The organism is Amycolatopsis oliviviridis (genome assembly GCF_014654365.1).
GTDB lineage: Bacteria > Actinomycetota > Actinomycetes > Mycobacteriales > Pseudonocardiaceae > Amycolatopsis > Amycolatopsis oliviviridis.
The window spans coordinates 171,568-283,427 of sequence record NZ_BNAY01000002.1 but is presented as its reverse complement, the minus strand read 5'-3'; the positions used below and the strand labels follow the sequence as shown (position 1 = coordinate 283,427).

The following is a 111,860-nucleotide window of genomic DNA, read 5'->3' as shown; positions in this document are numbered from 1 at the left end:
GAACAGCCGTCGAAATTCGTGCCCGGCCGGGCGACGCGGGCCTGTTGTGCCAGGTCAGGTGACCAGTGGCTGGAGTAGGGTGCGGAGTATGGGGAGCATTCGCTCGCGCGTGCTGGCGTGGATCGGCCGCCGCTACCTCGCGCGTCAGCAGAAAAACGGCTTCGACCTGGCCAAGATGTCGATCATCCCGGACAACGCGCTGAAGCCGCTCAAGCGTGACGGGCTCGATCCGGTGGCCGAGCTGGGCCGGATCCGCGCGGAGGAGCCGATCAGCAAGCTGGACCTGCCGTTCGGGATGAACGCCTGGCTGGTCACCGGCTACGACGAGGCCAAGGCCGTACTCGGCAAGGTGACCGAGTTCAGCAGCGATTTCACGAACCTGGTCGGGAACGCGGGCGTGACCGAGGACCAGAACCCCGGCGGGCTCGGATTCGCCGATCCGCCGGTGCACACCAGGCTGCGGCGCCTGCTGACGCCGGAATTCACCATGCGGCGGCTGTCCCGGCTGGCGCCGCGGATCGACGAGATCGTCGCCGACCAGCTCGACGCGATGGCGAAGGCGGACGGGCCTGTCGACCTGTGGGAGGCCTTCGCCCTGCCGATCCCGTCGCTGACCATCTGCGAGCTCCTGGGCGTCCCGTACGAGGACCGCGACGACTTCCAGCGGCTGAGCACCGCGCGGTTCGACCTCTTCGGCGGCGCGGGAGCGTCACTCGGCGCGATGACGGAGTCACTGTCCTATCTGGACGACATCGTCAAGAAGCAGCGGGAGAACCCGGGCGACGGTCTCCTCGGCATGCTCATCAAGGAGCACGGCGACGAGATCGACGACCGTGAACTGGCGGGCCTCGCCGACGGTGTGCTCACCGGCGGACTGGAGACCACGGCGAGCATGCTCGCCCTCGGCGCGCTCGTCCTGCTGAAGGACCGTTCGCTGTTCGACACCGTCCGCGGCGACGACGACGCCGTCCACAAGTTCGTCGAGGAACTGCTGCGGTACCTGACCGTCGTGCAGATGGCCTTCCCTCGCTTCGCCAAGGAAGACATGGAAATCGCCGGCGTCCAGATCTCGAAGGGCGACATCGTCCTGTGCTCGCTCAGCGTCGCGAACCGCGACGGCGTCCTGGGCGAGGACATGGAGAAGTTCGACGCGACCCGCGAGCCGACGTCGCACCTCGCCTTCGGCTGGGGCATCCACCGGTGCATCGGTGCAGAACTGGCCAGGATGGAGCTGCGCACCGCGTATCCCGCGCTGGTGCGCCGGTTCCCGGACATGCGGCTGGCGATCGAACCGGAAGCGGTGGGCTTCCGGAAGGTCTCGATCGTCTACGGCGTCGACGCGCTGCCCGTGCTGCTGGACTGAGTCCAGGTGTAGGGCCTAAGCGACTCCTCTCGGCCGGAACTGGATGCTGATCCTCGGCCCGACGGGTTTGGCGGTTTTGGGGATGGCGTGCTCCCAGGTCCGCTGGCAGCTGCCGCCCATGACGATGAGGTCGCCGTGGCCGAGAGCGTGCCGGACCGTCTCGCCGCCACCACGCGGGCGCAGCGCCAGTTGCCGGGCGGCGCCGACCGAGACGATCGCGACCATGGTGTCCTCGGTACGCGAGCGGCCGGTGTCGTCGCCGTGCCAGGCGACGCTGTCGCGCCCGTCCCGGTAGAAGCACAGACCCGAGGTCACGAACGGCTCGCCGAGCTCGTCCGCGTAATGCGCCGAGAGCGTTTCCCGCGCCTCGGTGAGGATCGGGTGGGGGAGCGGCATGCCCTCGCGGTAGTAGCTCAGCAGCCGGGGGACGGCGACGACACGGTCGTACATCTGCCGTCGTTCGGCGTGCCAGGGCACGTCTTCGGCGAGCCGGGTGAACAGTTCGTCGGCGCCGGCGAGCCAGCCCGGCAGCACGTCGATCCAGGCACCCCGGGTCAGCTCGGTGCGCCGCATCCCGTCGAGCGAGCCGAGCCCGAGGGCGGCGCACTCGTCGAAGAGCGAGGCTTGAAGCGCGGGTGTCATGGCAACCGAACCTACCCCGTTCTCGATCATTTGTCGAACGCGTGTTCGAGTGGGATAAATGACCTGCGCCGGGCGGCGACGCCGGGCACGATGGTCCGCATGATCGACACAGTCAGGTCCGCGGACGGGACGCCGATCGCGTTCGAACGACGCGGCACGGGGCCGGTGGTGGTGATCGTCGCGGGTGCCGCCAACGATCGGCACGGCGACGAACCACTGGTCGCGGAGCTGGCGGCCGAGTTCTCCGCGGTGACCTACGACCGCCGGGGCCGGGGCGACAGCGGGGACGTCGCGCCGTACGCGGTCGAGCGCGAGATCGAAGACCTCGCGGCCGTCGTCGCCGCGTTCGACGAGCCGGTGATCGTGCACGGTATCTCCTCCGGCGGCGCGCTGGCCCTGCTCGCCGCCGCGGCGGGAGTTCCGATGGCGCGGCTTTCGGTGTTCGAGGCGCCGTATCGCGGCGAGACGGAAGAGGTCGCCGAAGGCTACGCCGACGAGATGCGCGATCTGGTCGCGGCGGATCGCTGGGACGACGCCGTCGCCCTCTTCATGATGTCCGCCGTCGGTTCTCCGGCGGAAGCGGTGGCCGAGGCCAAGGCGACGCCGATGTGGGCCGAGCTCCGGTCGTTCGCGCCTACACTCGTCTACGACGCTTACGTGATGGGTGACTCGAAGGTGCCGAACGAGCTGGCCTCGATCGCGACGCCCGTCCTCGTGGTGAACAGCAACGGCAGCACGGACTGGCTGAAGGCCGCCGCTCTCGCCGCCGCGAAAGCGATCCCGGGAGCGAGGCAGGTCGAACTGGACGGCGAGTTCCACAGTGTCCCGCCGGAACGGCTCGTGCCGGAACTCAGCGCTTTCTACCGGGACCCTCGATGAGCCGGAGATAGGCCGCGCCGCGCGGGGAGATCCGGTAGCCGACTTCGAGGCTGAGCGTCAAGCCAAGGCCCTTGAGTTTGCGGATGCCGACCTTCAGCGGTTCCTTCTCGCGGCCGAGGAGGTCGGCGAGTTCCTGTGCCCGCCGGCCGGGGTTGTCCGCGATGATCCGCAAGGTCTCTTGCGACCACGAGCGGTGTCTGTCCATCTTGGACAACCGTCGTTACCCGATCAGCGGGACGCCGGTGCGTCAACATCTTGTCCGATGACGGTTCGCGCTCGTACAGTCGCAGCCTGGTCCTGGTCTGGACCATCACCGCCGCCCTGAGTGCGCAGGAGGCAGGATGCGGAGACGACTTCGGACCGCCGGGGTGGTCGCGGCGGCCGTTCTCGGCCTGGTGGCGTCGGCGATGCCGGCGAACGCCCAGGTCGGAACCGGGCCGTGGACGGCGGAGAACCCCTCGTTCAACGTCCAGGAACGAGGGTGCGGCACCGTCGACGGGCTGAACTTCGAGCTGACCTGTTCCACCGGGAGCGGGGATCAGCGGGCGGAACGGCGCTACGTGACCTACACCGGCGGGACCCGGCAGTTCGAGGGCTCGTTCCGGATCACCAGCATGGCGGGTACCCGGATCAGCCTGAAACAGACCTTCCGCGACGCGCCGACCGCCGGACCGTACTTCATGCTCGCGGTCGAACGAGGCGGGCGGCTCTACGCCGTCCACGGCGGGGAGACCCTGGGGAGCGGGGCGACCGTCGGGACGTCGGTGCGGGTCAACACCGTGCACCAGGTCGGGAGCACGCACAAGGTGTACATCAACGGTTCGCTGAAGCAGACGGTGAGCAGCAGCGGCGGCAGCTACTACGACAAGTTCGGCGCGTACCGGACGTCCAGCGGCGCCGGGCCGGTCAAGGTGACGTGGAGCGGGATCAAGTTCTGGCGTAAGTGAGCCGGTGTCACGGACCTCGGCGCCACGCGTCGAGGTCCGTCCACGCTTCGAGGGTCTGCCCGCTCTCGAACCGGCGGCGTTCCCCGGTCACCGGATCGGTGAACTCGAGGACCTTCGCCAGCAGCTGCAAGGGTTCGGTGAAATCGTCGAGCGGGGTCTCGGTCAGTTCCGGGTAGAAGTCGTCGCCGAGAATCGGCAACCCGAGGCCGCTCATGTGCAACCTGAGCTGGTGAGTGCGGCCGGTCGCGGGGACGAGACGGTAGCGGCCGAGGCCGTCGCGGTGCTCGATCAATTCGACGCGGGTTTCGGCGTTGGGCGGCCCGTCGACCTCCTGCGCGGCGATGACCCCGCGTTCCTTGACGATGCGGCTGCTGATCTCACGTGGCATCGCGACGTCCGGATCGTACCGCGCGATCGCCTCGTATTCCTTGTGTACCAAGCGATCCCGGAACATCGTCTGGTACTTGCCCCGGACTTCGGGGGTGATCACGAACAGAATGAGGCCCGCGGTGACCCGGTCGAGCCGGTGCGCGGGAGTGAGATGAGGGAGATCGAGTTCGCGACGGAGACGGACCAGCGCGGTCTGCAGAATGTGCCGCCCGCGCGGGATCGTCGCGAGGAAATGCGGTTTGTCGGCGATCAGGAAATGCTCGTCGCGATGCACGACGGACACCTCGAACGGCACGTCGACCTCGTCCGGCAGATCGCGATGGAACCAGATGAACGAGTCCGGCACGAACGGCGAATCGACGCCCAGTGGCCCGTCCAGTCCGACGATGCGCTCCTCGCGGAGCATCTCTTCGATCCGCTCGGGCGCGACGCGGGGGAGCCGCTCGACGAGGTGCTCCTGCAACGTCGTCCACGGCCCCTCGGCGGGCATCTTGAGCCTCGCGGGGTCGAGCCCGTGACGGGGCGGGAGCGGCGGGCGGAGCTTGCGTCTCATCACCTCGCACTTTAGCCGTGACGCCTTGTCCGGCCTGGTCGCGGGCGGCTGTCAGGCGAGGCCCGTGATGTTGTGAAGGCCACCTTCGTAACGTTGAAGGTTGTGAACGTGGCCTTCACAACACCCGAGGTCGGTCAGGCGGCCCCACCGCGGGCCGCAGCGGCTCGATGGGCCGCGACAAGTTCGGCGGCGACCTGTTTCGGCTCGGTTCGCAGCCGGCTGGGCAAGGTCTGGAGGACCGCGATGCCGGCTGCCGCGTATCTGCCGTTTCTCGCCACAGTCGAGGCGTACTGCTTTCTCTCGAAGTGGAAGTCGTACGAATCGATCTCCCAGGCCAGCTGGACCGCCACGAAGTAGCCGTCCGGCTTCGCGATGTACTCGCCGCTTTCGTCCCGCAGTTCGTGGTTCCACCGGGGTTCGGGCAGACCGCTCATCCGCCACACCCTCATCGCGTCGACCTCGGCGGCTGATCGGGCTCCCTCAGCGATCCGATGCAACGCTTCGCGTGGGATCGCGGTGCCTCGCTTGCTTCCGGCATCGAGTTCGGCGAACAACTCCGAGAGGCTCACGCCGCGCTGCACCGCTTCGGAAAGCAGAGCCGAAACTTCCGGTCGGGAGCCGAGTCGACGGCATTCGTCGAGAACCGATCGGGCCAAGGGAGCCAGCGGTACGCCTGCCTCGACGATCGGCCGCGGCATCCTGATCGTCCGTTCGACGATCACGTGACCGGAACCGCTGATCTTGTGTTCGTGCGGGACGAGCAAGTGGACGCGGAATGGATGGTCCGGCAACGCCCGCAGACCCTGCCGCCGACAGGAAGCAGCTCCGGTCACGACCGCGTCGGGCCCCGCGTACAGGAGCGCGGCATCGACCAGCTGCCGCCGCGTCGGCGTCCCGGAGTGCAGCAGTACGACACCCGGCAACAAACGTTGCCACGGTTTTCCCGGGCGGCACCGGCGATAGCAGGTCATTGACGGGACGCCGAGTTCCCCAAGGCGCGCGACAGTGATCACGCCGCCTCGGCTGTACTGTTGGAGCCCTTCGGGATCACGGGCCCAGTCTCCGGACTTCACGCCATGATCGTCAGCGTTCCGAACAGTCGCGCGACAGCGCTTTCCGCCGCTCTGTGGACAACTCGCCACACCAGCCCCACTGTGGATAACCGTCCGGCGCCGCGCAGCGTGAGCAGCGGCGTCAGGAGTTCGGCTCGCGATACCGCGCCAGATATCGCTCGGTCACCTCGGCCTCCGCGACAGCCGTGGCTTCGGCGCGCGTCCGTCGCCCGATGCCCGGCGGGAAGCCGTTCTTGGCGAGCCGGTGTTCGATGCTCTCCTCCATGTAGGCCATCGAATAGAAGTACGCCACGAGCGCGGCCATCAGCACGATCGCCAGCCGCAGGGGGAGCGGGCCGGGCAGGAGCAGCCACACCGCGCAGAGCGGGGCGATCATCACCGTGCTGCGGGCGACGTGCCGCCAGCGCCAGCTTCCGGTGGTCGCGTCGTGGAGGATCCAGTCGTGGTAGCGCTCGGGCAGCCTGCCGCCGAGTGAGTACCACAGCCAGCGGAACACATCCGGGCGCTTGCGGGGCGGGGGCATCAGGCGACTCCTTCCTTCGATACCGAGCACAGTACACTAATGATTAGCACGCTAATCTTTAGTGTCGCGCACGCCACGGCTAGGATTCGCGGCATGGACACGGAAGGGCCGGAGATGAAGTCGATCGATCTGGGCGAGGACCCGCTCGCGCTGGAGCGTCAGGTGTGTTTCGCGCTGTCGGTCGCTTCGCGCAGCGTCATCGCCATCTACCGCCCGCTGCTGGAACCCCACGGGCTCACCCATCCGCAGTATCTGGTCATGCTGGCGCTGTGGGAGCGGGGCCCGCAGGCGGTGAAGGACCTGAGCACCGCGCTGCGCGCCGAACCCGCGACGTTGTCACCGCTGCTCAAGCGGCTGGAGACGATCGGGTACGTCACCCGCAGGCGCAGTGCGGAGGACGAGCGGCTGCTGACGGTCGAGCTGACGGAATCGGGCCGCGCGTTGCGCGCGGAGGCCGAGAAGATCCCGTACCGCGTCGTGGAAAAGCTCGGAATGGAGGTCTCCGAGCTGGAGGCGCTGCACAAGGCGCTGACGCGGGTCATCGAAGCCACGGCTTGAGCGAACCGAAACCGGGGTGTGACGAAATGGGGGTGTGAAGCCGCGCCGGGGTGGGTAATTCCCGTCACGCCAACTCAAAATGACAGGAAGCTGAGGGACCGTGACCACCTCGACCCCCGTGCCCACGGAAGCAGGTCTGGATCTCATGACCAGGCTGAACGCCTATCTGGAGGACGTGGCAGCGGCACTGGGTATAGGGATGGACGCTTGTACGGCCGACCTCACCGGCCCGGTCACCGCCCGGTTGAGGCTGAACTGGCGCCTCCCCGGCTTCCCCGAACGCGACGTCGACCTGATGTGGCACGAAGAGCACGGCTGGTCCGCCGCCGTCGCGACGCACGCGGACGACGATCACCACGTCGTCGTCGCCTACCTCGGCGGACGGACGGTGGCCTCGCAGCCCCGCCTGGTGGCCCGGTTCGCCGAAACCCTGCGCACCGGGGACCACCAGGATTGCTGGCCCGGCGCGCCCACGTTGCGCACCGCCGGCGGACCGTCCGCGCTGGCCAAGGAACTTTCCGCCTGGGCCTGACGCTCAGGGACCGAGAGTCAGCTTGCCGAGGATGCGCGCGGCGACGGCGTCCATGTTGTCGTCGACGAAGAAGTGCCCGCCCTTGAACACGTTCAGCTCGAAAGTGCCGGTGGTGTGCTCGCGCCAGTTTTCGACGTCCGGCAGTTCCAGGACCGGGTCCGTGTCCCCGGCGAGCGCCACGACCGGGCAGGTCACGCCGGGACCGGGCCGGTAGCGGTAGGTCTCGACGGCCTTGTAGTCGCCCCGCAGCGCGGGCAGCGCCAGGGCGCGGATGTCCGGGTCGTCGAAGATCGACGCGTCCGTGCCGCCGAGCCTGCTGACTTCGGCGAGGAAGGTGTCGTCGTCGGCGAGGTGGTGCGCTTTCTCCTTGAACACGCCCGGACCGCGGCGGGCCGAGACGAACAACGCCGCCGGGACCAGCCCGCGTGCTTCGAGCCGCCGGGCGACCTCGAACGCGACGATGGCGCCCATGCTGTGGCCGAAGAGGGCGAAGGGTTTCGGGAGCGCGGCGACGACGTCCACCAGCTGCTCGGAAAGGGCGTGCAGGTCGTCGATGACCGGCTCGCCCATCCGGTCCTGTCGTCCCGGGTACTGGGCGGTGTGCACCTCGACGGTCGGTGAGAGGGCCGCCGAAAGCGACCGGTACGCGCTCGCCGAACCACCGGCGTGCGGGAAGGCGATGAGCCGCGTCTCGGCCGCCGGTGCCGGATGGAAGCACCGTGTCCAACTGCGGAGAGCCTGCCCTGTCATCGAAAAATCCCCCAATCCGTGCGGGAATGCCCCGCACGAAACTCGAATGTACGGGGAATCCGCAGGAAGAGTCCATGCGTGTGCGGGGTTGTTCACGTCGTGGCCTGGTGTGAATCTGGGACGCAGGCCCATATCCAGGGCCTCGTGGAAGGGAGCGGGTGTGGCGGAAGACCTGAAGATCAGGGTCGGCGCGGGGCTGGGGACCGGGACGGCGCCCGAGGAATTCGGTGCCGCGGTCGACCTGCTGGAGCAGGCGGGCGTCGATTCGCTCTGGCTGCCCGAGGCGGTGTACTCGCCCAGGATCGACCCGGTCGTCGGGCTGACGCACGCTCTCGCCCGCGCCTCGAAACTGAAGGTCGGCACCGGTGTGATGGTGCTGCCCGGCCGTGATCCGGTGCTCGTCGCCAAGCAACTCGCCTCACTCGCCGCGCTGGCGCCGAAGAGGGTCCTCCCGGTCTTCGGCCTGAAGCCCGCCCGCGACGCGGAACTACCGCTTTTCCCGGTGCCGCAAGGCCGCCGCGCCGCCGTGTTCGACGAGTCGTTGCTGCTGATCAAGGCGTTGCTGGAACAGGAGGAGGTGACCTTCGAAGGTGAGTTCTTCCGCGTCGAGGGCGCCGGACTGGGCCTGCGCCCGGTCAAACGGCTCGACCTCTGGCTCGGCGGGAAGGCACCCGGCGCGTTGCGGCGGGTCGGCAGGCTCGCGGACGGCTGGCTGGCGAGTTTCCTCACCCCGGAGGAGGCGCGGGCCGGCCGCGAGGCGATCCAGAAGGCCGCCGCCGAGGCGGATCGGGAGGTCGAGGCCGACCATTTCGGGATCAGTCTGATCGTCGCGGAGGACGGGATCCCGGACGAGCTCGCGGCTTCGGTCGCGGCACGGTCCGACGCGGATCCGTCCCGGCTGATCGCGGGCAGCTGGCGGGCCGCCCGCGATCTGGTCGCCGAGTACATCGACGCCGGGCTGAGCAAGTTCGTGCTGTACCCGGCCGGACCGGAGCCGATCGAGCGGTTCGTCGAGAACTTCGCCGAGCACGCCGTTCCGCTGCAGAACTAGTCGAACTTCAGCTCTTCGGTCCGCCGCGGCATCAGCAGCAGCGCGCCGACGCTGAGCACGGCGACCACCAGCATCGCCAGGAAGACGTGGTGCGTGGCGCCCGCGAGGGCGTCACGCACGAACGACGTCGTCGGGGTGTCCGGGCCGTGGCCCTCCAGGACGACGCTGGTCGCGTCGACGCCGGACGGCAGACCGGTGACCCCGGCGGGCGGGTTGGCGAAGCGGCTCGCCAGGGTCGCGTTCGCGATCGCGCCGAACATCGCGACGCCGACCGCGCTGCCCAGCGAACGGCTGAACATGTTGGTCGCGGTGACGACGCCGCGGCGTTCCCAGCCGATGGTGGACTGCACGGCGATCAGCGTCGGGCTCGACGTCAGGCCCAGCCCCAGCCCGAGGACGAACGCCGCCGCGGCCGCCAGCCAGATCGACGACCCCGCCGCCAGGAACACGGTCAGCCCCGCGCCCGCGATGACGGCCCCGCTGCCGATCAGCGCGGTGTCCCGGAACCCGATCCGCATGTAGATCCGGCCCGCCAGCGACGCCGAGATCGGCCAGCCGACGGTCAGCGCCGCCAGCGCGAACCCGGCGACGAGCGCGCCGGTGCCGAGCACGCCCTGGGAGAAGGTCGGCAGGTACGAGGTGAGCCCCATCAGCAGCATGCCGACGACGACGGCGACCAGATTCCCGCCGATCAGCGTCCGTTTGGTGAAGATCCACAGCGGCAGCACCGGTTCCTCGGCCCGGCGTTCCACGAACACGAACGCCGTCAGCAGGACCACCGCGCCGACGAAGATCGCCAGGCTCGGGGCGGACGCCCAGCCCCAGGCGACCCCGCCTTCCAGCAGGCCGAGGATCAGCAGCGAGCAGCCGAGGGTGAGCAGCGTGGCGCCGAGGTAGTCGATGCGGTGCGAGCGGCGTTCGACGCGCTCGCGGAAGTTCCGGAACAGCATCCACGCCGCCAGCGCGCCGAGCGGCAGGTTGATGAAGAAGATCCAGCGCCAGTCGAGGTACTCGGCGAACACGCCGCCCAGCGTCGGCCCGACCACCGACGAAATGGCCCAGACGCTGGCGAGATAGCCCTGCACCCTGGCGCGTTCCTCGACGGTGTACATGTCGCCGACCATGGTCAGCGCGATCGGCTGGATGGCGCCCGCGCCGATGCCCTGCACCGCGCGGGCGGCGATCAGCACCGGCATGCTCCAGGCCGCGCCGCACAGCACCGAGCCCAGCAGGAACGCCGCGATCCCGAAGAACATCACCGGCCGCCTGCCGAGTACGTCGGCGAACTTGCCGTACAGCGGGACGGTGACCGCCTGGGTCAGCAGATAGATCGAGAACAGCCAGGGGAACTGCGAGAAGCCGCCCAGATCGGCGACCACCGAGGGCACCGCCGTCGCGATGATGGTCGAGTCGAGGGCGATCAGGCCGGAACACAGCATCACGGCGATCAGGACGGGGCCGCGCTCGGAACGGAAACCGACCCCTTCCTTCGCGGTGACCGGGGCCGGGGTGGTCATCTGCGGGGCTCTCCTCGGGCTCATGAAGGGCGTCAACTACTTCGCATGGGTAAGCATTCCATGGAGACACCCGGTCATGGGACCGATTTTTTCCGTGAGGAATCCCGCAAAATAGATCAGATGAGCACCTGGATCCGTCCGATCGACCGGGGCTGGGTCGTCCGCGACACCGTCCCGGGTCCCGACGTCGACGAATTCGCCGACCCGGATCGCGTCGCCGCCGCCCTCGCCGGAGCGCACGGGGACAGCCTGCTGGCCGTCCAGCATCCGGCCAGGACCCCGGCCGCGCTGGCGGGCGGCCTCTCGATCGAGGCGGCGCTTCCGCAGGCCAGGGCGGCTTTCGAGCGTATCCGGGAGCGGCACTATCGCCCGGTCGCCTCCGTCGTCGCGCCGTATCGCATCGACGGGCCGGACGGTGTCGCGCTGGGCGTGCTGTGCCTGGTCGACCCCGCGGCGGTCCGGGCCGACGGCGCGACCCGGGTCCGGCACACCGAGGACGTCTATCCGGACGTCGTCGCGGAGCGCGCCGCGATGCTCGCCGGACTCGGCGTCGCCACGAGCGCCGCCATGCTGGTCCCCGCGACCGGCGGCCGCGCGCTGACCGCGCTGATCGAACGGATGTGCCGGGGGCAGGTGCCCACTTTGTCCACAGTGGACGGAGCGGGTCGCAAACACGAGCTGTGGCTCGCCGGTCCCGGAGACGATCAGGACGAACTGCTGACGACCCTGGACGAGCTGGATCTCCTGGTCGCGGACGGGAATCACCGCGTCGCGGCCGCCGCCGCGTCGGGGCGGGGAGCGTTGCTGGCACTGGTCACCGGGGGACCGGGACTGCGGATCGGGCCCATCCACCGGGTGCTCGCCGGCACCGGGCTCGACGCGGCCACGCTGGTCCGGCGCTGGACGGAGGCGGGATTCGAGGTCCACCCCGGCCCGCCGACGCCGCCGGTCGAAGCGGGCGAGGTGACCGTGCTGGCGGGGGCGTCGGCCTTCCGGGTCGTGCTCGGCAAGGCGGGCGGCGATCACGCGATGGTCGAACAGGAGCTCCTGCGCGGGGCGCTCGGCGTCGATCCGGAAGGGCCGGGCGTGCGTCCCCTGCTCCCGGGCGGCCCGGTGCCCGAAGACGCGGACGCGGTGTTGTTGCTGGCCCCGGTCCCGTACGCGGAAGTTCTCGCCGTGCACGCGGCCGGTCTGCGGATGCCCAGGAAGGCCACCTATTTCACGCCGAAACCCCGCAGCGGGCTTCTCTTGGCCGAGCTCTAGCACCGCGCTTTTGTCGGGGGTCCGGCTTAGGATCACCTCGTGGAACTGCCCGTGATGCCGCCCGTGAAGCCGATGCTGGCCAAGGCCGTGCACGAACTGCCGCGCACGCCGGGGCTGCTGTACGAGCCGAAGTGGGACGGCTTCCGCTGCGTGGTCTTCCGCGACGGTGACGAGGTCGTCCTGGGCTCGCGTAACGACAGGCCACTGACGAGGTACTTCCCCGAACTGGTCGAGCTGCTCAAGGAAGCGCTGCCCGAGCGTTGCGTCATCGACGGCGAGATCGTGCTGGTCACCGAGGGTGGGCTCGATTTCGAGGCGCTTCAGCTGCGCCTGCATCCGGCGGCTTCCCGGGTGAACAAACTGGCCGCCGAGACGCCGACCAGTTTCGTGGTGTTCGACCTGCTGGCCCTCGACGACCGGGATCTGACGCCGGAACCGTTCGGGGAGCGGCGGAAGCTGCTCGAAAGCATCGTCGACACGAAGTTCGCCCGGGTGCACCTCACCCCGCTGTCCGAGGATCCCGACGTCGCCCAGGACTGGTTCACCCGGTTCGAGGGCGCGGGCTTCGACGGCGTGATGGCCAAACCCGCCGACGCGCCGTACGAGCAGGACAAGCGGGTGATGTGGAAGGTCAAGCACCAGCGGACCGCGGACTGCGTCGTCGCCGGGTTCCGGTGGCACAAGGACGGCGTGGGCGTCGGTTCGCTGCTACTCGGGCTCTACAACGACGAAGGCGTCCTGCACCATGTGGGCGTGGCCAGCAGTTTCACCGCCGCGAGGCGGCGTGAGCTGGTGGACGAACTCGCGCCGCTGCGGGAGAACGCGCTGGAGAACCATCCCTGGCGCGAGTGGGTCGAGGCTCATGAAGAGGCGGGCGGCCGGATGCCCGGAGCGGGTAGCCGCTGGGCGCCGCAGAAGGACCTGAGCTGGGAGCCGGTCCGCATCGAATGGGTCGCCGAGGTCCGCTACGAGCACGTCGAAGGCACGCGATTCCGCCACGGCGGGAGGCTCGTGCGCTTCCGTCCCGACCGCGAACCGGCCTCGTGCACCTACGCGCAACTCGAAGAGGTCCCGCCCGCCGAACTGGCCACGCTGTTCACCGAGCTGGGGGAAGCATGAAGTCGGAACCGGTCACGCTGGACCTCGACGGCGTCGAGTTCACGGTGTCCAATCCGGGCAAGGTCTACTTCCCGGAGAACGGTGAGACCAAACTGGACCTGGTCGAGTACTACCGGGCGGTCGCGAAGCCGCTGCTGGCGCAACTCGGCGGCAGGCCACTGCTGCTGGAACGCTATCCCGACGGCGCGGGCGGGAAGTCGTGGTTCCAGAAACGGGTCCCGAAGAACGCGCCCGACTGGCTGACCACGACGGTGGTGTCCACTCCGAACGGGACCACTTCGGACGCGCTCGTGGCGAAAGACCTCGCGCACGTCGTCTGGGCGGTGAACCAGGGCTGCCTCGGGTTCCACGTCTGGCCGAACCGGGCCGACGCGCCGGACATCAGCGACCAGTTGCGCGTCGATCTCGACCCGTCGCCGGGGATCGGGTTCCCCGAATTGCGGCGCGGTGCCGTCCTGACGAAGGCGCTGCTGGAAGAACTGGGCATCACCGCGCAGATCAAGACTTCGGGTTCGCGCGGCCTGCATCTCTATGTGCCGCTGGAACCGAAATGGGACGCCTACGAGGTCCGCGCGGCCGCCGTCGCGCTCGCCCGCGAACTCGAGCGGCGTCACCCGGAGGAGATGACGGCGCAGTGGTGGAAGGAAGAACGCGGATCCCGGGTGTTCGTCGACTTCAACCAGAACGCGCCGCACAAGACGGTGTTCGGCGCGTGGTGCGTGCGGCCGCGCGTCGGCGGGCAGGTGTCGACGCCGATCGGCTGGGACGAACTGGAGACCGTCGAGCCGGACAAGCTGACGCTGTCCACTGTGCCCGCTCGCTTCGCCGAACGCGGTGACCCTTGGGAGGGAACGAAACCGCAGTCGATCGAGCCGCTGCTGGAAATGTCCCGGAAGGACATGGAGAACGGGCTCATGGACGCCCCTTGGCCACCCGTCTACCCGAAGATGCCGAACGAGCCGCCCCGGGTGGCGCCGAGTAGAGCCAAGAAAGAGTAAGGCGCACGCCCTCCGCGAGGCCGCAATTACCGCATTCAGAGGACGAAACGCGGTCAGAGCGGCAGGTCGAAGGCGAGTTGAGTGTTCACGGCGGGCTCGGCCTTGCGCGTGGAGCGGTGGCCCGGCAGGGTCGCGGCGCAGCGCGGGCACGGGGCGACGTCGCTGGTCGTGAGATCCACCGGCGTCCACATCCGCGATTCCTTGTCCCCGCAGGCCGAACGCCGATAGCGGAGATCTTCGGAGCGGGTCATCAGGTGCGCGGCGGGGGAGTCCTCGGGCAGCGCGCCGACCAGATACCAGCGTCCGGCGGTGTTCGTCATGGAACTGTCCTCCCGATACAGGTGGTCCAGCTCGAGATTCCTTCCGCGAAACAGTGTCAAGCAGACACACCGCGATATCCGGTATTTCGCCGCCGTTCGGCGTGTCAGTCCTGATTCAGTCTTGATTCAATCCTGAATGAAGCGCAGGACGCGCAGCATTCCCCGCTCGTCGACGACCTCGGGATCGTCCGCGACGCACTCTTCGAGGCGGGCGGTGACGGCCTCGGTGTCGATCCCCGAGCCGATGAGCACCAGTTCGCTCCGGCGCTCCTGTCCGGACGGCCACGCCGAGCGCTCCAGCTGGATGAACGAGCCCACCGTGTGCAGGCCGAACCGGGATCGCGGGCCGTTCGGGCCGAAGTCGAGGAAGCCCTTGATCCGGTAGAGCCCGCCGGGGCGCTGTTCCAGGAAGTCCATCAGCCGTCGCGGGTCCAGCGGGCGCTCGGCGGTGAAGGCGACGCTGTCGTACGCGGTGTGGAAGTGGTGCTCGTGGTCGTGTTCCTCCTCTCGGAGGTCGTCGAACGACATCTGCCCGGCCCGTTCGCGCGGCCGGGCGTCGAAGAACAGGGTGGGGTCGATCCGGCCGTGGGAGGTCGCGATCACCGGCGTGCCGGGCGCGATCTCGTCGATCGTGCCGCGCAGCTTGGCCAGGGCGTCGTCGTCGGCCCGGTCGGTCTTGTTCAGCACGACCAGGTCGGCGAACCCGAGGTGCTCGTCGAGTTCCGGATGCCGCTTCCTGGTCGTCTCGAACTCGGCAGCGTCGACGAGTTCGACGAGGCCGCCGTAGGCGATGGCGGGGTTCTCGCTGGCGATCATCAGGCGGATGAGGTCACGTGGTTCGGCGAGCCCGCTGGCTTCGATCACGATGACGTCGATGCCGGCCTCGGCCTCGGAAAGCTTGGCGAGCATGGCGTCGAGGCCGCTCGCGTCGACGGCGCAGCACAGGCAGCCGTTACCGAACGACATCATGGTGTCGACCTGGCCCGAGACGGCCATCGCGTCGACCGCGATGCTCCCGAAGTCGTTGACCACGACACCGATCCGCGCACCCTGGCGGTTGGCCAGCAGGTGGTTGAGCAGGGTGGTCTTGCCGGAACCGAGGAAGCCCGCGACCAGGATGACCGGAATCCGCCTGTCGACCACGATTTTCCTTTCCGTCGGGATGCTCGCACTCTAGCGATGGCGCCCGCGGGCTAATACACCGGTATGGGTAAAGAGGAGAAGGGGAGTCGGGTGAATGCGCTCGAAAGAGTGATGAATGACGATCATAGAAGTGATCTTGGTTAAGCGTGATCATTTTGCCGGGGTGGTCACGTGAATATCCCGCGAAGTGGCACGCAATTCCAAATATTGTCGTCGGCAAGCGTTCTGCCTGCGAAAATGTCAGCATCGAGGCTGCTTCTGCCGTTTGGTGGATAGTGCTCGTCTTTCTGTGGGGTATCCTCTTTCGTCTGGTCCGGACCCGGCTGTCTCGCCGATCAGGCATGATCCTCCGGGCATTTCCGAGTGCAGGAGGAATGGTGGTCGTTCCCGCCGCTGGTGCCGGCGTCGAATTCGGAGAGTGGGAGGCAGAGGTATCGAGCGCCTCCATGAGAGTGACGGATATCCCTCGCTTGCCTCCGGAGGTGAGTCCGCGGGGACTGAGCGTGGACGTGGCCGAGGCGGAGGATTTCCTTCGCCTCTTCCATGCCGAAGCGGACGGCGGGGCCGCGCGGCTGCGCGAGCGGCTCGACCGGGTTCGTGCCGAGATCCACGAGACCGGCACCTACCGGCACACCGCGGACGAGGTCGAGTTCGGCGCGCGGGTGGCCTGGCGGAACTCCGCGCGGTGCATAGGCAGACTGTATTGGCAGGGGTTGAAGGTGCGGGATCGCCGTGACGTCGAAGGCGCGGACGCCATCGCCGACGAGTGCGTCACCCATCTGCGCGAGGCGACCCGGGGCGGCCGGATCCGGTCGACCATCACCGTGTTCGCGCCCGACGGCCCGGCGGGGCCCGGCCCGAAGATCCACAACGACCAGCTCATCCGGTACGCCGGCTACCGGCTCAGCGACGGTTCGGTACTGGGCGATCCGCGCCACGCGGACTTCACCGAGACCGTCCAGGAGCACGGCTGGCGCCCGCCAGAACGCAAAGGCTCCTTCGACGTCCTCCCGCTGCTCATCGAGTCCGAACCGGGGGACCGGCAGCTGTTCCGGCTGCCGTCGGACGCCGTGCTGGAGGTCCCGCTGTCGCATCCCGACCACCGCTGGTTCGCCGGGCTCGGGCTGCGCTGGCACGCCGTGCCCGCGATCAGCAACATGCGGCTGGTCATCGGCGGGATCACCTATCCCGCGGCGCCGTTCAACGGGTGGTACCTCGCCACCGAGGTCGGCGCGCGCAACCTGGCCGACACCGACCGGTACGACCTGCTGCCGGTGATCGCGGACCTGATGGGGCTCTCGACGAAGTCCGAGCGCACCCTGTGGCGCGACCGCACGCTGGTCGAACTGACCCTCGCCGTCCAGCACTCCTTCGACGCGGCGGGCGTGACCGTCGCCGATCACCACACCGAATCGCGGCGATTCCTCACGCACATCGCCAAGGAAGAGCGGGCGGGCCGCCGTTGCCAGGCGGAGTGGAGCTGGATCGTCCCGCCGTTGTCCGGTGGGCAGACCGCGGTGTTCCACCGTTACTACGACGAGCCCGATCCGGCCGCGAGACCGGCTTTCCTGCCTCCTGGGTAGGGCACTGACGGATGAAGAGGTGAGCCGAATGCGGCGTGTCGGTAGGCCGGACGGCGGCGTGGGTTGCGGCCGCGCGGACAATGGAGGCATGACCGCAGTGCTCGTCGCCCACGCCGGCCGGTCCGGCGGGACCAGGGAGATCGCCGAGGTGATCGCCGCCGAACTGCGCGACGGCGGGCTGACGGCCGATCTGCTGGACGCGGCCGAGGTCGAGGACGTCGAATCCTACGGCGCGGTGATCATCGGGAGCGCGTTGCACCACCGGCGATGGCGTCCGGAGGCGGTGCGCCTGCTCACCGAGCACGAAGAGGCGCTGCGGAGCCGCCCGGTCTGGTTGTTCCACAGCGGGCCATGCGGGCCGTTCGCCGCGGGCAAACGCGTCAGCCTGCCTGCTGGAGTCGCTTTGCTGGCCGCGAGGATCGACGCCGAACGCACGGCCACCTTCGGCGGCAGGCTCACCCCGGCCACCGCGCGCGGCCTGCTCTGGAAGATCATGGCCATGGGCCCCTGGGCGGGCGACTTCCGCGACTGGCCGTCGATCCGGGCCTGGGCGCGTGACGTCGGCCGCCGCGTCCGCATCCGCGTCGCACTTTGACGTATCGGTTTCGTCGGTGCCCTGTCGTAGGGTGCTGTCATGGACAAGAAGTTCACCTCGACGCTACTCAAGAGTCCGGAGAAGGGCGGCTGGACGTACGTGGTCATGCCCGGCTCCGCCGAGTTCTTCGGTACCAAAGGGCTGGTGAAGGTGCGCGGGACCATCGACGGACATCCGTTCCGGAGTTCGTTCATGGCGCTGGGCGACGGAACCCACAAGCTTCCGGTGAAGGCCGACGTGCGCAAGGCGATCGGCAAGGAAGAGGGTGACACCGTGGACGTCGTCCTCCTCGAAAGGCTGGAGGGCTGAGTGGCCGCGGAATGGAAGCCGTCGCCGGTCATCAAGATCTACGAGGCGCTCGGCGCGGTGGCCGACGGGCGGGTCGAGATCGACGGTGACACGGGGCGTGTCGCGTCGTCGGACAGGGTCAAGACCTACGACGTCCGCCACGATCCGGCCGCGGGGTCGATCACGGCCAACGACAACGGGTCCTACTGGCAGGGATATCTCGGCTACCCCGGCATCGCGTACCTGATGGAATGCGGCTTGATCGCCTACGACAGCGGTCTCGCCGGGGAACTCGCGGGCGTGCCGTGGAAAGAGCTCGCGACCCAGTACCGCAACGACTGGGCGAAGGTCGAGAAGCACGTCCGAGACGACCTGTCCGGCCGGGGCGTGGACCTGGACCGGTTCGACGCCGGGCTCGCGGAGATCGCGGGACAGCTGGAGAAGCTGGGGCTGACGAAGCTTTCCCCGCGGCTGCGCCCGCCGAAGTGACCGATCGCGCCTGAGTCTTCTCTCACCGGCTGCTATGAACGGTCCGTTCCTTGCAAATTTCGCAAGGAACGGACCGTTCATAGCACGCGCCTGGGTACTCAGCCGCAGTGTTCGGACGGGCTGTCGTACTTGACGCCGCCCGCGGAACCGCCCCACTTCACGCATTTGTCCGCCGCGGCTGCCTTCACCGGCCCGGCGAACCACGAGAACGACCCGGAGTCGGTGATCCGGGAAGACCCCGCGACTTCGAGGTAGGCCGACGTCGCGGTCGCGGTGCCCGCCGACGTGCTCTTCATCGTGCTGACACAGTTCTGTCCGTTGGAAGCGTTGTAGGACAGGTAAACCGTGCCCGCGGTCCCGAGCGGAGCCGAGTCGATCACGCCGTAACCGCCGCCGCACACCGGGGCGCCGAGGGTCGTCTCGGTGACGGTCGAGAAGCGGATGGTCTCGTTGGCGTTCCCCGCCGGGCCCGCTTCGTACAGCACGCCGACCGAGCCCGAGGACAGCTGGACCATGTCGGAGTACGCGGCGTCACCGCTCCACACCAGCGTTCCGGCGGAGTTTCCCTGCCAGTTCGCGCCTTCGTCGAACGAAGACCGCACGACGAGTTCCTTGCGACGGTCGCAGACCGACGGCGCGGCGAACAGGATCCGGTTGTACTTGCCCGCCTTGTCGGTCGCGGTCATCCGCGCGGTCGAGGCCTGCACGACCGGGGTGATCAGATCCTCCTCGAAGGTGAACTTGGTGGAGAAGCTCGCCCCGCCGTCGGAACTGATGGCGAAGGCGCGGTTCTTCGCGCCGCCGCTGAGGCATTTGTTGCCGTTGTTGGCCTGGTTGCGCGCCGCCACGTAAACCCGGCCGTCGAGCAGTTCGGTGACGCTGATCTCCTGCGGGTTCAGCGTGGCCGACGTCGCCCTGCTGTCGGTGGCGCCGCGCTTCCACGTGACGCCCTGGTCGTCGCTGTAGATGAGCGCACCGCTGTTTTCGCCGTCGTCGGTGTAGCTCATCCCGGCGACGATGCGGCCGGCGTGCGCGCCGCGTGTCAGCACGATGCCGTGCGACGGGCCGGTCGCGAGCCAGCCCGGTGCGGCGTCGAAGCCGAGCTGCGTGGTGAGTACCTTGGGCGCGGTCCAGGTCTTGCCATGGTCGTCGCTGATCGAAACGCGCGGAATCCGGTTGCAGTCAGGGTTCTTGACGCATTCCATCACCGAGAGCAGCACGATCCGCCCGGTCGGCGGGACCACGATCGGGGTCGGGTTTCCTTTGGTGTCCCCGAAACCTTCGATGACGATCTTCGGGGCGCTCCAGGTCTTGCCGTTGTCCGCCGAGCGTTTCACGACGAGATCGATGTCGCCGCGGTCGTTGCAGAAGCTGGCGCCGCCTCGGCGGCCTTCGGCGAACGCGAGCAGTTCGCCGTTGTTCGCCTTGACGATGGCGGGGATTCTGAAGCAGTCGTAACCTTCTGTTTTCTCTTTGTACACCACCGTGTTCCCGACGGCGGCGGTCGCGGCAGGCGCGGCGAGTGAGGTGACCGGGGAGGCGCCGACCGCCGCGATGGCGACGAGGGCCGCGAACAGGCCCTTCGCGACGCGAGAGATCTTCAAGGGAATGCTCCGTCCTGGATGGGTTTCCGGGTGACGGGACATCAGAGTCCATTCAGGTCGTACAAGGCGCGTACAACCCGGTTTCGCGTTCTGTGTCAGGTGACGCAGAACGCGAGGCCGTTCCCTGACAAAGTTTCTTCAGCCGGCCACGGCGCGAAGGGGAGAGGGGGAGGGCCCGATGAAGGTGATCGATCCCGAGGGGCGTAAGTGGGAGATCATTCGCCGGTTCGCGCCGTGGCGCCGGTGGGTCCAGCCGTTCGCGCTGCTCAGAGGCGGCTATCGGCACTACAAGATCACCGCGGACTGGACGCTGTATCTCAAGGACCTGCCCAACGACCCTGTGGACCGCCCTTCGGGTGGCCCCGCGGAGAAGGTGGCTGTCGGGATTCTCGGTGTGGTGTTCGCCCTGCAATCGCTCGTCGAGTTCCCGATCTATCTGCTCCTCGGGCTGGTGCTGGTGCCGTTTCGGCTGCTGGAGCTGCTGTGCCAGGGCATCGCGGGGTCCGTCGCGCGGGCCGTCCGGTGGTTCCGGAACGCCCCGGAGCGGGTCGACGTCGCCGGCTGGAACAAGGACGGGACCGGCCTTGTCTCGCTGGCGATCCTCAAGGTCCACCGGGAACTCGCCGACCCGCTGGCCGTCGAATTGCGCGGCCTCTTCCGCGACCGCGTGATGTTCGACCCGGGCGACCCGGACGTGCGCGAGGTGCTCACCCGGTTCGGCGCGCGGGTGGAACGGCACCGGACCCTGCTTCGTCGGAGGTCTGTGTCAAGATCCGCTCACCGATGACGGGGGAACGCGATGCGGGTGACCGATGCAGACGGCGGCGAGTGGCTGGTCGTGCGCCGGTTCGCGCCGTGGCTGCGCCGGATCCGCCCGCTCGCCATCGCCACCGAAAGCGACCGCTACCGGGAAGTGGCGTTCACCCGGCACCGCGGCCGTCCCGCGGAGAAGGAACGACTGGGCTTCGAAGATCTGCTGGTGCTGGCGTTCGTGCTCGCGTACGCGGCCTGGTTGACGCTGATCCTGTCACCGGTCCTCCTGGCGGAACTGGTCGCCTGGTCGGTGACGGGCGCCGTCCTCTCGCTGGCGAGGCTGACCGGACTGGTCCGCGCCCGGATCGACCTCGTCGCGCCACCGCCCGCCGTGCGCAGCCTCGCGCCGGTGCGGGTCCTGCTGGTGCCGAGGGCGGCCGCGGCCACGCTCACCCGCGAACTCGCGGCGCTGATCGAGACCACACCCGGCTTCGACCCGGAGAACGAGCCGCGCGTGCGGAAACTGTTCTCCGCCACCGGAGCGCGCGTGGAGCGGCACTTCGGCCTGCCGTGGCGGCTCAGTACTCGTCGGGCGCGAGCTGTTTGAGATCGTGCAGGCTGCGGACGACCAGCCGCTGGCGCCCGGTGCTGAGCAGCCCGTCGGAGCGCAGGGTCCGCAGGGTCCGCGCGACGGCCTCCCGTGACGCGGACGCGAGTCCCGCCAGGTCGCGCTGGCTGATCCGCAGGGCGATGAGGGTGCCGTCGGGGACGGGCACGCCGTACCGCTCGGCGAGGTCGACGAGGATCGCGGCGATGCGTTCGGCGGCCGTGCTGTCACCGAATTCGGTGCGGCGCGAGTTCGCGTAGCGCAGCCGCGAGGTGATGATCCGGAGCAGCACCACGGAGATGCCGGGCTGCTCGCGGAGCACGGAGTTGAACGCCCGCGCGGACAGCCACAACCCGCTGACCGGTTCGACGGCGATCGCCGTGGCCGAGCGCAGGCTGCCGTCCATCGACGCCATCTCGCCGATGATGTCGCCCGGATCGCGGACGGCCAGCACGGCGTCGTAGCCGCCGGTGGACACCGATGTGATCTTGACCCGCCCGGTCATCAGGATCAGTACCCAGTCCGATCGGTCACCCTCGCGGATGATCACCGTGCCTGCCGGGTACCGGCGCAGTTCGGCCTCGGCGCGCAGCGCCTTGCGCTGACCGTCGTCGAGCAGCTCCCAGAGCCTGCCGGGTGAATCCTGCGGCTCCGCCGCCGGTCGTGTCATTCCTTTTCGTCGCCTCCGTGCGCGATGGTACGAGCATCGCGCGCCGGGCGTTAACCGGGGATCTCTTGATATGCCTGGGAAAGGCGTCGGACACCGTCCCGGAGCTGCGCGCCCGTCGCGGCGCTGACGTAGCTCAGCCGCAGATACGGTCCCGGCGCCTCGGCCGCGAAGTACAGCCTGCCCGGCGTGACCGCTACTCCCGCGCGGAAAGCGGCACTGGTCAGCGCCATCTCGTCGGCGAAGCCGGGGAGCGGCTGCCACAGGTGATAGCCACCGGTCGGGACCGGGACGGCGCTCCACGAGGGCAGGAACTCCCGCAGTGCGGAGACCGCGACGTCGCGGCGCTCCCGCAACGAAGCGGCGAGAGTCCGCAGGTGACGGGTCCAAGCCGGGGAACTCACCAGCTCGAGCGCGGTTTCCTGCATGGGCCGCGGGACGAAGAAGCTCTCGACGGCGTGGAGGCCGCGCAGCCGCTCCAGTGCCGGGCCGCGGGCGGCCAGCGCGCTGATCCGCAGGCTCGGCGACGCCGGTTTCGTGAGCGACCGGATGTGCACCACGACGCCGTCGGGGTCGTCGGCCACGAGCGGTGGCGGGGGAGCAGGGTTGCCGGGATGCGCCATCAGCCGCGCGAAATCGTCCTCGATGACGAAAGCGCCCGCGTCCCGCGCGATCCGCAGGACCTCCGCCCGGCGTTCGGCGCACAGGACCGCGCCGGTCGGGTTCTGGAACGCGGGCTGGCAGACGAACAGCCGGGAGCCGGTGTCGCGGAAGGCGTCCGCGAGCAGTTCGGGCCGGACGCCGTCGCGGTCGATCGGCACCGGTATCGGCCGCAGCCCCGAGGCCCTCGCGATGGCCAGCAGCCCCGGATACGTCGGGGATTCCACCAGCACCGGCGCGCCGGGGGCGCCGAGCGCGCGCAAGGCCGTGGTCAGCGCGCTCTGCCCACCCGCGGTGACCAGCACGTTCTCGACGTTCACCGGGCTGCCGATGTCACGGGCGAACCAGGCCCGCAGTTCGGGCAGGCCGCAGATCGGCGGCCGCGTCCACGCACCGGGACGGCGTCCGGCGCGAGCCGAGGCCGCCGCGAGTTCGCGTTCCGGCTGGAGACTCGGATGCGTGTAGCCGCCGTTGAGATCGATGACCCCCGACGGCGGGTCACTCAACGCGGTCTGCACGCCGGTCGCGTCGATCACGCGAGTGCCGGACTGCGAGCTCAGCGCCACCTCCTGCCAGGACACGTCGCCGGTCACCGCCACCTCGCGGGGCGGCGGGGCACGGAAGACGCCGGCACCGGGGCGGGTGATCACCAGGCCTTCGGCGGCGAGCGCGGAGATGGCGCGCGACACCGTCACCGGGCTCACCTTCAGCTGCCGGACGAGTTCCCGGCTCGACGGGAGCTTTCCTTCGATCGGATAGCGCTCAAGCTCGGAACGCAGCTGTTTGACCAGGCTGGCGACGCTGCTACCATCGGACATGAGACTGGATGATAGCGCTATCGCGGATCGAGCAGTAGCGGTCCGCTCCGGGACCTTGCTGGCCGCGCTGGGTGTCCTAGCCTTCTCGTTCACGTTTCCCGCCACCGCGTGGGCGCTAAAGGGCTTCGACCCGTGGACGGCCACCGGCCTGCGAAGCGTGCTGGCCGCCCTGGTCGCCGGCGCCTGCCTGCGCGCTTTCCGGGTCCCGCTGCCGAGGCGCGATCAGTGGCGTGGCCTCGCGGTGGTCTCCCTCGGCTGTGTCCTCGCGTTCCCGATCCTGACCACGCTCGCGCTGAAGACGTCGTCGACCGCGCATTCCGCGGTGGTGATCGGACTGCTGCCGATGGCCACCGCCGTCATCTCGTCGAGGCTCACCGGGCACCGGCCGTCCCGCCGGTTCTGGCTCGCCGCCGCGGTCGGCGCGAGCGCGGTGGTCGTGTTCACCGTCGGCCAGAGCGGCGGCGGACTGTCCACAGCGGATCTGTTCCTGTTCGGCGCGCTCGTGCTGTGCGCGTTCGGGTACGCCGAGGGCGGCAGGCTGGCCAGGGAGATGGCGGGCTGGCACGTGATCGCCTGGGCGCTGGTCATCGGCCTGCCGGTCACCGCCGGGTTCGCCGTCTTCGGGCTGGTGACCGAGCCGCTGCACGTCACCGGCGAGGGGATCGCCGGCCTGCTCTACGTCGCGCTCATCTCGCAGTTCGGCGGATTCTTCGCCTGGTACCGGGGAATGGCCGAGATCGGTGTCGCGCGGGCGAGCCAGTTGCAGCTCGCGCAGCCGCTGCTGACCCTGGTCTGGGCGGTCCTGCTGCTCGGCGAGCACCTCCCGGCGGCGGCGCCCGTGACGGCGCTGATCGTCGTCGCCTGCATCGTCGTGACCCAAAGATCGCGAACGTAGATCAACGTCGCGAATCCGCCAGACCGCGGTGTCCGCGCGGTGATGGGCTGAAGCACATGACCGCTTCGACCCTCGACACCTCCGCCCGGACCCCGCTGAAGGGATGGCTCGCCGTCCTCGCGGTGACGCTGGGGATCTTCTCCCTCGTCACCACGGAGATCCTGCCGATCGGCCTCCTGACCCCGATCGGCGAGGACTTCCGGATCACGCCGGGGACGGCGGGCCTGACCATGACCCTGCCCGGTTTCCTCGCCGCGCTCGCCGCCCCGGCCGTCACCGTCGCCGCCGGGCGGCTCGACCGCCGGATCCTGCTGTGCGCGCTGATGGTGGTGCTGGCACTGGCCGACGTCCTCGCGGCGACCGCGCAGGCCTACTGGGCGGTGCTGGTGTCGCGGGTCCTGGTCGGGCTGGTGATCGGCGCGTTCTGGGCGATCGGTTCCGGGCTCGCCGCGCGGCTCGTCGGACCCGGGCACGCGGGCCGCGCGACCGCCGTGATCTTCTCCGCCGTGCCGCTCGGTTCCGTACTGGGCGTGCCCGCCGGGACGTTCGTCGGTGAGCTGTTCGGCTGGCGGGCCGCCTTCGCCGCGCTGGCGCTCTTCACGATCGGCGTTATCGCGGCGCTGGCGTGGGCGTTGCCACCGCTGGCTCCGTCGGCATCGGCGGGCGCGACCCGGCTCGGTGTCCTGCGCGCGATGACCCGCGGGCGGGCGACCCGGCTCGGCCTGCTCGTCACGGTGCTGGTGGTGCTCGCCCACTTCGGAACCTACACCTACGTCACGCCGCTCTTGCGCCAGGTGACGCAGGTGAGCCCGGAGCTGATCACCGTCTTCCTGCTGGTCTACGGCACCGCCGGGATCGTGGGCAACTTCGCCGCCGGTGCGGCGATCGCCCGCGATCTCCGGCTGACCTTCCTCACCGCCGCCGGGCTGATCGGCGTCGCGACATGCGCGCTGCCGCTCCTCGGCGACTCGAAAGCGGTCACGCTCGCGCTGCTGGTGATCTGGGGTTTCGCCTACGGGGCCGTCCCGGTCTGTTCGGGGACGTGGTTCGCGCGGGCGGCGCCGCAGGCACCGGAAGCGGCGTCGGTGCTGTTCACCTCGTCGTTCCAGGCGACCCTTTCGGCGGGCGCGCTGCTCGGCGGGTTCGTCGTCGACGCGGTCTCCGTCCCCGCCGTGATGGTCACCGGCGGGGTGCTCGCGCTGCTCGCGGTCGGCGTGCTCAGCCGAGCACGGTCAGCGTGACCAGCGCGGTGGTGCCGACCAGCAGGGTGGAGAGCAGGCCGAGCAGCAGGGCGCGGCCGCCGGTGCGGACGAGGGTGCCGATCCGGACCGCGCAGCCCAGCCCGAACAGCGCCCCGGCGAGCAGCAGCGTGCACGTGACCTTGGCGACGTCCAGCGCGAGCCCCGGCACGATCCCGGTGCTGCGCACGGCGGCCATCGCCAGGAAACCGAGGACGAACAGTGGGACCAGCGGCGGCCGCTTGCCGTCGACGGGACGGTGGCGTTCGGCCACACCGACCGCGGCGACCATCGGGGCCAGCAGGACCACCCGGCTGAGCTTGATCACGATGGCGACCGCGATGGCGGCACTACCCGCGGGCGTGGCCGCGGCGACGACCTGCGCGACCTCATGCACGGAGAGCCCGGCCCATTCGCCGATCCGGGCCGCGTCCAGGTGTAGCCAGCCGCCGATCAGCGGGACGGCCGCGATGGCGAGCCCGCCGTAGAAGGTGACCAGCGCGACCGCGGTCGCGACGTCGGAGTCCTCGCGTTCGACGACGCCTTCCATGGCGGCGATGGCGGACGCCCCGCAGATCGAGAACCCGGTCGCGACCAGCATCGCCAGGCCACGCGGCACACCGAGGAGCCTGCCGATCCCGATCGTGCCGAGGAACGTGACCCCGACCGTGAGCACGACGGCGAGCAGGGTCCCGGGTCCCAGCGCCAGGACGGACGGGAGCGAGAGCTGCAGGCCCAGCAGCACGACGCCGGCACGCAGCAGCTTCTTGGTGACCCCGGAGATCGCTTTCCGGGTCTCGTCCGACAACACGGGCAGCGAGCCGGTGAGGATGCCGAGCACGACGGCGATGGTGAGCGCGCTGACGACCGGGAAAGCGGTGCCGACCAGGTACGCGGCGGCCACGCCGACGCCGGTGACGGCCAGGGCGGTCAGGTACGGCTTCGTCGGTCTCGCGTGCGTGGTGCTCATGGTTCGAGCCTCGCCCGGACGGAGGTGCCTCGGTAGCCGGGAATACCGGGGGTAGGTCATACACTTGGGCTATGACCGCACCCGACCTGGACTCCCTGCGCCTGCTGGTGCTCGTGGACGAGCTCGGCAGCATCGGGCAGGCCGCGGCCAGTCTCGGGATCGCGCAGCCGTCGGCGAGCAAACGACTGTCCACAGTCGAGCGACGGCTCGGGCTCGTGCTGGTCGACCGCACGCGGCGGGGGTCCGCGCTCACCCCCGACGGGCGGGTCATCGCGGGCTGGGCGAATCGCGTGCTGTCCGAACTCGACGGTCTGCTCGACGGCGCCGAGGCGCTGCGCACGCAGCACGAGGCGCAGCTGCGGGTCGCCGCGAGCATGACGCTGGCCGAGTATCTGGTGCCCGGCTGGATCGGCGAGCTCAAACGCGGCGACCCCGGGCTGTACCTCGGCCTGGAGGTCACCAATTCCGATCAGGCGGCCGAACTGGCCCGAGAGGGCAAGGTCGATCTCGGGTTCGTCGAGTCGCCCGGCTCGCTGCCCGGCCTTTCGACGCGGCGGGTGGCCACCGACCGGCTGGTCCTCGTCGTGCCCGGAAGCCATCCGTGGGCGCGCAAGCGCCGGCCCGTGTCCGCGGCCGAGCTGGCGATCACGCCGCTCGTGGTCCGCGAACCGGGTTCCGGGACGAGGGAGACCGTGGACGCCGCGTTGCGCAAGGCCGGGGTCGGACCGGCGAAACCGTTGCTGGAACTGGGTTCCGCCTCCGCGGTCTGCAACGCCGTGATCGCGGGCGCCGGCCCGGCGGTGATCAGTGAACTCGCCATCGTCCGGGACGTCGCCGAGAGCAGGCTCATCCCGGTCGCGGTCGAGGGTGTCGACTTAGGCCGGGAACTGCGGGCGGTATGGCCCGCCGGGCGGCGGCTCGCCGGGCCGGCCGCGGCGCTGCTGGCGATCGCGGTCCGGAATGCGAAATCCCGGTGATTCCGTTCATGTTTCTCTGTGAACGGTCCGTTAATCGCGCGTGATACCGAAAGTCCCGGCGGTGTGGATACCGACGATAGGGCGAATCGGTGGCCATTCCCCGGAATAGGGGCGGACCACCATTTCCGGTGGTACTGGTGAAAGCCGATCGGCGAACTCCGGGTAACAGGCCGGATGGCGTATCGGCTGTTGGGACACCTGGTCGTTGACGACACTTCCCTGGTACTGCGGGAAAATTCGGGGCCTCCGGTGTCACTCGTGTATCCGGAACGCTAATTCTTCGCGACGATCCTCGCGTTTCGCAGGTCGGCGTACCGCCATCCGGTTCCCGTGACCGGAAACCCTACTGTCGAGTATTGACGTGAAGCCCCGCCTGCGTTTAAGTACGCCCGGTAACCAAATCACTCTTCCGTGTGCTCGGAGGCTTCCCGTGGGTAAGTCGCTTCGTGGCGCCGATGCCTCATTGCTGACCGGTACGGCGGATCTGCTCATCGCGGTGCATCCTTTCGGTGTGCCTTCCGCGCGGTTCGCCGCGACGGCGACGCGAGCCGGCGCGCTCGGCGTCCTGGACCTGACCAGCGGAAACCGGTCCGCTCGCGAGGAACTCGACCTGGCGAGGGAGTGGCTGGGCACCGGTTTCGCCGTCCGCGTCGCGGGTCCGGCCGAGCTTCCCCCGGCGGTGCACACGGTTCTGCTCGCCGCCGGGACTCCGGTGTCCACTGTGGACTTCGACGGGCGGAGAGTTCTCGCGGAGGTCACCAGCCGGGACGAGGCGGCCGAAGCCGTCGCCGCCGGTGCGGACGGCTTGATCGCGCGCGGCCACGAATCGGGCGGCAGGGCAGGCGAACTCGGCACGTTCGTCTTCCTGCAACAGCTGCTGGCCGATCCCGCGATCGATATCCCGGTCTGGGCGTACGGCGGGATCGGCGCGCGCACGGCGGCGGCCGCCGTGGCCGGAGGCGCCGCCGGTGTCGTGCTCGACACGGCGTTCGCGCTGCTCCCCGAGGCGGAACTCGCCTCGGACGTCACGATGGCCCTGGAAGGACTCGACGGGTCCGAGACCATTGTGGACGGCGGCGTACGGGCACTCCGGCGTCATCGAGCGGTCGAAGTCGGGCAGGACGCGTTCCTGCCCGAACGTTTCCGCGAAACCTGGGACACGCTCCCCGCCGCGATCCAGGGCGTCCGCGCGTCGATCGCCGAAGGTCTCGCCGCCTCCGGTGCACCGCTGCGGCTCGCGCAGGGGCCGATGACCAGGGTCAGCGATCAGCCCGAGTTCGCCGAGGCGGTCGCCGCCGGGGGAGCGCTGCCGTTCCTGGCACTGGCGTTGTCCGGGCCCGAACAGACCCGCGAGATGCTCGAAAAGACCAAGGCGGCGTTGGGGGACACGCCGTGGGGCGTCGGGGTGCTCGGGTTCGCGGCCGAGGGCGTCCGTGCCGCGCAACTCGACGTGATCCGCGAGATCCGGCCGAGTCACGCGATCATCGCCGGTGGCCGTCCGGCGCAGGCGAAGGCGCTCGAAGACGTCGGTATCTCGACGTTCCTGCATGTCCCGTCGCCGGGATTGCTGCGCCAGTTCCTCGAAGCGGGCGCGCGCAAGTTCGTCTTCGAGGGCTCCGAATGCGGTGGTCACGTCGGCCCGAGGGCGAGCTTTCCGTTGTGGGAAGCCCAGATCGACGTCCTCCGGGACTACGCGGCCGAAGTCGAGGTGTTCTTCGCCGGGGGAGTGCACGACGAGCGGTCGGCCGCGATGGTCACCGCCGCCGCGGCGCCGCTGACCCGGCTCGGCGCGACCGTCGGCCTGCTGATGGGCACGGCGTACCTGTTCACCGAGGAGGCGGTCCGCGCGCGCGCCGTCCTGCCGTCGTTCCAGCGCCAGGTCGTCGAAGCCACGCGTACCGACCTGCTGGAGACCGCGCCCGGACACGCGACGAGGTGCGTGCGGTCGCCCTTCACGACCGAGTACGCGGAGCTCAAACGCGCGCTGCAGGACCAGGACGTACCGGACCGCGAGGCCTGGGAACGGCTGGAGAAGCTCAATGTCGGGCGGCTCCGGCTGGCCAGCAAGGGAATCGAGCGGCTCGGGGACACGCTGAGCGCGGTCCCGGAAGACCGTCAGCTCACCGAAGGCATGTTCATGGCGGGCGACGTCGCTGTGCTCCGGTCCGAGGTCACCACGATCGAGCGGCTGCACGAGGCCGTGGGACCGGGAGCGCGGGCGTTCCTCGAAGCGCGTGCGGCCGAGCTTCTGGAGCCACGACGAGAGGAGCCCGCGCCCGAGCCGCTCGACGTCGCGATCGTGGGGATGGCCTGCGTCTTCCCGCAGGCCGGGGATCTCCCGTCGTTCTGGTCGAACATCCTGTCCGGAGCGGATTCGGTCACCGAGGTCCCGGCACACCGCTGGGACCCGGCGCTCTACTACGCGCCCGACGGCGACGGCGAGAAGACACCGTCGCGTTGGGGCGGTTTTCTGCCGGAGATCCCGTTCGACCCGCTCGACCACGGCATCCCGCCCGCGTCGCTCGCCAGCATCGAACCCGTCCAGTTGCTGGCACTGGAGGTGTCGCGGCGGGCGCTCGCCGACGCCGGATACGCGGAACGCGCGTTCGACCGATCCCGGACGTCGGTGGTCTTCGGCGCGGAAGCCGGGAGCGACCTGTCCAACGCGATGACCCTGCGGACCGTGCTCCCGTCCTACCTCGGCGAGCTCCCGGCCGACCTCGACCGCCAGCTGCCGCGCCTGACCGAGGATTCGTTCCCCGGCGTGCTCGCCAACGTCATCGCCGGCCGGATCGCGAACCGGCTCGACCTCGGCGGTGCGAACTACACGGTCGACGCGGCGTGCGCGTCTTCGCTGACCGCCGTCGACGCCGCCTGCAAGGAACTCGTCACCGGCACCAGCGACCTCGTCCTGTGCGGCGGCGCCGATCTGCACAACGGCATCAACGACTACCTGCTGTTCTCCTCGGTGCACGCGCTCTCACCGTCCGGCCGCTCGGCCACCTTCGACAGCGACGCCGACGGGATCGCGCTGGGCGAGGGTGTCGCGTGCGTCGTCCTGAAGCGGCTGGCGGACGCCGAACGCGACGGCGACCGGGTCTACGCCGTCATCAAGGGCGTCGGCAGCGCCAGCGACGGCCGGGCGCTCGGGCTCACCGCGCCGCGGCCGGAGGGCCAGCACACCGCGCTGACCAGGGCGTACCGCAACGCCGGGATCTCGCCGTCCCGCGTCGGGCTCGTCGAGGCGCACGGCACCGGCACGGTCGTCGGCGACCGCACCGAACTCGGCACCCTCACCCAGGTGTTCACCGAGGCGGGCGCCGAACCCGGCCGGTGCGTGCTCGGTTCGGTGAAATCCCAGATCGGGCACACGAAATGCGCCGCCGGACTGGCCGGGCTGATCAAGGCGAGCCTCGCGCTGCACACGGCCGTCAAACCGCCGACGCTGCACCTGGCGAAGCCGAATCCCGCGTGGGACCCGGCGACCAGCCCGTTCGCGTTCCACATCGAGGCCAGGCCGTGGGCCGAGGACGACCGTGTCGCCGGGGTGAGCGCGTTCGGCTTCGGCGGCACCAACTTCCACGTCGTCCTCACTTCCCACGGCGGCGCCGTCCCGCCCGCGAAGACCCTCGACGCATGGCCCGCCGAGCTCTTCCTGTTCGCGGGCAAGGACGACGAGGCGGCGATCAAGGCCGCACACGATCTCCTGGCCGCCACCGGTGAGGGGTGGCGGCTGCGTGACCTGGCGCTGGCCGCGTCCCGCCGGGCGGAGACGCGGGGTGGCCGAGCCCGGTTCGCCGTCGTCGCGTCCACTGTGGACGAACTGGCCACCTTGCTTCGCCGGGCCATCGCGGGTGAACGCGACGAGAACGCGGGCATCTTCGCCCCCGACGGCGAACCGGTCGGCGAGATCGCGTTCCTCTTCCCCGGCCAGGGCAGCCAGCGGCCGGGGATGTTCGCGGACCTGTTCGTCGCGTTCCCCGAACTCCGGCGCTACCTCTCGCGCGCCGGGAGCACCGTCGACGTCCTGTTCCCGCCCGCCGCGTTCGACGAGTCCGGTCGTGAGGACCGGCTCGCCCGGCTGACCGACACCCGCGCCGCGCAACCCGCGCTGGGGATCGTGGGCCTCGCCGCGCACCAGCTGCTGGAGAAAGCCGGGGTTCGGCCTTCGATGGTGGCGGGCCACAGCTACGGCGAGCTCGTCGCGCTGACCGCCGCCGGTGCGCTGAGCTCGGCGTCGCTGCTCGAATGCAGCCGGGCGCGGGCGGAAGCGATCCTCGGCGCGACCGGCACCGGCGACCCGGGAACGATGGCGGCCGTCGCCGCGAACGCCGCGGACGTCACCGACGCGCTCGTCGCGGAGGGCTTGGCCGACACCGTCGTCACCGCAAACCGGAATTCGCCGAAGCAGACGGTGATCTCGGGGCCGACCGGCGCCGTCGCCACGGCGGTGGACCGGTTGCGGAGCCGCGGGCTCGGCGTGAAGACCATCCAGGTCGCTTGCGCGTTCCACAGCCCGCTGGTCGCCCCGGCGGAGGCGGACTTCGCGCGCGTCCTCGACGCCGTCCCGGTGAGTGAACCGGAGATCCCGGTGTGGGCCAACCGGACCGCCGCGCCCTATCCGGCGGACCCGGACGCGATCCGCGCCGGGCTGGCCGCGCAGATCGGCGCGCCGGTGCGGTTCGCGGAGCAGATCGAAGCCATGTACGAGGCCGGTGCCCGGACGTTCGTCGAAGCGGGCCCGGGATCCGTCCTCGCCCGGCTCGTCGGTTCCGTGCTCGACGGCCGTCCACATCGGACGGTCACGTTCGAGAGCGGCCGCCGCACCGGGATCCCCGGTTTCCTCGCCGCACTGGCCAGGCTGGCGGTCGCGGGCGCGGACGTCCGTACCGGCAGGCTGTTCACCGGCCGCGCTTGCGTGGACGCGCTGTCCGCGCGTCCGCCGAAGAAGGCGGGCTGGATCGTCGACGGCCAGCTCGTCCGCACCGCCGGCGGCGAGATCCCCGCCGCCGCCCTGCATCCCGCCCAGCGAATCCCCACGGAGGCGATCGTGACATCCCGGCCCGGCACCGACGGCGGTGAGGCGCTCATCTCCGAGTTCCTCCGCACCAGCCGCGAGATGATCGCCGCGCAACGGGACGTCCTGCTCGGCTACTTCGGCACGGACCCCGGCGCCCGCCCGCCCGCGCCCGTCGTCCTCCCCGCGGCGCCCGAGCCGGTACTCGAACGGGAGCCCGAGCCGGTGCGCGCCGAGGTCGCTCCCGAACGGTCCGTGTTCGACGTCGTCGTCGAGGTGATCGGGGAGCGGACCGGCTACCCGGCCGACATGATCGAGCCCGATCTGGACCTGGAGGCGGATCTCAGCGTCGATTCGATCAAACGCGCCGAGATCGCCGGCGAGCTGGCGAACCGGCTGGGCATCATCGGTGGCGATCCCGAGGTGCTGGCCAAGGCCAGGACCGCGGCCGCGCTGGCGGAGCTGATCACCGGCAGCGGAACCGAAGACGCGCCCGCCGCCGAGGAGGCCGAGGCCGTCGTGGTGGCGCCGAAGCGTTTCCTGATGCGGGAGTTCGACCTCGCCGGCGCCGTGCCCGCCGACGAGGAGCTCGCCGGGCTTCGCTTCGCCGTCGTCGGTGAGGGGCAGGTCGCCGAGATGCTCACCGCCCGGCTCGCCGGATACGGCGCCGAAACCGAACTGATCCAAGGCGTGCCGGGGCGCGGTGCGGACGGCGTGTTCCACCTTTCGCCGACGTTTCCCGACGATTTCCCGCTGTACCAGGCAGTCCTGGCGGGCGGGCCACGCTGGCTCATCGCGAACGGCCCCGCCGACGGTGCCCGCGGCTTCTTCCGGACGGTGGCCAAGGAGTACCCCGACACGGTCGCCCGCGTCGTCGAGCAGCATCCGGAATCCACTGTGGACGAACAGGTGGAGAACCTGCTCGCGGAGCTGTCCGCCGGGGACTGGGAACCGGTCGTCGTCCGCCGCGACGGCGCGCGGCGCGGCCTGCGGATGACCGAGGAAGGTCTCGGGGTGCTCGGCAGCACGGGTGCCGGTCCGGCGGGGAACGGGACCGCCGAAGCCGAAGCGCTCGGCCTGGATCGGGATTCGGTCGTCCTCCTCGTCGGCGGGGCCAAGGGCATCACCGCCCGGCTGGCCACCACGCTGGCCGCCGCGTCGCGCTGCCGCATCGAACTGTTCGGCCGCACCGCCGTGCCCATCGACGGCGAGGAACCGGAGATCTTCACCGCGAAGACGACGGCCGAGTTGCGCGCGGCCCTCATCGAGAGCGGGCTGACCAAACCGGCCGAGATCGAGCGGACCATCCGGCTCATCGAGGCCGAACGCGAGGTCCGCGGGACGCTGCGGCGGATCAGCGGTCTCGGCAGCCCGGTGCGCTATCACTCCGTGGACATGCTCGACGCCGAGGCGGTGCACCGCGCGGTCAAGGAGATCCACGCCGAACACGGCCGGATCGACGGCATCGTCTACGCGGCGGGCGTCATCGAGGACAAGCTGATCGCGGAGAAGGACCCGGCGTCGTTCGACCGTGTCTTCGCCACCAAGGTCGAAGGGGCGAGCACCCTGCTCGCGGCGGCGGGCGAACTGCCGGAGGCCCCGAAGTTCGCCGTCCTGTTCGGCAGTGTCGCGGCCACACTGGGCAATCGCGGGCAGTCCGACTACGCGGCCGCGAACGACGCGCTGGAGGCGCTCGGCCATCGTTGGTCCACTGTGTACGGACGGCGCGGGCTCACCGTCCACTGGGGACCGTGGGCGCCCACCGGCGTCAACAACGGGATGGTCACCCCGGAACTGATGCGGGACTACGCCCGGCGCGGGATCGAACTGATCGATCCCGAAGAGGGCACGTTGAGCCTGCTGCGTGAACTGGCGTGGGGCGACGAGGGTCTCACGGCCGTCACCTACACCGCTTCGGGGTGGTGACCGGTGGCCGAAACGCCCCCGATCGCGATCGTCGGGATGTCAGTGCTGTTCCCTGGCGCCCCCGATCTCGAAACCTACTGGCGCAACATCGTCGACGGCGTCGACGCGATCACCGAGGTCCCGGCGGATCGCTGGGATCCGGGCTTCTACCAGCCCGACGCGGAACCGCGGGCGGACCGGATCTACTGCCGTCGCGGTGGTTTCGTCGGTGAACTGGCGGAAGTGGACGTCACCGGTTTCGGCGTGATGCCGTCGTCGATCCCGGGCACCGAACCCGATCAGCTGATCGCGCTGCGGGTGGCCGCGCAGGCCATCGCCGACGCCGGCGGCGAGCACCGGCTGCCCGCCGACCGGCAGCGGACCGGCGTCATCCTCGGCCGCGGCGGGTACCTCACGCCCGGTCTGGTGCGGCTCGACCAGCGGGTCCGCACGGCCGCGCAGGTCGTCCGCACCCTCGGCGAACTGATGCCCGAGCTCGGGGGCGAGCGGCTGGAGGAGCTCCGCCAGGCCTTCACCGACCGGCTCGGACCCGAAGCCCCCGACGCCGCGATCGGGCTCGTGCCCAACCTCGCGGCGTCCCGGCTCGCGAACCGGCTCGACCTGCGCGGCCCCGCGTACACGGTGGACGCCGCGTGCGCCTCCTCGCTCGTCGCCGTCGACCACGCCGTACGCGAACTGGCGACCGGGCGGTGCGACGTGGTGCTGGCCGGTGGCGTGCACCATTGCCACGACGTCACCTTCTGGAGCGTGTTCTCCCAGCTCGGCGCGTTGTCGCGGAGTCAGCGGATCCGGCCGTTCCATCAGGACGCGGACGGGGTGCTGATCGGCGAGGGCACCGGCGTCGTCGTGCTGAAGCGGCTGGCGGACGCCGAACGCGACGGCGACCGGGTCTACGCCGTCGTCACCGGGACCGGCGTGGCCAGCGACGGCCGGACCGCCGGACTGTCCAATCCGGACACCGCCGGGCAGGTCCGCGCGGTACGGCAGGCCTGGACCGCCGCGGGGGTCGACCCCGCCACGATCGGGCTGCTCGAAGCGCACGGGACCGCGACCCCGGCGGGCGACGCCGCCGAACTGGCGACGATCGCGGAGGTGTTCGGACGGGCGGACGGGCCGACGGCGGTGCTGGGTTCGGTCAAGTCGATGATCGGGCACACCATGCCCGCCGCGGGCGTCGCCGGGCTGGTCAAGGCCGCTTTGGCGGTGTACCAAGGGGTTCTCCCGCCGACCCTGCACTGCGACGAACCGCATCCGGCGCTGGCGGAAACCCGGTTCGAGACGCTCGGCACCGCGAAGGTCTGGGAGACCGACGACCGGCGGCCGGTGCGCCGCGCCGGGATCAACGCCTTCGGATTCGGCGGGATCAACGCCCACGTCGTGCTGGAACAGGCCGCGACGCGGGTGAGCGTCACGGTCTCCGAACCCGAACGTGTCCTGCGGCTGTCCGCGCCGACCGTCGCCGAGATGGGCTGCCTGCTCGACCGGGACGACCTCCTGGGCACCGGGGACACCGGACGCGGCCGGATCCGCCTCGGCCTCGTCGACCCGACGCCCAAACGGCTCAACCTGGCCAGGAAAGTTGTCGCGAAGGGCAGATCCTGGCGCGGCCGCAACGACCTCTGGTTCGTTCCGGAACCACTGCTCGGCGCGGGCGGCGGCAAACTCGCGTTCGTCTTCCCGGGGCTGGAGAACGAATTCGAGGCCCATGCCGACGACATCGCCCGGCACTTCGGGCTGCCCTGGGATTCGCCGGACGTCACCGTCGGCGACGTCGGCAGGCACGGCAAGGGCGTGTTCCAGCTGGGCAGGCTTCTCGACACGGCGTTACGCGGCCTGCGCGTGACGCCGGACGCGCTCGCCGGGCACAGCCTGGGGGAGTGGACCGCCATGGCGGTCGCCGGGATCCACTCCGGCGCCGAGGTCGACGCGTTCCTGGCAGGCTTCGATCCCGACGCGCTCAAGGTGCCGGGACTGGCTTTCGCGGTCGTCGGCGAGGACGCCTGCGTCGTCACGAAAGTCCTCAAAGGACAGTCCGAAGTGGTCCTTTCTCACGACAACGCGCCCAACCAGTCGATGATCTGCGGCCCCGCGGAAGCTGTCGACGACTTCGTGCTCGCGTTCCGCGGTGACGGCGTGATCTCCCAGGTGCTGCCGTTCCGATCCGGCTTCCACACCCCGATGCTCGCGCCGTACCTCGGCCCGATCCGTGAGGCGGCCGAGCGCTACACCCTGCATCCGGCGGAACTCCCGGTCTGGTCGGCCACGACGGGGAAGCACTACCCATCGTTGGCCGAGGAAGTCCGGGCACTGTTCGTCCGGCACCTGCTGGAGCCGGTGCGGTTCCGCGGACTCGTCGAGAACATGTACACGGCAGGGTTCCGCGCGTTCGTGCAGACGGGCGCCGGTCAGCTCGGCTCGCTGATCGGGAACACCCTGCACGACCGCGAGCATCTCGTCGTCGCCGCGCATTCCGCGCACCGGCCGGGACTCCCGCAGCTGCTGCGGGTCGCCACGGCCCTGTGGGCGGACGGCGCCGATCCGGCGTTCGAACTCCTGCCGGGTCAGAGCGGCGGCAGGCGCGGCCGGACGATCCGTCTCGATCTCGGCGGCCCGCTGGTCTCGCTCGACGAGAGTGTCTGGCGCGGCTTCCGTCCCCGCGCGGCCCGGACGTCTACTTTGGACCGGATCGGGGAGCGGAACCCGCTGGCGGCCGAGTTGTCCGGGCTGCTGGCCGACACCGCCGGCCTGGCGGCCGAACTGTTCGCCGCCAGGCCGGCGCCCCGCCTCCGGTCGCTGCGCACCGAACTCCGGGTCTCCGTCGAGACGATGCCGTACCTGCTCGACCATTGCTTCTTCAAACAGCCGCCCGGCGCGGATCCCGCCGACGCGTGGCCGGTCGTGCCCGCCACGACGGTGATCGGGCACCTGATGGACTTCGCCGAACAGGCGGCGCCGGGCAGCCGCGCGGTCGCGCTGGAGGACGTCCGGCTGAACCAATGGATCGCCGCGACCCCCGCGCTGGACGTACCGGTGCACGTGGAACCCCAAGGCACTTCCCGGGTCGATGTTTCGCTGGGCGAGTATTCCCAGGCCGTCGTCGAACTGGACACCGCGTTCCCCGCCGACCGGCCTCGGGCGTGGACGTTTCCCGCCGGGAGCGAGCGGAAGCCGGACCTGCTCGCCGAGCAGCTCTACACCGAACGCTGGATGTTCCACGGGCCGAGGTTCCAGGGTGTCGAGGAACTCGTCGCGGTGGGCGAGCGGCACGTGCGCGGGATCCTGCGGACGCCGGAGGCGCCGGGGGCGCTGCTGGACAACGCCGGTCAGCTGCTCGGGTACTGGATCATGTCGCGGCTGACCGGCCGCACCACGGTGTTCCCGGTGGGGATGCGGCGGATCCGGTTCTACGGCGAGCATCCGTTGCCGGGAGAGCGGCTCGACTGCGCCGTCCGCGTCGTCTCGGTTACCGACGACGAACTCGAAGCGGACGTCCAGCTGACTCGCCTCGGCCGAGTCTGGGCCGAGGTCGAGGGCTGGCGCGATCGCCGGTTCGACAGCAACCCGGTGATCCGCGCGGTGGACCGGCGGCCCGAGCGCGCCACGCTGTCGGAAGAGCGGCCGGGTCGCTGGGCGCTGGTCCGTGAGCAATGGCCTGATCTGGCGACCCGCGACCTGATCATGCGGAACCTGCTGGCGGGTATGGAAAGACAGGCGTACGCCGACCAGCCGCCGCGCCGGAGACGGACCTGGCTGCTCGGGCGGATCGCGGCGAAGGACGCCCTTCGGCGTCTACTGTGGACGGACGGCGAAGGTGACATCTTCCCCGCCGAAATCCGGATCGGGAACGAGGCGTCGGGCGCGCCGACCGTCTCGGGCGCCTACGGGCGGGAGCTGCCCCGGCTCACCGTCTCGATCGCCCACCGGGACGCGCTCGGTGTCGCCATCGCCCGCCGAGGGCCCTGCGGGATCGACGTCGAGGCCGTCGAAGACCGTCCGGAGAGCACGGTCGCCGCCGCACTGGGCGAAACCGAACGGGCGCTGCTCGGTGAACCGGAAGCCTTGTGGTTCACCAGATTCTGGGCCGCGAAGGAAGCCGTCGCGAAACGGCTCCGCACCGGCCTGCGCGGTGACCCGCGCGCTTTCACCGTCGTCGGCGCGGACGACTCGCGGCTCACCGTCGAGGTGGGCGGTGCCCGGTATCCGGTGTGGCACACCACGATCGCCACCCCGGCGAAGAACTACGTCGTGGCTTGGACGGAGAACGAAGATGACCACTGAAACCGTGCCCGCCGAGACCGTCTTGGCCGACATCGCCGTGATGCTGCGTGAACTGCTCGAGGAATACGGGCTGGACGACGCCGAGATCGGCCGGGACACGAAGTTCCACGACGACCTCGAACTGGAGAGCGTCGATCTCGTGACGCTGTCCGGCCGGTTGCGTGAGCACTACGGCGACAAGGTCAACTTCGCCGAGTTCATCGCGGAACGCGAACTGGACGAGATCATCGCGCTGACCGTCGGCGAGCTGGTCGACCACGTCGTCACGTCACTGCGCGCGGCGGAGGAGGGCTGAGAGGTGGCGAAGGTCAAGGTCGGCGACCTCGACGTCCATGTCCAGCGCCTCGGACCCTCGGACGGCGACGCGCCGGTCGTGGTGTTCGTGCACGGTCTCCTCACCGACAGCCTGGCGAGCTACTACTTCACCCTCGGGCACGCCTTCGCCGAGCAGGGGATCGACGTCGTCATGTACGACCTTCGCGGTCACGGGCGCACCACCCGGCCCGCCAGCGGGTACCGGCTGGAGGAGTTCGTCGCCGACCTCGACGGCCTGCTCACCGCGCTCGGGATCGACCGGCCGGTGCACGTGGCCGGGAACTCGTTCGGCGGCTCGGTCGCCTTCGGGCTCGCGGCCTCGCGCCCCGAACGGGTCGCCAGCGTGATCGCCATCGAGGCGGAACCGCCGGTGCGGGCCTGGGCCGGGCATATGGCCGAAGGGCTGGCCGACGCGAAGAACCGGCTCGCGCACGACGAGGTGATCGGGTGGATCGCCGAGAACCACGGCGCGCACACCGCCCGGCTGTCGAAGGCGGCGTACCGGATCCTGGCGGCCACCACGCTCGCCGAGGACATCCCGCTCAGCCGGACCATCGACGACGACCTCGCGGCGGTGCGCTGCCCGGTGTTCGCGCTGTTCGGCGACCGGTCCGGGCTCGCGGCACAGGTCCCGGACCTGGAGGCGAACCTCGCTCGCTGCCGCACGGTCGTCCTGCCCGACCAGGGGCATTCGGTGCTCGTCGAGCGCACCGAGGAGACGTCGGAGCTCCTTCTGGGCTGGGTTCGTGAGCACTCGTGCGAGACGGCGGCCTAGGTGGGCAGATTCCTCTTCGTCACGCCGCCGCTCACCGGGCACGTGAACCCGGCGGTGGGGGTCGCCGCCGCCTTGACCGCGCGCGGGCATCAGGTCGCCTGGGCGGGGCAGCCGCAGGTCATCCTGCGGCTCGCCGGCGACGGCGCCGACGTGTTCCCGTGTGCCGTCCCGCGAGGACTGCCCGAACGCGACGCGAGCCTCAAGGGACCGGCGGCGTTCCGGTTCCTGTGGGAGGAGTTCCTGATCCCGCTGGCCGAGGCGATGGCGCCCGGGATCCGCGCGGCGATCGCCCGGTTCCGGCCGCAGGTGGTGGTCGCCGACCAGCAGGCCATCGCGGGCGGACTCGTCGCCGACGGGCTCGGCCTGCCCTGGGTCACCTCCGCGACGACGTCCGCGGAGCTCGTCGACCCCCTGGCCGGGATGCCCAAGGTGGCGGCCTGGCTCGACGACCTCCTCGAAGGCCTGCGTACGCGGATCGACGGCGGCCCCGCCGACCCCAGGATGTCCCCGCACGGCGTGCTCGCGTTCACCACCCGGGAACTGCTCGGCCCGGCCACGCTGCCGAAGCGGGTCCGGCTGGTCGGGCCGTCGATCGGCGGGCGCGCGCCCACCGGCGACTTCCCGTGGGACCGGCTCGACCCGAAGATGCCGACCGTATTCGTCACCCTCGGGACGGCCAACGCCGACGCCGCCGGGGACTTCCTCGACGCGGCCGCCCGGGGACTGTCCCGGGTCGCCGGGATCCGGACGGTCATCGCCGATCCCAGCGGAGCGGTGGGACAGGTGGGGGACACGGTGCTCGTGGTGCCGCGGGTGCCCCAGATGGCGTTGCTGGCGCGGGTGGACGCCGTCGTCTGCCACGGCGGGCACAACACGGTGTGCGAAAGCCTGTGGCACGGGGTGCCGCTCGTGGTCGCGCCGATCCGGGACGACCAGCCGATCGTCGCCGGGCAGGTCGTCGACGCGGGCGCCGGGGTCCGGCTGCGGTTCGGCCGCGCGAAACCCGACCGGATCGCGACCGCGGTGACCAACGTGCTGGACGATCCGGCGTATCGCTCGGCCGCCGAAAAGGTGGGCGCCTCGTTCCGGGAGGCGGGTGGCGCCGCGACGGCGGCCGATCACCTGGAGGCTCTACTCGGCTAGACCTTGAAAAGCCCACGTGTAGGGACTCTCCTGGAGGGGTACCAGCTTTCCGAAGGTGTGTCCTCGTGCTGGGAGTCGCCGTGACCACAGTGAAGACATCGCCCCGACCGGAGGCCATCCGCTTCGGCGGGCGGCCTCGCGCCCCCAAAGGCTCCGCGTTCCTCAGTGTCGTCCGCACCACCGACCACAAGACCATCGGCCTGCTCTACCTCGGCACCTCGTTCGCGTTCTTCCTCGCCGGCGGGTTCATGGCGCTGCTGATGCGCGGCGAACTCGGCAGGCCGGGGTTGCAGTTCCTTTCGCAGGAGCAGTACAACCAGCTGTTCACCATGCACGGCACGATCATGCTGCTGCTGTACGCGACCCCGAATCTGTTCGCCTTCGCCAACTACATCCTCCCGCTGCAGATCGGGTCACCCGACGTCGCGTTCCCCCGGCTGAACGCGTTTTCCTACTGGCTCTACCTTTTCGGCGGCACCATGACGCTGACGTCGTTCGTCACGCCGGGCGGCGCACCCGACTTCGGCTGGACGGCCTACACGCCGCTCTCGGCCGCCGCGCACGCGCCCGGCGTCGGCGCGGATCTGTGGATCATGGGCCTGATCGTGTCCGGGCTGGGCACGATCCTCGGCGCGGTCAACATGATCACGACGATCCTCTGCCTGCGCGGGCCGGGAATGACCATGTTCCGGCTGCCGCTGTTCACCTGGAACATCCTCTTCACCACGATCCTCATCCTGATCGCGTTCCCCATTCTCACCGCCGCGCTGTTCGCGCTGGAAGCCGACAGACGGCTGGGCGCCCACGTCTTCGATCCGGCGAACGGCGGGGTGATCCTGTGGCAGCACCTGTTCTGGTTCTTCGGCCATCCCGAGGTCTACATCGTCGCGTTGCCGTATTTCGGCATCGTGACCGAGATCGTCCCGGTGTTCAGCCGGAAACCGTTGTTCGGCTACAAGACCATGGTGTTCGCGACGATCTCGATCACCGCGCTGTCGATCGCGGTGTGGGCGCACCACATGTTCGCCACCGGCGCCGTGCTGCTGCCGTTCTTCTCGATCATGACGTTCCTCATCGCGGTGCCGACCGGGATCAAGTTCTTCAACTGGATCGGCACGATGTGGAAGGGACAGCTGACGTTCGAATCGCCGATGCTGTGGTCGGTCGGATTCATGGTGACGTTCCTGCTCGGCGGGCTGACCGGGATCATCCTCGCCTCACCACCGCTGGACTTCCATGTGCACGACAGCTATTTCGTGGTCGCGCACTTCCACTACGTGCTGTTCGGCACCATCGTGTTCGCCACTTTCGCCGGGATCTACTTCTGGTTCCCCAAGATGACCGGCCGGATGCTCGACGAACGGCTCGCGAAATGGCATTTCTGGACCACGTTCATCGGCTTCCACACGACGTTCCTCGTCCAGCACTGGCTCGGCAACGAAGGCATGCCGCGCCGCTACGCCGACTACCTCACGTCGGACGGATTCACCACGCTCAACACGATTTCCACGATCGGCGCGTTCCTGTTGGGCGCGTCGGTGCTGCCGTTCCTCTGGAACGTCGTCCGCAGCCACCGGTTCGGGGAGGTCGTCGAAGTCGACGACCCGTGGGGACACGGGAACTCCCTGGAATGGGCGACGACCTGTCCGCCTCCCCGGCACAACTTCTTCGACCTGCCGAGGATCCGGTCCGAACGGCCGGCGTTCGAACTCCACCATCCGCACATGGTTCCCCGGCTGCGCGCCGAGGGCCACTCCGGCCGACCGACGGAATGAGGTACCGCGCATGATCCCGATGGACGTCGAAGGGATGGCCGTCCTGGCGCCGGAAGCCGCACCGGTGATGCTGCTGCGGGAGCGCGAGGGCGAACGCCGCTGGCTGGCGATCACGATCGGCGGCCCCGAGGCGAGCGCGGTGGCGCTCGCGCAGGAGAAGATCCGCCTGCCCCGGCCCGGCACGATCGAACTGATCGGGAAGGTGGTCGAGTCGTTCGGGCACCGGGTCACCGGGGTCGAGGTCACCGCGCTGCGGGACGGCATCTTCTTCGCCGACCTCGTGCTCGATTCCGGGATCCGCGTCTCGGCCCGGCCGAGCGACGCGGTCGCGATCGGACTGCGCGCCGGGGTCGCGATCGAGGTGGCGGACTCGGTACTGGAGGTCGCTTCGGTCCGGGTCGAGATCGTGGGCGCCGGGCCCGACGCGGAACTGCCGTCGGTGCCGCCGGATCCGGCCGCTCAGGAACGGGAGGTCGAGGCGTTCCGGGCGGCGCTGGACAAGATCGTGCCGGAGGACTTCGGTGACCTGCCGCCCGACCCCGGCCACTGACCCGTGCAATGAAGGGGCCTTTCATAGCAAATTTTGCTATGAAAGGCCCCTTCATTGCGGTTAAGTACTACTGCTTCGCCAGGCCCCGTTCGATCGCCTCGATGATGCGCGGCCGCATCTCGGCCGCGCTGATGATCGCGTCCACCGAACCGACCTTCACCGCACGCTCGATGCTGTGCACGCCGTCGAATTCCGAAGCGACCGCGCCCAGCTTCTCGGCTCGCACCGAAGACTGGACCTCGGCCAGTTCCGCGGCCAGCGCGGCGCGTTCGGCGCCGGTCGCCCCGCTGAGCTTCTCCGACAGCGACCGCACCCGCTGATCCGCCGCGGTCCGCGCGTTGACCTCACCGGAGAACACGACCGCCGCGGCGGGCGCCCCACCGAGCACGGAGGCGAACGAGCCTTCCAGTGCCAGCACGGTCATGTTCGGGTTCAGCGCCTTCGAGAAGACCACGAACGCACCGCCGTGGTACCGCGAGATCACGGTGAACACGATCGGGCCTTCGAAGTTGACGATCGCCCGGCCGATCTCCGCGCCGTACTCCAGCTGGAGTTTCCGCATCGACTCCGGCGAACCGTCGAAGCCGGACAGGTTCGCCAGCACCACCAGCGGCCGGTTGCCGCTGGCCGCGTTGATCGCCCGCGCCGCCTTCTTCGACGACCGCGGGAACAGCGTGCCCGCGGTGTAGGTGTCCGGGCCGTCGGTGGGCGGGAAGCCGCGGCGCGGCACCGAACGCGATTCGATGCCGAGCAGGCAGACCGGCCGCCCGCCGAGGTGCACGTCCTGCACGGCCGCGGTCTCCGCGTCGGCCATGCCCGGCCAGCGCTCCAGCACCGGGTGGTCCTGGTCGGACAGCGCGCGCATCACGGTGCGGATGTCGAACGGCTTCTTGCGGTCCGGGTTGGCCTCCCGCGAGAAGATCTGGCCGACCGTGGTGAAGTCGCTGTCGACGGCCGCGTGCGGGAACGACGAGATGTCCCGCTCGATCGGGTCGTTCGTGACCGCCTTGCGCGGGCCGGTCTCCTCCGGAGCCACGTAGGTGTGGTCGTAGTGCGACATCAGCACGTCGCGGGCCGCGGCGAGGTTCGGCGCCCAGTACTGCGCCTGGCCGTTCGGGCCCATGACGCGGTCGTAGCCGCCGATGCCGAAGTTGTCCTCGGCCGAGACGCCACCGGAGAAGTCGAGCGACTGCTTGCCGGTCAGCACCATCGCGGAATCCGGCGTCATCACCAGGATTCCCTTGGTGTGCATGAGCATCGTCGCTTCGGCGTTCCAGTACGGCTGAGCGCCGACGTTGATCCCGGCGACGACGATGTTGATCTCGCCACCGTCCTGGGTGAAGTGCACGATCCGCTTGAGCGCGGCCGCGACCCAGTCCATGTTCTCGGTGCCGGACTCCATCGAGATCCGGGCGCCCGCCGAGAGCGCGTACCACTCCAGCGGGACCCGCAGCCGCTCGGCGAGGTCCAGCGCCGCGATCACCCGGGAGCACTCCGGCTCAGACAGCGCGCCGAGCGCCTTCGTCGGGTCGCCCAGCAGCACCACGCGCTTGACGCCCTCCGGGTGCCGCTCGGTCGGCGTGGTGACCACACCGGCGACGATCGCCGCCTTGTTGCGCCCCTTCTTGCGGTCGACCGGGACGAGCGTGTTGGTGTCGTCCATGTCGTACTCGCTGAACGAGCCGAGCATCTCGGTCAGCTCGTACGGGTACACCGTGTCGCGGCGGCGGGCGCGCAGCACGTTCTGGCGGTAGTCGTCGAGCGGGAGGATCGGCTCGGTGGTCGGCTCGGACAGCGACATCTGCACGCCGCCGCTGACGTCGTAGCCGATGCGGACGGCGACCTCGGTGACGTCACCGGTCACCCGGTCGCGTTGCCTGCCGAGGAACTGGACCTCTTCGAGACCGGCGCCCGCGGTCGACGGCTGGACGCGCTGCGCGACCGTGTCCAGTTCTTCGCCGGTGAGCTCACTGGTCGGCCACACGTACAGCATGATCCTGTTGGTGTCGAAGCGCTTCTTCGGCGGAAGCTTCGCCTGCACCTCGCGGATCGCGTCGAGGCAGCCCGCCAGCGTGCCTTCGACCGCGGGCAGGGCCAGCAGCTTGCCGTCGTTGTCCCGCAACGGGGTCAGGTCACGGACCTGCGCGAGCGCGACCAGCCGCTGATCCGCCGGGTTCATCGGCGAGACGCACTTGAACAGGTAGACGTCCTCGTCCCCGGACGGCAGCCGCGTGAGGTCGAAGTTCGCCAGCCGCTGCAACTGCATCCGCTGGGCGATCAGCGGGTGCAGACCGCGGATCAGCCGCTCCTCGCTGAAACCGGTCGAGGACGGGCGGAAGGTGAAGTGGTGGTGCGTCACCGCGCCGCCGTGCCCGGCGACCGTGGTGGTGACGCGCCGGATCCGGCTCGGCAGCGACTCGGCGGTGAGGATCTCCCGCAGGCCCGCCGCCATCGCGTCGTCGTCGGCCGACTCGTCGTCCCAGGTCAGGTAGAGGTCCGCCTCGACGTCGGTGTCGGCGGGCAGCTGGGCGGCGAGATCGGCGACCGCCTTGATCGCGCCGGGCAGCCCGGCGCGGTCGACGGCGGTGGTGGCCATGTGGAATCGCTCGTTCTCGTCGGCGTAGTCACCGGTGACGAAGGTGCAGCCGCCGACGGTGACCTGCTGGACGCCGGTGAGCGCGCGGTTGCCGTAGTAGCGGCGGCTCAGCACTTCGAGCAGCGGGGTGTGATCGGTGCCGGGGCGCCCGATCCGCTGTCCGAGCAGGCGCACCAGCGGTTGCGCGCTGGCCTGCATGCTCGCGATCCGCTCGGCGCGGTCCGGCGAGTCGGGGTTCAGGTCGAGGTGACGCAGGTGCTTGCGGACCTCGCTGTACACCTCGGCGCGGGTGCGGCGGAGCAGCGGCTGGGCGAACCAGCGGAACACCACGCTGCGCGCGAGGTCGCCGACCACCGGGAAGCGGAGCTGGGTGGCGGCGATGAGCGCTTCCAGCGCCTTGCCCGCCGGCTCGCGCATCGACTCGAACGGCTGCGCCTCGGTGAGCCACTGCCGCAGCAGCGCGGTGACGACCGCGACGTCGGACGAGGTCCGCTGCTGGGCGAGGAAGATGCGGAAGACCGCTTCCTCCAGCTCCGGCGTCCGCTCCAGGTCCGTGATGCCGTAATGCGACAGGACCTTCTTGAGCTTGTTCTGGAACGACTCCGACAGCCCGGCGCGTTCGACGTCGAGGCTCTGCAGGTAGGTGTGGAAGAACTCGCGGGAGCTGTGCACCCGGTTGTCCGTCTTCGCCTCTTCGCGCGCCGGCTTGTTGCGCATCAGCTCGGACAGGTCGGCGAACACGGTCAGCAGTTCGACCTCGCCCTCCAGCGGGCGGTCGCCGTTGTCCTCCAGCTCGGCGCGGGCGGCCAGATACGCGCTGAGCGTGCGGCGCTCGTCGTGCGGGTCAACGTCGAAGCCGAGCAGGAGGCTGCGCAGGTCCTGCTGCCCCCGCGTGATCCGCTGCGCCGCCGACGTGCCGTTCGGCTCCGACGGGAGCTCGATCTCGACGCTGCCGGTGTCCTCGGCGACCTCTTCGCCTTCCTCCGCCACCGGTTCGAGCCGCAGCAGGGGAGCGCCGGTCTCGACCTGGCTGCCGACCGAGACGACGCACTCGCGCAGCTTCGCGCGGAACGGCGCGCGAAGCACCGTCTCCATCTTCATGCTTTCCAGCACCAGCACGGGTGCGCCTGCCTCGACCTCCGCTCCGACCTCGAGCGGCGTCGCGACGACGAGCGCGGGCGCGGGGGAGCGGACGACGCCGCCCTCGTCGCGGCTGATGCGGTGGGTGACGCCGTCGACCTCGACCAGGTGGATCGGCCCGTGCGTGCCGGTGACCAGGCGGAACCGGCTGCCGTTGACGGTGATCTGGCCGGTGTGCTCGTCGAACCGGTCGACCTCGACGTCGGCGGGGTGGATGTCGCCGCCGCCCGCGGAGACACCGACGCGGAACCGGCGGTGGCCGATCCTGGCCACGCTCACCCGGTACGCGGCGCCCCGCAGTTTGAGGTCGAGCGGACGGCCGCTCTCGTGCTGAACCTGCGGACGGCCACCGTGCGCGGTGGACAGAAGCCGCTGGCGCTCAACGGCTTCCTCGTCCTCGTAGGCCTCGATCGCGGCGGCCGCGAGCGCGATCGCCGAGTGGCGGTGGGTGACCAGCTTGCCTTCGCCACGGACGCGGTCGATCCAGCCGGTGTCGGCGCTGCCGTCGATCACCTCGGGCTGGTCGAGCAGGTCGAGGACGAAGCTCTTGTTGGTCGCGCCGCCCTCGATGATGACGGTGGTCTGCGCCATCGCGCGGCGCAGACGGCCGAGCGCCTCGTCACGGTCGCGGCCGTAGGCGATGATCTTCGCGATCATCGAGTCGAAGTCGGCGGGGATCGTGTCGCCTTCGCTGACCCCGGTGTCGACCCGGATGCCGGGTCCGGCGGGCAGGTCCAGGCGGGCGATGCGGCCGGGCGACGGGGCGAAGTCGCGGTCCGGGTCCTCGGCGTTGAGCCGCGCTTCGACGGCGTGCCCGAACTCGGCGGGCTGGACGCCTTCGAGCTTGCCGCCGGAAGCGACGTGCAGCTGGGCCTTGACCAGGTCCATGCCGGTGGTCAGCTCGGTGATCGGGTGCTCGACCTGCAGGCGGGTGTTGACCTCGAGGAAGGCGAACAGCTTGTCACCGGGGTGGTAGAGGAACTCCACGGTGCCGGCGCCGCGATAGTCCACGGCGAGCGCGAGCCGCTCGGCGGACCGCTTGAGCTCGTCGGCCTGCTCGGGGCTCAGGACCGGGGAGGAGGACTCCTCGATGATCTTCTGGTTGCGGCGCTGCACGGAACAGTCGCGGACGCCCAGTGCCCACGCGGTGCCCTGACCGTCGGCGATGACCTGGACCTCGACGTGCCGGGCGCCGGTGACCAGGCGCTCCAGGAACACGACGCCGCTGCCGAAGGCCCGCTCGGCCTCCAGGCTGGTGCGCTCGTAAGCGTCCTTGAGCTCGTCGGCGGAGGTGATGACGCGGATGCCGCGGCCACCACCACCGGCGGTGGCCTTGAGCATCAGCGGGTAGCCGATCTCACCGGCCGCGCGGATGGCTTCGTCCAGGTCCGCGACGGCGCCGCGGCTCCAGGGCGCCACGGGCACGCCGACCTCTTCGGCGATCAGCTTCGCGCCGATCTTGTCGCCGAGCTTGCGCATCGCGTCGGCGCTCGGCCCGATGAAGGTGACGCCCAGCCGCTCACACAGCTCGGCGAAGGCAGGGTCCTCGGCCACGAAGCCCCAACCGACCCAGGCCGCGTCGGCCCCGGTCTCGGTCAGCGCCCGTTCCAGCACGGCGAAGTCCAGATACGGACGCGCCGACGCCGGCCCCAGGTTGTGGCTGATGTCGGCTTCCCGCACGAACGTCGCCGACCGGTCCGCGTCCGTGTAGAGAGCGACGGTCTCGATCCGCTGTCCGGTCTCCGCCGACAGCTCGCGGACGGCATGGATGAGCCGCATCGCGGCTTCTCCGCGGTTGACGATGGCGACACGACTGAACACCGACTGAGCCTCCCAAGTACGCAGCACAACAGGGTGACGTCCCGCCGGATCCCGCGCGGGACAGTCTCCTGTACCTGTCTAACAGCCTGCCTCTTACCGGCCGGTACGAGAATGTCGTCGGTGGCGCATGCCGAGGGCCGGTGCTTGTAGGAACCCACCAAAAAGTGTCCTGGAACACCTAGTAGGGGCCCTGATGACGTGATGAAGTGGACAATCGGGGGCCGGACTTGCTAGCTGGGTTCGTGAGCTGTCATCAGGTGTTCACGCCCGGTTTCATCGGGATTGCCGGGACGGCTGGTCCGGCGCGGGCGCTCGTCGAGGCGCTGGGCGTCGAGGGTTGGTGCCGGGGGTGCTCACTTGAGGTTCGTGGCCGTTTTTCGGCGACGGTGCTCGGTGGCGGCGCTCGGCTGGGGCGCTCGGTTGGGGGACGAGGCTACGGGTCTCGTGTCGAGGGGTGATGCTCGGGCAGGGCGGCGTGGTCGTTTTTCGGCGACGGGTCAGAACGGTGGCGGTTCGTTCTCCGGGGACACTGTCGGGTGGGGTTCGTGCAGGGGTGGTGGTTCGCTGGTGTGGCGCTGTCCGGTCGGGGTGGTGACGGTCAACGTGCCGTCGGGCGCGAGGTGATAGATCCAGCCGGGTTCGTCCTTCAATCGATGATCACGACGGCACAACGCGGCGAGATCGGCGGCGCTGGTGTGACCACCGAACTGCCACGGCACCGAATGATCGAGATCGCAGGCCTGCGCGACACGGTGACAACCGGGTCTTCGGCATTCCCGATCCCGCACCCGCACGAACTCGCCGAGACCGGCGGTGGGCCGGTACCGCTCCCGGCCCAGATCCAGCACCTGCCCGGACAACGGATCAGTGATGATCCGCCGCAACACCGTATCCGCACCGGTAGCGATCTCCCGCGCCAGCGACGTCGGAATATCACCATGCCCCGCCAACTCCGCCGGATCCTCATTCAGGCCGAGATACGTGGCCAAATCCATATAGAGAAACACCTCCGCCCGCTCACCCCGACCGCCCTGCCCACCCAGCAACAGATCCAACGCCACATCGGCACGCAACTGATCCAAAGTGCGCGTCTCACCACCGGCCCGTAACGCCCGGGCCTCCCGATCGATCCGCGTATACGCGGCAGCCACCTTCTCGACGGGGCCGTCTTCGACCTCGATCGACGCCACCCCGCTCTCGCCCTGCCGCACCATCAGACGACGCCCGGCACGACTGTGCTCGGTACGCCGCGCGGCCCCTTCCTTGTCCACCACCCCCGCCGCGTGACTCGCCGCTTTCCGGATCTGCTCGGTATTCCGGCCCTCCAGCCGATCCTCCAGCATCGCATCCGCGGCGCGCGCGTCGTCGTCGGACAGCCACGCGGTCGCCGCGGCGACCTTCGCCGCTCCCGCGCCACTCACCAACCCCTGATCCATCAACCCCAACGTGCACGGCAGACGAGTCGTCAACGCCTCCGCCGTCGACACCAGCACCGCGGCATGACCGTCCACAACAGACAGAGCGAACGCCACCTCCTGCACCACGCTCGAAGCACCGCCGCGATGGCGGGACAACCGCGCGATCGCGCGGAACCGGATTGCCTCCAGTCGCGCGATGTCCGCCGACGCCTCCTGCGTGAGCAACACGCATTCCTCGTCGGTCAAAGTAGAAGAATCCTTGTATGAAGCCAAAAAGGCTCTAGAAGTGTCCACGTGGAAAACCGTACAACCACCCACCGACACTTTCGGCCGCGAAGAACTTCGCCGATTTCCGGCGACGGCCGTTTCGGTGGTGGAGCCGCAATTCGCTCCACAATGAAGAACGCTGAGCTAGTCCGACGAGCAGAGAAGCCGCACGCGCAACACGGAGAGGCCAGTGCGGGCGAGCGAGTCAAGCGCAGGACGAAGCCTACTGCGTCGGAGGGGCCAGTTCGACGCGGTTGCGGCCACCTTGCTTCGCCCGGTACAGCGCGGTGTCGGTGGCGACGAGGAGGTCGTCGACGCTGGTGATGTTGGCCGCCGGGTACAACGCCCCGCCGATCGACACCGTCAGGTCGGTCAGCACGGTGTCGCGATCGGGCAGGGCGACGGAGACCACCGCCACCTGGTGCCGGATCCGCTCGGCCACCTGGCGCAGGGTCTCTTCGCCGTGGATGTCCGGGATGACGATCGCGAATTCCTCGCCGCCCCACCGTCCGCACACGTCCTGCTCGCGGATCTCGGCGCGCAGCGCGTCACCGACCGCGCGCAGGACCAGATCGCCGTTGGGGTGGCCGTAGGTGTCGTTGATCGTCTTGAAGTTGTCGAGGTCGAGGAACAGCACGCCGAGTTTCCGCCCGGCGCGGGTCCGGCCCAGGAGCTCTTCGGCCAGCTGACGCCAGCGGCGCTTCGTGACGAGCCCGGTGGTGGCGTCGGTGTGCGCGTCGCGCCGGTACTGCGTCAGCAGCAGCCCGCGGTGCAGCGCGACCAGTGCGATGACGACCCCGACCAGGACCAGCGGGTTGGCCTGGACGAGGACGACGGCCGTCACGAGACCCAGGCCGAGCGCGCCCGCTTCGAGGATCTGGTCGCCGAACCCGGAGAACAGTTCGCCGATCGACTTCGGGGGCGACGAGAGCGCGATCGCGATCATCACCAGCACGGTGTTGATCGCCCAGCGCAGAGCCGCGGCCACGACGATGACGGCGAGATCGCCCAGCCCGGTGAGCAGGCCGGACTCGGGCGGACCGGGGTAGTGGTGCATGCCGAGGCTGAGGACGACGACGGCGGCCTGCGTGCCACAGAGCACCGTCGCGGCGGAAAAGATCCACCGATGGGGGAGCACCGGCCGCTGATGTGGCCAGATCCGCAGCCATGCGATGGTGTAGGTCACGACCACCATCGCGGCGGCCAGCACCGGCGGCAGCGCGATGACGGCGGCGACGCTCCAGACCGCCTTGGTGTCCACGTAGGCGACCGACGGGGCCCTGTCGTATTCCCGTTGGCGTTCGATCTGCCGGGTGCCCTCGATCGCGATGGCCGCGCACAGCGTCAAGACGCCGAAGCGGACCAGGTCGGTACCGGTCACCGGGACCAGCCAGGCCGTGGCGGCGGTCGAGAGGACCGCGATGAGATTCACGACCAGGACGTAGGAACGCACAGGTCGCGGCAGGCTCCACAGGTGCCAGGCCCTGAGCCGCCGCGCGCCGCCTAGTCGTCCGTTCACGCACCCTCTTCCGTCGGTGATCTACACCGTAATCGAACCGGGACTGCGACGACCGTCGTTGTCCGGACGATAAGAGGCGCGGCCGCGAATTCCCCCGGACAGCCCAACCGGAACGAGGGAGGTGCACCGATGCAGGACAACAACTGGTGAATGTTTTGCCTGATCCATCGCTATTTCGAAGGAGGTGAACGACATGCGGGACAACAACTGGACCACTCGGCGTGACAACAACTGGACGTGAGTGATCGCCCCCACGAGCGCGCGGCTTCGCGAAGGGAGGTGACCGCAGTGCGTGACAACAACTGGACGACCCGTCGTGACAACAACTGGACGTGATGAACCGATCGGCTCAGGAATCATGCTCGCCAGCGGGTGTCGTCCCGCCGACCGGCCCCACGGGATCTCCGTGATCACCGGGGCCGCGGCGGGACGACACCGCCCGTGACCAGCCCATTCCGGCGACGCAGGCGACCAGTACCCCCGCGGCGGCCGCGACGGTGACCACCGTGGTCGGCGCGAAGATCTGGGCCAGCAGCCCGGCGGCCGCGATCCCCGCCGCCTGGGCCGCCCGCAACGCCGCGATCGCGACCCCGATCACCTGACCGCGATGGGCCGACGGCGCGGCGAGGCTGTACTGCGTCTGGGTGATCATGTCGTGCGCGGAGAACACGCCCGAGAGCGTCCACAGCACGACGATCGTGACCAGGCCGGATGCCCAGCCGGTCGGGATCAGCACCAGGCTGCTCGCCACCGTCAGCGCGCCCAGCACCTTGACCTGCCGTTCGCGCGGGATCCGGCTCAGCAGGATGCCGCCGAGCACCGACCCGACCGGGTTCGCGGCGAGCAGCCATGGCAGCGCGCCCGTGCCGCCCAGTTCGGCGGCGACCGGGACGGCGAGGCCTTCGGGCACGACGTAGAACCCGCAGCAGCAGGCGATGAGCAGCAGCCAGCGCAGTTTGCGGTCGCGGGCGACCAGGCGGCAGCCGGCGATCAGGGAAGGGTGCTTGTGGTGGCTCGGCGCCGAGGGTGGGTAGCGATCGAGTCCGAAGCGGAGCATGAGCGCCGAAAGCGCGAACGTCCCCGCGTCGATCAGCAGCGCTCCGGGGACACCGAGGCCGGCGACGACGGCAGCGCCCGCGCCGAAGCCCACCACGAGCCCGGCCTGATAGGTGGACGAGATGATCGCCTGGCCGACGACCAGGCGATCCGGGTCGAGCAGATCCGGCAGCATCGCCTGGCGGGCCGCCTGGAACGGCCCGGCCAGCAGCTGCACCAGGAACAACAGCCCGACCGCGACGGGCAGGGGCAGGCCGGGCACCGCCATCAGCGCGATCAGGACCGCGCGGCCGACGTCGGTCACCACCATCACGGTGCGCCGCGAGAACCGGTCCGCGACGCCGCCGAGCGCGCCGCCGACGAGATCGGGGACGAAAGTCAGCGCGTACGCCGCCGAAGCCCAGCCCGCCGACGACGTCCGGTCGAACACCAGCACCGTGAGCGCGACCCTGGCCAGCTGATCACCGGCGATCGACAGCAGATGCGCGAGCCAGATCCGGCGGAATTCGGCGACCGCGAAGACGCTGCGGAACGACGCCGCCCGGGCTGGCATGCGCTTCAGGCTGTCGTGAAGCGACCACTTCACGCAACCCCGAAGATCTTCGAAAAATATCCGCCGCCGTGTCGAACCGCGGGGTACTCGTTCGACGTGTGAGTAAGAGAAGGAACGGAGAATCCGATGTCGCATTCCTTGGGCCCGCTGGCGAACAACCTCGCCGCCTACGCCATCTACTCGACCGCGCAGACCGAGATGCGCCACGCCTACAAGCTGATCGAGGCGGGCGACTACCTCGGCGCCGCCGCGGAGATCGACTCCGCCGCGCACGCCGCCGAGGTCCTCGCCCGCGCCACCTCCGAACTGGACGCCGAACGTGCGCAACGATGGCTCAGAGTCGTCGCCGCACGGAGACGGTTCGCCGAACAGGCGCGGGTGCGGGCCTCGGACACCGTCCTGACGCTCGCCGCGTGAGTCAGCCCGCCGTCATGACTTCGTGCGAACGGAAAGCGCGCCGGTAAATGACCGGGCTGACGCCGGTCGTACGTTTGAACCGGTCGCGGAACGAGGTGGGCGAACCGAAACCGACCTCGGCGCCGATCCGTTCGACGGCGTACTGGGTGGTCTCCAGAAGATGCTGCGCCTGCCGGATCCGCGTCCGGTGCAGCCATTGCAACGGGGTCGTCCCGGTCTGTTCGCGGAAATGCCGGATGAGCGTGCGGGTGCTCATCCCGGCGCGGGCGGCGATGTCGGCCAGGCTGAGGTCGCGAGCGAGGTTCTCCTGCATCCAGAGCAAAGTGGGTTCCAGCGCCGCGCCGCGGGGAGCCGGGGGATGTCGCAACGCGATGAACTGCGCCTGTCCGCCCTCGCGTTCCAGCGCCATCACCGAAAGGCGGGCTGCGTCGGCGGCGATCGCGGCGCCGTGGTCGCGGCGGATCAAGTGCAGGCACAGGTCCATGCCCGCGGCGGCGCCCGCCGACGTGAGGATCTGCCCGTTGTCGACGTAGAGCACGTCCGGGTCGACGTCGATCTCCGGATAGGCGGCGGCCAGCGCCTCGGCGGCGATCCAGTGCGTGGTGGCGCGGAGGCCGTCGAGCAGGCCCGCGGCGGCGAGGATGAAGGTGCCGGAACAGATCGAGGCGATCCGCTTGCCCTTCGCGGCGGCCGAGGTGAGCGCGTCGCGGACGGCGTCCGGCACCGGCCCGGCCGGGTCGGCGGTACCCGGGACGATGATCGTGTCCGCCTCGCGCAGCGCCTCCAGTCCCCACGGGGCACGCAGGGTGAAGTGCCCGGCGTCGACCTCCGGACGCTCGGCGCAGACGATCACCCGATAGCCCGCGTTCCCGTCGGCGAGCCGAGTCCTGGCGAAGACCTCGATCGGCGTCGAGAGGTCGAACGGGATCACCTTGTCCAGCGCGAGGACCGCGACGGTGTGCATGCCCGCAACCTACCCGCCCGATGGCGAGATCTCGTTGGAAGACGTCATTCACGCCACTGGGAGCGGGCTCCGTCCGGTTCTAGCGTCGAGCCATGATGATCATCGCGCCGATCCTCGTCGGCCTCGTCTACGTCGTGCTGATGTCGCTGATCCACGAGCCGCACCGTCGCCGCTTCAACGCCGTCATGGTGGCGGGTGCCGGCGCCGCGTACTTGAGCGGCGGCGGCCTCGGGATCTGGGAGTTCGCGTTCACCGCCGTCGTGACCTATGTGGCATACCGGGGCCTGGAGTCCTGGACGTTCATCGGCATCGCGTGGCTGTTGCACACCGGCTGGGACGTCGTGCACCACCTCAAGGGAGCTCCGATCATCCCGTTCGCGGAGCATTCCTCGTTCGGCTGCGCGATCTGCGACCCGGTGATCGCGATCTGGTGCTTCACGGGCGGGCGATCGGTGACCGATTTCCTCCGCGCGCGTGTCGTTTTCCGCCGCGCCCGTTCGACGTTTCAGTAAGACGACCGAACGAAGGGAGAACGGGATGACCGTGATCGTCGCGGGGAAGGTATACGTCGACCCCGAGGAACGGGACAAGTACGTGGCGGGCCATCAGGTGATCGTCGAGAAGGCGCGGGCTCACGCCGGGTGTCTCGACCTGGTGATCTCGGCCGACACGCTCGAGGCGGGCAGGGTGAACATCTTCGAATACTGGGAGTCGGAGGAAGTGCTGAACGCGTGGCGCGCGATCTCGCCGAGGCCGACGTACTCCGCCGAGATCCTGACCGGGGAGGTCTTCAAGCACCAGGTTTCCCACTCGGGGCCGCCGTTCGACTGACGGTCCCCGCCGGGTCGGGACCGAGGATCGGACTCCATCGCCGCAGAGCGTTGACCGTCACCCCGGGCGTCGAATAGTAGGGGTCGGCCCCCAGGATCGCGTCCATATCGGCATCGGCGCCGAACACCAGCAGCGCCCCGGAGTCGTCCTGCCAAGGCCCGGCCATGACCAGGTGTCCCGCGGCGTGCAGTTCCGTCAGCCGTTCCCGGTGGGCGGGGCGGGCGGCCAGCCGCCGGGGATCGTCGTCGAAGGTCAGGTGTAGTACGAACATGTCGCGACGGTAGGACCTGGTTCACCGTCGGCGCTGTATCACGCGATACTGCCGTTCGTGGACGATTTGGGCGCGTTGGCGGCGGTCCCGCTGTTCGCCGGCCTCGACCGGGAGCGCCTGCAGCGGGTCGCGGCCCGGTCGAGCGTCCGGGTGTTCGAAGCCGGCCACGTCGTGGCCGTGCGGGGCGATCCCGCGACCCGGCTCATCGTGGTCGAGAGCGGCACGCTGACCGCCGTCCACGACACCGTCGACGGACGGCGGCTGCGACTGGGCCAGTTTGCGGCGCCGTGCGCGGTGGACAAGGTCGCGGTGCTGGATACCGGCGACCACACCGCGACGTGGTCGGCGGCGACCAGGGCCCGGCTGCGCTTCGTTCCCGCTCGCGAGCTTTCGGCGCTCATCGACGACCTGCCGGGCGTGCGCCGCCATGTCCTGGCCTATCTCGTCCGTGACCTGCGGGATCTGCGGGACGAGCTGGTGCGTGCCAATTTCGCCGACGTCACCACCCGGGTCGCGGCGTGGCTGGCGCGAGCGGCCGGGCGATCCGGGACCACGGTCCTGCCGCCCGGTGCGCAGCAGGGGCTGGCCGAGGCGATCGGCGCCACCCGCGTCTCGGTCAACCGGGCGCTCCGCGCACTGGCCGCCGAGGGCCTGATCAGCGTCGGACCAGGCTCTGTGGAAGTCCTCGCCCCGGAACTCCTCGCCCGCCGGGCCGGCGTCTGACCCGGTCCGGAGCTTGGTCGTTCGGCCGTTTGATGCGAACATATGTTCTATGACGACCGAGGGGCCCATCCTGCACGCCGACCTGGACTCGTTCTACGCGTCGGTCGAGCAGCGGGACGACCCGAGCCTGCGCGGGCGCCCGGTCATCGTCGGCGGGGGCGTCGTCCTGGCGGCCAGTTACGAGGCCAAGGCGTACGGCGTCCGGACGGCGATGGGCGGCGGGCAGGCGCGGCGGCTGTGCCCGGACGCGATCGTCGTCCCGCCTCGGATGCACGCGTACTCGGAGGCGAGCAAGGCGGTCTTCGAGGTCTTCGGCAACACGACGCCGCTGGTGGAGGGCATCTCGATCGACGAGGCCTTCCTCGACGTCGGCGGCCTGCTGAAGATCGCGGGCACGCCGAGCCGGATCGCCGCGCAACTGCGGAAGGACGTCCTGGAGCAGGTCGGCCTGCCGATCACCGTCGGCGTCGCCAGGACGAAGTTCCTCGCGAAGGTGGCCAGCGGGGTCGCGAAACCCGACGGCCTGCTCGTCGTGCCGCACGACAAGGAGATGGAGTTCCTGCACCCGCTTCCGGTCGAGCGGCTGTGGGGCGTGGGCAAGGTGACCGCGCAGAAGCTGCGCGAACGCGGCGTGACGACGGTCGGGCAGATGGAGGGGTTCGGGGAGAAGGAACTCGTCCGGATGCTCGGCCGCGGCGTCGGCACCCACCTGCACGCCCTGGCCCACAACGACGATCCGAGGCGGGTGCGGACCGGTCACCGTCGCCGGTCGATCGGGGCGCAGCGCGCGCTCGGCAGCAGACCGCGTTCACCCGCCGAACTCGACACGATGCTGCTGACCCTGGCCGATCGCCTGGCCCGCCGGTTGCGCGCGGCGCACCGGGTGTGTCGCACGGTGGTGCTGCGCATGCGGTTCGCCGACTTCACCAAGGCGACGCGTTCGCACACCCTGCTGGAGGCGACTGAGCAGACCGGCGCGATCGTCGCGGCGGCCCGTGACCTGCTCGCCGCGGCGAGACCGTTGATCGACGAACGCGGGCTCACCCTGATCGGCCTCGCGCTCACGAACCTGACGAAAGACGACTCGATCCAGCTGGCTCTGCCGTTCGAGGCCAAGCCGAGGGACGCGCTCGACGCGACGCTCGACACCGTCCGGGACCGCTTCGGTTCGAAGTCCATCACACGGGCGGTGCACCTCGGGCAGGCCGAGGAGCCGTGGGTGCCACTGCTGCCGGACTGACCCCGTCCGGTCGTTAGGGTGTCCCGGTGGCGGAAGTCGAGATCTACACCGATGGTGCGTGCAGCGGCAATCCCGGTCCCGGCGGCTGGGGCGCGGTGCTGCGGTACGGCACGGTCGAGAAGGAGATCTACGGCGGGGATCCCGGGCCGACCACGAACAACCGGATGGAGCTGACCGCGCCCATCGAGGCGCTGGAAAGCCTCAAGCGCCGGGTCACGGTGGACATCTACACCGACAGCACCTACGTCCGGAACGGCATCACCAGCTGGGTGCGGAACTGGAAGAACAACGGCTGGATGACCTCGGCCAAGACGCCGGTCAAGAACGCCGACCTGTGGCGCCGCCTCGACGAAGCCGCTTCACAGCACGAGGTCGAATGGCATTGGGTCAAGGGGCACGCCGGGCATCCGGAGAACGAGCGAGCGGACCGGCTCGCCGTCAAAGGCGTGGAAGAGGTCGTGGGACGACCTGTGGTCCAGCCCGGCGAACGGTCCGCTCGGCGTCGTTAGAACGGCACTTACCGCTCACGAGGCTGTTCGCGGTACATGAAGGCCCCCTTGCTTGCGCCTGGCTCCGTGAAGGACCCCTTCATGTACTTGGGTCGGCGTGAAGGGCGAGTTTCCTCGGCTGAGCTGCGTGAAGGGGGCCTTCACGCGCATCCGCTGTGGTACTTGGGGCTTCTGTGGCGGCTGGGGTTCCCGGGGGCGTTGCGGCTGTCCGTGAAGGCCTCCTTCACTACCTTCAGGGTAGGCAAGGAGGCCTTCACGAGCACCTCGGCCCAGCGCACTCCGGGAAGGTGGTGTTGTGAAAGCCACTTTCGCAACCTTCAACGTTGTGAAAGTGGCTTTCACAACGTCCGCCCCGCGGGACGTACTTGAACTGCGGCAGCGGAGCGTTCGTGACATCGGCTCCCACCTGACCACGCTGGGTACAGGTGGTCGTGAGTGGTAAGTCGCGTTCCAGTGGACTCGTATTTGCTTACCCGCTGGTGCGGCTGGCGGTTGAGTGTGAAGGTGACGGGGGAAGATTCTGGCCGTTGAACGTCCGGAATCTTCCCCCGTCACCTCGCCTGCCACGAGACGTGACCGGCACTACCCGCGTGACCTGAAGCGCCACATTTGCCCTACGGCTCAATGGAACTCAAGGGACGTCGTCAGCAGCTGACGCTGACCTTCGCGCTCTTGGCGAAGGAGACGTGGACGTGGTCCATGTGGTTGGCGGTCGCGCCGCCGCGGTCCTCCATGGTGTCCCAGCCGCTGCCGTCGTTGTAGCGCTGGCGCCAGATGACGTAGGTGACGCCGAAGTCCTTCTGATTGGCGAGGATGTAGTCGGCGATGGCGTTGCCGGTGGCGGTGTCCACCATGAAGTCCAGCGCGAGGCCGGACGGGTGGTCGCTGGCGTTCGCGCGGCCGGCGACGCCGCCGACGGTCTTGACGCCGAACTTCGCCTTGACGTGGTTGCCGACCTGGGCGACGTGCGGCTTGGTGCCGGCGAGACTGGTCGAACACGCCGTCGTGGCGGGCACGGTCTTCTTCACCGGGGCGGGGGCCTTGGTCGACGTCGTCGGCTTCGGGGGAGCCGAGGAGGTCGACGGGGGCGGGGTAGTCGTCGAGCTGGAGGGCGGGGTGCTGCTGGTCGACGGCGGGGGAGTCACGCTGGAGACCGGGGGAGCCTGCAGCGCGAGCGCGGCACTGGCCGCTTCGACGTCAGGGGAACCTGCGGTGGTCAGCCACATCGACGCCGGGAGCGCCGTGGCGACCGCTGCCGCGATACCCGCGGGGAGCTTCCACTGCGGAGCCTTGTTCTTGCGATGTCTGCCGGCCATTTCTCTGATCACTCACCACTTCGGGGACGGGAACTCGCGTCGGGGGCCGCGAGCTCCGGGCAACATTACGAAAAGGACACGGCAATGTCACGCCCGAGTGCGTTCGCCCACAGTTACCTTGATCCGTGAACCAAAAGGAGCTCACGTCCGTACAGGTACAAGAAGTGCTTTTGTGTGAGCACTGTGAGTGACGAAATCAGTCCGCTTTGCAGGACTGGAAGTACACGTCTTCGTAGGGCGAGATCACGTTCACCCCGGGGGGCTGCGCAGCCTGGCCGGTGTTCGTCGAGGCCGCGATCACGGTGCAGACCAGCTGATTGATGGCCTGGTCGGACAGTTTGCGCACCGAGAACGGCAGCGAGAGGCTCGACGGGTCGCCAGGATAGACCCGGACCTGGTCCACCCCCAGCGGGACGAACGTGGTGAGTCCCTGCGCGGCTTCCCGTTCCGTCGGCCCCTTCAGCAACATCGTGATCGCGCCTTCGGGAGAGATGAAGCCTTCGCTGGGCCGCGTCACCGGGATGACCCGGCCGTCGGAGACGAAGTACAGCGTCACACCGCCCAGGCCCCTCGCCCCCGACGTGGCGCGGATCGAGGGACCGGGCCCGGCCGGGACGACGCCGGTCGGCTGCACGCCGCAGGCCGCCACCAGTGCAGCGGCTGCGAGGGCGGGCAGGATCCGGGTCCTCCTCATCGCGTCCCTCCTTCGGTGCGGTGCGGCAGGCGCAGCACGAACCGGGCGCCGTGTCCGGTATTGGCGGCCGTGATGTCGCCACCGTGCAGACGGGCGTTCTCCAGCGCGATCGCCAGGCCCAGCCCGCTGCCCTCGGACCGGGCACGGGCGGTGTCGGCCTTGGTGAACCGGTCGAAGACATGCGGCAGGACCTCGGGGTCGATCCCGGGCCCGTGGTCGTCGACCTCCAGTGTGACGCCGTCGCCGTCGGCGCGTAGCCGGACTTCGACCGGCGCCTCACCGTGCCGGAACGCGTTGCCGACGAGGTTGGCCACGATCAGGTCGAGCCGACGCCGGTCGACGCGGGCGAGTACCCCCTCCGGCAGGTCGACGACCAGCTCTTCGCCGTCACGCCAGCCGCGGGCGTCGAGACTGTCCCGGATCGCCGTCGCGAGATCCCATTCGTCGAGCACGAGTTCGGCGCGGCCCGCGTCGAACCGGGAGATCTCGACCAGGTCCTGCACGAGCCGGGTCAACCTGCGGGTCTCGCCCGAGACCAGCCGCGCCGCGACGGCGGTGTCCGGCGGCAACGCCTCCGCGTCCTCGTCCAGGACGTCGGTGACCGCGTTCATCGCCGCGAGCGGCGTGCGGAGTTCGTGCGAGACGTCGGCCACGAACCGGCGGGCGTCGGCCTCCATCGCTCTCAGCTCACCGACCGTGCGCTCCAGTTCGGCGGCGGTGTTGTTGAACGTGGTGACCAGTTCGGCCAGCTCGTCGGATCCCTTGGCGGGCAGCCGGACGTCGAGCCTGCCTTCGCCGAGCTGGGCGGCCGCGGTGTTGAGCGCGCGGACGGGCCGCAGCACCTGTCTCGCCGCGAGCAGGGCGAGCGCGGCGGCCAGCGGCAGGGCGAGGGCCGCCATCTGCCAGGCGGACTTCGCCAGTTCGTCGATGGCCTGTTGCTGCTGGACGAGGGAGGTGAGCGAGTACACCTCGACGCCGCTGGCCCCCATCGCCCCGTCCAGCCGCCGCGACAGCACCGGCAGGCCGACCAAGAGCTCGGGGCTGGTTTCCCGGTCCACCCGCTGGAACTGGATCCGGGTGTCGCTCGCGACGGTCTGCCGCAATTCGGGCGAGAAGACGGTCAAGTCCGGACCGTTGACCGAGCGCAGCTTCCCGTAGACCGCGACGGCGTTCAACCGCAGGCTGCCCGCGAAGTCGTTGAGCTGCTCCTGGGTCGGCGGCGTGGACAGCGGGCGGCCGTAGGCGCTGACCCGGTCCTTCAGCTGATTCATCGCGGCGTTCTGGACCGCTTCGAGGATCGCGTTGCGGGCCGAGACGTAACTGGCCCCCGCCGCGGCCGCCGCCCCGATGATCGTCATCGCCGCGAAGGCCAGGATGAGCCGGGGCCGCAGCCCGGAGAGCAGCCTCATGAACGGCCGAACCGGTACCCGAAGCCCCGGACGGTCTGGACGTGTTCGGGTTTCGCGGGCACGTCCTCGATCTTCGCGCGCAGCCGCTGGACACAGGCGTCGACCAGCCGGGAGTCGCCGAGATAGTCGTGATCCCAGACGGCGGAGAGGATCTGCTGGCGGCTGTAGACCTGGCCGGGCGTGCGCGAAAGCTCCAGCAGCAGTTTCAGCTCGGTCGGCGTGAGCGAGACCGGCTCGCCGTTCTTCGTGACCACCAGCCCGGCCCGGTCGATGACCAGGCGGCCGTGCCGTTCCCCGGCCGGGTCGCCCTCGCTCGCGGGCTTCTCGCTCACCGCGCGCCGCAGCACCGCCCGGATCCGGGCGTCGAGCACGCGGGGTTCGATCGGCTTGGTCACGTAGTCGTCGGCGCCCGCCTCCAGCCCGGCCACGATGTCGAAGTCGTCGCTGCGGGCGGTGAGCATGATGATCGGCACCTCGCCCGCCGAGCGGATGCGGCGGCAGGTCTCGAAGCCGTCGATGCCCGGCAGCATCAGGTCCAGCACGACGATGTCGGGCTGGAACACCCGGAGTTTCTCAAGCCCGAGCTCACCGCTCTCGGCGGTGTGGACGGTGTGCGCCTGCCGGCGCAGCGCGAGCTCCAGTCCCTCCCGGACGGACGCGTCGTCTTCGATCAAAAGGACACTTGCCACGCCGCCATTATTCGGATATCGCGGCGCGTGTGCGACTCGGCCCGATCTTGTAGCAGAACCATGACATTGTCCGGACCTCACGGCTAAACGGCGTGGGGACAGTGAGACCCATGGCCGTTCTCACCCCCGAAGCGAAACCGACCCCCGCCCACCGTCCGCTGCCCGGACGGCACGCCGAGACCAGGCGCACCCTGTCGAGGGCCGTGTTCCAGCTCGCCACCGGACTGGGCCTGGCCGCCGCGTTCATCGTGACGTTCGTGCTCTTCGTGCACACGTCGGCCGGTCAGCTCGCGGAGAACGGCGTCGTCCGCAGCGCGCAGTCCGGCCAATGGTCCACAATGGACTGGGCGGGGCCGCTGCGAGACCAGGACATGGTGCTCGTGATCGGCGCCGCCGGCATCGTGCTGGTGGTCCTGGCGCTCGTTCGCCGCAAGCCCGGCCTCATCGTCCCCGCGCTGTTCGTCCTCGTGCTCCCGCTCGTCGCCGCGCAGTTGCTCAAGCTGTACGTCCTCGAACGGCCCGACCTGCCCGACAGCGGTCGCGGACCGGGACACAACAGCTTCCCGAGCGGACACGTCAGTGCCGCCATGGCGATCCTGATGGCGCTCGCTTTCGTTCTGCCCCAGCGGTTCCGTACGGTGATCGGCGGGCTGGGCGGCGTCGCCGTCGCCTGGGTCGCGTCGTCCACCATCGCGCTGGGCTGGCACCGGCTGAGCGACACGGCGGGCGCCTGCCTGCTGGGGGCGTCGATCGCCTGCCTGCTCGCCGCCTGGCTGACCTCCCGGCGCCGGGACCTGCGCCGCACGTCCGCCGCGCTGGTGGTGCTGGCCGCGGTGCTGCCCACCGCGATCGTGCTGATCGGGTTCGCGGTGCTGAGCACGGCGACCGACGGCGCCGCCCAGTTCGTCGCCGCGCTGGTGCTGGCCGGGCTGTCCGCCGTGGGGATCGTGCTGGTCGCGCTGTGGCCCTTGCACGGTTCGGCGTTCGAGCGGCGGACCGGCGTCCAGACCCGGGTGGTCGACGACCTGCTCGAGACCCGCCTCGTGACCCGCCGCTGAGGCGGGCCTTCGGAGGTGCTCCGGAATGTCACGTATGGGACCGGTCGGGTCCCATACGTGACATCGGTACCCGCGGCGAGGGCGGAACCGCGGAGGGCGCCACGACGACCCGGTTCCGGCCGCTCCGTTTCGCCTGGTACATGGCCGTGTCCGCCGCGCGGAAGAGCTCGCCGTAGTCCGTCGAGTGCTCGGGCGAGAGCCCGACGCCGATCGACACGGTGCAGCCGTGGATCGGGCCCACCGCGCGGGGTTCGTTGGTGGCGTGGCCGCTGGCGAGTTCCGTCAGCCCGGTGATCGCGGTCTTCGCGACGGCTTCCCGGATCCGCTCGGCGATCCGCATCGCCTCTTCGCGGGTGGTGTCCGGCAGCAGGACCGAGAACTCCTCGCCGCCCCACCGCCCGACGACGTCGGTGGCGCGGGTGTTCTGCCGGAGCACGGCGCTGACGCAGCCGAGCACGATGTCGCCGCCGGAATGCCCGTACTTGTCGTTCCACTGCTTGAAGTGGTCGAGATCCAGCATCAGGAACGCGGTCGGCCGCCGGTCGGTCTGGTCTTCGAGCAGCCGCAAGGCGGCCGGGGCGTGGAACGAGTCCTCGGTCAGCAGCCCGGTCTTCCGGTCGCGCTGGCTGCGCGCGATCGTGTCCGCCAGCGTCTGCGAGAGCCGGGTCGAGCGCAGCGCGACCCCGATCATCACCAGCGGCACCAGCGCGATGTTGACCGCGCCGAGGATCGTGGTGCACGCCGCGAGCTGCAGCGCGTAGACGAAGTCGGCGTTGTCGGCCCAGCTGCCGATCAGCTTCTGCCGCCGCCAGCCGCCCCACGCCAGGCCACGCGCGATGCTGATCAAGAGCGTTTGCGACGCGAAGTACCAGAGCGCGGCGCCCACCAGCGCGACGGCGGCGACCACGATGTCGCCCGCTCGCTGGGGGAGCGTCCCGGATTCGAGCCAGGTGTGCAGCGACGTCAGTTCGGTGATCGCGTGCACGCCGAGGATGGAGGCGGCGTGCGCGGCGGTCGTGAACAGGAACGTCGTCATCGCCTTGTGCGCGATGGAGTAGCGCTGCACGCGCACCATCAGCAGCAGCGCCAGTGACAGGGTGGGCGGCAGGAGGACGGCCGCGCCGCCCAGCCAGACGGCGGTCTGGTCGATGTGCTCGCCCCGCCGGTCGTCGGCGCGGCGCTGCTCCTCGGGATGCTGGGTCTGGACGAGGTACCAGATCGCACAGCCCGCGATCACACCGAAGCGGACGAGGTCCGTGGTCGTGACAGTGGCCTTGAAACCGCTGTACAGGGCCCAGACCGCGACCGCGATCTCGGTGCCGAGCATCCAGAAGACCGCCGCGGGCGGCAGTCGCCACAGTTCCCAGCCCGCCGGATGCCGCAGGGTGTTCCAGGCACGGCCACGCAGCCGCCAGACGCGGGCGGCGGCGAGGCCGACGGTGTCGGCGAAACCCCGGAGCGAACCGGGCGGCCGCTCCGGGACCGCGTCACGGTCGTGCTTGCCGAACTCGCTGACGGGGTCCACCTCCTTCGTCACGCACCGCACCCGCTTCGATCTTGCTGGGTCACCGCAAGGGGGTGACAGGGGGACCGCGTTGACGATCGCGTGAGACAGGCCGATACCTGCGTTCGCCGGATCCGGAGCCGCCACCAGCTGGCAGGGTGGCCCGTATGCCTGATGCCGCATACGACGATGCCGCGGTCCCTGTGATGTTCGGTCCGGAATTCGACCGGGATCCTTCGCCTGCCTACGAATGGCTTCGTGTGAACGCCCCGGCGTTCCGGCTTCCGCTACCCGGCGACACCTGGACCTGGCTGCTGACCCGGCACGCGGACGTCGTGTCCGCGATGGCCGACCCGCGGTTGTCCAAATGCCCGTCCGTCGCCGCGGACCACTGGCGCAAGGCGAACCTCGGCCTGCCCGCCGACCATCGGCCGACGCTCATCGGGCATATGAACAACTTCGAGGGCGAGGAGCACGCGCGGCTGCGCAAGGCCTGCGCCGGCGCCTTCGGCCCGCGCCGGCTGCAGCACCTGCGTGACCGCACGCATCAGCTCGCGAACGAACTGCTGGACCCGATCCTGGACCGGGGCGAGGGCGACCTCGTCGAGGATTTCGCGTACCCGCTGGGAATCCGGTCGATCTGTGAGCTGATCGGCATCCCCGACAGCCTGCTGGACGAGGTCCGCCCGCCCGCGCTGGTGGTCGCCGCCGGCGACGTCACCGACATGGCGTCGATGCTCAAGGCGACCGACGACCTGGACGCGTTGCTCGCCGACGTCGTCGCCCGCAAACGCGCCGAACCCGGCGCGGACCTGATCAGCGACCTGCTCACCCAGGAAGCCGGCGGAAAACTGACCGACGCCGAGGTCGCCGCGACCGCGTTCCTCTCCCTGATCGCCGGGCACGAGACGACGATCAGCCTCATCGCGTCCACCGCGCTGACCCTCATCACGCATCCGGAGGAGGCGGCCCGCGCCCGCGCCGACGGCTCGTACCTGACGCTCGTCGTCGAAGAGGTCCTGCGCCGCGACACCCCGCTGCAGAACACCAGCTGGCGGTTCGTCACCGAGCCGATGGAACTCGCCGGGCAGCGGATGGAGGCGGGCGACCCGATCCTGTTGTCGTTGCTGGCGGCCAATCGCGATCCGGAGGTCCACCCGGAGCCGCTCGCTTTCCGGCCGGGCGAACGGCCGGTGCGGCACGTGGCCTTCGGGGTCGGGCCGCATATCTGCATCGGGGCCGCGCTCGCCCGGATGCAGGCGTCCGCGGCTCTGGAGACGTTGTTCGACCGCGCGCCGTCGATGACGCTGACCGTCCCCGAGGACCGGCTCGTGTGGTGGCCGAGCGCGATCACCCGCGGTCTGCACAACCTGCCGGTAAAGCTCTAGACGGCGCCTTCGAGGCGGCCGCGCAGCACGTTCGCCTTGCGGTCGTCGAGATCCATGACGAGCTGGAGCGCGTCGCGCCAGACCGTCATCGCCTCTTCGGTGTGCCCTTGCGCGGCCAGCGCGCAGCCGCGTTCGTCGAGCGCGTCGGCCTGCCCCCAGACGTCACCGCAGTTCCGGTAGGCGGTCAGCGCCTGCTCGCAGTACCCGAGCGCCTGCTCCAGATCGCCGAACCGGCGGCAGGTCCGGGCGAGCGGCACCAGTGCGAAGCCCATGCCGTGCTGGTCGGCGTCCTTCGCATAGGCCTCGTAGGCGCGCAGGCCGTGGTCGAGGGCGAGGTCGCGTTCGCCGAGATCGCGGTAGGCGCGGCCGAGATGGACCCGCGAGGTCGCCTCGCCGAGCCGGTACCCGATCCGCGTGTTCACCGCCACGCTCTCTTCGTCCAGCCGCACGGCCTCGGGGTAGTCCTCGCGTTCGTGCGCGATGTTCCCGAGCCCCACCAAGGCCCAGCCGAGGCTCGGGTTCTCGCCGATCTCCTTCGAGAGTTCCACGGCCTGGCCGAACAGTTCGTGCGCGCGGTCGAGATCGCCGCGCCGGCGGTGTGCCTCGGCGAGGTTGATCGCCGACCACGCCAGCCCGCCGAGGTCGCCGCCCGCCTTCGCGGATTCGATCGCGACCTCGTGGCTGGAGATCCACGTCTGCCACGGCCTGCCGAGCAGGTGATAGTCGAACAGCTCGACCGGCAGCCGCCAGCCGGTCTCGTACAGCCCGTGGTCCAGTGCCAGCCGGGCGACGCCGGTGATGCTCGGCATCTCCGACGCGCACCAGATGTAGGCCTCGTCGAAGGTGGCGAAGCGGAGCGGCTCGACACCCTCGGGCGCGGGACCCAGGTCGATGTGATGATCGCGGGCCGGGGTCAGCGTCCAGCTCGCCGCGTTGGCGCCGTAGAGGTACCACTGGGTCAGCCGGGAAACCGCCGCCTGCCGCTCGTCCCGCCACTGCTCGGCCGTGGCCTCTTCGGCGGCGTAGACGCGGAGCAGGTCGTGGAACCGGTAGTACCGGGCGCCGACCTGCTGGACGAGATGCGCTTGCACGAGTTTGTCGAGCAGGCGCCGCGCGTCGTGTTCGGGCAGCCCGGCGAGCGCGGCCGCCGCGCCCGCGGGGAAACGTGGGCCGGGGTGGAGGCCGAGCAGCCGGAACATGCGGGCGGTGTCGGCATCGAGCGCGCGGTAGGACCAGCTGAAGGCGGCCCGGACACCGACGGCGTCGTCGTCGACCGCGAGCAGTTCCAGGCGCCGTCCCTCCGCGACGAGTTCGCGGGCGAGGTCGCCGACACTCTGGTGCGGATGCGTGGCGACCCGTTCGGCGGCGATGTTCACCGCCAGCGGCAGCGCCGCGCACAACCGGACGAGCCTGCCGACGCCTTCGGGGTCGCCCGCCGCGCGTTCGTCGCCGATGAGTTCGGCCATGAGCCGGGTCGCTTCGAGATCTTCCAGCGGTTCCAAGGAAACCTGGACCGCGCCGCTGCCGACCACGAGTCCGGAGAGCCGTCGCCTGCTGGTGATCAGCACGGTGGTGTCCGGGGTGCCGGGCAGCACCGGCCGTACTTGGTGCGAGTCGAGGGCGTTGTCTAGCACGACGAGGGTGCGCTGGCCGCGCAGCAGCCCGCGCAGGAGCGCGAGCCGCATGTGCTCCTCGGCGGGGACGCGGTCGGGGCGGACGCCGACGCACCGCAGAAGGTCGTCGAGGATGTCGGCGGGTTGCGCGGGGGAGCCCGCCGCGTACCCGCGCAGATCCGACCAGAGGACACCGTCGAACTCCTCCTGCCGCCGGTTGGCCCAATTCAGCACGAGTGCGGTCTTCCCGACCCCGGGCGGGCCCGCCACGAAGACGACTTTGGCCGGTTCGGTGAACACTTTTTCGTCGAGCAGGGCGAAGTGCTCTTCGCGGCCGACGAAATGGCTCGGCGGCGGGGGAAGGTGAACGTACGGTTCCGCGCGGGCGGCTTCGGCGAGGACGATCAGCGTCCCGCCCGCCTCCAGCGCGCGATCACAGGATTCGGCGAATTCCGCGCTCGGCGGGGTGAGGCCGCGCTCGACCCGGCTGATCAGACTTTTGTCGACATAGGCCAGTTTCTGGAGTTCGCGCAGCGCCAGTCCCTTGGCCTGCCGCCGCTGCCGCAGCGCGCGTCCGAATGCCAGCGCTGCCGTCGAAACCGGCCTCGGTTCCGCACGTGCTTTCCCGGTCTCCCCGGAGCTGACCGAACCGGAATTCTCGGTCACCAGAAGCACCTTTCTTCCCGCACCGCGGCAGATCGTGCCACAACCTTCCCATTACCTGGGTCACAACACGGCCACTGGGTGTGCGGAGGCGTGAAGAGAGCCCCCAAACTGTGCGGGAACGCGCCCGTCCCCCACCGGAGCGCCGGTCGAAAGGGAGGTGGATCATGCGCGACCGCGAAATGTGAGCAGGCCCTGTTCCGCTTGCGAAACAACCCGGCGAGTACTGATCTCCTCGGAAACCGGTCGTGGTCGCCTTCCCCGGCGGCCACGACCGCGACCGTTCGGAACATGTAGGAACACTTAACGTCGGTGTAGATCTTTTCACTTGTCCTGACGTGTCGCCCGAGGCAGCTTGGAGAGGTATCGAGCGGCCCGGCGAAAGGAACGAAGTGAGCATCGGCGCGCCGGGAACCCTGGTCCGGATGGGCGTTCTCGCCCTGTTGTGGGGATCGGGATTCCTGTGGATCAAGCTGGCGCTGACCGGGCTTCCGCCCGTTCAGCTCACCGTCGTCCGCTGTGCCCTCGGCGCGGCCGTCCTTCTCGTGCTGAGCCGCCGGGCCGGGCAGCGCCTGCCGCGCGGCCGCCGGATCTGGGGCAGGCTGCTCATCGCCGCCTTCTTCTGCAACGCTTTGCCGTTCGCGTTGTTCGGCATCGGTGAATTGACCGTCGATTCCGGTATCGCGGGCGTGATGAACGCGACGACTCCGCTGTGGTCGTTGCTGATCGGCCTCTCGATCGGCACCGAACGCCGGATCACCGTTCTCCGGGTGGGCGGGCTGGTGCTCGGTTTCGCCGGCATTCTGCTGATCTTCGCGCCCTGGCAGAAGAGCGGCCTGTTCGGCTGGGGAACGCTGGCCCTACTCGGCGCCGGCCTCAGTTACGCCGTCGCCTTCGTCTACATGGGTCGGAAACTCGTCGGCCAGGGCGGGCCGATCGCGATCTCCGCCGCGCAACTGCTGGCCGCCACCGGGCTGAGCGCGCTCGCGCTGCCGTTCGACGCGGCGCCCACCGGGCCGCTGACCGTGACAGCCGTGGTGGCCGTCGTCGTCCTCGGGATCTTCGGCACCGGTGTCACCTTCTATCTCAACTACCGGCTCATCGCCGACGAAGGAGCGACCTCCGCGGCGACCGTCGGCTATCTGCTGCCGGTCGTCTCGGTGGCGCTGGGCGCGATCGTGCTCGGCGAGGAACTCGGCCCGCGGGTGCTCGCCGGGATGGCGGTCGTACTGCTCGGAGTCGCCCTGACGCGCTACGTGAGGTCTTCGGCGAGCAGGTCCATCAGCAGCCCGTCGTGCCAGCCGTCGCCCTCGGTGTCGCGTTCGTAGCGGCGCATCACCCCGACCTCGCGGAAACCGACGGCCTTGTAGCAGCGGATGGCGGCGTCGTTGTCCGCGGCGGGGTCGATCACCAGCCGATGGTGCCCGCGATCGTGCAGGAGATGGCGCGCCATCGTGCGGACCGTGTCCGTCCCCAGGCCCCGGCCGTGCTCCGCCGGGTCGAGGAAGAGGTCGACCGACGCGTGCCGGTACATCGGGTCGTCCTCTTCGCCGTACTGCACGAAGCCGCGGACGACGCCTTCCTCCAGCACGGTGAAGTGCGCCGTCGAGGGGTCGTCGAACGGCCAGGTGGGGGAGTCCTCGATCGAACCCCAGCGAGCTCGGACCCCGGCCGTGCCGCGGATCCGGCGCAGTTCGGGGACGTGGGCTTCGGTGACCGGGGTCAGGGTCACGATCTCCCCGCGCAACTCGGTGGTCAGTTCCTGCTCCGTCCGCTCGTACGAATGGCGCCAGTCTAGGGAGAAACCACCTGTACCGCACGAAGACAGGGGCCATCCCGGCCGGGATCGGGTATCAACGAAAGGGAACGGAGGTAGGTCATGGGGAACCTGTTCGAAGAACTGCGTCCGGCCGGGGAACTCGTCGACGGCGGGGCGACGGCCGTGCGGGCGGCGGTGCTGCGCAAGGCGACCGAAGCGGTGGTCGCGAACGCCCGCGACGCGACGGATTGCCGGATGCTGCTGGAAATGCTGGGGCTGCACTCCGAGCGAGCCGTCCGATCCGGTGAGGCCGCCTGAGCCGCTGCGGGTGGTCGTGAGTGGAAAGTGTCGTTAGAACGACACTTTCCACTCACGACCCCCTTGGCCCGGCGCGGTCTGGTGGGTCAGCGGCGGGGCAGTACGCAGAATTCGTTGTCTTCCGGGTCGGTCATGACCACCCAGGGGTCGGACTCGGTGTCTTCGACGATCTTGGCGCCGAGTGACACGAGTCTGGCGACCTCTTCGCGCTGCTCGAGTTCGATGGGGGCGACGTCGAGGTGCAGCCGGTTCTTGACGGACTTCTTCTCGGGAACCGGCTGGAAAAGCAGGCTCGGGACGTCCGGGCTCTTCAACTCGACATAGGTCACGCCGTGACTGTCGGTCCACCGTTCGGTTTCGGGGTAGCCGAGCGCTTCCTTCCAGAACGCGGCCAGTGCCTCGGCTTCACGGCAGTCGACGGTGACGGCGAGCATCCGGGTTCGCATCCCTCCACGGTGACACGGAACGGCGAGGTTTGCCGGATGCGCTGACGGGCATCCGGCGGGCAGCAGAACCACTCGCCGAAGGGAGCACCATGAAGGCCGTCACCTGGCACGGGAAACGCGACGTCCGGGTGGACACCGTCCCGGATCCGAAGCTGATCGAACCGACCGACGCGATCGTGCGCGTCACCTCGACCGGTATCTGCGGTTCCGACCTGCACCTTTACGAGGTTCTCGGCGCCTTCATCGACGAGGGCGACATCCTCGGGCACGAGCCGATGGGCATCGTCGAAGAGGTCGGGGCCGAAGTGACGAACGTGAAACCCGGCGACCGCGTCGCCGTCCCCTTCAACATCTCCTGCGGTCACTGCTTCATGTGCGACCGCGGTCTGCAGTCCCAGTGCGAGACCACGCAGGTCACCGAGCGAGGCAAGGGAGCCGCGTTGCTCGGCTACACCAAGCTCTACGGCCAGGTCCCGGGCGGCCAGGCCGAATACCTGCGTGTCCCGCAGGCCCACTACGGCCCGATCAAGGTGCCGGACGGCCCGCCGGACGAGCGGTTCGTCTACCTGTCCGACGTGGTGCCCACCGCTTGGCAGGCCGTCGAGTACGCGAATATCCCCGAGGGCGGCACGGTCGTGGTGTTCGGGCTCGGTCCGATCGGTCAGTTCTCGTGCCGGATCGCGAAACACCGGGGCGCGGGCAAGGTGATCGGCGTCGACCTGGTCCCGGAACGTCTCGCGAAGGCGGCCGCGGCAGGCGTCGTCACCTACGACAGCCGCGAGCACAAGTACCTCGGCGACGTCATCCGTGAGGCCACCGGAGGCAGGGGAGCGGATTCGGTGATCGACGCCGTCGGGATGGAGGCGCACGGCGCCCCGATCGGGCGGCTGGCGCAGAACCTCGTCGCGCTCCTGCCCGATCCGGTCGGCGCGAAGATCACCGAGAAGGCCGCGATCGACCGGCTCAGCGTGGTGTACGCGGCCATCGACTGCGTCCGGCGCGGCGGCACGATCTCGTTGAGCGGCGTCTACGGCGGCATGGTCGACCCGCTGCCGATGATGGACCTCTTCGACAAGCAGATCACCCTGCGGATGGGGCAGGCCAACGTCCGGCACTGGATCGACGACATCATGCCGCTGATCACCGACAGCGCAGACCCGCTCGGTGTCGAAGGCTTCGCGACGCACAAGCTGCCGCTGAAGGAAGCGCCGCACGCCTACGAGATCTTCCAGAAGAAGCAGGACGGCGCGGTCAAGATCCTTCTGGAGCCGTCCGCCGCGTGAGGTGCCGGGCATACTCACCGGGTGGCTTTCTTCGACATCGAGGGTTATGACCCCGTGTGGCTCTCCGGTCTCAAGAAGATCCGGGGAGCGCACGGGGACCGGCTGGGCGCGTTGGTGGGCAAGCGGCTCCAGCGCGTCCACCTGACGTGGTTCGTCCAGTACTGCGAATGGCTCTCGGATGCGCCCGTCGTGGTGGACTTCGGCGACGAGCGGCTGGAGATCACGCACTGGAAGTTCGACGAGGTTTCCCTGACCTGGAACACGATCGACCCGTACGGGAAGCCCGCGTGGGACTGGGGCGACCCGGAGGAGCCCAGCCCGCTCGAGTGGCGGCAGGACGTCTACCCCGAACTGTCCGCTTTGGAGGGTCAGGTGCTCCAAGACGTCGAACTGCTCGAATGGGCGGGGCGTGACATGGCGGGTGGCATGGTCGCGATCGGCTTCGTCTTCCCGCACGGCCGGTTCACCGTTTTCAACGCGCTGGACGAGAACGGCCTCGAGTACACCGAGCCGGAAGCCGCTTACCGGAGGCATTCCCTGGCGGGCTGAAAACGGGATGCGGCGGTCGTCGATCTTGGCGATACTTCCCGGCATGTCCCCGATCAAACTGGCCGAAGCGCTCGCACTGCGCGCTGACGCGACGAAGAAGGTGGAGGCGCTGCGTTCCCGGATCGTCGACAACGCGCGGCACCAGGAAGGCGAGGAGCCGGCGGAAGACGCCGCCGCTCTGCTCGTCGACGCCGAAACCGCGCTGGGCGAACTGGAATCGCTGATCCAGCGGATCAACCGCACCAACGCCGCCACCCCGCTCGGGGAAGGCACGATCACCGACGCGATCGCGCGCCGCGACGTCCTCCGGCTCCGGCACGGTGTCCTCACCGCGGCCGCCGACGCCGCGGCCGGTCGCAACCAAGGCGGCTACGGCAGGCAGCTCCGCTCGGAACTCCGGTATCTCTCCGCGCTTCCGGTCGCGGAACTGCGGACCAGGGCGGACCGGGTCGCCGGGGAGATCCGGGTCATCGACGTCGAGATCCAGCGCACCAACTGGGAGACCGATCTCCTGGACTGAACGTGGAAAGCAGGTAGCCCTCCGGGAAGCGGGCACAAGCCGAGAGCCGGCGGCATTCCGGCTCCCTCCTGGTACGTGGCGGGCAGCGTGGGGTTCGACTCCCCGATCACAACTCCGCCCAGCACGGTGCACAGGTGACGGCGCAAACGGCACGATTCATCACCAGGTGCCGGTCCCGGAAGGTGAGGGTGGGTACGGGGCCTTTCCACGTCCACGGTGACGCATTCCCCTTGGCCGAGTGGTGTTCCCGACACATCGAGGTATGGGCGAACCTGATCGACTCTGTGCCAAGGTGAAGAGCGGAACAACCCAAGAGCCCAGGTGGTGACCCCGGATGGCACTGAAGATCGGTTACAAGGCGTCGGCCGAGCAGTTCGGCCCGCGCGACCTCGTCGAGTACTCCGTGCTCGCCGAGCAGGTCGGGCTGGACAGCGTGATGGTCAGCGACCATTTCCAGCCCTGGCGGCACCAGGGCGGGCACGCGCCGTTCTCGTTCGCGTGGATGGCGGCGGTCGGTGAGCGCACCGAGCGGGTGGTTCTCGGCACCAGCGTGCTGACGGCGACCTTCCGCTACAACCCGGCCGTGGTCGCGCAGGCGTTCGGCACGCTCGGCAGCCTGTACCCCGGACGCGTGCTGCTCGGTGTCGGCAGCGGCGAGGCCCTCAACGAGGTCGCGGTCGCCCGGATCGAGTGGCCGGCGTTCAAGGAGCGGTTCGCGCGGCTGCGCGAGGCGATCGAACTGATGCGCAAGCTGTGGTCCGAGGAGCGCGTCACGTTCGAGGGCGAGTACTACCAGACCACCGACGCCACCGTGTACGACCGTCCCGAGGGCGGCGTCCCGATCTACATCGCGGCGGGCGGCCCGGTGATGGCGAAGTACGTCGGCAAGCAGGGCGACGGTTTCATCTGCACCAGCGGCAAGGGGATGGACCTCTACACCGAGAAGCTGCTGCCCGCGGTCGCGGAAGGCGCGGAGCAGGTCGGCCGGAGCACCGGCGACATCGACAAGATGATCGAGATCAAGCTGTCCTACGACCCTGATCCGGAGCAGGCGCTGGAGAACACGCGGTTCTGGGCGCCGCTCTCGCTGACGCCGGAGCAGAAGGCGGGCATCGAGGACCCGGCGGAGATGGAGAAGGCCGCGGACGCGCTGCCGATCGAGCAGGTCGCCCGCCGCTGGATCGTCACCTCGGACCCGGCCGACGCGGTCGAGCAGATCAAGCCGTATGTCGAGGCCGGCTTCAACCACCTCGTGTTCCACGGCCCGGGCCACGACCAGGAGCGGTTCCTGCGTTCGTTCTCCGAGCAGGTCGTCCCGGGGCTGCGCGAACTCGGCTGACCCGGCGCGCGGGTGGTGGCATCGCTCCTGCGGTGCTGCCACCCCTTGCCGCGTTCAGTCCTCTGAACGCGGTCCGCGCATCATCGCGTTCAGTCGGTCAGGACTCGGTGACGAGCTTCGCCATCTCCTGGTCGAAGTCGAACCACTCCTGCTCCGAACCGGCGGGCACCACGTCGTAGGTGCGGTCGAGGAACTCGGCCAGTTCCTGCGCCGAGGCTTCGAGGACCGCGCAGCCATCGGGCGCGCTGAGGGCGAAGATCACGATCGAGGTGTCGTCGGCCGGGCTGATGATCACGTCGCCGTCACCCGATGGGGTGAGAAGGCCGTCCGCCAGCAGGTCACGGCCGAACATCCAGCGGACCGTTCCGCCGCCCGAGTGGTAGGCCACCACGACGGCGTAAGGGTCTTCGGGGTCGTATTCGAGATCGGCCTGCACCGGAAGCGGGTCCGCACCGAAAGTGCGCAGGCCGAAGACGATCGTCCCCCGGATGAGGTCGCTTTCCTTGTCCAACGCTTCAGCCCCTTACGTTCGGTTGCTGTTGATCTTCAATCATTGATAACGCAATGTGAAGCGTTTTCGTGACCCGAGATGACAACTTTCACACGTTCGGCTGAGAGCTGGGTCTCAGCCGCTCACGGACGGTCCCCGACGAGCACGTGCGGTGAGCGCCCGGGAATTGCGATCATTCGTGCAAGGGAAAGTGATTCCGCACGTGCATATTCCGATGATGGAAATAGCCAACCGTTCGGCGGAGTGAATCGGTTTTTCCCACGGTTAGCATCGTCGTGCGTCGTTCAAGTATTTCCAGGAGATCGGCGTGGCTCCGTCCTGGACCCCGGCGAGCTAGATCGTTGTGGATCTGGAGGGGAGTAGTAATGGGTGTGCGAATAACCATCGTCATTCCCAGGGAAGACCGAGCACGACGGGACTCGGTTTACGGGCCGCGCGGACGGACGGTTCCGGCTACGTCCCGGTACGGCTCCGGGACCGAACCCGCTGTGCCGCGAGTTCAGGGGCGCCGCCGTGATTGAGCGGCTCCCGATGCGCGTCGGGCAGGCCGACATCGACCGGCTGGAGGGTGTCATCGCCGCGCTCCGGGCGCGCGACTATCGGGAAGGCGGCGGATCCTGCCGGGAACTGCTGCGCGTGCTGGAGCCATACGGCGCGGCGCTGCGGCGCGGAATGATGTCCGAGCCGCTGGCGCGGCGGCTCGCGGGCGTGGTGGCGGATCTGCACAATCTCAAGGGCTGGACGGAATTCGATTCCGGCCGCCCCCTCAGGGCGGAGCGGCACTTCCGCCGTGCGCTCGAACTCGCGGCGGAGTCCGGTAACGACGACCTCGTCGCCAACGTCCGTTACCGGCTCGGCCGGATGTATCTGCATCATCGGTCCCCGGTCGAGGCGCTGGAGCAGTTCGGCCACGGCCAGCTCGCGGCGCGCCGGGCGGGAAGGCCGTTGTCGCAGGCGATCCTGTCGGCGAACGAGGCCTGGGCCTACGCGCTGCTCGGTGACGTCCGCCAGGCGCTGGACAAGCTTTCCCTTGCCCCGGAACAGTTCGCCAGTTCGCTGGGCGACACGGTGCCGTCGTGGTCCGCCTTTTTCACGGCCAACGACATGGCCGCGATGATCGGCACGGTGCGCACCGAGCTCGCCAGGGTCGTCGATGTCCGGCACAGCCGGGAGGCCATTCCCGCGCTCACCGAAGCCATCGACGGCTACGGCCCGGACATGGTGCGCAGCCGGTCGCTGACGATGATCTGGCTCGCGGTCGACCACGCGCTGGAAGGCGATCTCGACCGCGCGGCGGAGGTCGGTCTCGCCGCGATGGAGATCGCGTACGGAATCCGTTCCGCGCGCACGCGGGATCGTTTGCGGCCGTTGTCGGAAAGCGTGCGGAAACGAGTGGGTGATATCAATGCGCGAGATCTCCTTGATCGGATCGCGACATTTCGAGCCGCTGCCTGAGTGCCGCGGAATAGGTGGAGGAATGACCGGATCAATTCCGGCGAGCGTAGGCTCGCGAGCATGAAACGGACTTCGTTCGCGCAGTGGCCGTGCTCGATCGCTCGCACCATGGACCTGCTCGGCGACTGGTGGACGCCGCTCGTCCTGCGGGAGGCGTTCTACGGGATCCGCAGGTTCGACGAGTTCCAGCAGGAGCTCGGCATCGCGCGGAACACCCTCGCCGACCGGCTGCGCCGCCTCGTCGGCGAAGGGCTGCTGGAAAAGCGTGCCTACCAGTCCGAACCGGTCCGTTACGACTACGTGCTGACCGAGAAGGGCGCGGACTTCTACGGCGTGCTCGCCGCGATGTCCCGCTGGGGCGACCGCTGGCTCGCCGAGGAGGCCGGGCCGCCGATCACGCTCCACCACGACACGTGCGGTCGAGACACGCACGCTGAGGTCGTCTGCGCGCACTGTGCCGAGCCGCTCACCGCCGAGAACACGCGGGCGCGGCCAGGGGCCGGGTATCCGCCCAAGCTCGCGAACCGCCCCGACGTCCTGCGCCGCTTCGCCGCGCAGGAGGGTTTGACAAGCTAAGTCTATCTACGCAACTATCGAGGTCACGAGCACGGGAGGCGGGACCACGATGGAGTGGACGGGCGCCAAGTACGCCGACAAACCGACGGTCGAGGTCCAGGCCTGGGTCGACGCGGATCCGGAGCGGGTCTGGGCGATCGTCTCCGACGTCCGGCTGATGCCGGAGATGAGCCAGGAACTCCAGGCGGCCGAATGGTGCGACGGCGCCGACGACGGCGTGGCCGCGGTCGGCAGGCGTTTCGTCGGCCGCAGCAAGCACGACGCGCTCGGCGAGTGGGAGACCACGTCGCACGTCGTCGAATGCGACGAGCCGAGGGTCTTCACCTGGGCCGTGCACGATCCCGAGACCCCCACCGCGTTGTGGCGCTTCACGCTGGAGCCCGAGAACGGCGGGACGAAGCTGCGGCAATGGATGCAGCTGGGGCCGGGGCGGTCGGGCCTCTCGCTGGCCATCGACCAGATGCCGGACAAGGAGGAGAAGATCGTCTTCGTCCGGCTGCGTGAGTTCGAGAAGGCGATGACCGGGACCCTCGCCGCGATCAAGGAACGGGCCGAGGCGGGCCGCGCGTGATGCGGACGGCGACCACGGTCGAGGCTTCGCGCGGCTGGCGGGAGACGCTGGATTTCGTGCTTGAGGCGGAAAAGCTCGGTCTCGACGACTGCTGGGTCGCCGAGGCGTGGGGTTCGGACGCGCCGTCCGTGCTCGGCTATCTCGCCGCGCGGACCGAGCGCATCCGGCTCGGCTCGGGAATCATCCAGCTCGGCACGCGGACCCCGGTGGCGATCGCGCAGGCCGCGCTGACGCTCTCGGAGCTTTCCGGCGGCCGGTTCGCCCTGGGCCTCGGCGCTTCGGGGCCGCAGGTGATCGAAGGTCTTCACGGTGTTCCGTTCGCCCGGCCGCTGACGCGGATGCGGGAAACGGTCGCGATCATCCGCCGTGCGTTCGCCGGCGAGAAGATCTCGTTCTCCGGCGAGGAGTTCGAGATCCCGCTGCCGGGCGAGAGCAAACCGATGCGGCTGTCGACGACGCCGAATCCCGGCATCCCGATCCACCTGGCCACGCTGTCCCCGAAACTGCTGGAGCTGACCGGCGAGATCGCGGACGGCTGGCTGGGCACCAGTTTCGTCCCGGAGGGAGCGGAGGCCTACTTCTCGCATCTCGACGCCGGCCTGGAGAAGGCGGGCCGATCGCGGGCGGACCTCGAAGTCTGCCAAGGCGCCGAGGTCGCTTTCGCCCGGGACGAGGACGAGCTGCGCGGGATGGTCGCGGGCCGCAAGGCCGAGCTCGCGTTCAGCCTCGGCGGGATGGGTTCGGCGAAGACGAACTTCTACAACAACGCCTACAGCCGGCAGGGCTGGGCCGAGGCCGCCGCGGCGGTGCGGGAGCGCTGGCAGGCGGGCGACCGGGAGGGCGCCGCCGCGCTGGTGACCGACGAGATGGTGCTCGGCACGACGCTGATCGGCACCGAACCGATGGTCGCCGAACGGCTGCGCGTCTGGCGTGACGCCGGGGTCGGCACGGTCCGGCTGTACCCGGCGGGGGAGACGGTCGCCGACCGGCTCACCACCCTCGGCCGCGCGCTGGACCTGGTCCGCGCCCAGGACTGAGGAGTTCGCCCGAATGCCCGTGCCGGTTGAGGTGACCGGCGCAGCGTGATCGTCCCGGCCTGCTCCAAGCGGGTAGAACTTGTTTCACTTTTGCCGTCGTCCGGAGAACATGACCTCGCTCGATCGCCACGCGAGGAGGACTCATGGAGCCCGAAAACCGCCTGTCCCGGCGCCAGATCCTGCGCGGCACCGCCGCGGGCGCCGGGATCGCGCTCGCCTCGGGCCTGCCGTTCGCCGGGACGGCTTCGGCCGGCGCCGCGGTGATCGGCGAGTACGACGTCGTCGTGGTCGGTGCGGGCGCGGCGGGGATGACCGCCGCGCTGACGGCGGCGAAGCGTGGGCTCAGCTGCGTCGTGCTGGAGAAAGCGGCGAAGTTCGGTGGCTCGGCCGCCCGATCGGGGGCGGGGATCTGGATTCCGTGCAACCCGGTGCTGGCCGAGGCCGGCGTCCGCGACACCCCGGAACAGGCCGCACGGTACTTGGCCGCCGTGGTCGGCCCGTCGATCCCCGCCTCGCGGCAGCAGGCGTTCCTCACAGGCGGCCCGGCGATGCTGTCGTTCGTGATGGCGAACAGCCCGCTGCGGTTCCGGTGGATGGAGGGCTACAGCGACTACTACCCGGAACTGCCCGGCGGGATGCCGGACGGCCGCTCGATCGAACCCGATCAGCTCGACGGGAACATCCTCGGCGCCGAACTGGCCAACCTGAATCCGCCCTATCTCGCCACGCCCGCGGGAATGGTCGTCTTCAGCGCCGACTACAAATGGCTCGCGCTGGCCGCGGTCAACCCGAAGGGCGCCGCGGTGGCCGCCGCCTGCGTCGCCCGAGGGGCGGCCGCCGCTCTCGCCGGGCAGAAACCGCTCACCATGGGGCAGTCGCTGGCCGCCGGACTGCGGGCCGGTCTCCAGCGCGCCGGTGTCCCGGTGTGGCTGAACACGCCGTTGGCCGATCTCGTCATCGAGAACGGGAAGGTCACCGGGGTGACCGTCGCCGCGGGTGTGGTGAGGGCCCGGCGCGGCGTCATCGTCGGCTCCGGCGGTTTCGAGCACAACGCCGCCATGCGGGCGGAATACCAGCGCCAGCCGATCGGTACACAGTGGACGGTCGGAGCCCGGTCGAACACCGGGGACGGGATCCTGGCAGGCAAACGCGCCGGCGCGGCGCTGGACCTGATGGACGACGCCTGGTGGGGACCGGCGATCCCGCTTCCCGGCGAGCCGTACTTCTGTCTCGCCGAGCGGACCCTGCCCGGCGGGCTGATGGTGGACGCGGCGGGCAAACGGTTCGTCAACGAAGCGGCGCCGTACAGCGACGTCGTGCACACGATGTACGACCGGAACCCGACGTCGCCCACCATCCCGGCGTGGCTGGTCGTCGACCAGCATTACCGCAACCGGTATCTCTTCCGCGACGTCGCGCCGCTACTGCCGCTTCCCGCTGAGTGGTACGAGGCGGGAGCGGTCAAGAAGGCGTGGACCGTGGAGGCGCTCGGCACCGCGATCGGCGTCCCGCCGCAGGCCTTGCGCGCCACGGTCAACCGGTTCAACGGCCAGGCACTGTCCGGTGTGGACAGTGACTTCCGCCGTGGCGCCAGTGCCTACGACCACTACTACACCGACCCGCACGTCCTGCCGAACTCGTGTCTCGCCGCGCTCTGGGAGCCGCCGTTCTACGCGTTCAAGATCGTCCCCGGCGACCTCGGCACCAAGGGCGGGATGCGCACCGACGCGCGGGCGCGGGTCCTGCGGGCCGACGGTTCGGTCATTCCCGGCCTGTACGCGGCCGGGAACGCCAGCGCGGCGGTCATGGGCCCCAGTTACGCGGGCGCCGGATCGACGATCGGCCCGGCGATGACCTTCGGGTACGTGGCGGCGAACGATCTCGCGGACCATCCCGGGAGCTGAAGGGGGCCGGTTTCCCTTGGGGCAAGGCAAACGTGGGCTGTCCGGGCGCGCGGGTCCGTGAAGGCCTCCTTCACGCGGCTCAGCCGAGGAAACTCGACCTTCACAACGGGCCCAGGTACATGAAGGCCCCCTTCCTTGCGCCTATCGCAAGGAAGGGGGCCTTCATGTACCTCCGGCGGCTCCACCGGAGCGTGCCCTCCGCTAAGGTGAGGCGTTCGCGTGGCACAAAGGGCTGGGGGGTCCGCCATGGTCGTCAAACGTTCCTATCATCACGGGGACCTTCGTCGTGCGCTCGTCATGGCCGCACGGGAGGTGCTCGTCGAGCGAGGTCCCGAGGGGGTGAGCCTGCGCGGCGCGGTCGCGAAGGTGGGCGCGTCCACCGCGGCGCCGTACCGGCATTTCCGCGACAAGGACGCGTTGCTGGTGGCGGTCGCGCTAGAAGGGCATGCCGAACTGCAGGGGCACCTGCGTGGCTGTGGCGCCGGGACGGTGACCGCGCTCGGGCGTTCCTACCTCGGCTTCGCGCTGGAGAATCCCGCGCTGTACCGGTTGATGGTGGGCGCCGGCATCGGTGACCGCGCCGCGTATCCGGAGCTGGGCGACGCGCACCGGGAGACGTGTGCGCTGCTGGCCGACCGGGTGGGGGAGCGGACCGATCCGGACGGGTTCGCCATCACGCTGTGGTGCCTGCTCCACGGGCTGGCCACACTCGCGATCGACGGTCACGTCGAGCGTGACTCCGCCGTCGAGGAGGCCGAGCGCAGCCTCGCGTTCCTGAGGTGAAGTACATGATGGCCCCCTTCCTGTACCTGGGCGCAAGGAAGGGGGCCATCATGTACTTCGGCGGGCTCAGCCGATGGACGGGATGAAGGTCGGCAGTCGCCGGACCTTCGTGTCCTGCTCGAAGGCGTAGGCGATGGCCAGCAGCGACGGTTCGCTGAACCGCCCGCCCATGATCGACAGTCCCAGCGGCAGCGGCCCGGCGTAGGCCATCGGGACGGTCATGTTGGCGTAGCCCGACACCGCCGCCGGTCCGGACGAGTCGATGAGCAGCGCGCCGTCCCCGACCCCGAGTTGCGTCTTCCACGCGGCGTTGTTGGTCGGCGCAACGATCGCGTCCAGCTTGTTCCCGCGCAGCGTCTCGTCGAGGCCTCGCCGGGCAGCGCTCGTCGCCGCTTCCCGCATCGCGCGGTAGGCCGGATCGTTCAGGTCACCGGTCGTCGCCTGCGAACGGTCCCACAGATTCTGCGTCCAGTAAGGCATCTCGATCGCCGCGTGGTCCAGGTTGTACTGGATCAGCCCGGCCAGGTCGGCGGGGTGCTTGCCGCCGGTGGACGCGAGGTAGGCGTTCAGGTCGTGCTTGAACTCGGTCCTGATCGCGGGGAACTCGTTCGCCGCGATGACGTCCAGGTAGGGGATCGTGATCTCCACCGTGGTCGCACCGAGCTTCCGCAGCTTGCCCAGCGCCTGCTCGAACGCCGCCTTCGTCGTGTCGTCCGGGGTGTAGACCTCACGCCAGACACCGATTCGCTTGCCGCGCAAGGCGTTGGGGCGCAAGAACTTCGTGTAGTCGTCGAGGGACTGCCGGGCGGCGTCGACGGTGATCGGGTCACGGCGGTCGGCGCCGTTGAGGGCCGCGAGCAGGATCGCGGCGTCGACCACGTTGCGCGCCATCGGCCCCGCGGTGTCCTGCTGCTTCGACACCGGCACGATCCCGCTGCGGCTGACCAGCCCGAGGCTCGGCTTGACACCCACGATGCCGTTGGCACCGGACGGGCAGCTGATCGAACCGTCCGTTTCGGTCCCGACGGCGACGGTCGCCAGATGCGCAGCGACGGCCACTCCCGGACCGGACGACGAGCCGCACGGGTTGCGGTCGAGGACGTAGGGGTTGGCGGTCTGGCCCGCGAGCGGGCTCCAGCCGTTCGACGAACTGGTGGACCGGTAGCTCGACCATTCCGACAGGTTGGCCTTGCCGAGGATGACCGCCCCGGCCTCACGCAGGTTTTCGACCACGCCGGCGTCACGGTACGGGCGGGATTCCAGCAGCGCGGTCGAACCCGCGGTGGTCGGCTGCCGGTCCGCGGTGTCGATGTTGTCCTTGAGCAGCACCGGGATTCCGTCCATCGGTCCCTTCGACCGGTGCCGGTGCCGCCTCGCGTCACTTTCCGCGGCGAGCCGCAGCGCGTCCGGGTTCGTGGTGAGCACCGCGTGCAGCGTCGGATTCAGTTTCCGGATCCGCTGCAGGTAGAACGAGGTCAGTTCGACCGAGGACAGCCTTCCTGAGCGCATCGCCCGTTGCAGGTCGGGGATCGTCGCCCGTTCCAGGTCGATCCCGGCCACGACGGGACGGCCGGAGAAGGCCCCGGCCTGCGCCGGGACGGCCGTGGTCGCGGACGCGACGAACACCATGGCGAGAAACGCGGACACGGCCGCACCGCGTCTGCGCAAGGAATGTCTTGTCAAGGAATTCCCTCCTTGGTCGAAAGAATTCCTGAACCGTACGGGTGGCGCTTCATTCCGGAAACGCCGAATGGTGACGGGAAAACGGTGATTGAATTGTCGGGCGGGCGGCGGTCCGGTAGGCGATCAGTCACGGGAACGGCATGACAGGCCGGGACGAGGCGTGACTTCGGTACGCGGAGCGGCCGGGCGCGGACGCAGGGTGAGACGAGTCCGGTGATTCCCGTCGGAAAAATTCCGTCCGATTTCGGCGATGTGCCGGTTTTCGGGTTGTTCGGGGATTGTTCGGGGTTCGTCGATCATCCGGCCCGCTTCGGCGGTGAGTGATCGGAGAGCGCCGCGCCGAAGGAACGCGCGGCGCCCGCCAAACCGGCGACCACCGAAACCGGGTCACGCCGGACAGGCAGGACCGCGGCGAGGGCCGCGCCGACCCGGCCGTCCGGCGTCCTGATGCCGACGGCCGCGCAGCCGAGCCCCTCCGTGATGGCCTCCGACTCGGTCGCGTACCCGGCCGTGCGGATCCCCAGCGCGTCGGCGTCCGGTTCCGCCAGCGACGGGTGGTGCGCGGCGAGCAGCCGTCCGGCGGCGGTCCCCGGCGGCAGCGGAGTGCCCGGCCACACGGGGACGTCGTCGGCGGGCAGCACGGCCCCGGCCGCGACCAGCGCCCGGCCCTCCCTCGGGACCACGAGCACCAGGCTCGCGCGCATCCGCGCCGAAAGCGGCGGCAGCCATTCCTTGGCCAGATACCGCAGTTCGGGCTGCCAGAACCGGCCGAGCCGGAACACCCGCGAGCCGATCCGGTAGCCGCTGCCCGCTCGTTCGACCGCGCCGAGGTCGGCCAGCTGGTCGAGGAGCCGGTGCACGGTGGTCTTCGGGAGCCCCGTGGCGCGCACGAGCTGGGTCAGCCCCGCCTGCCCACCGTGCTCGTCGAGTGCCTCGAGCAACGTGAACGCGCCTTCGAGCACGCCACGTCCGCCGATGGTTTCCCGCATCGCCGCCCTTTCCCCGAAGTCAGGCCACATCGGAGAAGTAAAGTGCGCTTCGGCGCGTCCGGGACACGGACTTTCGGGCAGCCGATGGGGCGGGGTTCCGCTGAACGGTCCCATCACGGACGTGACCGACACCGCGTCGGAAACCACCGTGCCGGGTCCGGTGTCCCGGTGCGTTCCTGGCATGCTGGCAAGGTTCGCGCGAACACCACAGCTCCAGGGGGACGTCGATAATGGAGGAGATCCGCCGCCTCGCCGACCGGTTCGATCTCATCGAGCCCGTCGGCGGTGGCTCCATGGGCACCGTGTGGCGGGCGCGCGACGACAACCTGGAGCGCACGGTCGCGGTGAAGGAACTCCTGTTGCCGCACGGGCAAGGGGAGCAGAAGGCCGACGAGGCCAAGAACCGCGCCCTGCGCGAGGCCAGGATCGCCGCGCGGCTGGTGCATCCGCACGCCATCACCGTCTTCGGGGTGATCGACGAGCAGGACCGCCCGTGGATCATCATGGAGTACCTGCCCTCGACGAGCCTCGCGGACAAGCTGCGCGACGGGCCGATGGAGGTCGACGACGTCATCCGGCTCGCCATCCAGCTGTGCTCGGCGCTGGCGGCCGCGCACCGGGCGGGCATCGTCCACCGCGACATCAAGCCCGGCAACGTCCTGCTCGGCGACGACGACACCGTCAAGATCACCGACTTCGGGATCTCACGGGCGATGGGTGACGTCCAGCTGACCGCGACCGGCGAGATCTCCGGGACGCCGGCGTTCCTGGCGCCCGAGGTCGCCCGCGGTGAGGATGCCACTTCCGCTTCCGACGTGTTCTCCCTGGGCGCGACGCTGTACACCGCGCTCGAAGGCGGCACGCCGTACGGCACGGCGGAGAACCCGATCGCGCTGCTGTACCGCGCTTCGAGCGGGGAGATCACCCCGCCGACCAAGTCGGGGATCCTGACGCCGCTGCTGAACCGGCTGCTCGATGTCCGGCCGGACAGCAGGCCGACGATGACCGAGACCGAACGCGAGCTGCGGGCGCTGGCGGCGGGGGAGCCGACGACGCTCGTCGCCGAGGAACCGCCGCCGAAGGCGCGCAAGGGGATGCTGATCGGCGTCATCGTCGTGTTCCTGGTGCTCGCGGCGGTCGCCGCCGCGGCCGTGGTCGTGGTGCTCAATCGCGGCGAAGACACTCCGTCCGGCTCCGCACCGCCGCCTGCCTCGCAGTCGCAGAGTGCCGCGCCGCCGTCGTCGGAGCCGGTCGCCCCGCCGCCTACGCCGTCTGAAGTGCCTTCGTCGTCACCGCCCCCGCCTTCGACGCCGCCGTCCTCGGCACCGCCTCCGGCTCAGACAGCGGGGCAGGCTCTCTCGGCGTACTACACCCTCATCCCGGGCAACCTGCAGGCCGGATTCGCGACGCTGAGCGACAACTTCAAGCGCAGCAGGAACCAGAGCTTCGAGCGGTACTCGAGCTACTGGAAGACGTACAGCGCGGTGACCGTGTCAAACGTGTCCGAAACCGGGAACACGGTGTCGGCGACGCTCACCTACGTCTTGGCGGGCGGCGGGACCAAGACGGGGCGGGAGACCTTCGTCCTGGTGCAGCAGGACGGCCGTTGGCTCATCGACTCGCAGCGGGCAGGCTGAGCTTCCCGGCGAGGCGCTGAAGCCAGGCCATGACCTCGTCGGGGGAGCGGTCCGGGAGACCGAAGATCGTCTCGGTGACCCCGGCCGCTTCCAGCTTGGCCAGGTTCTCCGGATCCGGGCGGACGCCGAGGGCCGAGATCTCCGGTTCGCCGGCGCGGCCCGCCTCGTGCCAGATCTCGCGCAGCCGCCGGGCCTTGTCCTCGATGTCCGTGTCGCCAGGGGTGGTGAGCCAGCCGTCGGCCGACTTCGCGATCCAGCGGAACGTCTTCTCCGTCCCGCCCGCGCCGACGATCACCGGGATGTGGGCCTGAGCCGGTTTCGGCCACGCCCAGCTCGCGCCGAACGAGACGAACTCGCCCGCGTACGAGGCTTCGTCGTCCGTCCAGAGCGCGCGCATTGCCTCGATGTACTCACGCAGGACCGTCCGCCGCCTGTTCCCCGGGACGCCGTGATCGGCCAGTTCGTCGACGTTCCAGCCGAAGCCGACGCCGAGGGTGACCCGCCCGGCCGAGAGGTGATCGAGGCTGGCGATCGTCTTCGCCAGCGTGATCGGGTCGCTCTCGACCGGGAGGGCCACCGCCGTCGCGAGCCGGATCCGCGTGGTCACCGAAGCCGCTGTCGCCAGCGCGACCCACGGGTCCAGCGTGCGCAGGTAGCGGTCGTCGGGCAGTGACGAGTCGCCGGTGCGCGGATGCGGAGCCTCCCGTTTGACCGGGATGTGCGTGTGTTCGGGTACGTGGAAGGTGTCGAAGCCCGCGGCTTCCGCCGCCCGTGCGGCGGCCGCCGGGGTGATGCCCCGGTCACTGGTGAACAGAACGATCCCGTGTTTCACCGATCGCACATTATTAGAACGTGTTTCAGTTCGCAACCGCCGCGCGCAGCCTGACCGGCAATGCGTTCAGTCGCCAGGTGCCCGGGTCGGGGATCCGCAGCAGGCCGTCGGCGAGTGCGAGATCGGGGAATCGCCGCAGCAGTGCGGCGAGGGCGACTTCCGTCTGCACCCTGGCCAATGAGGCGCCGAGGCAGAAATGCGGGCCGTGGGCGAACGCCAGATGCCACGCCGGGCCCGCGGCGCGCCGGATGTCGAAGACGTCCGGGTCGGGGAACGCTTTCGGATCCCGGTTCGCCGCGGCGATCGCGACGGTAACAGGTTCTCCTTTCGGGATCGTGACGTCGCCGATCCGGACGTCGGTGGTGGTGATCCGGGGGATCGTCAGCAGCTGGGGGCTGCACCAGCGCATCAGTTCCTCGACCGCCCCGGGCATGAGGGCCGGGTCTTCGCGGAGCGCGGCCAGCTGGTCCGGGTGGGAGAGCAGGACCTCGACGGCGTTGGCGATGAGGTTGCCGGGCACCTGGCCGCCGAGGACGAGCTGCCAGACCAGGGAGACCAGTTCGGTTTCGCTGAGCCTGTCGCCGTCTTCGGCCTGGATCTGGAGAAGCTGGGAGACGACGTCTTCGCTCGGTTCGAGCTTCCGTTTCGCGATGGCGGCGAGCGCGTCCTCGACGATTGCCGGGACCGCGTTCTGCAGCCCGGGGCCGTCGCCCGCCGCGACCATCGTGCCGTACTCGCGCCAGCGCGGACGGTCGGCTTCGGCGATGCCGACCAACGCGCAGATCACGTCGACCGGCAGCGGACGCGCGAAGGCGGTGACCAGGTCGATCTCGCTCTGGCCGGCGAGACCGTCGAGGAGATCGTCCACGAGCCGCTCGATTCCCGGGCGGAGCGCGGCCGCCTTGCGCGGGGTGAACGCGGGGGACACGAGGCGCCGGAGCCGGAGGTGTTCCGGGCCCTCGACCACCTGCATGGACCGCATGTACGGGCGGCAGTGCTCGGGGATGTCCATCGGCGGGTAGCTGGCCGGGCTCAAGGCGAAGCGCGGGTCGCTCAGCATCTTCCGCGCCTCGTCGTGCCGAAGGACCGCCCACAGTGCGAACCCCGGCGCGACGAGCTTGGCGATCGGGGAGCGCTCGCGGGCGGGGCTGTACGCGGTGAACGGATCGCGCAGGACCTCGGGGTCGGTCAGCTGGATCTCGGGAACGTCGGACAAGGCAGCTCTCCCAGTTCGGATGTTCAAATCAGATGTTCTCATCATCTGAATGGTCAAGGTATCTTGATCCGGGTTCGAAGGCAACGTGCGGGGTGACGGGAGGCCGATGGTCCGGCTGAGCAGGGCGGAGACGCAGGAGCGCAACCGCGCGAAGGTGCTGGCCGCCGCGCGCGACGAGTTCGCGGACCAGGGCTTCCGGGACGCCAAGATCGACGTCATCGCCGAACGGGCGGAGCTCACGCGCGGCGCGGTCTACTCGAACTTCCCCGGGAAGCGCGCGCTGTACTTCGCCGTCCTGGCCGAGCTGGCGGAACGCTCGGCCAGGGCGCCGCACGCCGTGCCGGGCACGACACTCCCGGACGCGCTGGGGGCGCTGGCCAGGGCGAGGGTCGCGGCGCTTCCCCTTGACGACGAGCAGGCGGGCCTCACCCGCGACCTGATGCCGGAGGTGCTCGCGGACGAGCGGATCCGGCGTCCCTTCGCTCAGCTGGTGAAGCTCAACGGGCTGCTGCTCGGGCTCGCGCTGGAGCGGCTCGACCCGCCGGATCGCCCGGCGGGGGCGCCGATCCCGCGCCGGATCCGGCTCGCGGAGACCGTGCTGACCACGTTGCACGGCGCCGGCCAGCTGGCGGCCGCCGCGCCGGGACTCGTCGAGCCTTTCGACGTCGTGAGCGCCTGCGAACGGCTGGCGGGGCTGGCCTTCAACGACTGGTGGGCGACACCGGTGATCGTGCCCGCCGCGCAGGCCGCCGACCGGCCGTGGGCACCGCCCGGGGCCGTGGACCTGGTGCGCGCCGAACCTTTCGTGCCCGCCGACGGCGTGGTCGTCGTCCTGGGCACCCATCGGCTGGCCGCCGCCGAGGAGGCAGTCCGGGCGTCAAGGGGCGAGGTCACCGTCGTCGTGGTGACCAGCGAGCCCGACGAGCTGGTGCCGTTGACCCGGCTGATCGTCGCGGAGGTCTGCGGCGGCCTGCGGCAGGCGTTCCCCGAGTCGTCCTGGCCGGGTGTGCGTGTCGTGTGCGACGTGACCGGGACGCTGGCGGCGGCCGCGGGGGTGCTCGCGGTCAGCGACGAGACCGAGGCCGCGGTGCGGATCCAGCGTGGCCGGATCGTCGCCACGGCGGACGGGCGCGGCGCCGGGCACGCCGTCTCGACGACCGGCGAAGTGTCCCGAGTGGACTAGGGCGTGTTTCAGAAGTCGGGATCACGAAGCCCATCGAACCGACTTCTGAAACACGCCCTAGACGACGTCCGTGTGGCGGATCCGGTACACCTGCAGGCGAAGCCCGTAGTACTTCTCGGTTTCCCCGACCCAGACCATCCCGAGCCGTTTCGCGGTCGCGATCGCGCGTTCGTTGGCCGGCCGCGCGACGGCGAAGAGTTCGTCGGTGTCCTGGGTGAAGGCCCAGGCGATCAGCGCGCGGGCGGCCTCGGAGGCGTACCCCTCGCCCCAGGCGTCCGGATGCAGCTGCCAGCTGACCTCCAGGTCCTCTTCGAACGGTGGCAGCAGGTGGATGCCCAGCCCGCCGACGACCGCGCCGTCCTCCTTGCGCTGCACCGCCCATCTTCCGCGCGGTGGCACGAGATTGGGCTGCGCCTGTTGCCAGGCCTGCAGCACCGAGCGCATGGCCGCGGCGTCGGTCACCCGGTCCATCGCCGGGGTGAGCCAGCGGGTCACGTCGGTGGTGCCGTAGATCGCCAGCGCGGCTTCGGCGTCGTCCTCGGACCAGTCACGGACGACGAGCCTTTCGGTGGTCAAGTCCATAACAGAACGTTACGCGCGTCGGCGCGGCGGTTGGGTGTCCGGATCATGACAACTCGGCAACCCGCGTACCTTGGCGCCATGCGCGCCGACGCTTCGACGACCCCCGAGCAGGCCTGTCCGATCGCCCCGGTGGTCGACCTCGTCTTCAGCCGCTGGACCACGCCGATCCTGTGGACGCTCAACGAGTTCGGCAGGCAGCGGTTCGTCGAACTGGAGCGGCGCATCGGCACGATCACGCCGAAGGTCCTCACCCAGCGGCTGCGGCAACTGGAACGCGACGGTCTCCTCACGCGGACCTATCACGCCGAAGTGCCGCCGCGGGTCGAGTACGAGATCAGTGAGCTGGGCCGGAGCCTGGCACCGCTGTTCGCGACCCTCGCGGACTGGTCCGCGGAGAACCTGCCGAAGGTGGAAGACGCCCGGTCGGCCTACGACTCCGCTCCCTGAAGTCCTCTTCGCAAAAAGGTGACTACTTGCGTGCGGTCGCTTATTTGACCGATCGGTCTAGATGTGGTTAAGCTTCTCTCGTGTCCAGGGTGAAGGAATTCGACGTCGACGCGGCCTGCGAAGCCGCGCTGGAACTGTTCTGGCGGCAGGGGTACGAGGCCACTTCCGTCAGTGACCTCGTCGCCGAGCTCGGCATCGGCAAGGCGAGTCTCTACGCGACGTTCGGCACCAAGCACGAGCTCTATCTGGCCGTCTTGAACCGCTACATCGCCCGGGGCAACGTGCGGTTCGTCGAGGACTTCGCCGGACCGGGGCCCGCGCTCGCCGGGGTGCGGCGGCTCATCGACCGCTATCTCGCCGAAATCCTCGACGAATCGGGGCGAAAAGGCTGTTTCGTGGTCAACGCGGCCATGGAGATGATGCCGAGGGATCCCGACGTCGCGCGAGTGGTCGAGCGCAGCTGGGACGCGCTCGAACTGGCCTTGCGGATGGCGTTGAGCCGGGCGAAGGCGCAAGGCGAACTCGACGACGCCGTCGATCCGGAAGAGCTCGCCGGCTTCCTGCTCACCGTCCTCCAGGGGATGCGCGTACTGGGCAAGGGGCCGGATCCCGCGGCGCGGGCCAAGGCGACGGCGAAGCAGGCCATCGCGGTCGTCGAAGCCGCTCGCAAACACTGATAATAGAACGATCGGACCAGAAAGTTGGAGACTGTGGGGAAGCGATTCAGCGGCAAGGTCGTCCTGGTGACCGGGGGAGGTTCCGGGATCGGCCGCGCCACGGCGGCGGCTTTCGCGCGCGAAGGCGCTCAGGTCGTCGTTTCCGGCCGGGACGGCGAGAAACTGCGTCAGACGGTGAAGGAGATCGAGGCCGACGGCGGCGCGGCCGACGCGGTGACCGCGGATGTGAGTGTCGGCGCCCAAGTCGAGCACCTGGTCGCTGAAACCGTGCGGCGGCACGGCAAACTCGACATCGCGTTCAACAACGCCGGTGTCCTCGGCAGCCCCGCGCCGACGGCGGATCTGGACGAGGACGGCTTCACCGCCGTCGTGCGGACGAACATCACCGGCGTCTGGCTGTCCATGAAGCACGAGATCGCGCAGATGCGAGCTGGCGGCGGGGGAGCCATCGTCAACATGTCGTCCAACATCGGCTCGCACCTCCGCCTTCCGGGAATGGCCGCGTACGCCGCGTCGAAGGCCGCCGTGGACGTGCTGACCCGGACCGCCGCCCGCGACCACATCGCCGAGGGGATCCGGATCAACGCCGTCAGCCCCGGTGCCACCGACACCGGCATGTCGTTCCGGCCCGGCGAGACCGAGGCCGACCGTACGGAACGGCTCGCCTCGGTCATCCCGCTCGGCCGGATCGCCGCGGTCGAGGAGATCGCCGCGGCCGTGCTCTGGCTGGCGTCCGACGAATCCGCGTACGTCGTCGGACACGACATCGTCCTGGACGGCGGTACGAGCGCCTGAGCCTCAGCGCCGTGAAGGCAGCAGTTCCTGCACCTTCGTCTTGATCCCCTGTGTCACCAGGTGCCAGGCGTCGGGCTCACCCTTGAGGACGGCTTCGGTCATCGACTTCAGCTGCTCGAAGGTCGCGTGCGGCGGGATCGGCGGCACCTCGGGATCGCAGCGGACGTCGAGCACGGTCGGCACGTCGGCCGACAGCGCGACGTCCCACGCCTCGCCGAGCCGGGCGGGATCGTCGACGGCGATCCCGCCCAGGCCGACCTCGAGGGCGAAGTCCGCATAGGACACTTCCGGCAGGCTCTGCGACGGTTCGAACTTCGGCGCTCCGCCCATGGCGCGCAGTTCCCAGGTGACCTGGTTCAGGTCGCCGTTGTGGAAGACGCAGACGACGCAGCGCTGGTCGGCCCACAGTTCGCGGTACCGGGCGATGGTCAGCAGCTCGGACAGCCCGTTCATCTGCATCGCACCGTCACCGACCAGCGCGATCACCGGCCGGTCGGGGTGGGCGAACTTGGCGCCGATCGCATAGGGGACGCCGGATCCCATCGTCGCCAGCGTCCCGGAAAGCGTGCCCCGCATCCGGCCGTGCATCCGGAGATTCCTGGCGTACCAGTTGGTGGCGGAACCGGAGTCCGCGGTGACGATCGCGTCCTCGGGAATCCGCTCGGACAGCTCGTGCACGATCCGCATCGGGTTGACCGGGTTCGCCTCCAGCATCGCCTGGCGGGTCACCGTCTCCTGCCACTCGCCGACCTGCTTTTCGATCCGCTCCCGCCAGCCCCGGTCGGTTTTGTTCTCCAGCAACGGGATCAGCTGCTGCAAGGTGCCTTTCGCGTCGCCGAGCAGATTGACCTCGGTCGGGTAGCGCAACCCGAGGAACCGGGGATCGATGTCGATCTGCACGGCGCGGGCCTGGCCGAATTCCGGCAGGAACTGCGCGTACGGCATGTTCGAACCGACGATCAGGAGCGTGTCGCAGTCCCGCATCATCTCGTACGTCGGCCGTGTGCCGAGCAGGCCGATGGAGCCGGTGACATACGGCAAGTCGTCCGGCAGAACATCCTTGCCAAGCAACGCTTTCGCCACACCCGCGCCGGTGAGCCCGGCGACTTCGCGGAGCTCGGTGACGGCGTTTCGCGCACCCTGTCCGACCAGGATCGCGACCTTCTCACCCGCGTTCAGCACCTCCGCGGCGCGGGCCACCTCGTCGGCGGGCGGAATGACGCTGGCCCGCGGATGATCCGGCGGGGACGACGGCACGTGTTTGAACTCGTGCTGCGGCGGCTGATAAGTCTCCTCCTGCAGATCCGCCGGGATGATCAGCGCCGTGGGCGCGCGCTGGGCGATGGCCGTGCGGAGGGCCCGGTCGAGCGCGTTCGGCAACTGTTCGGGGACGTTCACCTCGACGAGATACTCGCTCGCGACGTCCTTGAACAACGCCTGGAGGTCCACTTCCTGCTGGTAGCTGCCGCCCATCGCGCTGCGCGCCGTCTGCCCGACGATCGCCACCACCGGCACGTGGTCGAGTTTCGCGTCGTAGAGCCCGTTGAGCAGGTGGATCGCGCCAGGGCCGGAGGTCGCCATGCAGACGCCGGGTCGTCCGCTCAGCTTCGCGTAGCCGACGGCCGCGAACGCCGCCATCTCCTCGTGCCGCGTCTGCACGAAACGAGGTTCGTTCCCCGCCGCGCCGAACGCGGTCACCAGCCCGTTGATCCCGTCCCCGGGATAGGCGAAGACCTGCTCGACGTTCCACTCGCGCAGCCTGGCCAGGACATGGTCCGCAACGGTTTCGCTCATGGGCGGCGGATACCGCCCGCTTTCGGCGGCTAAACGTCCTCGAGGATCTTGGCGATCCCGGCGACGACGTCCGGATGTCCGAGCGGCAGCGGCGGCGGGACCCGGTTGTACGGTTCGCCGGTGCTGTGGGGGAGCACTTTCACCGCGGTCCCGGTGGCGCGCACCCGATCGGCCAGTTCGGAGGACTCGTCCGGCACAGGGTCGATCAGCAGGACGTGCGACGCGGCGCCGGGGTGGCGTTCGGCCAGCCGAAGGGCGGCTTCGGCCGCTTCGCCGGCGGCCACGACGTCGATCTGCGGGTCGCCTGTTTCCGTGTCACCGAGCAGGTCGTCGGCCTGGCCGAGGGCGCCGTCGACCGGCAGCCTGCACCAGATGATCCGCCGCCGGGTCGCGAGCGGGCGCCAGGTCGCCGGCAACTCGCCGTTCTTGCCCTCGCCCGCGGGGTCGAGCACCAGGAGCTTCGCCTCCATGTCTTCGCCGTCGTTCACCACCGGCGGGCCCTCGGCGCGGACGGGATCGGGTTCGGCGGGCATGGTCCCTCCTCAGCGATGCGTACGGGGCAGTTCCGGAGAATCGGTGTCCAGCGGCACCGACGCCGACCTGACGAGTCCCAATTGGACGGTCTGGCGCTTCGTCACCGCGTCCAGCACCCAGTCGGCGGCGGTGCGTACCCGGTTCCCCGGCATGGCCAGCAGGTGATATCCGCGCGTGACAGCCTTGGCGGCGAGCCCGGAAAGGGGGATGTGCAAGGGATTCGCCGCGGCCTGATGGGCACCGAGGTCGACGACGAAGCCGAGATCGTGATGCCGGTAGGTTCCGTGCGAACCGTGCCCGAGCGAGGCGGCGACGTTCCGTCCGGCGAGTTTGCCCTGTCGTTCGGCGTGCTGGGCGGTCATCGGCGTGTACTCGCCGGGCCTGGTCAGATCCGGGACGGCGGCCGCGTCCCCGCACGCGTAGACGTCGCGTCGCCCGGGGACGTTCAGCTGCGCTGTCACGACGAGCCTGCCCTTGGCGGTCTTCAGCCCCAGCGCCTCGACCAGGGGATCCGGCCGGACCCCGACGCACCACACCAGCGTGTGCGTCGGCACCGCTTCGCCGGAGGTCAGCGTGACCTCCTTCGCGCCGGCGTTGTCGATCGAGGTCTTCATCAGCACCTCGACGCCGCGAGCTCGCAGCACCTCGTCCGCGGTGGTGCCGAGCCGCTCGTCCAGCTCCGGCAGGACACGGTCGGCGACGTCCAGCAGCAGCCAGCGGATCTTCTGGCCGTTCAGCTCGGGGTGCCGGGCGGCGAGGGCGGCGGTGAACGCCGGTCCCTGCGCGGCGACCTCGGTGCCGGTGTACCCGGCGCCGACCACGACGAACGTGCAGCGCGCGTCGCGTTCGGCCGGGTCCTTCGCGGAGGCGGCGAGTTCTATCTGCCGGGTGACGTGATCCCGCAGATAGAGCGCCTCGGGCAGACCGCGGAAGCCGTGGGCGTACTCGGGGACGCCGGGGATCGGCAGCAGCTTGTTGACGCTGCCGGCGGCGAGCACGAGACGGTCGTAGCCGATCGAGTGCTCGCGGTCTTCGGGGTCGAGGTAGCTCACGCTGCGGCCGTCGAAGTCGACCGACGTCGCGGTGCCGAGCACCAGGCGTACCCCGCGCAGGGTGCCGGGGATGGACACCGAGATCCGTCGCGGTTCGAGGATCCCGGCGGCGACTTCGGGCAGCAGGGGGAGATAGAGGAAGTAGTCGGTCGGATTCAGCACGACGATCTCGGTGTCTTCGTCCACCGATTTGAGCAGGGTCTTGGCGGCGTTGTAGCCCGCGAACCCGCCCCCGATGATCACTACGCGCATCGTCAGTCCTTCGTGGGCCAGTCGCCGGTCGCCTTGCGGTAGCCGACCGCGCCCGCGCGCTCGGTGGCCGCCTTCACCGCGCCGAAGATCGCGCCCTGCGCGGCCGCCGCGACGATCACCTGGGTCCAGGTGAAGTCCCGGTCCGTGGCGTTCGGAGCGTCTTCTTCGCCGCTCACGCGTTTCCAGATCTGCTTGAACGCGATCCCGGCGAGCACCCCGCCCGCGGCGCTCACGACCATGTTCAGCGGTTTGTAGAGAACCTTGTTCACGACGAAGACCTCTTTCGCAGGATCAGCCGGATCGCCACCAGCAGCGCGAGCGCACCGGCGAAGATCGGAAGGGGATTCGCACGGACGACATCGGTGCCCTGACGGAACTTCTCCGCCGCGGGCTCGGAAACCTTCTCGGAGATCTTGGCGCTTGCCTCGTCCACCTTGGCGTCGAGGTTGTCGTTGACCCTCGTCTTGACGTCCATCTTCTTGCCCAGCGCGTCGAGGGTCTCGGTGAGCTCCTCGCGGGTCACGTCGCGATCGGTACGGGCTTCCTCGGCGTTCTTGGGAAAATCGGTCATGAGCGCACTCCTTGTTTGACGGTGTCGACATCGTCGCGGACGCCTTCGATGGCCTCTTCCGGCACCGGCGGTGTCGCGCTCGTGACTTCCTTCTTGCCGACTACGGCGGAAAGGCCACCGACCAGCAGCAGTGCCGCGCCGGTCACCACGGCCGCCAGCCAGGCCGGCATGACCAGGGCGAGTGCCAGCACCACGGCGGCGATCAGGGTCGCCAGGCCGAAAAGCGCGAAGATCCCGGCCGCGCCGAACAGCCCGGCGCCGAGTCCCATCCGCTTGCCCTTGCCCTGCAGTTCGAACACGGCCAGCCGCATTTCGTCCCGCACCAGGCGTTTGACCTCGTCACTCAGGTCGGAGACCAGTTCGCCGACCGACTTTTCCCCGGTCGGCTTCCGGTGGGCTTCTTCGATCATGGAGCACCTCCTCGGAGCGTTCTGCCCGCCGGGTACCCGACAGTCCGGGCGGTCAATCACGGTGTGTTTCGGCCCGCCGGGGGTCGGGTAGCCGAGGAGCGCCGGCTCGAAAAGCACCCAACCGACAGGAGGATGCATGAGCACGATCACCGAAATGGTGGACGTCGAAGTCCCGGTGAAGACCGCGTACAACCAGTGGACGCAGTTCGAGACCTTCCCGAAGTTCATGGAAGGTGTCGAGGAGATCCGTCAGATCGACGCGACTCACACCCACTGGGTGACCAAGTTCGGTGGTGTGAGCCGGGAATTCGACGCGACCATCACCGAACAGCATCCCGACGAGCGCGTCGCGTGGACGTCGGACTCCGGTCCCGACCACGCGGGCGTCATCACCTTCCATCGCCTGGACGACAACAAGACCCGTGTCACGGCGCAGATGGAGATCGATCCGGAAGGCTTCGCCGAGAACGTCGCCGACAAACTCGGTGTGCTCGACCGCCGGGTCAAGGGCGACATGAAGCGGTTCAAGGAGTTCATCGAGAGCCGCGGCCGCGAGTCCGGCGCGTGGCGCGGTGACGTGGACCGCCCCGGCAGCTGACCCATATCCGGATCCGCCCCTGGAAGACGGCGTTTTCCAGGGGCGGATCCGGGTACTCGTCGGGGTGAGGTCCACAACGAAGGGAGCGTTCCGGCATGACTACCAACGCATACGTGGCCTTCCTCGTCATCGGGGTGGCCCTGGTCATGCTCGACGGTCTGATCATCTACCAGAGTGGTAAGCGCTACCTGCGGGGTTCCCACGGGGATCCCGCGGCCGGGGCGTCCATGACGTGGCTCGTGACGGTGCTGTTCCACCTCGGGACCCTGGGCGTTTTGGCGCTGCTGTCGACCATCGACATCGGCGGCAGCGACCTTCCGGGTGTGGTGGGCAGGCTGGGTGTGCTGCTGCTGGTCCTGGCCATCGCGCACGCGATCACGCTCAGCGTGCTTTCGCGGATCCGCGGCGAGCAGGAGGCCGAAGCGGTCATCAATCGCCCCAGGCAGCGTGTCGAGCCCGAGCAGCAGGGCACGACAGTGACGCCGGTGCCCGGCCAGGAAGGCCGCTACCCGGCCGCGAGCCCGTCGATCGAACAGCAGGCGCCGTACACGACGCCGTAAGCCGGCTCAAAGCGCGTGAAGGCCCCCTTCCCTCGACTCAGCCGAGGGAAGGGGGCCTTCACGCGCTTTCGGTCTTGGGGGAGCGGCTACTCCGAGAGCTTTCCTCGCAGCTGTTCCAGCGTCTGTGCGAGAAGCCGCGAAACGTGCATCTGCGAGATGCCGACCCGTTCCGCGATCTGAGTCTGCGTGTACCCACCGAAGAACCGCATCACGAGGATCGCGCGTTCCCGCTTCGGGAGTTCCCGCAGCAGCGGTTGCAACGCCTCGTGGTTCTCCACCAAGGCCATTTCGTGGTCTTCCTCGCCGATCGTGTCGGCCAGGGACAGAGCCTCGGAGGCGTCGTCGTGCACCGGCTTGTCGACGGACAACGTCTGGTACGCCTGGCCGGCGAGAAGTCCTTCGCGCACCTCGTTGACGTCGAGATCCAGGTACTCCGCGAGTTCGGTCGGGGTCGGCGCGCGGCCGAGCCGCTGGGACAGCGCGGCCGTGCCCTGGCTGAGCGAGACGTGCAGTTCCTTGAGCCGCCTCGGCACCCGGACCGACCAGCCGGTGTCCCGGAAATGCCGCCGGACCTCGCCCATGACGGTGGGCACGGCGAACGACAGGAAGTCGTGCCCGCGGCCGGGGTCGAAGCGGTCGACGGCGTTGATCAAGCCGATCCGCGCGACTTGGACCAGGTCCTCACGGGGTTCTCCCCGCCCGGAGAACCGGGTGGCGATGTGCTCGGCGAGCGGCAGCAGTTCGGTGACCAGGCGGCCGCGCACCTCCTGGCGGCGTACCGAGTCCTCCGGCAGGGAGGCCAGCTCCTCGAAGAGCGGTTCGCAGTGAGCGTAGTCGTCCGCCTGCCGGGTGAGTGTCTTACGCTCCCCGCTCACCCGTCGCTCGTTCCCGGGGCCAAGACGAGTTCGATCGTCGTCGTACCCCCCAGTTCGCCGGGAATCGGTTCGCATCGGGCCGCCACCGAGCCGGTCAAGGTGGTCAGGACATGCCAGCCGAACGTCGTCTCGCTCGGCAGGAAGGGTCGCGCCGTCCTCGTGGAGATCGAGACGGCGATCCCCTCCGGTACCTCGTGAAAGACACAACAAAGAACAGCTCCGGGTTCAGCCTGCTGGACAAGCTGGGAACAGGCTTCGTCGACGGCCATCTTCGCGTCTGAAATGGCGTCCAAGCCGAAATCCGCACGGGCCACCACACCGTGGGTGAGCGTGCGGACGAGCGGGATCTGCTCCGCTTCGGCCGGAAGGCAGAGTTCGACCCGGTCGAACAGCGCGTCCGACTGGGGCCGGGTTTGCGGGGTCAAACCGCCCCGTCCTTGTGCATCCATTACGAAACCCATCCGTCCGTGGCCGTGAAGAATCCGCGGCGGGGTTCCGCCGCGGGACGCGTGATCAACGGCCGAGGGCGCGCTGAAGCTCCTTTTTGGACATCTTCGACCTGCCCTTGACGCCGCGTTTCTTCGCTTCGTTGTAGAGCTGGTCCTTGGTCGGGCCGTTCGGGCCCTGGCGGTTGCCGGATCGCTTGCCACCCCGCCGCTGCGGCGACATGTCCTGAACGGAGGTCCGGCTCGCCTCGCGGGACTCGCCCGCCTGCGCGCGGTTCTTGTTCACCGTGCGCGCGGCGATCTCCTCGGCCCGGTCGGTGCTCGCGCCCCTGTCCTTCGCCGAATCCTTGATGTGTTCGTACTGACGTTCTCGTTTGTCGCTCCAACTCTGCTGGGGCATCGCGGCTCCTCTCTTCCCGGAGCAAGTACCCCGTTCGATTCACCGGATAAACGTCCGGTTGATCCCGGGAACGGCCGGGTACGCGGAGGTCAGACGTGAAGGAGGGTTCGATGCGCATCGGCTACACGCTCATGACCGAACAGGCCGGGTCGAAAGACCTGGTGAGGTACGCCGCCGGGGCCGAGAAGGCAGGTTTCGACTTCGAGGTGATGAGCGACCACTACTCGCCCTGGCTGGACGAGCAGGGCCATTCGCCGTACGCCTGGAGCGTGTTGGGGGCGGTGACCCAGAGCACCGATCGGGTCGAACTGATGACGTTCGTGACCTGCCCGACCATGCGCTATCACCCGGCGGTGGTGGCGCAGAAGGCGGCGACCGTCCAGGCCTTGTCGGACGGCCGGTTCACCCTCGGGCTCGGCGCGGGGGAGAACCTGAACGAGCACGTCGTCGGCCGCGGCTGGCCGCCGGCGAACGTCCGCCACGAGATGCTCGCCGAAGCGGTCCAGATCATCGGCGGCCTGTTCGACGGCGGGTACTTCAACTACGCGGGTGACCACTTCCGGGTGGACTCGGCGAAACTCTGGGATCTCCCGGAACAGCGCGTCCCGATCGGCGTCGCGGTGTCCGGATCGCAGTCGGTGACCCGGTTCGCGCCGATGGCCGACGCGATGATCGCGGTGGAGCCGGACGCCTCGCTCAGCCGCGAATGGGACGCCACCAAACTCGGCCCGCCGTCCAGGAAGATCGCCCAGCTGCCGGTGTCCTGGGGTGAGGACCGCGACGCCGCGATCCGGCGGGCACACGAGCAGTTCCGCTGGTTCGGCGGCGGCTGGAAGGTCAACGCCGAACTGCCGGGGCCCGCGGGGTTCGCCGGGGCGACCCAGTTCGTCAAACCGGAGGACGTCGCGGCGGCCATCCCGTGCGGGCCGGACGTCGACGGGATCGTGAAGCAGGCCGGCGAATTCGAGGCGGCGGGCTTCACCGACCTCGCGCTGATCCAGATCGGCGGGGACCAGCAGGAAGGCTTCCTCCGGTTCGCCGAGGACACCCTCCTCCCCGCGCTGCGGGGCTGAATCACACGGACGGAGTAAAGCTGTCGTGTCTCCACGCCTCCGAATGGGGACACCTGTGTTCAAACCCGCGATCGCGGGTACCAGATCGACACGTTGTCCTTCACCCAAGGGGGAACCGATGAGGAACGAACTCGGCTTGCACCCGGTGCCCGACCTGCTGCCGGAAGGCCAGGACACGCCGGAGCAGGAGGCCATTCGCCGCAAGGCCGCTCTCGCCGTGGCTTCACGGGCGACGAGCGCCGAAGACTGCGCGACGTTGCTGGACATGCTCGGCCTGCACGACGGCGGCCGCAGCTCCGAAGTGGCCTGACTCAGCGTCCGCGCGCTGCCACGAGATCCGCGACGAAGGCCCGGTAGGCTTCGTCGCGGTCCGGCGCGCGCAGTACCGCCGACGGGTGGACCGTGGCGACGGCAGTGGTGTCGAACTCGGGTAGCTCGATCCTCTCGCCACGGCTGCGGGTGATGCGGAAATCGTCACCCAGCAGCGTCTTCGCGGCCGTTGCGCCGAGGACGATCAGCAGCTCGGGATGGACCGCCGCCAGCTCCGCGCGCAGCCAGGGGCGGCAGGCGACGATCTCGGTCTTCGACGGCGTCTTGTGGATGCGCCGCTTGCCGCGTTCGTCGCGCTGGAACTTGAAGTGCTTGACCGCGTTGGTGACGTAGATCGTCCGGCGGTCGAAACCCGCCTCGTCGAGAGCGCGGTCGAGCAGCCGCCCGGCCGGCCCGACGAACGGGGCACCTGCCCGATCCTCCTGGTCGCCGGGTTGTTCGCCGACCACCATGACCTCCGCCTCGCGGGGTCCTTCACCGAAGACGGTCTGGGTCGCGTCGCGATGAAGGTCGCAGCCGCGGCAGCCGGACGCCGCCGAACGGAGCTCGCCCAGGTCGGCGGTGTCGGGAGGGTCCGCTCCGGGTGCCTTGGTCGCCATGGCGCTCGGGTTCCCTTCCCAGGCCCTGGACAAACCGGGTTACGCGTCCACCGAGCCGGGTAGCCGGGCTGTATGGCGACCACCACCGAACCTGCCATCGCTTCCGTCCGGGACACCATCCGTGTCGCACTGCGGGTCGTGCTGCCCACGCTCGCGGGCGGGGTGATCAAACGGCGTCCGCTGGGACTGGCCGCGGCGCAGAAACTCCAGCTGGACCGGCCCGCCGTGCAGCTGCTGCGCCGGCTTCGGACCCGATACGGCGCGGGGCCGCTGCGGCTGCGGGTGCCCGGCCGTTCGATCGATCTTGCGCTGTCCGGTGAAGACGTGGCCGAGGTGCTCGCCGCCGCGCCGGTCCCGTTCAGCCCGTCGACCAAGGAGAAGCGGGCGGCGCTGGGGCACTTCCAGCCGCACGGCGTCCTGATCTCGGACGCGACGGACCGGCCGCCCCGCCGCCGCTTCAACGAAGACGTTCTCGAACCCGGCCGCCCGCTCCACGACCTCGCAGTCCCCTTCGCCGCGGCGATCGGCGAGGAAGCGGCTTCGCTGCGGCAGCGCGGCACGCTGGATTGGGACACCTTCAACGTCGCCTGGTGGCGGCTGGTCCGCCGGATCACCCTCGGCGAGTCCGCGGTGGACGATGACGGCCTCACCGACGCGCTCGCCCGCCTGCGCAAAGACGCGAACTGGGCATACGCGCACCCCCGGCGGGACCGGCTCCACGACCAGTTCCGTACCCGGCTCATCGGTCATCTGGAACGGGCTGAGCCGGGGAGCCTGGCCGAGGCCATCGCGTCGGTGGGCCCGTCCGGCGAGCGGACCATGGAGGTCATCGCCGACCAGGTCGCGCACTGGCTCTTCGCCTTCGACGCCGCGGGGATCGTCACCTTCCGCGCGCTCGCGTTGCTCGCCACTCACCCCGCAGCGCTGGAACGCGCCGCCGAAGAGGTCGCCACCGCCGACCTGACCGCGCCGAACCAGTTCCCGTACCTGCGTGCCTGCGCCCTCGAATCGGTCCGGCTGTGGCCGACCACCCCCGCCTTGTTGCGCGAGAGCACGGCGAAGACTCCCTGGGGTCCGGCGGGGACGACGATCCTGATCTTCACCCCGTTCTTCCACCGCGATCCGGAACGCCTGTCCTACGCCGACCGGTTCGAACCCGGGATCTGGCTGGACGGCAGCGCGGCGGCCAATCCCGCGCTGGTCCCCTTCAGCGCCGGGCCTGCCATCTGCCCGGGCCGGGACCTGGTGCTGTTCTGCGCCAGCACGATGCTCGCGCACCTGATCCACGGTCGCCGTTTCGAGCTGCTCGCCGGTGCCGTCCTCGGCCCGGAACGGCCGTTGCCCGCGACGCTGGACAACTTCCACCTGAAGTTCGCGGCCTTGACCTAGGCCGTCTCCTCGTCGACCCATTCGAGCAGGTCGCCGGGCTGGCAGCCGAGAACCCGGCACATCGCTTCCAGCGTGCTGAACCGGACAGCCTTGGCCCGGCCGTTCTTCAGCACCGCCACGTTCGCCGGGGTGAGCCCGACGAGTTCGGCGAATTCGCCGACACTCATCTTGCGTTTGGCCAGTTCGACGTCGATGCGGACGACGATCGGCATCAGATCACCTGTTCCAGGTCGGAACGCAGCGAGGTGGCCTGCCGCAGCAGCGTGCGCAACACGATCATGAGGAAGAACAGTACGGCGCCGCCGGTCAACGCCAAGAACAACAGCAGTGGCAGGGCCGGGTCGTCGGCATTGAAGCCGACGTAGAGGAACACGCCCGCCAGCACCAGCCAGCCGGCGAGGATCGACCACACGATGGCGTCCACCCACTTCAGGGACGCCTCGGTGAAAATCCGGTCGCGTTTTACCAGAGTGAGCAGCTGCCAGGTGGCGACGATCACCACCTGGACGCACAGCACCCAGAAGACGGAGACCGCCGTGGCGGGCCAGCGAAGGTAGGCCATTTCCGGGTCGTGTCGCGCCAGGTACGCGAACTGCCCGGGCAGCGACATGGTCTGGAACAGGACGAGGATCCCGAACAGCACCACGAGGAACATTCTGAGCGGCGCGACTGCCCGCTGTGCCGTGAACATGGATCGAGTATCGAGCCTTATCTATCGAAAGTCAATCGACAGTTATCGAGGATCGGTTCGGCTGGCTCGGTCGAGTGGCTCGCTCGGCCGGCTTGGCCGGCTGGGGAGTCATGGCACTCTCGGGGGCGGCAAAGCGGCTTTCGCGACAGGGTTGATTCGGCTGCCGGGAGGTAATGGAGAATTGCTCACCGCGCCAGTGAACGGGGTTGAATTTCCGATACGCGAAGGAATTCACCCGGCCGTAGTGCGGACATTGTCGTGTCCGGAGGTGTCTGCCAGGATGCTCGTGTCCCGAACCGAAGGAGCGTTTCAGTGGCTAGCCGTCTCAATCCTTACCTCAGCTTCGCCGGTGACGCCCGGCAGGCCATGGAGTTCTACAAGTCGGTGTTCGGCGGAGAACTGAAGCTGAACACGTTCGGCGAGTCCGGTATGGCGGGTTCGCCGGTGGAGGACCAGATCATGCACGGCCAGCTCGAATCGCCGAGCGGCTACACGATCATGGCGTCGGACACGCCGCCGGGAATGGAACACCGTCCCGGTACGAATGTTTCGGTCAGCCTCAGTGGTGATGACGGCGAGGAATTGCGCGGGTACTGGGAGAAACTCTCCGCGGAGGGCACAGTTTCGGTCCCGTTCGAAAAGCAGATGTGGGGTGACGAATTCGGCGCCTGTGCCGACAAGTTCGGCATCCTGTGGATGGTGAACGTCGTCCAGTCCTAGGGCATTCCGGCCCTGTCCGATCCGGGTCGAAGCTCCCGACTTCCGGGGACTTGCGGCTCCGATCGCGCGAAACCTGTGATGCCACCGGCGGAACCGCCGTTCTCCTCTCGTGAGGATTCGGCGGTTCCACCGAGAGGCGAGGCTATGAACAGGATGGTCGCGGCATTGCTGGTTTCGGCGGGTGCCGTCGCGGCACTGGGCGCCTGCGGGACGACGACCACCGGGACACCGGTCACCGTCGTCCGGGAGATCGTGCCGCCCTCGACGACCACCGCGGTCGTCGCGCCGCCGACCACTTCGGTGGTCGTGGTGGAGCCACCGGTGACGGTCACGCGGGCGCCTTCGCTCACGTCATGCCAGCGCCTGTTCGCCGAAGGGTTCTCGTACGTGTACGCGTACAACTCGTGGGTGAACGCCGGGCGACCGCTCAGCTGGGACGCCGACCGCGACGGGTATCCCTGTGAGCAGTCCTATGGCAACCGGAACTAGCCGCTTGCTGAAGGCCTGGCGTACTGGTGGAACTGAATCGCCACCTTCGTGAATCGGCAAGTTCTGCAATTAGTCGACTAACGGGGTCCTGACGGAATGATCCTGGGTGTGCGGTCCGTGAGAACGGGTCTGCGACGACATTCGCGAAGGCTTCCCCATCCTTGGCTGCGCCATCATCTGCTGGCGCAGACTCAAAGCTTCTGCAATTAGTCGACTAAGTGCGACGGCCGCCGAACATCGCTAAGCCGGGCGGAACCGGACGTCGACCGACGCGAAAGGATCTCCCGCGCCGGCGCCGCGCAGCCGGATCGGCGGCCCGCCCGGGTTGTCGTACAGTCGAATGCCGTCGCCGAGCAGGACCGGCGCGATGTGCAGGTCGATCTCGTCGATCAACCCCAATGCGAGCAGCTGGCGGCCGATGTTCGGTGAGAACACTTCCAGGTTCTTCCCGTCCGCCGCTTCCAGTCCGATCCGGACCGCTTCGGCCGGGTCGCAGTTCAGGAAGGTGACCCCGTCGGTGGGCGTCGCGTCCTCGGGGTGGTGCGTGAGGACGAACAGCGGTCCCGTCCAGGCGCCGCCGTAAATGCCACTGGGGTCGGGGAAGGCGTCCCAGCCGTCGCGTCCACCGAGGACGGCGCCGGTCGTCGAGGTGTATTCGGCGATCAGGTCCGGCCGGAACGTCGTGCCCGTCATCCAGTCCATGCTGTGGCCAGGGCCCGCGACGAAGCCGTCCAGCGACATCGTGAAGTGCCAGAGCACTTTCCCGTCGGCCGTCTGTGGTTCGGCCATCCCGCCTCCTACTGCTTGCGTTTTGCAATCGGCCGCCTCACGGTAGGGCGAGTGATGGTAGATTGCAACCACTTCTCGAGGAGGTGAAGGGATGACGGAGGCCGCGCGTTCGGGCTGTCCGATCAACGCCGCGGTCGAGGCGTTCGGTGACAGCTGGAGCCTGCTCGTGCTGCGGGACGTCATGTTCGGCACGCGGCGCTATTTCCGCGAGCTGCTCGCCGGTTCCGAAGAAGGGATCGCCTCCAACATCCTGGCCGACAGGCTGAAGCGGCTGGTCAAGGCCGGTCTGCTGACCCGCGAGGACGCCGGCCCCGGCAAACGGGCCGCGTACAGCCTGACCGAGGCGTCGATCCAGCTGGTTCCCGTGTTCGCCCAGCTCGGTTCATGGGGCCTTCGGCATCGCCCGACCACGAAGCGGCTCCGGGTGCGAGCCGAGCTGCTCGCCGCGGGCGGGCCGGAACTGTGGGACGAGTTCATGGCCGAACTGAGGGTGGTCCATCTCGGTGCGCCGGCGCCGGATCAGGACAGGCCCGGCGTGCTGGAACGCCTCGCCGCCGCATACGACGCGGCCCGCTGACGCTCGCTCACGCCCCGGCATAGCATTCCCGGCCCCGCCGCGCATCTCGTTGATTGTTCTGCCCGAATCAAGGGTTCCGGTCAACCAATCCCCGGGATGTAGTAGCCCGCGACGAAGCGACGGGCTGGTGGGGAGAGGGAATGAGCTCAGCGGAGGGTGTTGTCCTGGTGATCGGCTGCGGGATGCGGCCGTACCGGGAGTACCTGTTGGCGTCGGCCGGGCACCGGCATCCCCTGTGGCTGTTCAACGGGGCCGAGCCGACCTGGCAGGAGCGCTACATCACCGGCGGCACGGTGCTGGACCTGCAGGACCGCGACGCCGTACTGGCCGCGGCCCGCGCGGTGAACGCGAAGACGCCGGTGCTCGGCGTGGTGTCGTGGGACGAGGCGCTGATCGTGACGGCTGCGCACGTCGCGGACGAACTCGGCCTGCCGGGGGCGGGGATCTCCGCGATCGAGGGCTGCCGCGACAAGTGGCTCAACCGCAGGACGCTCACCGCGGCCGGGGTCGCGCAGCCGGACTTCGGTTTCGTGCACGACGACGAGCAGGCCGTCCGCGTGGCCGACCGGATCGGCTACCCCGTCGTGGTCAAGCCGCGCGGGGGCGGGGCCAGCATCGGCGTCAGCTTCGCGGAAGACGCGGAGGCGGTGCGGAAGGCGTTCCGGACCGCGGAGGACGCCAGCTTCGGCGGCTCTCCCGCGTACCGGGGCGGCGCGCTGGTCGAGGAGTTCCTGACCGGACCCGAGATCAGTGTGGACGGTGCCGTCGTGGACGGCGAGTACACGCCGATGTTCGTGGCGCACAAGACGGTCGGCATGCACCCGTACTTCGAGGAGCTCGGCCATCTGGTCAGCTCCGCGGACGAACTGCTTGCCGACCCCGCGCTCCGTTCGACGCTGGCCCGCGCGCACAGCGCGATCGACTTCCGGTACGGCATCACCCACACCGAACTCAAGCTCACCGAGCGCGGACCGGTGATCGTGGAGATCAACGGCCGCCTCGGCGGGGACCTGATCCCGTTGCTCGCCCGGTTCGCGACCGGGATCGACCCGGGCGCGGCCGCGGTCGACGTCGCGCTCGGCATGCGTCCGCACATCCCGCACGAGGCCGAGCCCCGGTGGGTCGGGGTGCGCTTCGGCTACCCGAAACAGGACTGTGTCGTCGAGTCCGTGTCCGTCCCGGGTTCCATGCGGGACAACGGGGTCCTCACCGCCGACGTGCTCGTCGAGCCGGGGGCGCGGATGCGGCTGCCGCCGGCGGAGTTCATCTCGCGGCACGCGTACGTGATCTGCGCGGGCAGCGACCCCGACGACTGTGAAGTTGTGCTGGACAAGGCCATGGCCCAGGTCCGGCTGACCGCGCACCCCCTGCTGCCTTCGGTGGCCGCCGGTGGCTGACCGCGCACGGGCACCGCAGAACACCTTCCAAGCACTCACAACGATGGCGGAGCAAACAATGGCGAACCGTGATGTCGAGCTTCTCGCAGTCGGAGCAGGACCGTCCAACCTGGCACTCGCCGTGGCGCTGGAGGAGCTCGCGCCCGGCCTGGCCCGCGAATCGGTCCTGCTCGAACGCGACGAGGAGGTCTCCTGGCAGCGGGGCATGCTCCTGCCGGAGGCGCTGTCGCAGGTCTCGTTCCTCAAGGACCTGGTGACCCTGCGCAATCCGCGCAGCCGGTTCTCGTTCCTCAACTATCTGCACGCCACCGACCGGCTCAACGAGTTCGTGAACATGGGCAGCTTCGTCCCGTACCGGGTCGAGCTCGCCGACTATCTCAAGTGGACGGCCGATTCGCTGGCACTGGTGGATCTCCAGCGTGGCCGGGAATGCCTCGACGTCACTCCCGTGTGGACGGACGGCGTGCTGACCGGCTGGGACACCCGCGTCGCCGACGGCGAGACCATCCGCAGCCGGTACCTGGTGGTCGGCGCGGGCCGGGACGCGCGGATCCCCGACCGGCTCCGCACGGTGAACCAGGACCGCGTCATCCACAGCACGCAGTACCTGCCGAGGATCGCCAAGCTGCGCAAGGAACTACCGTACCGCGTCGCGGTGATCGGTGCCGGACAGAGCGCGGCGGAACTGTTCAGCACCGTGCAGCAGGACCTGCCCGAATGCAAGCCCACCATGGTGATGCGTTCGATCGGCCTGAACTACTACGAGAGCAGCAAGTTCAACAACGAGCTGTTCTTCCCGTCCCATGTGGACAAGTTCTTCGACGCGCGGCCGGAAGCCCGCGAGCAGATGCTCAAGGAGATGCACCACACGAACTACTCCGGGCTGGCGCCGGGCACGATGGACGCGCTCTACCGGTCGATCTACCTGGACCGCCTTTCCGGCCGTTCCCGGCTGAAGATGATCACGATGAGCGACATCACCGACGCCCGCGACGACGGCGATGAGATCGTGCTGGAGCTGACCGACCGGCGCACCGGCGAGACGCAGGAACTGCGCACCGATCTGGTCCTGCTCGGCACCGGGTTCTCCCCGGAGATGCCGAGGATGGTCCAGGAGATCGCGAAGTCGATCGGCCTCTCGGAGATCAAGGTGACCCGCGACTACCGGCTGGAGATCGACCAGCCCGCCACCGCCGCCGTCTACCTCCAGGGCGTCAACGAAGCGACGCACGGGATCGCGGACTCGCTGCTCAGCGTCCTCGCCCCACGTGCCAACGACATCCTGCAGGACATCCTCGCCCACCGCGGTGAAACCCCCGAGGTGCCACCGCAGCCGACGCAGGACACCAACACCGTCGTCGCCACCCGCTGATCCTCGAGAAGAAAGAGAACGTCATGGAGATCCGGCCGCTGGAGCGGGAAAAGATGGTCTTCGAGAACGGCGCCTACGGCCAGCGGCTCCTGCCGTGGGCGGCGCTGAACGCGCCGTTCGAGGGCGCCTGGGTCACCGTGCCGGCGCACGGCGCGACGGGCGCGCATTCCCACCACGAGTACGAGCTCTTCATCGCCGTCAACGGCGAGGCGGTCGTCGAATCCGGGGGAGAGCGCCGTCCCTTCCGCCCCGGCGACGTCGAGTTCCACAAGCCCGGCACCGAGCACCGCATCCTCAACGACGGCGCCGAGGACTTCGAGATGTACGCGATCTGGTGGGACACCGACATGACGGCGAAGTTCGCCGCCCGGCACGAGGAGCTGGCGTGACCATGGCCGACACGAGACCGGTGGTGATCATCGGCGGACCTCCGACGTCCAACGGGGACCTGCACATCGGGCATATCGCGGGCCCGTACCTCGGCGCCGACGTGCACCGGCGATACCTGCGCGCGGCGGGCCGCGAGGCCGTGTTCGCCTCCTGCACCGACGACAGCCAGACCTATCTCGTCACCAGCGCGGCGAGGGTCGGGCTCACACCGCCCGAGCTGGTGCAGCAGTCGACCGAGAACATCCAGCGCACGTTCAAGGCGATGGGTGTCGAGGTCGACGGCTTCTCACCGACCGACGAGGGCTACAAGGCACTCGTCCACGACTACGTGAAGCGCCTGTACGACAAGGGAAAGCTCCGCCTGCGCAAAGTGCGTCTGCCCTACAGCGAGAGCAAGGGCGAGTTCCTGGTCGAGGGGTTCGTCGGTGGCGGCTGCCCGACCTGTCTCGCGGACAGCCGCGGCGGTTTCTGCGAGGGCTGCGGGCATCCGATCGACTTCGACGCGCTCATCGAGCCGTACTCGGTGCTCGACCCCGCCGACGAGGTGACCTACCGCGAGACGGAGATCATGGTCTTCCCCGTCTCGGAGTACCGCGAACAACTCCTCGCGTACTACGAGGAGCGCGGACCCGCGTGGCGGCCGCACGTGCTCGGCCTGATGCGGGAACTGCTGGCCGGGCCGTTGCCGGACTTCGCGATCACGTACCCGGTCAAATGGGGGCTGCCGGCGCCGTTCCTGCAGACGCCGGGACAGCGGCTCAACGCCTGGGTCGAGGGGATGCCCGCCTCGATGTACTGCACCGAGTACGCCTTGCGGCGCAACGGGAAGCCGAAGGCGGGCGACGACGACGCGTGGCTCGTGGAGAACGACGCGCGGGTCGTGGTGTTCATGGGGTTCGACCCGCTGTTCACCTGGGGCGTCGTCCACGTCGCCGAGCTGATCGCCCTCGGGGACCGCTACGTCCTCCCGGACACCCTGCTCGTCAACGAGTTCTACGAACTGGAGAACGAGAAGTTCTCCACCAGCAAGGGACACGTGGTCTGGGCCCGCGAACTCGCGGCCGAGGTGCCCCGCGACATCGCGCGGTTCCACCTCAACCTGACCGCCCCCGAGTTCGCCCGGACCAACTTCTCCCGCGCCGCGCTGGAGAAGGTCGCGGGGGAGCGGCTCGTCGCACCGTGGAACGAACTCGCCGAGACGCTGGCCAAACTCACCGCCGAGGTCGGCGGGGAGAACGGCTCGCTCCCGGTCTCGGCCGAGGCCACGGAACGCGCGGCGGCGATGGTCTCCCGGTTCGCCCTGAACTACGAACTCGAGGACTTCAGTCTCAGCCGGGCGGCCGATCTGATCGTGCAGCACGTCGGGCGCCTGCGCGCGGCGACCGAACGCACGCTGAAGGGCAACCTCGACCAGGAGGTGCTCCGCGGCGCGCTGGGCGACCTCTTCCTCGAACTGCGGGCCCTGATCGGCTGCGCTTCGCCGATCCTGATCGACCTCACCGCGCGTGCCGCCGAAGCAGGCGGATTCGACCTCCGGATCCACGCGGACGCCTTCGACGTCACGCACACCACGGCGTTCGCCGTGCCACCACTGGAATTCCCCCCGACGAGCGAGGTCTGAGACCCCATGTCACTCGACAGCACTCTTTCCCCCGACGCGGTCCGGAGTTCCCGGCTCGCCGAACGCCTGCTGGTCCCGGCGGGCTTCGTCACCACGGCGGGCAACGCCTTCCAGATCACCGCCGCCGCGATCCTGGTCTTCCACGCCGAGCAGACCACCCTCGCCGTCGGCTGGCTGTTCATCGCGGTGTCGATCCCGCAGGTCGCGCTCGCGCTGCTGTTCGGCAAGCTGGTCGACAAGGTCGACCGGCGGATGCTGTGCGTCGCCGCGGACCTGGTCAGCGCGCTGACCGCGTTCGCCCTGCCGGTCTGGCTGTGGCTGGGCGGCCCGGCGAACCTGGGGTCCTACATCGCGAACTTCATGCTCGCCTGTACCGCGGCGTTGTTCATGCCCGCGAGCAACGGCCTGATCAAGGAACGCATCCGGGACGAGCGGCTCGGGAAGTTCAACTCGCACTTCGAGATGGCGAGCAACGCCGGCATGCTGCTGGCGTCCTCGCTCGCCGGGTTCCTGGTGATCTGGTTCGGCGCCACCCCGCTGTTCGTGTTCAACTCGCTGAGCTTCATCCTCTCGGCCGTCCTCGTCTACGCGATCGGCCGCAAACCCGCCAAGCCCCAGGTGGCCGAGGAGTCCGCG

The 111,860-nt window shown here is 69.5% G+C and carries 109 protein-coding genes (1 of these 109 running past the window's edge); 63 read left to right on the top strand and 46 right to left on the bottom strand.

The annotated features are described in order from the left end of the window. Window positions 1–88: 88 nt before the first annotated feature. The gene (locus tag IE302_RS08785; protein WP_191253653.1) at window positions 89–1,363 is read left to right on the top strand and encodes a cytochrome P450; all 1,275 of its coding nucleotides are present in this window, start codon (window positions 89–91) and stop codon (window positions 1,361–1,363) included. 15 nt (window positions 1,364–1,378) lie between these two features. Here IE302_RS08785 and IE302_RS08780 read toward each other — a convergent pair whose 3' ends face one another. Next, complete coding sequence (locus IE302_RS08780) at window positions 1,379–2,005, bottom strand: alpha-ketoglutarate-dependent dioxygenase AlkB (RefSeq protein WP_191253651.1); 627 nt, start codon at window positions 2,003–2,005, stop codon at window positions 1,379–1,381. A 99-nt stretch (window positions 2,006–2,104) separates the two neighbouring features. Here IE302_RS08780 and IE302_RS08775 point away from each other — a divergent pair, with 99 nt between their 5' ends. Beyond that, window positions 2,105–2,884 carry an alpha/beta fold hydrolase gene (locus tag IE302_RS08775; protein WP_229907680.1) on the top strand — a complete coding sequence of 260 codons (780 nt, stop codon included), beginning with the start codon at window positions 2,105–2,107 and terminating at the stop codon, window positions 2,882–2,884. Here the strand turns inward: IE302_RS08775 and IE302_RS08770 are convergent. Further along, window positions 2,856–3,089 carry a hypothetical protein gene (locus IE302_RS08770; protein ID WP_191253647.1) on the bottom strand — a complete coding sequence of 78 codons (234 nt, stop codon included), beginning with the start codon at window positions 3,087–3,089 and terminating at the stop codon, window positions 2,856–2,858. The two genes, IE302_RS08775 and IE302_RS08770, sit on opposite strands and share 29 nt — an antisense overlap. A gap of 136 nt (window positions 3,090–3,225) precedes the next feature. Between IE302_RS08770 and IE302_RS08765 the strand changes: the two genes are divergently transcribed. Further along, the gene (locus IE302_RS08765; protein ID WP_191253645.1) at window positions 3,226–3,831 is read left to right on the top strand and encodes a LamG-like jellyroll fold domain-containing protein; all 606 of its coding nucleotides are present in this window, start codon (window positions 3,226–3,228) and stop codon (window positions 3,829–3,831) included. Between the two features lie 7 nt (window positions 3,832–3,838). Here the strand turns inward: IE302_RS08765 and IE302_RS08760 are convergent, their stop codons facing one another. From IE302_RS08760 to IE302_RS08750, 3 genes are all read right to left on the bottom strand, one after another. Then, on the bottom strand, window positions 3,839–4,774 hold the full coding sequence (locus IE302_RS08760; protein ID WP_191253643.1) for an RluA family pseudouridine synthase: 936 nt from the start codon (window positions 4,772–4,774) through the stop codon (window positions 3,839–3,841). A gap of 134 nt (window positions 4,775–4,908) precedes the next feature. Then, on the bottom strand, window positions 4,909–5,697 hold the full coding sequence (locus IE302_RS08755) for a hypothetical protein (RefSeq protein WP_229907679.1): 789 nt from the start codon (window positions 5,695–5,697) through the stop codon (window positions 4,909–4,911). Between the two features lie 271 nt (window positions 5,698–5,968). Then, window positions 5,969–6,370, bottom strand: a complete 402-nt coding sequence (locus IE302_RS08750) for a DUF5313 domain-containing protein (RefSeq protein WP_191253639.1) — start codon at window positions 6,368–6,370, stop codon at window positions 5,969–5,971. 114 nt (window positions 6,371–6,484) lie between these two features. Between IE302_RS08750 and IE302_RS08745 the strand changes: the two genes are divergently transcribed. Beyond that, window positions 6,485–6,928, top strand: coding sequence for a MarR family winged helix-turn-helix transcriptional regulator (locus tag IE302_RS08745; RefSeq protein WP_093931904.1), 444 nt, complete (start codon window positions 6,485–6,487; stop codon window positions 6,926–6,928). Window positions 6,929–7,028: 100 nt separating this feature from the next. Next, complete coding sequence (locus IE302_RS08740) at window positions 7,029–7,460, top strand: DUF6292 family protein (protein ID WP_191253637.1); 432 nt, start codon at window positions 7,029–7,031, stop codon at window positions 7,458–7,460. Window positions 7,461–7,463: 3 nt separating this feature from the next. Here the strand turns inward: IE302_RS08740 and IE302_RS08735 are convergent, their stop codons facing one another. Further along, the gene (locus tag IE302_RS08735) at window positions 7,464–8,210 is read right to left on the bottom strand and encodes a thioesterase II family protein (protein WP_191253635.1); all 747 of its coding nucleotides are present in this window, start codon (window positions 8,208–8,210) and stop codon (window positions 7,464–7,466) included. Window positions 8,211–8,370: 160 nt separating this feature from the next. Between IE302_RS08735 and IE302_RS08730 the strand changes: the two genes are divergently transcribed. After that, the gene (locus IE302_RS08730; RefSeq protein WP_229907678.1) at window positions 8,371–9,261 is read left to right on the top strand and encodes a TIGR03854 family LLM class F420-dependent oxidoreductase; all 891 of its coding nucleotides are present in this window, start codon (window positions 8,371–8,373) and stop codon (window positions 9,259–9,261) included. Here IE302_RS08730 and IE302_RS08725 read toward each other — a convergent pair. Beyond that, a complete protein-coding gene (locus IE302_RS08725; RefSeq protein WP_191253633.1) occupies window positions 9,258–10,778 on the bottom strand; it encodes an MDR family MFS transporter in 1,521 nt (506 codons plus the stop codon). The genes IE302_RS08730 and IE302_RS08725 overlap by 4 nt on opposite strands. Before the next feature lie 120 nt (window positions 10,779–10,898). Between IE302_RS08725 and IE302_RS08720 the strand changes: the two genes are divergently transcribed. Genes IE302_RS08720 through ligD form a run of 3 tightly spaced genes read left to right on the top strand, consistent with a single transcriptional unit; the run spans window position 10,899 to window position 14,158 of the window. After that, complete coding sequence (locus IE302_RS08720) at window positions 10,899–12,041, top strand: DUF1015 family protein (RefSeq protein WP_191253631.1); 1,143 nt, start codon at window positions 10,899–10,901, stop codon at window positions 12,039–12,041. A gap of 39 nt (window positions 12,042–12,080) precedes the next feature. After that, on the top strand, window positions 12,081–13,160 hold the full coding sequence (locus IE302_RS08715) for an ATP-dependent DNA ligase (protein WP_191253629.1): 1,080 nt from the start codon (window positions 12,081–12,083) through the stop codon (window positions 13,158–13,160). Further along, complete coding sequence (ligD, locus tag IE302_RS08710; RefSeq protein WP_191253627.1) at window positions 13,157–14,158, top strand: non-homologous end-joining DNA ligase; 1,002 nt, start codon at window positions 13,157–13,159, stop codon at window positions 14,156–14,158. Before IE302_RS08715 ends, ligD begins: the two co-directional genes overlap by 4 nt. Before the next feature lie 53 nt (window positions 14,159–14,211). Here the strand turns inward: ligD and IE302_RS08705 are convergent, their stop codons facing one another. Together IE302_RS08705 and IE302_RS08700 are read right to left on the bottom strand one after the other, a co-directional pair. Further along, entirely contained in the window at window positions 14,212–14,478 is a 267-nt protein-coding gene (locus IE302_RS08705) for a hypothetical protein (RefSeq protein WP_005152762.1), read from the bottom strand. A gap of 126 nt (window positions 14,479–14,604) precedes the next feature. Continuing rightward, on the bottom strand, window positions 14,605–15,621 hold the full coding sequence (locus IE302_RS08700) for a CobW family GTP-binding protein (protein WP_191253625.1): 1,017 nt from the start codon (window positions 15,619–15,621) through the stop codon (window positions 14,605–14,607). A 374-nt stretch (window positions 15,622–15,995) separates the two neighbouring features. Between IE302_RS08700 and IE302_RS08695 the strand changes: the two genes are divergently transcribed. From IE302_RS08695 to IE302_RS08680, 4 genes are all read left to right on the top strand, one after another. Beyond that, window positions 15,996–17,204 carry a nitric oxide synthase oxygenase gene (locus tag IE302_RS08695; protein WP_191253623.1) on the top strand — a complete coding sequence of 403 codons (1,209 nt, stop codon included), beginning with the start codon at window positions 15,996–15,998 and terminating at the stop codon, window positions 17,202–17,204. An 88-nt stretch (window positions 17,205–17,292) separates the two neighbouring features. After that, window positions 17,293–17,799: a flavodoxin domain-containing protein gene (locus IE302_RS08690; RefSeq protein WP_191253621.1), complete on the top strand. Its 507-nt coding sequence runs from the start codon at window positions 17,293–17,295 to the stop codon at window positions 17,797–17,799. Between the two features lie 39 nt (window positions 17,800–17,838). Further along, window positions 17,839–18,108, top strand: a complete 270-nt coding sequence (locus IE302_RS08685) for a DUF1905 domain-containing protein (protein ID WP_191253619.1) — start codon at window positions 17,839–17,841, stop codon at window positions 18,106–18,108. Further along, window positions 18,109–18,576 carry a UCP014422 family protein gene (locus IE302_RS08680; protein ID WP_191253617.1) on the top strand — a complete coding sequence of 156 codons (468 nt, stop codon included), beginning with the start codon at window positions 18,109–18,111 and terminating at the stop codon, window positions 18,574–18,576. 98 nt (window positions 18,577–18,674) lie between these two features. On the opposite strand, the gene IE302_RS08675 is transcribed toward IE302_RS08680, so the two are convergent. After that, window positions 18,675–20,180 carry a sialidase family protein gene (locus tag IE302_RS08675; RefSeq protein WP_191253616.1) on the bottom strand — a complete coding sequence of 502 codons (1,506 nt, stop codon included), beginning with the start codon at window positions 20,178–20,180 and terminating at the stop codon, window positions 18,675–18,677. A 178-nt stretch (window positions 20,181–20,358) separates the two neighbouring features. Between IE302_RS08675 and IE302_RS08670 the strand changes: the two genes are divergently transcribed. Both IE302_RS08670 and IE302_RS08665 read left to right on the top strand, forming a co-directional pair. After that, the gene (locus IE302_RS08670) at window positions 20,359–20,967 is read left to right on the top strand and encodes a hypothetical protein (protein WP_191253615.1); all 609 of its coding nucleotides are present in this window, start codon (window positions 20,359–20,361) and stop codon (window positions 20,965–20,967) included. 12 nt (window positions 20,968–20,979) lie between these two features. Then, window positions 20,980–21,540: a hypothetical protein gene (locus IE302_RS08665; RefSeq protein ID WP_191253614.1), complete on the top strand. Its 561-nt coding sequence runs from the start codon at window positions 20,980–20,982 to the stop codon at window positions 21,538–21,540. On the opposite strand, the gene IE302_RS08660 is transcribed toward IE302_RS08665, so the two are convergent. Further along, window positions 21,512–22,210: a Crp/Fnr family transcriptional regulator gene (locus tag IE302_RS08660; RefSeq protein ID WP_191253613.1), complete on the bottom strand. Its 699-nt coding sequence runs from the start codon at window positions 22,208–22,210 to the stop codon at window positions 21,512–21,514. The two genes, IE302_RS08665 and IE302_RS08660, sit on opposite strands and share 29 nt — an antisense overlap. A 50-nt stretch (window positions 22,211–22,260) precedes the next feature. Further along, complete coding sequence (locus IE302_RS08655; RefSeq protein ID WP_191253612.1) at window positions 22,261–23,685, bottom strand: aminotransferase-like domain-containing protein; 1,425 nt, start codon at window positions 23,683–23,685, stop codon at window positions 22,261–22,263. Between IE302_RS08655 and IE302_RS08650 the strand changes: the two genes are divergently transcribed. Further along, window positions 23,684–24,580 (top strand): DMT family transporter, encoded by an 897-nt coding sequence (locus IE302_RS08650; RefSeq protein WP_191253611.1) that lies wholly within the window; start codon window positions 23,684–23,686, stop codon window positions 24,578–24,580. The two genes, IE302_RS08655 and IE302_RS08650, sit on opposite strands and share 2 nt — an antisense overlap. A gap of 56 nt (window positions 24,581–24,636) precedes the next feature. Then, window positions 24,637–25,821, top strand: coding sequence for an MFS transporter (locus IE302_RS08645; RefSeq protein WP_191253610.1), 1,185 nt, complete (start codon window positions 24,637–24,639; stop codon window positions 25,819–25,821). Here the strand turns inward: IE302_RS08645 and IE302_RS08640 are convergent. Beyond that, on the bottom strand, window positions 25,799–26,788 hold the full coding sequence (locus tag IE302_RS08640) for a YeiH family protein (protein WP_191253609.1): 990 nt from the start codon (window positions 26,786–26,788) through the stop codon (window positions 25,799–25,801). The genes IE302_RS08645 and IE302_RS08640 overlap by 23 nt on opposite strands. A gap of 71 nt (window positions 26,789–26,859) precedes the next feature. Here IE302_RS08640 and IE302_RS08635 point away from each other — a divergent pair, with 71 nt between their 5' ends. From IE302_RS08635 to IE302_RS08600, 8 genes are all read left to right on the top strand, one after another. After that, window positions 26,860–27,765 (top strand): LysR family transcriptional regulator, encoded by a 906-nt coding sequence (locus tag IE302_RS08635; protein WP_191253607.1) that lies wholly within the window; start codon window positions 26,860–26,862, stop codon window positions 27,763–27,765. 430 nt (window positions 27,766–28,195) lie between these two features. Continuing rightward, window positions 28,196–34,708, top strand: a complete 6,513-nt coding sequence (locus tag IE302_RS08630; protein WP_229907677.1) for a type I polyketide synthase — start codon at window positions 28,196–28,198, stop codon at window positions 34,706–34,708. A 36-nt stretch (window positions 34,709–34,744) separates the two neighbouring features. Then, complete coding sequence (locus IE302_RS08625) at window positions 34,745–38,986, top strand: beta-ketoacyl synthase N-terminal-like domain-containing protein (protein WP_229907740.1); 4,242 nt, start codon at window positions 34,745–34,747, stop codon at window positions 38,984–38,986. Next, window positions 38,976–39,281, top strand: a complete 306-nt coding sequence (locus IE302_RS08620; protein ID WP_191253605.1) for an acyl carrier protein — start codon at window positions 38,976–38,978, stop codon at window positions 39,279–39,281. The genes IE302_RS08625 and IE302_RS08620 overlap by 11 nt, the downstream gene beginning before the upstream one ends. 3 nt (window positions 39,282–39,284) lie before the next feature. Beyond that, the gene (locus IE302_RS08615; protein WP_191253604.1) at window positions 39,285–40,076 is read left to right on the top strand and encodes an alpha/beta fold hydrolase; all 792 of its coding nucleotides are present in this window, start codon (window positions 39,285–39,287) and stop codon (window positions 40,074–40,076) included. Beyond that, window positions 40,077–41,219 (top strand): glycosyltransferase, encoded by a 1,143-nt coding sequence (locus IE302_RS08610; RefSeq protein ID WP_191253603.1) that lies wholly within the window; start codon window positions 40,077–40,079, stop codon window positions 41,217–41,219. Window positions 41,220–41,335: 116 nt separating this feature from the next. Further along, a complete protein-coding gene (gene ctaD, locus IE302_RS08605) occupies window positions 41,336–42,994 on the top strand; it encodes an aa3-type cytochrome oxidase subunit I (protein ID WP_191254718.1) in 1,659 nt (552 codons plus the stop codon). A 10-nt stretch (window positions 42,995–43,004) separates the two neighbouring features. After that, window positions 43,005–43,544, top strand: coding sequence for a bifunctional nuclease family protein (locus IE302_RS08600; protein ID WP_191253602.1), 540 nt, complete (start codon window positions 43,005–43,007; stop codon window positions 43,542–43,544). Window positions 43,545–43,611: 67 nt separating this feature from the next. Here IE302_RS08600 and IE302_RS08595 read toward each other — a convergent pair whose 3' ends face one another. The 4 genes from IE302_RS08595 to IE302_RS08580 form a co-directional block, all read right to left on the bottom strand. Then, on the bottom strand, window positions 43,612–49,101 hold the full coding sequence (locus IE302_RS08595; RefSeq protein ID WP_191253601.1) for an ATP-binding protein: 5,490 nt from the start codon (window positions 49,099–49,101) through the stop codon (window positions 43,612–43,614). A 497-nt stretch (window positions 49,102–49,598) separates the two neighbouring features. Further along, entirely contained in the window at window positions 49,599–50,813 is a 1,215-nt protein-coding gene (locus IE302_RS08590; RefSeq protein WP_191253599.1) for an HNH endonuclease signature motif containing protein, read from the bottom strand. Between the two features lie 196 nt (window positions 50,814–51,009). After that, window positions 51,010–52,305 carry a GGDEF domain-containing protein gene (locus IE302_RS08585; protein ID WP_373307923.1) on the bottom strand — a complete coding sequence of 432 codons (1,296 nt, stop codon included), beginning with the start codon at window positions 52,303–52,305 and terminating at the stop codon, window positions 51,010–51,012. A 349-nt stretch (window positions 52,306–52,654) separates the two neighbouring features. Then, the gene (locus IE302_RS08580; RefSeq protein WP_191253598.1) at window positions 52,655–53,914 is read right to left on the bottom strand and encodes an MFS transporter; all 1,260 of its coding nucleotides are present in this window, start codon (window positions 53,912–53,914) and stop codon (window positions 52,655–52,657) included. Between the two features lie 126 nt (window positions 53,915–54,040). On the opposite strand from IE302_RS08580, the gene IE302_RS08575 reads away from it, so the two are divergent. After that, window positions 54,041–54,331, top strand: coding sequence for a hypothetical protein (locus IE302_RS08575; RefSeq protein WP_191253596.1), 291 nt, complete (start codon window positions 54,041–54,043; stop codon window positions 54,329–54,331). 1 nt (window position 54,332) lies between these two features. Here the strand turns inward: IE302_RS08575 and IE302_RS08570 are convergent, their stop codons facing one another. Beyond that, window positions 54,333–55,295 (bottom strand): GlxA family transcriptional regulator, encoded by a 963-nt coding sequence (locus IE302_RS08570; protein ID WP_191253593.1) that lies wholly within the window; start codon window positions 55,293–55,295, stop codon window positions 54,333–54,335. Window positions 55,296–55,387: 92 nt separating this feature from the next. On the opposite strand from IE302_RS08570, the gene IE302_RS08565 reads away from it, so the two are divergent. Continuing rightward, window positions 55,388–55,807: a DUF6010 family protein gene (locus IE302_RS08565; protein ID WP_191253591.1), complete on the top strand. Its 420-nt coding sequence runs from the start codon at window positions 55,388–55,390 to the stop codon at window positions 55,805–55,807. A gap of 25 nt (window positions 55,808–55,832) precedes the next feature. Continuing rightward, window positions 55,833–56,126, top strand: a complete 294-nt coding sequence (locus tag IE302_RS08560) for a putative quinol monooxygenase (protein WP_191253589.1) — start codon at window positions 55,833–55,835, stop codon at window positions 56,124–56,126. Here the strand turns inward: IE302_RS08560 and IE302_RS08555 are convergent. Continuing rightward, the gene (locus IE302_RS08555) at window positions 56,086–56,397 is read right to left on the bottom strand and encodes a YciI family protein (protein ID WP_191253588.1); all 312 of its coding nucleotides are present in this window, start codon (window positions 56,395–56,397) and stop codon (window positions 56,086–56,088) included. The two genes, IE302_RS08560 and IE302_RS08555, sit on opposite strands and share 41 nt — an antisense overlap. A gap of 57 nt (window positions 56,398–56,454) precedes the next feature. Here IE302_RS08555 and IE302_RS08550 point away from each other — a divergent pair, with 57 nt between their 5' ends. The 3 genes from IE302_RS08550 to rnhA are packed head-to-tail and all read left to right on the top strand — an operon-like array spanning window position 56,455 to window position 58,869. Then, window positions 56,455–57,120, top strand: a complete 666-nt coding sequence (locus IE302_RS08550; RefSeq protein WP_191253587.1) for a Crp/Fnr family transcriptional regulator — start codon at window positions 56,455–56,457, stop codon at window positions 57,118–57,120. A 49-nt stretch (window positions 57,121–57,169) separates the two neighbouring features. Continuing rightward, complete coding sequence (gene dinB, locus IE302_RS08545; protein ID WP_191253586.1) at window positions 57,170–58,360, top strand: DNA polymerase IV; 1,191 nt, start codon at window positions 57,170–57,172, stop codon at window positions 58,358–58,360. 26 nt (window positions 58,361–58,386) lie between these two features. Further along, on the top strand, window positions 58,387–58,869 hold the full coding sequence (gene rnhA, locus IE302_RS08540; RefSeq protein ID WP_191253581.1) for a ribonuclease HI: 483 nt from the start codon (window positions 58,387–58,389) through the stop codon (window positions 58,867–58,869). Window positions 58,870–59,513: 644 nt separating this feature from the next. On the opposite strand, the gene IE302_RS08535 is transcribed toward rnhA, so the two are convergent. The 4 genes from IE302_RS08535 to IE302_RS08520 form a co-directional block, all read right to left on the bottom strand. Next, window positions 59,514–60,185 carry a VldE C-terminal domain-containing protein gene (locus tag IE302_RS08535; RefSeq protein WP_191253579.1) on the bottom strand — a complete coding sequence of 224 codons (672 nt, stop codon included), beginning with the start codon at window positions 60,183–60,185 and terminating at the stop codon, window positions 59,514–59,516. A 196-nt stretch (window positions 60,186–60,381) separates the two neighbouring features. Continuing rightward, a complete protein-coding gene (locus IE302_RS08530; RefSeq protein ID WP_191253577.1) occupies window positions 60,382–60,879 on the bottom strand; it encodes a hypothetical protein in 498 nt (165 codons plus the stop codon). Beyond that, window positions 60,876–62,288, bottom strand: a complete 1,413-nt coding sequence (locus tag IE302_RS08525; RefSeq protein WP_191253575.1) for an ATP-binding protein — start codon at window positions 62,286–62,288, stop codon at window positions 60,876–60,878. Before IE302_RS08525 ends, IE302_RS08530 begins: the two co-directional genes overlap by 4 nt. After that, complete coding sequence (locus IE302_RS08520; protein ID WP_191253573.1) at window positions 62,285–62,977, bottom strand: response regulator; 693 nt, start codon at window positions 62,975–62,977, stop codon at window positions 62,285–62,287. Before IE302_RS08520 ends, IE302_RS08525 begins: the two co-directional genes overlap by 4 nt. Before the next feature lie 110 nt (window positions 62,978–63,087). On the opposite strand from IE302_RS08520, the gene IE302_RS08515 reads away from it, so the two are divergent. Further along, window positions 63,088–64,035: a phosphatase PAP2 family protein gene (locus tag IE302_RS08515; RefSeq protein ID WP_191253571.1), complete on the top strand. Its 948-nt coding sequence runs from the start codon at window positions 63,088–63,090 to the stop codon at window positions 64,033–64,035. 28 nt (window positions 64,036–64,063) lie between these two features. On the opposite strand, the gene IE302_RS08510 is transcribed toward IE302_RS08515, so the two are convergent. Then, window positions 64,064–65,572, bottom strand: a complete 1,509-nt coding sequence (locus tag IE302_RS08510) for a GGDEF domain-containing protein (RefSeq protein WP_191253569.1) — start codon at window positions 65,570–65,572, stop codon at window positions 64,064–64,066. 134 nt (window positions 65,573–65,706) lie between these two features. On the opposite strand from IE302_RS08510, the gene IE302_RS08505 reads away from it, so the two are divergent. After that, the gene (locus IE302_RS08505; protein ID WP_191253567.1) at window positions 65,707–66,927 is read left to right on the top strand and encodes a cytochrome P450 family protein; all 1,221 of its coding nucleotides are present in this window, start codon (window positions 65,707–65,709) and stop codon (window positions 66,925–66,927) included. Here IE302_RS08505 and IE302_RS08500 read toward each other — a convergent pair. Further along, window positions 66,924–69,206: an ATP-binding protein gene (locus IE302_RS08500; RefSeq protein WP_229907676.1), complete on the bottom strand. Its 2,283-nt coding sequence runs from the start codon at window positions 69,204–69,206 to the stop codon at window positions 66,924–66,926. The two genes, IE302_RS08505 and IE302_RS08500, sit on opposite strands and share 4 nt — an antisense overlap. A gap of 389 nt (window positions 69,207–69,595) precedes the next feature. Between IE302_RS08500 and IE302_RS08495 the strand changes: the two genes are divergently transcribed. Continuing rightward, window positions 69,596–70,531 (top strand): DMT family transporter, encoded by a 936-nt coding sequence (locus IE302_RS08495; RefSeq protein WP_191253563.1) that lies wholly within the window; start codon window positions 69,596–69,598, stop codon window positions 70,529–70,531. Here IE302_RS08495 and IE302_RS08490 read toward each other — a convergent pair. After that, complete coding sequence (locus IE302_RS08490) at window positions 70,456–70,962, bottom strand: GNAT family N-acetyltransferase (RefSeq protein ID WP_373307963.1); 507 nt, start codon at window positions 70,960–70,962, stop codon at window positions 70,456–70,458. The two genes, IE302_RS08495 and IE302_RS08490, sit on opposite strands and share 76 nt — an antisense overlap. A 120-nt stretch (window positions 70,963–71,082) precedes the next feature. Between IE302_RS08490 and IE302_RS08485 the strand changes: the two genes are divergently transcribed. Then, window positions 71,083–71,280 (top strand): hypothetical protein, encoded by a 198-nt coding sequence (locus IE302_RS08485; RefSeq protein WP_191253559.1) that lies wholly within the window; start codon window positions 71,083–71,085, stop codon window positions 71,278–71,280. A gap of 86 nt (window positions 71,281–71,366) precedes the next feature. Here IE302_RS08485 and IE302_RS08480 read toward each other — a convergent pair whose 3' ends face one another. Further along, a complete protein-coding gene (locus IE302_RS08480) occupies window positions 71,367–71,726 on the bottom strand; it encodes a VOC family protein (RefSeq protein ID WP_191253558.1) in 360 nt (119 codons plus the stop codon). Between the two features lie 89 nt (window positions 71,727–71,815). Here IE302_RS08480 and IE302_RS08475 point away from each other — a divergent pair, with 89 nt between their 5' ends. The 4 genes from IE302_RS08475 to fgd all read left to right on the top strand — a co-directional run bounded on the left by IE302_RS08475 (window position 71,816) and on the right by fgd (window position 75,417). Next, a complete protein-coding gene (locus IE302_RS08475) occupies window positions 71,816–73,009 on the top strand; it encodes a zinc-dependent alcohol dehydrogenase (RefSeq protein ID WP_191253555.1) in 1,194 nt (397 codons plus the stop codon). Window positions 73,010–73,030: 21 nt separating this feature from the next. Then, window positions 73,031–73,558 (top strand): hypothetical protein, encoded by a 528-nt coding sequence (locus IE302_RS08470; RefSeq protein ID WP_191253553.1) that lies wholly within the window; start codon window positions 73,031–73,033, stop codon window positions 73,556–73,558. Between the two features lie 43 nt (window positions 73,559–73,601). After that, window positions 73,602–74,078 carry a DIP1984 family protein gene (locus tag IE302_RS08465; protein ID WP_229907675.1) on the top strand — a complete coding sequence of 159 codons (477 nt, stop codon included), beginning with the start codon at window positions 73,602–73,604 and terminating at the stop codon, window positions 74,076–74,078. A 334-nt stretch (window positions 74,079–74,412) separates the two neighbouring features. Further along, a complete protein-coding gene (fgd, locus tag IE302_RS08460; RefSeq protein ID WP_020636963.1) occupies window positions 74,413–75,417 on the top strand; it encodes a glucose-6-phosphate dehydrogenase (coenzyme-F420) in 1,005 nt (334 codons plus the stop codon). A gap of 97 nt (window positions 75,418–75,514) precedes the next feature. On the opposite strand, the gene IE302_RS08455 is transcribed toward fgd, so the two are convergent. Continuing rightward, window positions 75,515–75,928, bottom strand: coding sequence for an SsgA family sporulation/cell division regulator (locus tag IE302_RS08455; RefSeq protein ID WP_191253551.1), 414 nt, complete (start codon window positions 75,926–75,928; stop codon window positions 75,515–75,517). Window positions 75,929–76,459: 531 nt separating this feature from the next. Here IE302_RS08455 and IE302_RS08450 point away from each other — a divergent pair. The 6 genes from IE302_RS08450 to IE302_RS08425 all read left to right on the top strand — a co-directional run bounded on the left by IE302_RS08450 (window position 76,460) and on the right by IE302_RS08425 (window position 82,254). Beyond that, a complete protein-coding gene (locus tag IE302_RS08450) occupies window positions 76,460–77,383 on the top strand; it encodes a tetratricopeptide repeat protein (RefSeq protein WP_191254715.1) in 924 nt (307 codons plus the stop codon). A gap of 60 nt (window positions 77,384–77,443) precedes the next feature. Continuing rightward, the gene (locus IE302_RS08445) at window positions 77,444–77,959 is read left to right on the top strand and encodes a winged helix-turn-helix transcriptional regulator (protein ID WP_191253549.1); all 516 of its coding nucleotides are present in this window, start codon (window positions 77,444–77,446) and stop codon (window positions 77,957–77,959) included. 49 nt (window positions 77,960–78,008) lie between these two features. Then, window positions 78,009–78,530, top strand: coding sequence for an SRPBCC family protein (locus IE302_RS08440; RefSeq protein ID WP_191253547.1), 522 nt, complete (start codon window positions 78,009–78,011; stop codon window positions 78,528–78,530). Beyond that, window positions 78,530–79,567: an LLM class flavin-dependent oxidoreductase gene (locus IE302_RS08435; RefSeq protein ID WP_191253545.1), complete on the top strand. Its 1,038-nt coding sequence runs from the start codon at window positions 78,530–78,532 to the stop codon at window positions 79,565–79,567. Before IE302_RS08440 ends, IE302_RS08435 begins: the two co-directional genes overlap by 1 nt. A 143-nt stretch (window positions 79,568–79,710) precedes the next feature. Then, the gene (kstD, locus tag IE302_RS08430; protein ID WP_191253543.1) at window positions 79,711–81,471 is read left to right on the top strand and encodes a 3-oxosteroid 1-dehydrogenase; all 1,761 of its coding nucleotides are present in this window, start codon (window positions 79,711–79,713) and stop codon (window positions 81,469–81,471) included. A gap of 297 nt (window positions 81,472–81,768) precedes the next feature. Beyond that, complete coding sequence (locus IE302_RS08425; protein ID WP_229907674.1) at window positions 81,769–82,254, top strand: TetR/AcrR family transcriptional regulator; 486 nt, start codon at window positions 81,769–81,771, stop codon at window positions 82,252–82,254. Window positions 82,255–82,320: 66 nt separating this feature from the next. Here IE302_RS08425 and IE302_RS08420 read toward each other — a convergent pair whose 3' ends face one another. Together IE302_RS08420 and IE302_RS08415 are read right to left on the bottom strand one after the other, a co-directional pair. Further along, window positions 82,321–83,883 (bottom strand): amidase, encoded by a 1,563-nt coding sequence (locus IE302_RS08420; protein WP_191254714.1) that lies wholly within the window; start codon window positions 83,881–83,883, stop codon window positions 82,321–82,323. A 350-nt stretch (window positions 83,884–84,233) separates the two neighbouring features. After that, window positions 84,234–84,926: an IclR family transcriptional regulator gene (locus tag IE302_RS08415; protein ID WP_191253533.1), complete on the bottom strand. Its 693-nt coding sequence runs from the start codon at window positions 84,924–84,926 to the stop codon at window positions 84,234–84,236. A 230-nt stretch (window positions 84,927–85,156) separates the two neighbouring features. Here IE302_RS08415 and IE302_RS08410 point away from each other — a divergent pair, with 230 nt between their 5' ends. Further along, window positions 85,157–86,563, top strand: a complete 1,407-nt coding sequence (locus tag IE302_RS08410) for a serine/threonine-protein kinase (protein WP_191253531.1) — start codon at window positions 85,157–85,159, stop codon at window positions 86,561–86,563. Here the strand turns inward: IE302_RS08410 and IE302_RS08405 are convergent. Both IE302_RS08405 and IE302_RS08400 read right to left on the bottom strand, forming a co-directional pair. After that, window positions 86,538–87,395 carry an LLM class F420-dependent oxidoreductase gene (locus IE302_RS08405; protein WP_191253529.1) on the bottom strand — a complete coding sequence of 286 codons (858 nt, stop codon included), beginning with the start codon at window positions 87,393–87,395 and terminating at the stop codon, window positions 86,538–86,540. The two genes, IE302_RS08410 and IE302_RS08405, sit on opposite strands and share 26 nt — an antisense overlap. Window positions 87,396–87,420: 25 nt before the next feature. Continuing rightward, the gene (locus IE302_RS08400) at window positions 87,421–88,611 is read right to left on the bottom strand and encodes a cytochrome P450 family protein (protein ID WP_191253527.1); all 1,191 of its coding nucleotides are present in this window, start codon (window positions 88,609–88,611) and stop codon (window positions 87,421–87,423) included. Window positions 88,612–88,717: 106 nt separating this feature from the next. Here IE302_RS08400 and IE302_RS08395 point away from each other — a divergent pair, with 106 nt between their 5' ends. Beyond that, entirely contained in the window at window positions 88,718–89,794 is a 1,077-nt protein-coding gene (locus IE302_RS08395; protein WP_191253525.1) for a TetR/AcrR family transcriptional regulator, read from the top strand. Between the two features lie 57 nt (window positions 89,795–89,851). Here the strand turns inward: IE302_RS08395 and IE302_RS08390 are convergent, their stop codons facing one another. Next, entirely contained in the window at window positions 89,852–90,376 is a 525-nt protein-coding gene (locus IE302_RS08390) for a GNAT family N-acetyltransferase (protein ID WP_191253523.1), read from the bottom strand. 78 nt (window positions 90,377–90,454) lie between these two features. Between IE302_RS08390 and IE302_RS08385 the strand changes: the two genes are divergently transcribed. The 3 genes from IE302_RS08385 (at window position 90,455) to IE302_RS08375 (ending at window position 92,295) form a co-directional block, all read left to right on the top strand. Then, window positions 90,455–90,823, top strand: coding sequence for a winged helix-turn-helix transcriptional regulator (locus IE302_RS08385; RefSeq protein WP_191253521.1), 369 nt, complete (start codon window positions 90,455–90,457; stop codon window positions 90,821–90,823). Between the two features lie 80 nt (window positions 90,824–90,903). Beyond that, window positions 90,904–91,500 (top strand): TetR/AcrR family transcriptional regulator, encoded by a 597-nt coding sequence (locus IE302_RS08380; protein WP_191253519.1) that lies wholly within the window; start codon window positions 90,904–90,906, stop codon window positions 91,498–91,500. Between the two features lie 33 nt (window positions 91,501–91,533). Beyond that, on the top strand, window positions 91,534–92,295 hold the full coding sequence (locus tag IE302_RS08375; RefSeq protein WP_191253517.1) for an SDR family NAD(P)-dependent oxidoreductase: 762 nt from the start codon (window positions 91,534–91,536) through the stop codon (window positions 92,293–92,295). 3 nt (window positions 92,296–92,298) lie between these two features. Here IE302_RS08375 and IE302_RS08370 read toward each other — a convergent pair whose 3' ends face one another. The 6 genes from IE302_RS08370 to IE302_RS08345 are packed head-to-tail and all read right to left on the bottom strand — an operon-like array spanning window position 92,299 to window position 96,908. Next, window positions 92,299–94,089: a thiamine pyrophosphate-requiring protein gene (locus IE302_RS08370; protein WP_191253516.1), complete on the bottom strand. Its 1,791-nt coding sequence runs from the start codon at window positions 94,087–94,089 to the stop codon at window positions 92,299–92,301. Between the two features lie 29 nt (window positions 94,090–94,118). After that, window positions 94,119–94,622 carry a hypothetical protein gene (locus IE302_RS08365; RefSeq protein WP_191253515.1) on the bottom strand — a complete coding sequence of 168 codons (504 nt, stop codon included), beginning with the start codon at window positions 94,620–94,622 and terminating at the stop codon, window positions 94,119–94,121. A 9-nt stretch (window positions 94,623–94,631) separates the two neighbouring features. Next, a complete protein-coding gene (locus tag IE302_RS08360) occupies window positions 94,632–95,927 on the bottom strand; it encodes an NAD(P)/FAD-dependent oxidoreductase (RefSeq protein ID WP_191253514.1) in 1,296 nt (431 codons plus the stop codon). A 2-nt stretch (window positions 95,928–95,929) separates the two neighbouring features. Then, the gene (locus IE302_RS08355) at window positions 95,930–96,196 is read right to left on the bottom strand and encodes a DUF4235 domain-containing protein (RefSeq protein WP_093937072.1); all 267 of its coding nucleotides are present in this window, start codon (window positions 96,194–96,196) and stop codon (window positions 95,930–95,932) included. Beyond that, the gene (locus IE302_RS08350; protein ID WP_191253512.1) at window positions 96,193–96,498 is read right to left on the bottom strand and encodes a DUF3618 domain-containing protein; all 306 of its coding nucleotides are present in this window, start codon (window positions 96,496–96,498) and stop codon (window positions 96,193–96,195) included. Before IE302_RS08350 ends, IE302_RS08355 begins: the two co-directional genes overlap by 4 nt. Then, window positions 96,495–96,908 (bottom strand): phage holin family protein, encoded by a 414-nt coding sequence (locus IE302_RS08345; protein ID WP_191253510.1) that lies wholly within the window; start codon window positions 96,906–96,908, stop codon window positions 96,495–96,497. The genes IE302_RS08350 and IE302_RS08345 overlap by 4 nt, the downstream gene beginning before the upstream one ends. A gap of 136 nt (window positions 96,909–97,044) precedes the next feature. Between IE302_RS08345 and IE302_RS08340 the strand changes: the two genes are divergently transcribed. Both IE302_RS08340 and IE302_RS08335 read left to right on the top strand, forming a co-directional pair. Beyond that, window positions 97,045–97,506 (top strand): SRPBCC family protein, encoded by a 462-nt coding sequence (locus IE302_RS08340; protein ID WP_191253508.1) that lies wholly within the window; start codon window positions 97,045–97,047, stop codon window positions 97,504–97,506. Window positions 97,507–97,601: 95 nt separating this feature from the next. Continuing rightward, window positions 97,602–98,066: a hypothetical protein gene (locus tag IE302_RS08335; RefSeq protein ID WP_191253506.1), complete on the top strand. Its 465-nt coding sequence runs from the start codon at window positions 97,602–97,604 to the stop codon at window positions 98,064–98,066. 86 nt (window positions 98,067–98,152) lie between these two features. Here the strand turns inward: IE302_RS08335 and IE302_RS08330 are convergent, their stop codons facing one another. The 3 genes from IE302_RS08330 to IE302_RS08320 form a co-directional block, all read right to left on the bottom strand. Beyond that, window positions 98,153–98,941, bottom strand: coding sequence for a SigB/SigF/SigG family RNA polymerase sigma factor (locus IE302_RS08330; protein ID WP_191253504.1), 789 nt, complete (start codon window positions 98,939–98,941; stop codon window positions 98,153–98,155). Further along, complete coding sequence (locus IE302_RS08325) at window positions 98,938–99,390, bottom strand: ATP-binding protein (RefSeq protein ID WP_191253502.1); 453 nt, start codon at window positions 99,388–99,390, stop codon at window positions 98,938–98,940. Before IE302_RS08325 ends, IE302_RS08330 begins: the two co-directional genes overlap by 4 nt. Before the next feature lie 64 nt (window positions 99,391–99,454). Next, entirely contained in the window at window positions 99,455–99,787 is a 333-nt protein-coding gene (locus IE302_RS08320) for a plasmid stabilization protein (protein ID WP_191253501.1), read from the bottom strand. A gap of 110 nt (window positions 99,788–99,897) precedes the next feature. Here IE302_RS08320 and IE302_RS08315 point away from each other — a divergent pair, with 110 nt between their 5' ends. Then, window positions 99,898–100,860, top strand: coding sequence for a TIGR03557 family F420-dependent LLM class oxidoreductase (locus IE302_RS08315; RefSeq protein WP_191253499.1), 963 nt, complete (start codon window positions 99,898–99,900; stop codon window positions 100,858–100,860). Between the two features lie 118 nt (window positions 100,861–100,978). Continuing rightward, complete coding sequence (locus IE302_RS08310) at window positions 100,979–101,170, top strand: hypothetical protein (RefSeq protein ID WP_191253497.1); 192 nt, start codon at window positions 100,979–100,981, stop codon at window positions 101,168–101,170. Window position 101,171: 1 nt separating this feature from the next. Here IE302_RS08310 and IE302_RS08305 read toward each other — a convergent pair whose 3' ends face one another. Next, entirely contained in the window at window positions 101,172–101,789 is a 618-nt protein-coding gene (locus IE302_RS08305; RefSeq protein ID WP_191253495.1) for a UdgX family uracil-DNA binding protein, read from the bottom strand. A gap of 72 nt (window positions 101,790–101,861) precedes the next feature. Here IE302_RS08305 and IE302_RS08300 point away from each other — a divergent pair, with 72 nt between their 5' ends. After that, window positions 101,862–103,178, top strand: a complete 1,317-nt coding sequence (locus IE302_RS08300) for a cytochrome P450 (protein ID WP_191253493.1) — start codon at window positions 101,862–101,864, stop codon at window positions 103,176–103,178. On the opposite strand, the gene IE302_RS08295 is transcribed toward IE302_RS08300, so the two are convergent. Together IE302_RS08295 and IE302_RS08290 are read right to left on the bottom strand one after the other, a co-directional pair. Then, window positions 103,175–103,390, bottom strand: a complete 216-nt coding sequence (locus IE302_RS08295) for a helix-turn-helix domain-containing protein (RefSeq protein ID WP_093937082.1) — start codon at window positions 103,388–103,390, stop codon at window positions 103,175–103,177. The genes IE302_RS08300 and IE302_RS08295 overlap by 4 nt on opposite strands. Next, complete coding sequence (locus tag IE302_RS08290; RefSeq protein ID WP_191253484.1) at window positions 103,390–103,869, bottom strand: DUF2975 domain-containing protein; 480 nt, start codon at window positions 103,867–103,869, stop codon at window positions 103,390–103,392. Before IE302_RS08290 ends, IE302_RS08295 begins: the two co-directional genes overlap by 1 nt. Window positions 103,870–104,181: 312 nt before the next feature. On the opposite strand from IE302_RS08290, the gene IE302_RS08285 reads away from it, so the two are divergent. Both IE302_RS08285 and IE302_RS08280 read left to right on the top strand, forming a co-directional pair. After that, complete coding sequence (locus tag IE302_RS08285) at window positions 104,182–104,589, top strand: VOC family protein (protein ID WP_191253482.1); 408 nt, start codon at window positions 104,182–104,184, stop codon at window positions 104,587–104,589. A gap of 144 nt (window positions 104,590–104,733) precedes the next feature. Then, window positions 104,734–105,078 carry a hypothetical protein gene (locus tag IE302_RS08280; RefSeq protein ID WP_229907672.1) on the top strand — a complete coding sequence of 115 codons (345 nt, stop codon included), beginning with the start codon at window positions 104,734–104,736 and terminating at the stop codon, window positions 105,076–105,078. A gap of 240 nt (window positions 105,079–105,318) precedes the next feature. On the opposite strand, the gene IE302_RS08275 is transcribed toward IE302_RS08280, so the two are convergent. After that, entirely contained in the window at window positions 105,319–105,867 is a 549-nt protein-coding gene (locus tag IE302_RS08275; RefSeq protein ID WP_191253480.1) for a dihydrofolate reductase family protein, read from the bottom strand. 91 nt (window positions 105,868–105,958) lie between these two features. Here IE302_RS08275 and IE302_RS08270 point away from each other — a divergent pair, with 91 nt between their 5' ends. The 6 genes from IE302_RS08270 to IE302_RS08245 all read left to right on the top strand — a co-directional run. Next, window positions 105,959–106,444, top strand: coding sequence for a winged helix-turn-helix transcriptional regulator (locus tag IE302_RS08270; protein WP_191253478.1), 486 nt, complete (start codon window positions 105,959–105,961; stop codon window positions 106,442–106,444). 140 nt (window positions 106,445–106,584) lie between these two features. Next, a complete protein-coding gene (locus tag IE302_RS08265) occupies window positions 106,585–107,841 on the top strand; it encodes an ATP-grasp domain-containing protein (RefSeq protein ID WP_191253476.1) in 1,257 nt (418 codons plus the stop codon). A 58-nt stretch (window positions 107,842–107,899) separates the two neighbouring features. Further along, window positions 107,900–109,213, top strand: coding sequence for a lysine N(6)-hydroxylase/L-ornithine N(5)-oxygenase family protein (locus IE302_RS08260; RefSeq protein WP_191253474.1), 1,314 nt, complete (start codon window positions 107,900–107,902; stop codon window positions 109,211–109,213). A 23-nt stretch (window positions 109,214–109,236) separates the two neighbouring features. Continuing rightward, window positions 109,237–109,602: a cupin domain-containing protein gene (locus IE302_RS08255; protein ID WP_191253472.1), complete on the top strand. Its 366-nt coding sequence runs from the start codon at window positions 109,237–109,239 to the stop codon at window positions 109,600–109,602. Window positions 109,603–109,604: 2 nt separating this feature from the next. Beyond that, complete coding sequence (locus IE302_RS08250; protein ID WP_191253449.1) at window positions 109,605–111,224, top strand: class I tRNA ligase family protein; 1,620 nt, start codon at window positions 109,605–109,607, stop codon at window positions 111,222–111,224. A gap of 6 nt (window positions 111,225–111,230) precedes the next feature. After that, window positions 111,231–111,860, top strand: partial view of an MFS transporter gene (locus tag IE302_RS08245; RefSeq protein WP_191253447.1) — the beginning only. Its footprint extends 630 nt past the window's final position; the window shows 630 of its 1,260 coding nt (coding positions 1–630); it begins with the start codon at window positions 111,231–111,233; its stop codon lies beyond the right edge, outside the window.

Excerpts from the sequence above, each read along its gene's own strand:
- IE302_RS08745 (WP_093931904.1), top strand. The coding sequence starts at position 6,485 with ATGAAGTCGATCGATCTGGGCGAGGACCCGCTCGCGCTGGAGCGTCAG.
- IE302_RS08435 (WP_191253545.1), top strand. The coding sequence starts at position 78,530 with ATGCGGACGGCGACCACGGTCGAGGCTTCGCGCGGCTGGCGGGAGACG.
- IE302_RS08410 (WP_191253531.1), top strand. The coding sequence starts at position 85,157 with ATGGAGGAGATCCGCCGCCTCGCCGACCGGTTCGATCTCATCGAGCCC.
- kstD (WP_191253543.1), top strand. The coding sequence starts at position 79,711 with ATGGAGCCCGAAAACCGCCTGTCCCGGCGCCAGATCCTGCGCGGCACC.
- IE302_RS08620 (WP_191253605.1), top strand. The coding sequence starts at position 38,976 with ATGACCACTGAAACCGTGCCCGCCGAGACCGTCTTGGCCGACATCGCC.
- IE302_RS08625 (WP_229907740.1), top strand. The coding sequence starts at position 34,745 with ATGTCAGTGCTGTTCCCTGGCGCCCCCGATCTCGAAACCTACTGGCGC.
- IE302_RS08600 (WP_191253602.1), top strand. The coding sequence starts at position 43,005 with ATGATCCCGATGGACGTCGAAGGGATGGCCGTCCTGGCGCCGGAAGCC.
- IE302_RS08365 (WP_191253515.1), bottom strand. The coding sequence starts at position 94,622 with ATGCCCGCCGAACCCGATCCCGTCCGCGCCGAGGGCCCGCCGGTGGTG.
- IE302_RS08555 (WP_191253588.1), bottom strand. The coding sequence starts at position 56,397 with ATGTTCGTACTACACCTGACCTTCGACGACGATCCCCGGCGGCTGGCC.
- IE302_RS08505 (WP_191253567.1), top strand. The coding sequence starts at position 65,707 with ATGCCTGATGCCGCATACGACGATGCCGCGGTCCCTGTGATGTTCGGT.
- IE302_RS08725 (WP_191253633.1), bottom strand. The coding sequence starts at position 10,778 with ATGACCACCCCGGCCCCGGTCACCGCGAAGGAAGGGGTCGGTTTCCGT.
- IE302_RS08345 (WP_191253510.1), bottom strand. The coding sequence starts at position 96,908 with ATGATCGAAGAAGCCCACCGGAAGCCGACCGGGGAAAAGTCGGTCGGC.
- IE302_RS08640 (WP_191253609.1), bottom strand. The coding sequence starts at position 26,788 with ATGAGCACCACGCACGCGAGACCGACGAAGCCGTACCTGACCGCCCTG.
- IE302_RS08440 (WP_191253547.1), top strand. The coding sequence starts at position 78,009 with ATGGAGTGGACGGGCGCCAAGTACGCCGACAAACCGACGGTCGAGGTC.
- IE302_RS08310 (WP_191253497.1), top strand. The coding sequence starts at position 100,979 with ATGAGGAACGAACTCGGCTTGCACCCGGTGCCCGACCTGCTGCCGGAA.
- IE302_RS08565 (WP_191253591.1), top strand. The coding sequence starts at position 55,388 with ATGATGATCATCGCGCCGATCCTCGTCGGCCTCGTCTACGTCGTGCTG.
- IE302_RS08670 (WP_191253615.1), top strand. The coding sequence starts at position 20,359 with ATGAAGGTGATCGATCCCGAGGGGCGTAAGTGGGAGATCATTCGCCGG.
- IE302_RS08515 (WP_191253571.1), top strand. The coding sequence starts at position 63,088 with ATGGCCGTTCTCACCCCCGAAGCGAAACCGACCCCCGCCCACCGTCCG.
- IE302_RS08770 (WP_191253647.1), bottom strand. The coding sequence starts at position 3,089 with ATGGACAGACACCGCTCGTGGTCGCAAGAGACCTTGCGGATCATCGCG.
- IE302_RS08415 (WP_191253533.1), bottom strand. The coding sequence starts at position 84,926 with ATGCGGGAAACCATCGGCGGACGTGGCGTGCTCGAAGGCGCGTTCACG.
- IE302_RS08250 (WP_191253449.1), top strand. The coding sequence starts at position 109,605 with ATGGCCGACACGAGACCGGTGGTGATCATCGGCGGACCTCCGACGTCC.
- IE302_RS08525 (WP_191253575.1), bottom strand. The coding sequence starts at position 62,288 with ATGAGGCTGCTCTCCGGGCTGCGGCCCCGGCTCATCCTGGCCTTCGCG.
- IE302_RS08705 (WP_005152762.1), bottom strand. The coding sequence starts at position 14,478 with ATGACGAACACCGCCGGACGCTGGTATCTGGTCGGCGCGCTGCCCGAG.
- IE302_RS08425 (WP_229907674.1), top strand. The coding sequence starts at position 81,769 with ATGGCCGCACGGGAGGTGCTCGTCGAGCGAGGTCCCGAGGGGGTGAGC.
- IE302_RS08335 (WP_191253506.1), top strand. The coding sequence starts at position 97,602 with ATGACTACCAACGCATACGTGGCCTTCCTCGTCATCGGGGTGGCCCTG.
- IE302_RS08305 (WP_191253495.1), bottom strand. The coding sequence starts at position 101,789 with ATGGCGACCAAGGCACCCGGAGCGGACCCTCCCGACACCGCCGACCTG.
- IE302_RS08280 (WP_229907672.1), top strand. The coding sequence starts at position 104,734 with ATGAACAGGATGGTCGCGGCATTGCTGGTTTCGGCGGGTGCCGTCGCG.
- IE302_RS08635 (WP_191253607.1), top strand. The coding sequence starts at position 26,860 with ATGACCGCACCCGACCTGGACTCCCTGCGCCTGCTGGTGCTCGTGGAC.
- IE302_RS08385 (WP_191253521.1), top strand. The coding sequence starts at position 90,455 with ATGCGCGCCGACGCTTCGACGACCCCCGAGCAGGCCTGTCCGATCGCC.
- IE302_RS08685 (WP_191253619.1), top strand. The coding sequence starts at position 17,839 with ATGGACAAGAAGTTCACCTCGACGCTACTCAAGAGTCCGGAGAAGGGC.
- IE302_RS08765 (WP_191253645.1), top strand. The coding sequence starts at position 3,226 with ATGCGGAGACGACTTCGGACCGCCGGGGTGGTCGCGGCGGCCGTTCTC.
- IE302_RS08390 (WP_191253523.1), bottom strand. The coding sequence starts at position 90,376 with ATGGACTTGACCACCGAAAGGCTCGTCGTCCGTGACTGGTCCGAGGAC.
- IE302_RS08775 (WP_229907680.1), top strand. The coding sequence starts at position 2,105 with ATGATCGACACAGTCAGGTCCGCGGACGGGACGCCGATCGCGTTCGAA.
- IE302_RS08575 (WP_191253596.1), top strand. The coding sequence starts at position 54,041 with ATGTCGCATTCCTTGGGCCCGCTGGCGAACAACCTCGCCGCCTACGCC.
- IE302_RS08475 (WP_191253555.1), top strand. The coding sequence starts at position 71,816 with ATGAAGGCCGTCACCTGGCACGGGAAACGCGACGTCCGGGTGGACACC.
- IE302_RS08300 (WP_191253493.1), top strand. The coding sequence starts at position 101,862 with ATGGCGACCACCACCGAACCTGCCATCGCTTCCGTCCGGGACACCATC.
- dinB (WP_191253586.1), top strand. The coding sequence starts at position 57,170 with ATGACGACCGAGGGGCCCATCCTGCACGCCGACCTGGACTCGTTCTAC.
- IE302_RS08260 (WP_191253474.1), top strand. The coding sequence starts at position 107,900 with ATGGCGAACCGTGATGTCGAGCTTCTCGCAGTCGGAGCAGGACCGTCC.
- IE302_RS08450 (WP_191254715.1), top strand. The coding sequence starts at position 76,460 with ATGCGCGTCGGGCAGGCCGACATCGACCGGCTGGAGGGTGTCATCGCC.
- IE302_RS08560 (WP_191253589.1), top strand. The coding sequence starts at position 55,833 with ATGACCGTGATCGTCGCGGGGAAGGTATACGTCGACCCCGAGGAACGG.
- IE302_RS08315 (WP_191253499.1), top strand. The coding sequence starts at position 99,898 with ATGCGCATCGGCTACACGCTCATGACCGAACAGGCCGGGTCGAAAGAC.
- IE302_RS08535 (WP_191253579.1), bottom strand. The coding sequence starts at position 60,185 with ATGGCCGGCAGACATCGCAAGAACAAGGCTCCGCAGTGGAAGCTCCCC.
- IE302_RS08760 (WP_191253643.1), bottom strand. The coding sequence starts at position 4,774 with ATGAGACGCAAGCTCCGCCCGCCGCTCCCGCCCCGTCACGGGCTCGAC.
- IE302_RS08370 (WP_191253516.1), bottom strand. The coding sequence starts at position 94,089 with ATGAGCGAAACCGTTGCGGACCATGTCCTGGCCAGGCTGCGCGAGTGG.
- IE302_RS08580 (WP_191253598.1), bottom strand. The coding sequence starts at position 53,914 with ATGCCAGCCCGGGCGGCGTCGTTCCGCAGCGTCTTCGCGGTCGCCGAA.
- IE302_RS08340 (WP_191253508.1), top strand. The coding sequence starts at position 97,045 with ATGAGCACGATCACCGAAATGGTGGACGTCGAAGTCCCGGTGAAGACC.
- IE302_RS08290 (WP_191253484.1), bottom strand. The coding sequence starts at position 103,869 with ATGTTCACGGCACAGCGGGCAGTCGCGCCGCTCAGAATGTTCCTCGTG.
- IE302_RS08530 (WP_191253577.1), bottom strand. The coding sequence starts at position 60,879 with ATGAGGAGGACCCGGATCCTGCCCGCCCTCGCAGCCGCTGCACTGGTG.
- IE302_RS08275 (WP_191253480.1), bottom strand. The coding sequence starts at position 105,867 with ATGGCCGAACCACAGACGGCCGACGGGAAAGTGCTCTGGCACTTCACG.
- IE302_RS08320 (WP_191253501.1), bottom strand. The coding sequence starts at position 99,787 with ATGCCCCAGCAGAGTTGGAGCGACAAACGAGAACGTCAGTACGAACAC.
- IE302_RS08445 (WP_191253549.1), top strand. The coding sequence starts at position 77,444 with ATGAAACGGACTTCGTTCGCGCAGTGGCCGTGCTCGATCGCTCGCACC.
- IE302_RS08480 (WP_191253558.1), bottom strand. The coding sequence starts at position 71,726 with ATGCGAACCCGGATGCTCGCCGTCACCGTCGACTGCCGTGAAGCCGAG.
- IE302_RS08780 (WP_191253651.1), bottom strand. The coding sequence starts at position 2,005 with ATGACACCCGCGCTTCAAGCCTCGCTCTTCGACGAGTGCGCCGCCCTC.
- IE302_RS08360 (WP_191253514.1), bottom strand. The coding sequence starts at position 95,927 with ATGCGCGTAGTGATCATCGGGGGCGGGTTCGCGGGCTACAACGCCGCC.
- IE302_RS08665 (WP_191253614.1), top strand. The coding sequence starts at position 20,980 with ATGCGGGTGACCGATGCAGACGGCGGCGAGTGGCTGGTCGTGCGCCGG.
- IE302_RS08395 (WP_191253525.1), top strand. The coding sequence starts at position 88,718 with ATGGTCCGGCTGAGCAGGGCGGAGACGCAGGAGCGCAACCGCGCGAAG.
- IE302_RS08720 (WP_191253631.1), top strand. The coding sequence starts at position 10,899 with ATGAGCACCTGGATCCGTCCGATCGACCGGGGCTGGGTCGTCCGCGAC.
- IE302_RS08255 (WP_191253472.1), top strand. The coding sequence starts at position 109,237 with ATGGAGATCCGGCCGCTGGAGCGGGAAAAGATGGTCTTCGAGAACGGC.
- IE302_RS08750 (WP_191253639.1), bottom strand. The coding sequence starts at position 6,370 with ATGCCCCCGCCCCGCAAGCGCCCGGATGTGTTCCGCTGGCTGTGGTAC.
- IE302_RS08660 (WP_191253613.1), bottom strand. The coding sequence starts at position 22,210 with ATGACACGACCGGCGGCGGAGCCGCAGGATTCACCCGGCAGGCTCTGG.
- IE302_RS08325 (WP_191253502.1), bottom strand. The coding sequence starts at position 99,390 with ATGGATGCACAAGGACGGGGCGGTTTGACCCCGCAAACCCGGCCCCAG.
- IE302_RS08350 (WP_191253512.1), bottom strand. The coding sequence starts at position 96,498 with ATGACCGATTTTCCCAAGAACGCCGAGGAAGCCCGTACCGATCGCGAC.
- IE302_RS08420 (WP_191254714.1), bottom strand. The coding sequence starts at position 83,883 with ATGGTGTTCGTCGCGTCCGCGACCACGGCCGTCCCGGCGCAGGCCGGG.
- IE302_RS08295 (WP_093937082.1), bottom strand. The coding sequence starts at position 103,390 with ATGCCGATCGTCGTCCGCATCGACGTCGAACTGGCCAAACGCAAGATG.
- IE302_RS08645 (WP_191253610.1), top strand. The coding sequence starts at position 24,637 with ATGACCGCTTCGACCCTCGACACCTCCGCCCGGACCCCGCTGAAGGGA.
- IE302_RS08695 (WP_191253623.1), top strand. The coding sequence starts at position 15,996 with ATGGTGGTCGTTCCCGCCGCTGGTGCCGGCGTCGAATTCGGAGAGTGG.
- IE302_RS08570 (WP_191253593.1), bottom strand. The coding sequence starts at position 55,295 with ATGCACACCGTCGCGGTCCTCGCGCTGGACAAGGTGATCCCGTTCGAC.
- IE302_RS08265 (WP_191253476.1), top strand. The coding sequence starts at position 106,585 with ATGAGCTCAGCGGAGGGTGTTGTCCTGGTGATCGGCTGCGGGATGCGG.
- IE302_RS08785 (WP_191253653.1), top strand. The coding sequence starts at position 89 with ATGGGGAGCATTCGCTCGCGCGTGCTGGCGTGGATCGGCCGCCGCTAC.
- IE302_RS08485 (WP_191253559.1), top strand. The coding sequence starts at position 71,083 with ATGGGGAACCTGTTCGAAGAACTGCGTCCGGCCGGGGAACTCGTCGAC.
- IE302_RS08650 (WP_191253611.1), top strand. The coding sequence starts at position 23,684 with ATGAGACTGGATGATAGCGCTATCGCGGATCGAGCAGTAGCGGTCCGC.
- IE302_RS08270 (WP_191253478.1), top strand. The coding sequence starts at position 105,959 with ATGACGGAGGCCGCGCGTTCGGGCTGTCCGATCAACGCCGCGGTCGAG.
- fgd (WP_020636963.1), top strand. The coding sequence starts at position 74,413 with ATGGCACTGAAGATCGGTTACAAGGCGTCGGCCGAGCAGTTCGGCCCG.
- IE302_RS08655 (WP_191253612.1), bottom strand. The coding sequence starts at position 23,685 with ATGTCCGATGGTAGCAGCGTCGCCAGCCTGGTCAAACAGCTGCGTTCC.
- IE302_RS08735 (WP_191253635.1), bottom strand. The coding sequence starts at position 8,210 with ATGACAGGGCAGGCTCTCCGCAGTTGGACACGGTGCTTCCATCCGGCA.
- IE302_RS08465 (WP_229907675.1), top strand. The coding sequence starts at position 73,602 with ATGTCCCCGATCAAACTGGCCGAAGCGCTCGCACTGCGCGCTGACGCG.
- ligD (WP_191253627.1), top strand. The coding sequence starts at position 13,157 with ATGAAGTCGGAACCGGTCACGCTGGACCTCGACGGCGTCGAGTTCACG.
- IE302_RS08690 (WP_191253621.1), top strand. The coding sequence starts at position 17,293 with ATGACCGCAGTGCTCGTCGCCCACGCCGGCCGGTCCGGCGGGACCAGG.